The organism is Acinetobacter sp. 228, assembly GCF_048147885.1.
In genome coordinates, this window is the sequence record NZ_JAYWYV010000009.1 from 1 (window position 1) to 115,343 (window position 115,343).

100 protein-coding genes and 6 tRNA genes (1 of these 106 running past the window's edge) are annotated in these 115,343 nt (G+C 44.7%); 44 read left to right on the forward strand and 62 right to left on the reverse strand.

The genetic code is table 11. From position 1 onward, the window contains the following. Window positions 1-76: transfer RNA gene (locus tag VXQ92_RS08575), tRNA-Lys, on the forward strand. A 197-nt stretch (window positions 77-273) separates the two neighbouring features. Here VXQ92_RS08575 and VXQ92_RS08580 read toward each other — a convergent pair. Further along, window positions 274-969 (reverse strand): hypothetical protein, encoded by a 696-nt coding sequence (locus VXQ92_RS08580; protein WP_416681107.1) that lies wholly within the window; start codon window positions 967-969, stop codon window positions 274-276. A 247-nt stretch (window positions 970-1,216) separates the two neighbouring features. Here VXQ92_RS08580 and VXQ92_RS08585 point away from each other — a divergent pair, with 247 nt between their 5' ends. The 3 genes from VXQ92_RS08585 (at window position 1,217) to VXQ92_RS08595 (ending at window position 4,008) form a co-directional block, all read left to right on the forward strand. Then, window positions 1,217-1,495, forward strand: a complete 279-nt coding sequence (locus tag VXQ92_RS08585; protein ID WP_416681108.1) for a PspC domain-containing protein — start codon at window positions 1,217-1,219, stop codon at window positions 1,493-1,495. Between the two features lie 232 nt (window positions 1,496-1,727). After that, window positions 1,728-2,513: a sulfite exporter TauE/SafE family protein gene (locus VXQ92_RS08590; RefSeq protein ID WP_416681109.1), complete on the forward strand. Its 786-nt coding sequence runs from the start codon at window positions 1,728-1,730 to the stop codon at window positions 2,511-2,513. Between the two features lie 82 nt (window positions 2,514-2,595). Then, window positions 2,596-4,008 carry an SLC13 family permease gene (locus VXQ92_RS08595; protein WP_416681110.1) on the forward strand — a complete coding sequence of 471 codons (1,413 nt, stop codon included), beginning with the start codon at window positions 2,596-2,598 and terminating at the stop codon, window positions 4,006-4,008. A gap of 638 nt (window positions 4,009-4,646) precedes the next feature. Here the strand turns inward: VXQ92_RS08595 and VXQ92_RS08600 are convergent. Further along, a complete protein-coding gene (locus tag VXQ92_RS08600; protein ID WP_416681111.1) occupies window positions 4,647-5,756 on the reverse strand; it encodes an HPP family protein in 1,110 nt (369 codons plus the stop codon). Window positions 5,757-6,000: 244 nt separating this feature from the next. Continuing rightward, window positions 6,001-6,807, reverse strand: a complete 807-nt coding sequence (locus tag VXQ92_RS08605; protein ID WP_416681112.1) for a transglutaminase-like domain-containing protein — start codon at window positions 6,805-6,807, stop codon at window positions 6,001-6,003. Between the two features lie 313 nt (window positions 6,808-7,120). Here VXQ92_RS08605 and glyQ point away from each other — a divergent pair, with 313 nt between their 5' ends. The 3 genes from glyQ (at window position 7,121) to VXQ92_RS08620 (ending at window position 11,315) form a co-directional block, all read left to right on the forward strand. Continuing rightward, on the forward strand, window positions 7,121-8,104 hold the full coding sequence (gene glyQ / locus VXQ92_RS08610; protein ID WP_005095400.1) for a glycine--tRNA ligase subunit alpha: 984 nt from the start codon (window positions 7,121-7,123) through the stop codon (window positions 8,102-8,104). After that, a complete protein-coding gene (gene glyS, locus VXQ92_RS08615; RefSeq protein ID WP_416681113.1) occupies window positions 8,104-10,173 on the forward strand; it encodes a glycine--tRNA ligase subunit beta in 2,070 nt (689 codons plus the stop codon). The genes glyQ and glyS overlap by 1 nt, the downstream gene beginning before the upstream one ends. Window positions 10,174-10,241: 68 nt before the next feature. After that, on the forward strand, window positions 10,242-11,315 hold the full coding sequence (locus VXQ92_RS08620; RefSeq protein WP_416681114.1) for a hypothetical protein: 1,074 nt from the start codon (window positions 10,242-10,244) through the stop codon (window positions 11,313-11,315). 66 nt (window positions 11,316-11,381) lie between these two features. Here VXQ92_RS08620 and VXQ92_RS08625 read toward each other — a convergent pair whose 3' ends face one another. Beyond that, window positions 11,382-11,684: a hypothetical protein gene (locus tag VXQ92_RS08625; protein WP_416681115.1), complete on the reverse strand. Its 303-nt coding sequence runs from the start codon at window positions 11,682-11,684 to the stop codon at window positions 11,382-11,384. Window positions 11,685-12,036: 352 nt separating this feature from the next. Here VXQ92_RS08625 and VXQ92_RS08630 point away from each other — a divergent pair, with 352 nt between their 5' ends. From VXQ92_RS08630 to VXQ92_RS08645, 4 genes are all read left to right on the forward strand, one after another. Next, a complete protein-coding gene (locus VXQ92_RS08630) occupies window positions 12,037-12,579 on the forward strand; it encodes a DUF3060 domain-containing protein (protein ID WP_416681116.1) in 543 nt (180 codons plus the stop codon). 448 nt (window positions 12,580-13,027) lie between these two features. Then, window positions 13,028-13,417: a hypothetical protein gene (locus VXQ92_RS08635; protein WP_064094915.1), complete on the forward strand. Its 390-nt coding sequence runs from the start codon at window positions 13,028-13,030 to the stop codon at window positions 13,415-13,417. A 239-nt stretch (window positions 13,418-13,656) separates the two neighbouring features. Next, window positions 13,657-14,127, forward strand: coding sequence for a hypothetical protein (locus VXQ92_RS08640; protein ID WP_144724195.1), 471 nt, complete (start codon window positions 13,657-13,659; stop codon window positions 14,125-14,127). 99 nt (window positions 14,128-14,226) lie between these two features. After that, window positions 14,227-14,745, forward strand: coding sequence for a hypothetical protein (locus tag VXQ92_RS08645; protein WP_416681117.1), 519 nt, complete (start codon window positions 14,227-14,229; stop codon window positions 14,743-14,745). Window positions 14,746-14,769: 24 nt separating this feature from the next. Here VXQ92_RS08645 and VXQ92_RS08650 read toward each other — a convergent pair whose 3' ends face one another. From VXQ92_RS08650 to VXQ92_RS08660, 3 genes are all read right to left on the reverse strand, one after another. Beyond that, entirely contained in the window at window positions 14,770-15,723 is a 954-nt protein-coding gene (locus VXQ92_RS08650; protein WP_416681118.1) for a 2-hydroxyacid dehydrogenase, read from the reverse strand. Window positions 15,724-15,812: 89 nt separating this feature from the next. Beyond that, window positions 15,813-16,010, reverse strand: a complete 198-nt coding sequence (locus VXQ92_RS08655) for a hypothetical protein (protein ID WP_081406315.1) — start codon at window positions 16,008-16,010, stop codon at window positions 15,813-15,815. A gap of 125 nt (window positions 16,011-16,135) precedes the next feature. Further along, window positions 16,136-17,407, reverse strand: a complete 1,272-nt coding sequence (locus tag VXQ92_RS08660) for a hypothetical protein (protein ID WP_416681119.1) — start codon at window positions 17,405-17,407, stop codon at window positions 16,136-16,138. 113 nt (window positions 17,408-17,520) lie between these two features. Here VXQ92_RS08660 and VXQ92_RS08665 point away from each other — a divergent pair, with 113 nt between their 5' ends. Continuing rightward, window positions 17,521-18,297 carry a class I SAM-dependent methyltransferase gene (locus VXQ92_RS08665; protein WP_416681120.1) on the forward strand — a complete coding sequence of 259 codons (777 nt, stop codon included), beginning with the start codon at window positions 17,521-17,523 and terminating at the stop codon, window positions 18,295-18,297. A gap of 15 nt (window positions 18,298-18,312) precedes the next feature. Next, entirely contained in the window at window positions 18,313-18,900 is a 588-nt protein-coding gene (locus VXQ92_RS08670) for a hypothetical protein (RefSeq protein ID WP_416681121.1), read from the forward strand. 151 nt (window positions 18,901-19,051) lie between these two features. Here VXQ92_RS08670 and VXQ92_RS08675 read toward each other — a convergent pair whose 3' ends face one another. Together VXQ92_RS08675 and VXQ92_RS08680 are read right to left on the reverse strand one after the other, a co-directional pair. Further along, window positions 19,052-20,251 (reverse strand): TIGR03862 family flavoprotein, encoded by a 1,200-nt coding sequence (locus VXQ92_RS08675; protein ID WP_416681122.1) that lies wholly within the window; start codon window positions 20,249-20,251, stop codon window positions 19,052-19,054. Window positions 20,252-20,255: 4 nt separating this feature from the next. After that, the gene (locus VXQ92_RS08680) at window positions 20,256-20,900 is read right to left on the reverse strand and encodes an SAM-dependent methyltransferase (RefSeq protein WP_416681170.1); all 645 of its coding nucleotides are present in this window, start codon (window positions 20,898-20,900) and stop codon (window positions 20,256-20,258) included. 85 nt (window positions 20,901-20,985) lie between these two features. Here VXQ92_RS08680 and VXQ92_RS08685 point away from each other — a divergent pair, with 85 nt between their 5' ends. After that, window positions 20,986-21,159 (forward strand): DNA gyrase inhibitor YacG, encoded by a 174-nt coding sequence (locus VXQ92_RS08685; RefSeq protein WP_416681124.1) that lies wholly within the window; start codon window positions 20,986-20,988, stop codon window positions 21,157-21,159. A 633-nt stretch (window positions 21,160-21,792) separates the two neighbouring features. On the opposite strand, the gene VXQ92_RS08690 is transcribed toward VXQ92_RS08685, so the two are convergent. The 5 genes from VXQ92_RS08690 to VXQ92_RS08710 form a co-directional block, all read right to left on the reverse strand. Then, window positions 21,793-22,437, reverse strand: coding sequence for an MBL fold metallo-hydrolase (locus VXQ92_RS08690; protein ID WP_144724201.1), 645 nt, complete (start codon window positions 22,435-22,437; stop codon window positions 21,793-21,795). Window positions 22,438-22,459: 22 nt separating this feature from the next. After that, window positions 22,460-23,473, reverse strand: a complete 1,014-nt coding sequence (gene hemH, locus VXQ92_RS08695) for a ferrochelatase (RefSeq protein ID WP_416681125.1) — start codon at window positions 23,471-23,473, stop codon at window positions 22,460-22,462. 65 nt (window positions 23,474-23,538) lie between these two features. Then, a complete protein-coding gene (locus VXQ92_RS08700) occupies window positions 23,539-24,567 on the reverse strand; it encodes a DUF4062 domain-containing protein (protein WP_416681126.1) in 1,029 nt (342 codons plus the stop codon). A 115-nt stretch (window positions 24,568-24,682) separates the two neighbouring features. Beyond that, the gene (murI, locus tag VXQ92_RS08705; protein WP_064094926.1) at window positions 24,683-25,555 is read right to left on the reverse strand and encodes a glutamate racemase; all 873 of its coding nucleotides are present in this window, start codon (window positions 25,553-25,555) and stop codon (window positions 24,683-24,685) included. Between the two features lie 49 nt (window positions 25,556-25,604). Beyond that, complete coding sequence (locus VXQ92_RS08710; RefSeq protein WP_416681127.1) at window positions 25,605-26,216, reverse strand: DUF1285 domain-containing protein; 612 nt, start codon at window positions 26,214-26,216, stop codon at window positions 25,605-25,607. Window positions 26,217-26,402: 186 nt separating this feature from the next. Between VXQ92_RS08710 and VXQ92_RS08715 the strand changes: the two genes are divergently transcribed. Continuing rightward, entirely contained in the window at window positions 26,403-28,115 is a 1,713-nt protein-coding gene (locus tag VXQ92_RS08715; protein ID WP_064094928.1) for an electron transfer flavoprotein-ubiquinone oxidoreductase, read from the forward strand. Window positions 28,116-28,214: 99 nt separating this feature from the next. Here VXQ92_RS08715 and tusA read toward each other — a convergent pair whose 3' ends face one another. Further along, window positions 28,215-28,475: a sulfurtransferase TusA gene (tusA, locus tag VXQ92_RS08720; protein WP_416681128.1), complete on the reverse strand. Its 261-nt coding sequence runs from the start codon at window positions 28,473-28,475 to the stop codon at window positions 28,215-28,217. 200 nt (window positions 28,476-28,675) lie between these two features. Here tusA and VXQ92_RS08725 point away from each other — a divergent pair, with 200 nt between their 5' ends. Further along, on the forward strand, window positions 28,676-29,515 hold the full coding sequence (locus VXQ92_RS08725; RefSeq protein ID WP_416681129.1) for an HlyC/CorC family transporter: 840 nt from the start codon (window positions 28,676-28,678) through the stop codon (window positions 29,513-29,515). Beyond that, window positions 29,512-31,071: an apolipoprotein N-acyltransferase gene (gene lnt, locus VXQ92_RS08730; RefSeq protein ID WP_416681131.1), complete on the forward strand. Its 1,560-nt coding sequence runs from the start codon at window positions 29,512-29,514 to the stop codon at window positions 31,069-31,071. Before VXQ92_RS08725 ends, lnt begins: the two co-directional genes overlap by 4 nt. A gap of 160 nt (window positions 31,072-31,231) precedes the next feature. Here the strand turns inward: lnt and VXQ92_RS08735 are convergent, their stop codons facing one another. The 3 genes from VXQ92_RS08735 to gspF form a co-directional block, all read right to left on the reverse strand. Beyond that, on the reverse strand, window positions 31,232-31,567 hold the full coding sequence (locus tag VXQ92_RS08735) for a hypothetical protein (RefSeq protein ID WP_064094931.1): 336 nt from the start codon (window positions 31,565-31,567) through the stop codon (window positions 31,232-31,234). A gap of 284 nt (window positions 31,568-31,851) precedes the next feature. Beyond that, entirely contained in the window at window positions 31,852-32,286 is a 435-nt protein-coding gene (gene gspG / locus VXQ92_RS08740) for a type II secretion system major pseudopilin GspG (RefSeq protein ID WP_064094932.1), read from the reverse strand. Between the two features lie 75 nt (window positions 32,287-32,361). Beyond that, window positions 32,362-33,567: a type II secretion system inner membrane protein GspF gene (gene gspF / locus VXQ92_RS08745; protein WP_416681132.1), complete on the reverse strand. Its 1,206-nt coding sequence runs from the start codon at window positions 33,565-33,567 to the stop codon at window positions 32,362-32,364. A gap of 150 nt (window positions 33,568-33,717) precedes the next feature. Here gspF and VXQ92_RS08750 point away from each other — a divergent pair, with 150 nt between their 5' ends. The 7 genes from VXQ92_RS08750 to VXQ92_RS08780 all read left to right on the forward strand — a co-directional run bounded on the left by VXQ92_RS08750 (window position 33,718) and on the right by VXQ92_RS08780 (window position 40,761). After that, window positions 33,718-35,940: a primosomal protein N' gene (locus VXQ92_RS08750; protein WP_416681133.1), complete on the forward strand. Its 2,223-nt coding sequence runs from the start codon at window positions 33,718-33,720 to the stop codon at window positions 35,938-35,940. A gap of 75 nt (window positions 35,941-36,015) precedes the next feature. Continuing rightward, complete coding sequence (locus VXQ92_RS08755) at window positions 36,016-37,869, forward strand: cation:proton antiporter (RefSeq protein WP_416681134.1); 1,854 nt, start codon at window positions 36,016-36,018, stop codon at window positions 37,867-37,869. A gap of 50 nt (window positions 37,870-37,919) precedes the next feature. Further along, window positions 37,920-38,795 (forward strand): Hsp33 family molecular chaperone HslO, encoded by an 876-nt coding sequence (locus VXQ92_RS08760; RefSeq protein ID WP_064094936.1) that lies wholly within the window; start codon window positions 37,920-37,922, stop codon window positions 38,793-38,795. Between the two features lie 325 nt (window positions 38,796-39,120). After that, a complete protein-coding gene (locus VXQ92_RS08765; RefSeq protein ID WP_416681135.1) occupies window positions 39,121-39,582 on the forward strand; it encodes a DUF2147 domain-containing protein in 462 nt (153 codons plus the stop codon). 146 nt (window positions 39,583-39,728) lie between these two features. Further along, window positions 39,729-40,058, forward strand: coding sequence for a hypothetical protein (locus VXQ92_RS08770; RefSeq protein WP_416681136.1), 330 nt, complete (start codon window positions 39,729-39,731; stop codon window positions 40,056-40,058). 20 nt (window positions 40,059-40,078) lie between these two features. After that, window positions 40,079-40,408 carry a chaperone modulator CbpM gene (locus tag VXQ92_RS08775; RefSeq protein ID WP_064094939.1) on the forward strand — a complete coding sequence of 110 codons (330 nt, stop codon included), beginning with the start codon at window positions 40,079-40,081 and terminating at the stop codon, window positions 40,406-40,408. 86 nt (window positions 40,409-40,494) lie between these two features. Continuing rightward, complete coding sequence (locus tag VXQ92_RS08780) at window positions 40,495-40,761, forward strand: YdcH family protein (protein WP_064094940.1); 267 nt, start codon at window positions 40,495-40,497, stop codon at window positions 40,759-40,761. Window positions 40,762-40,875: 114 nt separating this feature from the next. On the opposite strand, the gene VXQ92_RS08785 is transcribed toward VXQ92_RS08780, so the two are convergent. The 6 genes from VXQ92_RS08785 to VXQ92_RS08810 all read right to left on the reverse strand — a co-directional run bounded on the left by VXQ92_RS08785 (window position 40,876) and on the right by VXQ92_RS08810 (window position 55,564). Next, complete coding sequence (locus tag VXQ92_RS08785) at window positions 40,876-42,108, reverse strand: magnesium transporter CorA family protein (protein WP_064102189.1); 1,233 nt, start codon at window positions 42,106-42,108, stop codon at window positions 40,876-40,878. Window positions 42,109-42,372: 264 nt separating this feature from the next. Next, complete coding sequence (gene pnp, locus VXQ92_RS08790) at window positions 42,373-44,460, reverse strand: polyribonucleotide nucleotidyltransferase (RefSeq protein WP_416681171.1); 2,088 nt, start codon at window positions 44,458-44,460, stop codon at window positions 42,373-42,375. Between the two features lie 249 nt (window positions 44,461-44,709). Continuing rightward, window positions 44,710-44,979 carry a 30S ribosomal protein S15 gene (gene rpsO, locus VXQ92_RS08795; RefSeq protein WP_004637724.1) on the reverse strand — a complete coding sequence of 90 codons (270 nt, stop codon included), beginning with the start codon at window positions 44,977-44,979 and terminating at the stop codon, window positions 44,710-44,712. Window positions 44,980-45,889: 910 nt separating this feature from the next. Next, window positions 45,890-47,614: an exodeoxyribonuclease V subunit alpha gene (recD, locus tag VXQ92_RS08800; RefSeq protein ID WP_416681172.1), complete on the reverse strand. Its 1,725-nt coding sequence runs from the start codon at window positions 47,612-47,614 to the stop codon at window positions 45,890-45,892. A 116-nt stretch (window positions 47,615-47,730) separates the two neighbouring features. Then, entirely contained in the window at window positions 47,731-51,855 is a 4,125-nt protein-coding gene (locus VXQ92_RS08805; RefSeq protein WP_416681137.1) for a UvrD-helicase domain-containing protein, read from the reverse strand. A 4-nt stretch (window positions 51,856-51,859) separates the two neighbouring features. Further along, window positions 51,860-55,564 (reverse strand): exodeoxyribonuclease V subunit gamma, encoded by a 3,705-nt coding sequence (locus VXQ92_RS08810; RefSeq protein WP_416681138.1) that lies wholly within the window; start codon window positions 55,562-55,564, stop codon window positions 51,860-51,862. 177 nt (window positions 55,565-55,741) lie between these two features. On the opposite strand from VXQ92_RS08810, the gene VXQ92_RS08815 reads away from it, so the two are divergent. Then, the gene (locus tag VXQ92_RS08815) at window positions 55,742-56,242 is read left to right on the forward strand and encodes a hypothetical protein (RefSeq protein WP_064094946.1); all 501 of its coding nucleotides are present in this window, start codon (window positions 55,742-55,744) and stop codon (window positions 56,240-56,242) included. A gap of 53 nt (window positions 56,243-56,295) precedes the next feature. Here VXQ92_RS08815 and VXQ92_RS08820 read toward each other — a convergent pair whose 3' ends face one another. After that, window positions 56,296-57,714 (reverse strand): phosphate--AMP phosphotransferase, encoded by a 1,419-nt coding sequence (locus VXQ92_RS08820; RefSeq protein WP_416681173.1) that lies wholly within the window; start codon window positions 57,712-57,714, stop codon window positions 56,296-56,298. A gap of 207 nt (window positions 57,715-57,921) precedes the next feature. Between VXQ92_RS08820 and VXQ92_RS08825 the strand changes: the two genes are divergently transcribed. The 6 genes from VXQ92_RS08825 to VXQ92_RS08850 all read left to right on the forward strand — a co-directional run bounded on the left by VXQ92_RS08825 (window position 57,922) and on the right by VXQ92_RS08850 (window position 63,764). Next, complete coding sequence (locus VXQ92_RS08825; RefSeq protein WP_416681139.1) at window positions 57,922-58,626, forward strand: FFLEELY motif protein; 705 nt, start codon at window positions 57,922-57,924, stop codon at window positions 58,624-58,626. Between the two features lie 260 nt (window positions 58,627-58,886). Continuing rightward, window positions 58,887-59,831 (forward strand): bifunctional demethylmenaquinone methyltransferase/2-methoxy-6-polyprenyl-1,4-benzoquinol methylase UbiE, encoded by a 945-nt coding sequence (ubiE, locus tag VXQ92_RS08830; RefSeq protein WP_416681140.1) that lies wholly within the window; start codon window positions 58,887-58,889, stop codon window positions 59,829-59,831. 12 nt (window positions 59,832-59,843) lie between these two features. Then, on the forward strand, window positions 59,844-60,521 hold the full coding sequence (locus tag VXQ92_RS08835; protein ID WP_416681141.1) for a ubiquinone biosynthesis accessory factor UbiJ: 678 nt from the start codon (window positions 59,844-59,846) through the stop codon (window positions 60,519-60,521). Window positions 60,522-60,533: 12 nt separating this feature from the next. Continuing rightward, a complete protein-coding gene (locus tag VXQ92_RS08840) occupies window positions 60,534-62,153 on the forward strand; it encodes an ABC1 kinase family protein (protein ID WP_416681142.1) in 1,620 nt (539 codons plus the stop codon). 156 nt (window positions 62,154-62,309) lie between these two features. Beyond that, the gene (locus tag VXQ92_RS08845) at window positions 62,310-63,386 is read left to right on the forward strand and encodes a patatin-like phospholipase family protein (protein WP_416681143.1); all 1,077 of its coding nucleotides are present in this window, start codon (window positions 62,310-62,312) and stop codon (window positions 63,384-63,386) included. 60 nt (window positions 63,387-63,446) lie between these two features. Next, window positions 63,447-63,764 carry a hypothetical protein gene (locus VXQ92_RS08850; RefSeq protein ID WP_064094953.1) on the forward strand — a complete coding sequence of 106 codons (318 nt, stop codon included), beginning with the start codon at window positions 63,447-63,449 and terminating at the stop codon, window positions 63,762-63,764. A gap of 55 nt (window positions 63,765-63,819) precedes the next feature. Here the strand turns inward: VXQ92_RS08850 and VXQ92_RS08855 are convergent, their stop codons facing one another. Continuing rightward, window positions 63,820-66,174 carry a Tex-like N-terminal domain-containing protein gene (locus tag VXQ92_RS08855; protein ID WP_416681144.1) on the reverse strand — a complete coding sequence of 785 codons (2,355 nt, stop codon included), beginning with the start codon at window positions 66,172-66,174 and terminating at the stop codon, window positions 63,820-63,822. A 335-nt stretch (window positions 66,175-66,509) separates the two neighbouring features. On the opposite strand from VXQ92_RS08855, the gene ompR reads away from it, so the two are divergent. From ompR to VXQ92_RS08900, 9 genes are all read left to right on the forward strand, one after another. Then, window positions 66,510-67,274: a two-component system response regulator OmpR gene (ompR, locus tag VXQ92_RS08860; RefSeq protein WP_064094955.1), complete on the forward strand. Its 765-nt coding sequence runs from the start codon at window positions 66,510-66,512 to the stop codon at window positions 67,272-67,274. A 245-nt stretch (window positions 67,275-67,519) separates the two neighbouring features. After that, complete coding sequence (locus VXQ92_RS08865) at window positions 67,520-68,980, forward strand: ATP-binding protein (RefSeq protein WP_064094956.1); 1,461 nt, start codon at window positions 67,520-67,522, stop codon at window positions 68,978-68,980. A 205-nt stretch (window positions 68,981-69,185) separates the two neighbouring features. Further along, a complete protein-coding gene (locus VXQ92_RS08870) occupies window positions 69,186-70,703 on the forward strand; it encodes an acetyl-CoA hydrolase/transferase family protein (protein ID WP_416681145.1) in 1,518 nt (505 codons plus the stop codon). A gap of 125 nt (window positions 70,704-70,828) precedes the next feature. Continuing rightward, window positions 70,829-71,248: a GNAT family acetyltransferase gene (locus VXQ92_RS08875; RefSeq protein WP_191730316.1), complete on the forward strand. Its 420-nt coding sequence runs from the start codon at window positions 70,829-70,831 to the stop codon at window positions 71,246-71,248. 199 nt (window positions 71,249-71,447) lie between these two features. Beyond that, a complete protein-coding gene (locus VXQ92_RS08880; RefSeq protein ID WP_064094958.1) occupies window positions 71,448-72,143 on the forward strand; it encodes a DsbA family oxidoreductase in 696 nt (231 codons plus the stop codon). 599 nt (window positions 72,144-72,742) lie between these two features. After that, window positions 72,743-73,006: a hypothetical protein gene (locus VXQ92_RS08885; protein WP_064094959.1), complete on the forward strand. Its 264-nt coding sequence runs from the start codon at window positions 72,743-72,745 to the stop codon at window positions 73,004-73,006. A gap of 248 nt (window positions 73,007-73,254) precedes the next feature. Then, window positions 73,255-73,434 (forward strand): hypothetical protein, encoded by a 180-nt coding sequence (locus VXQ92_RS08890; protein ID WP_416681146.1) that lies wholly within the window; start codon window positions 73,255-73,257, stop codon window positions 73,432-73,434. A gap of 10 nt (window positions 73,435-73,444) precedes the next feature. Next, window positions 73,445-74,836 (forward strand): hypothetical protein, encoded by a 1,392-nt coding sequence (locus VXQ92_RS08895; protein WP_416681147.1) that lies wholly within the window; start codon window positions 73,445-73,447, stop codon window positions 74,834-74,836. A 92-nt stretch (window positions 74,837-74,928) separates the two neighbouring features. Then, on the forward strand, window positions 74,929-76,038 hold the full coding sequence (locus VXQ92_RS08900; RefSeq protein ID WP_416681148.1) for a hypothetical protein: 1,110 nt from the start codon (window positions 74,929-74,931) through the stop codon (window positions 76,036-76,038). Window positions 76,039-76,579: 541 nt separating this feature from the next. Here VXQ92_RS08900 and htpG read toward each other — a convergent pair. The 5 genes from htpG to VXQ92_RS08925 all read right to left on the reverse strand — a co-directional run bounded on the left by htpG (window position 76,580) and on the right by VXQ92_RS08925 (window position 82,471). Beyond that, window positions 76,580-78,499: a molecular chaperone HtpG gene (htpG, locus tag VXQ92_RS08905; RefSeq protein WP_416681149.1), complete on the reverse strand. Its 1,920-nt coding sequence runs from the start codon at window positions 78,497-78,499 to the stop codon at window positions 76,580-76,582. A 151-nt stretch (window positions 78,500-78,650) separates the two neighbouring features. Next, complete coding sequence (locus tag VXQ92_RS08910; protein WP_144724228.1) at window positions 78,651-78,995, reverse strand: lysozyme inhibitor LprI family protein; 345 nt, start codon at window positions 78,993-78,995, stop codon at window positions 78,651-78,653. Window positions 78,996-79,187: 192 nt separating this feature from the next. Further along, window positions 79,188-79,793 (reverse strand): OmpW/AlkL family protein, encoded by a 606-nt coding sequence (locus VXQ92_RS08915; RefSeq protein WP_064102179.1) that lies wholly within the window; start codon window positions 79,791-79,793, stop codon window positions 79,188-79,190. Window positions 79,794-80,123: 330 nt separating this feature from the next. Beyond that, window positions 80,124-81,488, reverse strand: coding sequence for a Na+/H+ antiporter family protein (locus tag VXQ92_RS08920; RefSeq protein WP_416681150.1), 1,365 nt, complete (start codon window positions 81,486-81,488; stop codon window positions 80,124-80,126). A 101-nt stretch (window positions 81,489-81,589) separates the two neighbouring features. Next, the gene (locus VXQ92_RS08925; protein WP_416681151.1) at window positions 81,590-82,471 is read right to left on the reverse strand and encodes an alpha/beta fold hydrolase; all 882 of its coding nucleotides are present in this window, start codon (window positions 82,469-82,471) and stop codon (window positions 81,590-81,592) included. A gap of 117 nt (window positions 82,472-82,588) precedes the next feature. Here VXQ92_RS08925 and VXQ92_RS08930 point away from each other — a divergent pair, with 117 nt between their 5' ends. Then, the gene (locus tag VXQ92_RS08930) at window positions 82,589-83,083 is read left to right on the forward strand and encodes a DUF4442 domain-containing protein (RefSeq protein WP_416681152.1); all 495 of its coding nucleotides are present in this window, start codon (window positions 82,589-82,591) and stop codon (window positions 83,081-83,083) included. A gap of 58 nt (window positions 83,084-83,141) precedes the next feature. On the opposite strand, the gene VXQ92_RS08935 is transcribed toward VXQ92_RS08930, so the two are convergent. From VXQ92_RS08935 to rpoB, 3 genes are all read right to left on the reverse strand, one after another. After that, window positions 83,142-83,507 carry a hypothetical protein gene (locus tag VXQ92_RS08935; protein WP_064094969.1) on the reverse strand — a complete coding sequence of 122 codons (366 nt, stop codon included), beginning with the start codon at window positions 83,505-83,507 and terminating at the stop codon, window positions 83,142-83,144. Between the two features lie 205 nt (window positions 83,508-83,712). Further along, a complete protein-coding gene (rpoC, locus tag VXQ92_RS08940; protein WP_064094970.1) occupies window positions 83,713-87,903 on the reverse strand; it encodes a DNA-directed RNA polymerase subunit beta' in 4,191 nt (1,396 codons plus the stop codon). Window positions 87,904-88,078: 175 nt separating this feature from the next. After that, window positions 88,079-92,167: a DNA-directed RNA polymerase subunit beta gene (gene rpoB / locus VXQ92_RS08945; protein ID WP_064094971.1), complete on the reverse strand. Its 4,089-nt coding sequence runs from the start codon at window positions 92,165-92,167 to the stop codon at window positions 88,079-88,081. On the opposite strand from rpoB, the gene VXQ92_RS08950 reads away from it, so the two are divergent. After that, entirely contained in the window at window positions 92,161-92,412 is a 252-nt protein-coding gene (locus VXQ92_RS08950) for a hypothetical protein (protein ID WP_034170979.1), read from the forward strand. The two genes, rpoB and VXQ92_RS08950, sit on opposite strands and share 7 nt — an antisense overlap. 62 nt (window positions 92,413-92,474) lie before the next feature. On the opposite strand, the gene rplL is transcribed toward VXQ92_RS08950, so the two are convergent. The 26 genes from rplL to VXQ92_RS09080 form a co-directional block, all read right to left on the reverse strand. Continuing rightward, the gene (gene rplL / locus VXQ92_RS08955) at window positions 92,475-92,840 is read right to left on the reverse strand and encodes a 50S ribosomal protein L7/L12 (protein ID WP_064094972.1); all 366 of its coding nucleotides are present in this window, start codon (window positions 92,838-92,840) and stop codon (window positions 92,475-92,477) included. Between the two features lie 48 nt (window positions 92,841-92,888). Continuing rightward, window positions 92,889-93,395: a 50S ribosomal protein L10 gene (gene rplJ / locus VXQ92_RS08960; protein ID WP_064094973.1), complete on the reverse strand. Its 507-nt coding sequence runs from the start codon at window positions 93,393-93,395 to the stop codon at window positions 92,889-92,891. Between the two features lie 324 nt (window positions 93,396-93,719). Continuing rightward, the gene (gene rplA / locus VXQ92_RS08965) at window positions 93,720-94,415 is read right to left on the reverse strand and encodes a 50S ribosomal protein L1 (protein WP_064094974.1); all 696 of its coding nucleotides are present in this window, start codon (window positions 94,413-94,415) and stop codon (window positions 93,720-93,722) included. Window positions 94,416-94,418: 3 nt separating this feature from the next. Next, a complete protein-coding gene (rplK, locus tag VXQ92_RS08970) occupies window positions 94,419-94,847 on the reverse strand; it encodes a 50S ribosomal protein L11 (RefSeq protein ID WP_004813566.1) in 429 nt (142 codons plus the stop codon). 119 nt (window positions 94,848-94,966) lie between these two features. Then, window positions 94,967-95,500: a transcription termination/antitermination protein NusG gene (nusG, locus tag VXQ92_RS08975; RefSeq protein WP_064094975.1), complete on the reverse strand. Its 534-nt coding sequence runs from the start codon at window positions 95,498-95,500 to the stop codon at window positions 94,967-94,969. Between the two features lie 7 nt (window positions 95,501-95,507). Beyond that, window positions 95,508-95,948, reverse strand: a complete 441-nt coding sequence (secE, locus tag VXQ92_RS08980; RefSeq protein WP_064094976.1) for a preprotein translocase subunit SecE — start codon at window positions 95,946-95,948, stop codon at window positions 95,508-95,510. A 74-nt stretch (window positions 95,949-96,022) separates the two neighbouring features. Then, window positions 96,023-96,098, reverse strand: a tRNA-Trp gene (locus tag VXQ92_RS08985). A gap of 52 nt (window positions 96,099-96,150) precedes the next feature. Continuing rightward, the gene (tuf, locus tag VXQ92_RS08990) at window positions 96,151-97,341 is read right to left on the reverse strand and encodes an elongation factor Tu (protein WP_064094977.1); all 1,191 of its coding nucleotides are present in this window, start codon (window positions 97,339-97,341) and stop codon (window positions 96,151-96,153) included. A gap of 152 nt (window positions 97,342-97,493) precedes the next feature. Continuing rightward, a tRNA-Thr gene (locus tag VXQ92_RS08995) sits at window positions 97,494-97,568 on the reverse strand. A gap of 17 nt (window positions 97,569-97,585) precedes the next feature. Beyond that, a tRNA-Gly gene (locus VXQ92_RS09000) sits at window positions 97,586-97,661 on the reverse strand. Between the two features lie 38 nt (window positions 97,662-97,699). Further along, a tRNA-Tyr gene (locus tag VXQ92_RS09005) sits at window positions 97,700-97,783 on the reverse strand. Window positions 97,784-97,839: 56 nt separating this feature from the next. Next, window positions 97,840-97,915 (reverse strand) — tRNA-Thr (locus VXQ92_RS09010). Window positions 97,916-98,013: 98 nt separating this feature from the next. Continuing rightward, window positions 98,014-99,507 (reverse strand): anthranilate synthase component I, encoded by a 1,494-nt coding sequence (gene trpE, locus VXQ92_RS09015; protein WP_416681153.1) that lies wholly within the window; start codon window positions 99,505-99,507, stop codon window positions 98,014-98,016. Window positions 99,508-99,615: 108 nt separating this feature from the next. Continuing rightward, window positions 99,616-100,284, reverse strand: a complete 669-nt coding sequence (locus tag VXQ92_RS09020) for a phosphoglycolate phosphatase (RefSeq protein ID WP_144724835.1) — start codon at window positions 100,282-100,284, stop codon at window positions 99,616-99,618. A gap of 78 nt (window positions 100,285-100,362) precedes the next feature. Further along, window positions 100,363-101,022, reverse strand: coding sequence for an FHA domain-containing protein (locus VXQ92_RS09025; protein WP_416681154.1), 660 nt, complete (start codon window positions 101,020-101,022; stop codon window positions 100,363-100,365). Window positions 101,023-101,084: 62 nt separating this feature from the next. Beyond that, window positions 101,085-103,349 (reverse strand): type II secretion system secretin GspD, encoded by a 2,265-nt coding sequence (gspD, locus tag VXQ92_RS09030; protein ID WP_416681155.1) that lies wholly within the window; start codon window positions 103,347-103,349, stop codon window positions 101,085-101,087. Between the two features lie 38 nt (window positions 103,350-103,387). Beyond that, the gene (locus VXQ92_RS09035; protein ID WP_416681156.1) at window positions 103,388-104,245 is read right to left on the reverse strand and encodes a type II secretion system protein N; all 858 of its coding nucleotides are present in this window, start codon (window positions 104,243-104,245) and stop codon (window positions 103,388-103,390) included. Beyond that, the gene (gene gspN / locus VXQ92_RS09040; protein WP_064102646.1) at window positions 104,245-104,988 is read right to left on the reverse strand and encodes a type II secretion system protein N; all 744 of its coding nucleotides are present in this window, start codon (window positions 104,986-104,988) and stop codon (window positions 104,245-104,247) included. The genes VXQ92_RS09035 and gspN overlap by 1 nt, the downstream gene beginning before the upstream one ends. Before the next feature lie 182 nt (window positions 104,989-105,170). Continuing rightward, window positions 105,171-105,494: an H-NS family nucleoid-associated regulatory protein gene (locus VXQ92_RS09045; protein ID WP_416681158.1), complete on the reverse strand. Its 324-nt coding sequence runs from the start codon at window positions 105,492-105,494 to the stop codon at window positions 105,171-105,173. Between the two features lie 144 nt (window positions 105,495-105,638). Continuing rightward, entirely contained in the window at window positions 105,639-106,067 is a 429-nt protein-coding gene (locus tag VXQ92_RS09050) for an acyl-CoA thioesterase (RefSeq protein WP_416681159.1), read from the reverse strand. 8 nt (window positions 106,068-106,075) lie between these two features. Then, window positions 106,076-107,269, reverse strand: coding sequence for a heme biosynthesis protein HemY (locus VXQ92_RS09055; RefSeq protein ID WP_416681160.1), 1,194 nt, complete (start codon window positions 107,267-107,269; stop codon window positions 106,076-106,078). 6 nt (window positions 107,270-107,275) lie between these two features. Further along, window positions 107,276-108,115 carry a hypothetical protein gene (locus tag VXQ92_RS09060; protein ID WP_416681161.1) on the reverse strand — a complete coding sequence of 280 codons (840 nt, stop codon included), beginning with the start codon at window positions 108,113-108,115 and terminating at the stop codon, window positions 107,276-107,278. Next, window positions 108,112-108,891, reverse strand: coding sequence for a uroporphyrinogen-III synthase (locus VXQ92_RS09065; protein WP_416681163.1), 780 nt, complete (start codon window positions 108,889-108,891; stop codon window positions 108,112-108,114). The genes VXQ92_RS09060 and VXQ92_RS09065 overlap by 4 nt, the downstream gene beginning before the upstream one ends. Further along, window positions 108,891-109,814 (reverse strand): hydroxymethylbilane synthase, encoded by a 924-nt coding sequence (hemC, locus tag VXQ92_RS09070; RefSeq protein WP_416681164.1) that lies wholly within the window; start codon window positions 109,812-109,814, stop codon window positions 108,891-108,893. Before hemC ends, VXQ92_RS09065 begins: the two co-directional genes overlap by 1 nt. 108 nt (window positions 109,815-109,922) lie before the next feature. Then, the gene (locus VXQ92_RS09075) at window positions 109,923-110,663 is read right to left on the reverse strand and encodes a LytR/AlgR family response regulator transcription factor (protein ID WP_064094990.1); all 741 of its coding nucleotides are present in this window, start codon (window positions 110,661-110,663) and stop codon (window positions 109,923-109,925) included. Window positions 110,664-110,732: 69 nt separating this feature from the next. Further along, window positions 110,733-111,887, reverse strand: coding sequence for a sensor histidine kinase (locus VXQ92_RS09080; RefSeq protein ID WP_416681166.1), 1,155 nt, complete (start codon window positions 111,885-111,887; stop codon window positions 110,733-110,735). Between VXQ92_RS09080 and argH the strand changes: the two genes are divergently transcribed. Together argH and VXQ92_RS09090 are read left to right on the forward strand one after the other, a co-directional pair. Beyond that, the gene (argH, locus tag VXQ92_RS09085; RefSeq protein ID WP_171486390.1) at window positions 111,878-113,308 is read left to right on the forward strand and encodes an argininosuccinate lyase; all 1,431 of its coding nucleotides are present in this window, start codon (window positions 111,878-111,880) and stop codon (window positions 113,306-113,308) included. The genes VXQ92_RS09080 and argH overlap by 10 nt on opposite strands. 11 nt (window positions 113,309-113,319) lie before the next feature. Next, window positions 113,320-113,592 carry an oxidative damage protection protein gene (locus VXQ92_RS09090; RefSeq protein ID WP_064094993.1) on the forward strand — a complete coding sequence of 91 codons (273 nt, stop codon included), beginning with the start codon at window positions 113,320-113,322 and terminating at the stop codon, window positions 113,590-113,592. Window positions 113,593-114,456: 864 nt separating this feature from the next. Here VXQ92_RS09090 and pgsA read toward each other — a convergent pair. Next, complete coding sequence (pgsA, locus tag VXQ92_RS09095; protein ID WP_064094994.1) at window positions 114,457-115,044, reverse strand: CDP-diacylglycerol--glycerol-3-phosphate 3-phosphatidyltransferase; 588 nt, start codon at window positions 115,042-115,044, stop codon at window positions 114,457-114,459. 107 nt (window positions 115,045-115,151) lie between these two features. Further along, window positions 115,152-115,343 carry the end of a thioesterase family protein gene (locus VXQ92_RS09100; protein WP_064094995.1) on the reverse strand. The gene runs 603 nt beyond the window's last position, so only the last 192 of its 795 coding nucleotides appear in the window; its start codon lies off the right edge, out of view; its stop codon occupies window positions 115,152-115,154.

The window sequence follows — 115,343 nt, forward strand, 5'->3', positions numbered from 1 at the left end:
GGGCCGTTAGCTCAGTTGGTAGAGCAGTGGACTTTTAATCCATTGGTCCCGCGTTCGAGTCGCGGACGGCCCACCATTCTTTTCCAAGAATGCCCTCTCAGATTTACTTCTTTATATTTCAATTATTAAATACGATTTCTACTCGTGTATTTCTGCTCGTGTATTTCTGCATCCAGATTTTAAACTCACGTGTCCAACAGCTCATATTTATTGTATTAATTTAAATCTTCTTTGAACCACGTCTTAGACTGGATCGACCAACTTTATCTGACATTATGGTTCGACATGAAAGGAAGTATCTTTGACCAGTTCATAGGCTTTCGAAGGTGCCGGATAACCTCGCTCAAATAATTCGCGGTTGGTTTTTTCCTTCTCACTGTAAATTTTTTCCAGATTCATAACCAGATGGTTCGAATCCTTAATCGTATAATAAAAACTCGCCCCTTCTTTACGGTTTATGACCAATTCAGTACGTTCCGGGTTGATCGACCAGCGATCCTTACGATAGGTGGTATTATGAGCTGTGCTGCTTCTCGTATTATCAATAAAAACTTTACCATACTGAAAAATACTACGGTGTACCGTACCATCCGGCAGTAAAGCCAAAATATATTCTGCCTTACCTTCTGTACAAGGTGCGAAACGCCCATCACAGTCAATTTCGGTATGATAGCGACCAATAAATGTTTTGGCATAATCGGGAACAGTGGTCGGATTTAGATCCGCCTCAACTGGAACAGCAGCCAGCCCTACAGCCTGAGTTAAGGATTTGGCACTGACTGCGACTACACCTGCGGTCGTATTGGCAGCAGAAACCTTGACCCCTTCTTCTTCTACAGCCTCTTGCTGATCTTCCTGTTCAGGCTTGACTTGATGCTGGTCACAGGCCTGAAAAATCACCACGCTCCCCAGTATCAGGCTACATTTAAGAAAATTGCTTGATGTAAAACGTGATATATCTACTTTCATTTTTTTAACCGACCCAGACCTAAAACATGGCGAGTAAAAAACACACAGCAAAGCTGATGAACTTTACATAAGAGTTCAATAGAATTTTCTATATGTTAGTGACTCTTAGACCGGGTTTTAATCTTTCTTAACATTACTTAACGATTTTATTTGTAATCAGCACTTTAAAAAGTTCGATCTAACGCCATTTCTTTTAATAATATGGATCTATTTTCTGGATTCAAACCTATTTTATCAGGAGATTTTAATGGCCAATGTTGGTTTATATCGCTCTAACCGCTCAAACATGATTGCAGGTGTGATGGGCGGTATTGCTGAACGTTTTGGTTGGAACGCAAATTTATTACGTCTTATCTTTGTGCTAGTTTCAGTGATGAGTGCCGCTTTTCCGGGTATTCTGGTTTATCTGATACTTTGGTTAATCATGCCAAAACAACCGTACAGTATTGAACATGATGGCGCTTATCAGCCCCAAGGCTATCAAAATCCTGTACGCACCGTTAATCAGGATAAACGCGATTATTAAGGTGTATAGCAAGGTTTAACTAGCGTTCTTGACAGGTTTCATCGAAGAGCTTCCTCCTTTCACCCCAGTTAAATGGGATGAAATTTTGATGCCACGGTAATTTCCCCAAGTTATTGTGGCTTTTTTTTGCCTATATTTTTTGTTATTTCTTAGCTGTATTACAGCTTTTCACTTTCTTTCTCAGTTAAATTCACGATAAGTTCAATATTCTAATTTTTGAAATGGATTTCACATGACTCAGGCAGAATGGATGATGCTCTGGCTCTGTGCCGTAGCAGCCCTGCTCCATGGTTTAAGCGGCTTTGGCTTTCCCATGATGAGTACGGCTGTTCTGTCCAGTGCATATCCGCTTAGCATCGCGGTTACTCTTGTCATTCTGCCCTGCCTGCTGCTGAATCTGATCATGCTGAATGCCGATCCTGTGCATAGCATGTTGAATAGCATTGGCTATTATATAAAACGCTATTGGCCATTGATACTCAGTAGCCTGATCGGCAGTGTACTCGGGGTCAAGCTGTTACTTTGGCTAAATGAGGCTTATTTAAAACTGTTATTGGGTCTGGTGATTGTATTTTATGTCTTGGACCAGTTACGGACACGGCCATTGCAAGTTAGTCCACATATTTCCAGCATGCTCTGTTTTGGTTTACTGGCCGGCATCATTGGAGGTGCGACCAATGCCATGGCACCTTTTCTGATGATGTATCTGATGAGTTGCCAGCTGTCTAAAACAGATATTGTCATTATCAGCAATCTCAATTTCATTGCCGGTAAACTGATCCAGCTGGTTTTACTGTTTCCAATTCTGATCACACTGGAAACCCATCAACAGCATATTCTGATCGGGATCAGCCTATTCGCCCTTGCTGGTGTCTGGATCGGAGGCAAAATACGCCATCGTTTGTCTCAGCAGCACTTCAAATGGGTTGTCCTGGCTTTACTTTTTGGCTTGGGCCTGTATGCCCTATGGCAAAGTACTGGATTATTGCAACAATCTGGTTATAGTATCTTTAAATAGGATGCTTTTTAAGCAAAACAAAATTACAAATTCAAAGTTAATATAAAAAATGATGTAAATAAAAACCTTGCAAGGAGAGCATATGACTCAGACCAACCTAGCTACCCCGACCAATGCCATGCCTAAAGGGCTGCTTAAAGGCTGGATTCTTATTCTTGTCGCAGCCATTGTGGCCTATGGCTTATATCTTTACCTGCCCTATGACCAGAATGCCAATAAAGGACTGGCACTTTTAGCCTTTATCGGTATCTTATGGTTGACTGAAGCCATTCATATCACGATTACAGCTTTACTCATCCCCGTGATGGCAGTATTGCTGGCCATGCCAATGGCCTCTGGTGAAGAACTGGTTCCGATTACCACGCAAGCCGCTTTGGCTACTTTTGCCGATCCTGTCATTTTCCTGTTTTTTGGTGGTTTTGCTTTGGCCACAGCGTTGCATATCCAGAAACTGGACCGGAAAATTGCCATGTGGATCATCTCCCTGTCCAGAGGGCATCTGGGCATTTCTGTACTGGCGATTTTTGTGGTGACGGCGCTGCTGTCCATGTGGATTTCCAATACGGCGACTGCTGCTATGATGCTGCCTTTGGCCCTAGGCTTGCTTTCACATCTGGATGTCAGCAAGGATCGTAAAACTTTTGTCTTTATCCTGCTCGGCATTGCCTATTCGGCCAGTATTGGCGGACTGGGCACCATGGTCGGTTCACCTCCGAATGCCATTGCTGCCAAGGCCCTCGGCTATGATTTTGCCGACTGGATGAAAATCGGCTTGCCGATGATGTTCATTATTCTTCCCGCCATGCTGGTCAGTTTATATCTGGTACTACGTCCAAAACTGAATTACAAAGTACAATTTGTAACTGAAAATATTCCCTGGACCGGTACCCGTATAGTCACCATGATCCTCTTTCTTTGTACTGCAATTGCCTGGATTTTCAGTAAAAAATTCACTGAAATTTTTGGTATTTCCCAGCCGGATACCTGGATTGCAATTTTGGCTGCCTGTATGGTGGTGATTCTGGGTACCGCAAGCTGGAAACAGATTGCAGAAAATACCGACTGGGGGGTCTTGTACCTGTTCGGTGGTGGTCTGACCTTGAGTGCCATTCTGAAGGATTCAGGCAGTTCGCTGGTACTGGGTCAAACGCTGGCCAATGCCTTTGGTGATGCCTCCCCACTGATAATTATTTTTGTAGTTGCTACATTTATTATCTTCCTGACTGAATTTACCAGTAATACCGCTTCAGCTGCCCTGCTGGTACCAGTATTTGCCGCAATTGCGGATCAGATGGGAATGCCCAAAGAAATTCTGGTGATTGTCATTGGCATTGGTGCCTCATGTGCCTTTATGCTGCCGGTAGCGACCCCGCCAAATGCGATTGTTTTTGGAACCGGTTATATCCAGCAAAGCGAAATGATGAAAGTTGGTTTTGTGCTGAATATTATGTGTATCTTTATTATTTCACTGTTTATTTACTGGTTCTTTATTTAATCATTACAGCTCTTAAGCATCACACCCTCTACAAAGCACACTCTGGTGTGCTTTGTCGTATTATTCGCCTATATGTTGAATCTTTCTCTCATCGAAAAATAATATGCTTTTAACAATGATAAAGATAAAGTCATTACATTAAAAATATCAAAAAGTGGCAAACAGATATTGGACAGGATATTTCACTTAATCTCTCAACCGATCCGAAACTCTCTCTGGAAAATGACACTCAATCTCGTGCTTGCACCTTTGATCATGACCCTAATTTTATTTTCTTATGCGCTATTTCATGAAGTCAGTTATGGGATTTTCTCCATTTTCAGAAGCCTGTTTTCAGCGCTTTTGATTAGCTTTTTGTCTGCCTGACATATTGGACGATGATCTTTCCTTTTCTATGAGTGGCTCACCTGCTGCTACGTCGTTATCAGCTGTTTAATATCCTCTCGATTTTAATGAGCAGCATTGAAAACCCTGATTCTAGCTTATCTCTCGCATCATCCACTCAAAGCTTTTAATGCCCATTTTTTTGTTTTTACTGAATTTCTTTCTACCAATGATACTGTTTTACAGTTTTCTCAGCGGGCAAGCCGACCAGATCTGATCAGGCATGGTCGCTTATATTCCATTTTAATCCGGTTTTAAGCTTTCATTTTAAAATGATTCAGCTCCTGGTTGAGTGCAGCAATCATGTCTGCCCGGCTGATAATTCCCACCAATTGCTGCTTGCTTACCACCGGAATATAGTTGAAGGAACGCTCGACAAAATATGGCACCAGATCCTGAATGGGCTGTAAGGGCTGTACCGTGATCACCTTACGGGTCATGATATGTTTGACCTGATGCTCCCAGCTGCTGCGCACATCGGTAGCACGCTTGAACCATTCCACCACCTGATACATTGCCAGCGTACCGACCAGTTGTTCATCTGCATTAACGACGGGCAGGCTCATCAGGTTCATCTGCTTGAACTTGTCCAGTGCATGCTGGATATCATCATTTTCATGCAGGGTTGCCACATCCTTCGTCATAATATCCTGGCAGCTAAATTCATGCACCGCACGCGCATTGGCACGGTTTTGTGCCTCCAGAATGATTTTTTGCAGGTCATATTCACTGATGTCCAGCAGCTCGGTATGCTGGTCCAGCACGTCCTGAATATCCTGCGGCTGAATGGTAACTTTCTGGGTCGGCGTCGGGTCCTTGGAACGGGTATTCAGTTGCGCCTGCTGCGGATAGCTCTTGCCAATCATGCGGTTAAATACAATGGCGATGATCATCAGCAGCAGTGAATTTAAGAGCACCGGATAAAACACAAAGGCATAGCCCAGATCATGTACCGCATTTCCGCCCAAGACCGCAGTAATCGCGACCGCACCACTCGGGGGATGCAAGGAATCTGTGGTCATCATCAGGACAATTGCGGCAGCGACAGCCAGACTAAAGGCTTCGGTCGGATTGGCAATGAGCAAGGCACAGCTCACCCCAATGACGGCAGCAATGGTATTGCCGACCAGAATGTTCCAGGGCTGTGCCAGAGGACTGGCCGGTACCGCAAACAGCAATACCGAAGAGGCACCCATCGGGGCAATGTACCAGGCTTCAAAATCCCCCAGAATCCATAAACTCAGCAGGGAGGAAACCACCAGACCTAGCAATGCCCCTATTCCGCAGAGCAGGCGGTCTTTGAGCGGAAGGACTTTGAAATTTGGTTTTAGGGTATTGAGCCAGTCGAGATGGGAATGAAACACAGTGCGCCTGATCTTATGGTTTGCAGATTTTGCGCATTATAGAACCAAGCCAGATGAAAGGCATCGCTGTTTTACATCTTTTCACCATTCGCGAATACATGTTTTTTAAAAAAATATTTCACTCAGGTTAAAACATTCATTCGGCTTTTTATAGAATGATCACTTCATCACCGGTAGTCATTTGCATGGAAAAATCCTTGCTAACCTTCTGCTTAAATAGCTGTTCAAATCTTTTTAAAGCAGCTTAATGGCTGATTTCAGGTTGAATCAGTGGCTGGATTTTTAGCAGCTCGACCTGACCATAATAGGTTGAAAATGCGACATCACCGGCATCGACGCCAGTGCCAATCCGAATGAGATTTTCAACCGGAGCCAGACGGGTCGGATCAAACAGTACCCACCCACCCTCTAAATAAGCTTCAAAAATGGCGTGAAAATCGGGTAAAAACTTTTCGATTTCGACATAACCGACCACCATGCGTGCTGGAATGCCTAAAGCACGACACAGCGCAATACCTAAATGAGCAAAGTCACGACAGACGCCCGCCCGATGGATGAGCACATCTGTTGCAGTACTAAACTGATCCGTGCTGCCAGAAACATAAAATATATTGTTATAAATCCATTGTTCAATCGCTTTGACCCGCGCATAACCCGGCGTCATCCAGCCAAAGGACCGATTGGCCATTTCTGCAAATAAATCCGAATTACAGTAACGGCTGGCCAGCAAATAAGGCAGCACCGCATCAGGCAAATCCGGAATCAGCACTTCATTCAGATTATGCTGCGCATCTGCATTGATCACCGGATGACGTTCAACTGTCGCGTTATAATGCACTTCAAAGACATCACAAGGTTGGACATGCAGACGTATATAACGATTTTGATGATTTAAATCCTGGAATTCACGCCATACGACAGGCATATTAAATGTCAGTTGTTGTTCAAGAATAGTTTGATCGGAATGATGTGCCGCCTGAATCAGAAAAACAAATTCTGTGGTCTGGACAACCTTATATTTTAAATGACATTGAATTTGATAAGTGGTCATGAATTTCCTTATTTTTAAGCATTATTATATTGTGTGAATATTAAACTAATTTTAGGATGCTAATCGTATAAGATCAGTTGAGCTTTATAATGCTCCGGTTAATCGGATGCCATATATCTGATTTATTCTTGATTTTTAAGTTAGCCTCAATCGGCCAGTAAAGCTGAAATCACGACAGATGCATAGATGACTCTTCTTGTTTAAAGGTATTCTGGATTTTTTCAAAAAAGGTTCCACACATTAACCCTTTGCCACTCCCCTGCAAAGTCCTTATAATTGAGCACAATTTTTCTCTAATTTTAAGTGGATGACCATGAGTCGCGCCATATCGCATATTGATACCTTCCAAGGCTTAATTCTTGCCTTACAAACTTACTGGGCGGAGCAAGGCTGTGTAATTTTACAGCCTTACGACATGGAAATGGGCGCAGGAACATTCCATACAGCGACTTTCCTTCGTGCTTTAGGGCCTGAAACCTGGAACGCAGCCTACGTTCAGCCGTCACGTCGTCCGAAAGATGGCCGTTATGGCGAAAACCCAAACCGTCTGCAACATTATTACCAATTCCAGGTGGTACTGAAGCCAAACCCGGACAACATCCAACAGCTCTACCTTGACTCGCTTAAAGCGATTGGAATCGATCCACTGGTACACGACATTCGTTTTGTCGAAGACAACTGGGAATCGCCAACCCTCGGCGCTTGGGGTCTAGGCTGGGAAGTTTGGCTCAACGGCATGGAAGTGACGCAGTTCACGTATTTCCAGCAAGTGGGTGGTGTTGAATGCTACCCGGTAACAGGCGAAATTACCTACGGTCTTGAGCGTCTTGCCATGTACTTGCAAGGTGTAGACTCGGTTTACGATTTAGTTTGGACCAAAGGTCAGTTCGGTACTGTGACCTATGGCGATGTGTTCCATCAAAATGAAGTTGAGCAGTCAACTTATAACTTTGAATATGCAAACGTTGAAAAAATGTTTGAGTTGTTCGATTTCTACGAAGCTGAAGCAACACGTTTAATCGAAGCTGAACTGCCATTGCCTGCTTATGAGCAAGTGATTAAAGCATCACACTGCTTTAACTTATTAGATGCGCGTGGCGCGATTTCGGTGACTGAACGTCAGCGTTATATTTTACGTGTGCGTACTTTGGCACGTGCCATTGCAAATAGCTATGTAGCAGCGCGTGCGAAATTGGGCTTCCCGATGGCTGAACCTGAGCTTCGTGATGAAGTTTTAGCGCAGTTAAAAGCACAAGTTGAAGCGGAAGCAAAAGTTGAATCTAAGGAGAGCAAATAATGTCTAAACATACCGTTTTGTTCGAATTAGGCTGTGAAGAACTTCCACCGAAAAGCCTTAAAAAATTACGTGATGCATTGCAAGCAGAAACCGTAAAAGGCTTAAAAGATGCTGGTCTTGCTTTTGATTCTATCGAAGCCTATGCAGCACCACGTCGTTTAGCATTAAAAATTACCAATGTTGATGGCGCGCAAGCTGACACGCAAAAACGTTTCGACGGCCCTGCAAAGCAAGCAGCCTTTGATGCGGAAGGCAACCCAACCAAAGCGCTTGAAGGCTTTATGCGTGGTCAAGGCATCACGGTTGATCAAGTATCGACTTTCCAAGCCGGTAAAGTTGAAAAAGTGTGCTACCTAAAAGATGTCAAAGGCCAAAGCCTTGATGCACTTTTACCACAAATTTTACAAAATGCCTTGGACAACCTGCCAATTGCAAAACGCATGCGTTCTGCGGCGAGCCGTACTGAATTTGTACGTCCTGTGAAATGGGTGGTATTGCTTAAAGACAACGACATTGTTGATGCAACCATTCAAGATCACAAAGCAGCTAACGTGACTTTCGGTCATCGTTTCCATGCACCTGAAGCGATCACTTTAACGCATGCTGACGAATACTTAAGCAAGCTTAAAGCAGCGCACGTTGTAGCTTCATTTGAAGAGCGTCAAGCGATCATCGACCAGCAAGTGAAAGCTTTGGCTGATGAAGTCAATGCCACTGCGATTGTACCTGCGGATCTGCGTGACGAAGTAACGGCACTGGTTGAATGGCCTGTTGCACTTCGTGCAAGTTTCGAAGAACGCTTCCTTGCAGTTCCTCAAGAAGCATTGATCACCACCATGCAGGACAACCAAAAGTACTTCTGTTTGGTAAATGCTGAAAACAAATTACAGCCTTACTTCATTACCGTTTCAAACATTGAGTCTAAAGATCCGACTCAAATCATTGAAGGTAACGAGAAAGTGGTTCGTCCACGTTTGTCTGATGCTGAATTCTTCTTCTTGCAAGATCAAAAGCAACCGCTTGCATCGCGTAAAGAGAAACTGGCGAACATGGTGTTCCAGGCAGAACTCGGTACGCTTTGGGACAAATCGACACGTATTGCGAAATTGGCTGTTGCACTTGCGCCAATTACAGGTGCAAACCCTGCTGATGCAGAGAAAGCTGCCCTTCTTGCAAAATGCGATTTAACTTCTGAGCTTGTGGGTGAATTCCCAGAACTTCAAGGGATCGCGGGCACTTACTATGCGCGTCTTGAAGGCGAAAATGATGAAGTCGCTGAATCTCTAGGTGAGCAATACCTGCCTAAATTCGCGGGTGACGTTTTACCGAAAACCAAAACAGGTACAACCATTGCCCTTGCCGACCGCTTAGACACATTGACGGGTATTTTCGGGATTGGTCAAGCGCCGACAGGTTCTAAAGACCCGTTTGCACTACGTCGTTCTGCAATTGGTATTTTACGTCTTGTGACTGAAAACGAGCTTGATGTTTCAATTGAAGATCTGATCAAGCTGGCTTTGGCTGCTTATGGCGATGTATTGAAAGATCACGACAAGACTTTGGCAGATGCTGTTGCATTCCTTGAAGGTCGTTACCGTGCGAAATACGAAGACCAAGGCGTTGCGGTTGATGTGATTCAAGCGGTTCAAGCCTTGTCTCCAAAATCACCGCTTGATTTTGACAAGCGTGTAAATGCAGTCAATCACTTCCGTGCATTACCTGAAGCGGCTGCGCTTGCTGCTGCCAACAAGCGTGTTGCGAATATCTTAGCGAAAGAAGCTGAGCCTGAAGGAAGCGTCGTTGAAGCAAATCTGGTTGAAGATGCTGAAAAAGCATTATTCGCTGAACTTGCGAAAATCACGCCTGTGGTCGAGCCTTTATTTGCTGCCAAAGACTACACTGCTGCGTTGTCTGCACTTGCTGCTCTTCGTGCGCCAGTGGATGCGTTCTTTGACGGTGTCATGGTCATGGCTGATGATGCTGAGCTGAAAGCAAACCGTTTACGTATGCTTGCTCAGCTTCGTGACTTGTTTACGAAAGTGGCTGATATTTCGGTGTTACAGCACTAATCGTTACAGATTGTAATTGACTAAAAAACCCGCTATCTTGATAGCGGGTTTTTTATTACGCACTTTCAATGACAGATAAAATACAAGCACAAATCACTCTATACAAAATTAATAAAAGTGGCTTATATCCTAGAGGTGATAAAAGTAATATTGCCACATTTGGTGGTTTAGAAGATTTTCTTGATGATCTAATTACTTGGACAACTTTAGATGATAAACCTTTAAAAGAAACATGCACCTTCTCTCCTATAAATGAAAAAGAAGTAAAAAGAACTTTTTGTTATGACATAAGAAAATCTGATTTAGATAATTTTTTACTTATAACTTGGAATGAAACTGCTTCCATTAATAATACCTTCCCTACAATTTCAGGCTCTTCTAAAGTAGGCGAAGCAGATATCAATTTTACTAGTATTAATGCAGATGATATTCCTGGATACCCTTCTTATTTTTATATCATGCCTAAAGAAAAGAGAATGGCATCAATTTCTTTTGAGCACTCACTCAATGGAAAAAGTAATTTAGAAAAATATCTTAAAGAGTTTTTTTCAAAATTAAGTCATTATGTTATTAGTGAACAACAAATAAGCTTGGAGGGAGATGATACACACTTTATAACAGGCTGGTCAGATGGCGAAACAACTCACTACAATCTGATTGGACACTTTGAAACAAGGTTAATTCGAAATAAAGGAAAGATTGAGCATTTAAAGCAAAATTGGAACAAAATTGCAAAGATGCATCAGCATAATAAAATTAACATCAAAGAATTTGTAAAATCTAATTTTATATCTAGGCTAACAAAAAAATTTATAGATACTCAAACACCAAATTTTCATGAACATAACGTAAAATTTTCTTTCGAAACCAATTATACGCCGAAAAGTTTAAATGAATTAAATCATATAATTGATGAGTGGAATAGTTCAACAGAGATAGACAGTAAGTGGGATGATCTAGGATTTTCTCTCGAAAAAGAAGCTAGTACTATATATTGGTTGAATAAAAGTATTGCTACAAATGAATTTGAAATACCACTTTTAAAAAATCAGAAAAATATTATAGAAAGTGAAAGTCTTATTTATTGGTTAGATAGAAATAAAAATGCAATATTAAAACTCGAGAATAGCAGTGATATTTAAATATTTGATGATCTTCTTTTTGTTAGTAATATTCTTTCAAATCGGAAGATTTATTCCTTTTACAGATCAAAAAGAAATTCTAACATCTTTATTCACCTCATCATCTATTATTTTTGCAATACTTGGAATATGGCTTGCCATTCTATACCCAGAAAATCTATCTAGCTTAGTTAAAAAAGAAAAAATGGTTTTTGAAACTGATGCTATTTTCCAAAAGTTAAATTTTAGTTTAGTTTTAACAACTTTAATTTTAATCTCAATCATTTTTTCTAGCATTCTGATGTATATATTAAAGAATATAAATTTCTTAATACCATATAAAAATTTATTAAGAAGTTTTCTTTTCACATACCTCTGCTTAATCAGCATACTCCAAGCCTATGCAATTTTAACTACTCTAATTCCTAGTAATTATTTTTACTACTTTTCAAGAAAAAACAAAAAACAAGCTGATTTCGTCAGAAGAAGTGGACCTGTAAAAAGGTAATCACTTTCCACTCAAAAAAGAAATTAAGTTTTATTTTTTAAAATGATTCCCTATACTCAAACTAACAACACTCAACAAGAAAGAATCATATGAAATTTAAATCATTCATAAACCAATGAAAAATAAATAATATTTGCAATTCACTCTGGGATCATGCTAGAAATTGGAGAAATAATAAACAATTAAATCCTTGAGAAAAAATTGAAAAAGAATATCTTAATAACAGGCTATATAGTGTTGTGTGTAGGAGGTTTACAAGCCTGTGATATCACGATATCTAGTAATGACACCTCTACGACGCCAGCCAACGAAAATACCGTGGCTACATTTGACTGTGATAAGCAAAGCAAAATGAAATTTCGTGAGGAAAATAGCAATATTACCTTGGACGGACAGTGCGAAAGCGTGCAAATTGTGGGTAAAAACAATACCTTTATTATTGCCAATACCCAATCCTTACAAGTTTCAGGCACTAAAAATACAGTATATGTGAAACAGGCCAAAACCGTACAGTTGGCGGGTACCGGCAATAAACTGCATACAGATCACACCAACTCTATGGCAGTTGCGGGCATGAGAAATAGTGTGAAAGCCAATACCGTTAATAAAATCCAGGTTGCAGGAATGTTAAGCAAAATTGATATCAATACACTTGGTTCAATTAACCTTGCCGGGCTGGGGTTAAGAGCTGAATATCAACAAAGCGTAGACTCCACACAACCAATCCAATTTCACAATTCAGGTGTTTTCAATAAAGCGGAACAGATCATTCAGTAATAACTGGGTCTATGGGTCTAAAAGCTATATAAAAGTATATGATAAGGCCCGAAAGACTAATCTTCCGTGACTGAAAGAGAATACGAGATAAACCAGTTTCATTTGAATAATATTATCATTAAAAAAACCCTCCCAAATATTCATCACAAAATATTTATATAAATATTAATATCTTATGCAAATACTTACCCTATATTTTAATAGTTCATCAATTTAGTATTTATATAGAATAATGTTTATGCACTACACCCACCTCTTCAGACTTGAAAGAGTAATTACCTGACTCTTCAAGTATTTCCCATTTAAGCAAGCTAGAAATATTTATTATAAGTAATAAAAAATTTATATATTTATCGTTGGTCTCTATCATTCTTCAAAGGACGGCTATAGGCATTTCACCTTATATTTCATATACTCAACCTAACACCACTCAACAAGAAAGAATCATATGAAATTTAAAACACTCATTCTGACTGGTCTTGCGAGTATCGCAGTTACAGCTTGTACATCTGCGCCAAAAATCCCACAGCTTCAGGTCGGTGTCTTACAGGAAGTCCAAAATATTGAAGTGGTTCCAGACACGACCAACAACAAGGCAAAACTGACCAAATTCCTCGATAAATGCGTGATTGAATTCACCGGCGATATTGGCAATAACCGTGTTATTGAACAATGGTCATTTAAAGGCATGACTCTAATCGATGCCGGCTCAGCGACTTTCCAGCGCGATGGCACCAGCACCGCACAAAAATTTAACCTGCACGATGCAGGCGTACAAAAGAACTTTGTCAGCTTACGCGAGCATTTTGCCAAAGATGCCCTGACACAATGTGACTAAAAAGACCGCCCTATTTTTAATATAACTTTCATATAAAAATAGGGCGATTTATTCTGTTAAAAACGACCCCAGCCTTCTCCAGATCCTTTCCGAATTTTCTTTAAAATTACAATATTCTGGCACAGCCCCAACTGAAAGCCCTGCACTCTCCACAGGATATTCATTGTTTTTGACCAATTATCCGTTACACTGAAAAACAAACTCAGACCGCACTTAGACGAATTCGAGGTCGATCCATAATGAATATCAAAACCCCAATTATTTTAACGACAGCTTTAATGCTTTCTGTTCCAGCATTCGCACAAACCACGACTCAGTCTGCTAAACCGGTTAAACCCTATGGTGAAAATCCGAACCTGCTGCATGTCTTTGCCTATAAAGCACAGGAAGGCGTGATTAATACTGCCGAGAAAGTCGGTGAAGCAACGGAAAAAGGCATTGCCAAAATCAAGCCGGGGGTAGACCGTGCCTGGAGCAATACCAAGTCTGCAACCTCAGATACACTGCAAAAAGTAGATCAGGGTGCAACTCAGGCAGCCCAGCAAACCGGCCAGAAAATTCAGCAGACCAAAGAAGTCTGGCGTGGCAATTCACAGCAGGCACCTATTGTGCAGCAGCCTCTGAGTCAGTCGAGTGCGACACAAACTCCAGGCACGACGCAATCTCAACCCCAGTCCAGCTCAGCTACCAGTTATGCGATAACTGATTGATAAAAAAAGCCCGTAATGGGCTTTTTCTTTTATGTCATTGAATATATTTGAAGCTTTCCTTAGACTTAACTTAAATAAAATAATTAGAAAATAATAAAAATGAAAAAACTTCTATTCAGCTTTCTAGCTGGAATTGTTTGTGGCGTAACTATTCTGTATATCACCTTATTGGTTTCCGCTGATACCGTCACGACTCTTGCTGCCATTCCTCATAAATTGTCATCTTTTCACAGTCCGTCTACTGCACCGCAATATACGCATAAAGCGCAAGGCAAAAAGATTCAGCATATTGAATATCTCGAGGAAGATGAATTTAAATCTGCTGAAGGCAATAAAGCGGATCTCTATCAGTTAACGGGCATGTGCAAGTTAACGATTGGTATCTATGGAGAAACTATTTATAGCTATCGAACGGCTTATTTTCAAAAAAATCGCCTGATTCACATGTTGGAAACTGACTATCGAACTTCTTATGGTCAATTCCCTGATCAGGAAGTACCTGAGTCCAAACGTATTTATCAGGAAGTAGTGTTCAATCCCAACTCCCAACTCGTACAAGACGAATTTTCTACACTGTTGTCCAAGTACATTACGCTAGAAAACCAAAAAAAATGCTGATCTAACATGATCAGCATTTTGAAATCAATTGACCTGTCGGATCGGCTGACCTTGTTTAAATGCTGCTACATTTTCCACCATCTGATCCACAATCCGTTGTCTTGCATCGACACTGCCCCAGGCATTATGTGGCGTCACAATCAGGTTGGGAATTGTTGAATCAAGTAGCACATTGCCCTGTTTTGGTGGTTCTACCGTTAGAACATCTGTCGCTGCACCGGCAATCTTGCCTGCACGTAGAGCCTCAGCCAAAGCAGCTTCATCGACGATACCCCCACGCGCACAGTTAATTAAAAATGCACTGCTTTTCATTGCATCCAGTTCAGCATAACTGATTAAATGGCGGGTATCTTCGGTGAGTGGACAATGCAAAGTTAAAAAATCGACTTGAGCAAGCAGCTCGGCAAATGGTACACGCGATGCATCCGCCGGACGATTTGGCAGCGCGGCAATGAGCACTTTCATGCCAAAGGCTTCGGCCAGTTTCGCCACCGCATGGCCCAGTTCGCCATAACCGACAATGCCCAATGTTTTTCCGGCTAGCTCGACAATGGGCGCATCCAGCAAGCAGAACTGGCTGGCTTTTTGCCACTCGCCTTGTTGTAACGCACGTTGGTAAGACAGGAATGAAGTTGCCAGATTCAGCATCAGCATGATGGTATGCTGCGCGACTGCCGAAGTGCCATAGGCCTGACAGTTACATACCACGATCCCGCGTGCTTTGGTCGCCGTAAGGTCGACATTGTTGGTACCGGTTGCAGAGATTAAAATGAGTTTAAGCTCAGGGCATTGTTGAATGGTAGCTGCATCGATCACGACTTTATTGGTTATGATGACCTCCACATCGGCTACACGAGACTGCACCTCTTTGGCCGAGGTGGCAGGATACAAGACAAGCTGGTCAAATGCTGCATGCAGTTCCTGAAAGTCCAAATCCTGCTGGTCTAAAGAAGCATAATCTAAATAAACGGCTTTCACGGCTGTTTCCTCAATCCTGTTTGACAATCTATTCTTGTGATTTAAAACAAGTCATTGAGTCTTTTCAACCTGTTTCCAGCCTGGAACAATTAATCCAGCGGTTTATCCATATGGTTACGTAATGACTTGCGGATTCGATACACCACATACACGGATAGAATAATCATAAAAATGACGGATGCACTGACCATAATCACCGCAGGATGCACACTTTCTGCATATGCCAGATTGGGCAGAACCAAACCGAAGATAAAACATACTTGCATCATCCAAGTTGCTCGCATCATAGAGATCCCCTTCTTCGTTTTAACCATCGGGAACGGTATTATTGATTTATTATTTATACCGCTTATCTCTATATTATGCCAAGCCCATCACATGTCAAGTAATTGTTTTTTATATAAATTTTTAGTTAATTTATCTCACTGTGTGTCACAAAATGCGTATTTTTGTCACTATCGTCTATAAAAACAGCAGCACCATATTCATTGGTACTCAGATTCAGCTGCTTATAGCTAAACATATAAAAATCGCTATAGCGCTTCATTAAAATCGGGTGCATGCCCAGACTGAGCTCATCCTGTTCCTTGATCAGTTTCATGATATGCCGGTCGTTCATCACCACAAGATAACGTTCATCATTCAGGTTAATACTCAGTAAACCGTTACCTTTGGCATAAATCGGAAGCAGGAATTTATGGTTTAGTGCAATTGCACCTTCTGCATAACTTTCAATTTTATGACTGATGACATTAAATACCAGACCATGTCCATACTGGTCCAACAGCAACTGGCGATTTTCCTGCGGCAAATTCACATGAATGCCGAGCTTGAGCAGGTCATGCTGATCGACCTGTTTATTACGCAAAAGTTCCCGCAAAATCACCTGTTTCTGTGTGGCATCAAAAAACTGGTTATCCAGTTGCAGATCATTATTTTTCAGGATCTGCCCCAAGGCCATGCGGTGTCGTGGCAAGACATTTTCGATTACCTTGCGGTAGTAGAACTTGCTGTTTTTCTTGACCCGGCGCATTTTCTGGTAGAAATAAGTGGGCTCATATTCATGTAGCAAAAAGTCATACAGCAGTTCGGAACTGGCCAGAACCGCGATGGCATCATGCCCGGTAAAAGGCAAATGCAACACATGATGATGCGGGATCAACGCTGCTAATTTCAGATAATGCGCCCGATCTTCGGCACAGTAAGGATCATAGACAATAATATATTCACAGGCCGGATCAATGTCTTCAGCATCAATCCGCATTCCGGCATTCAGCTCTGGTTGATAGAACATGTTGTAGCGGGCATCGTGTACATCTTCCGGATCAATCGAATATTGTGGCACCATCGCCACCATCCGTTGCACGCCCAAGGCACGGGAATATTTGATCGCGGCATAGCCACCCATCGAGCCGCCATATGCAATACGCTGCTGAAACGGCGCGATCAGTTCAGCAATTGCCTGTAGCATGTTCCACATGGAACCTTGTGGAAACCAGGATTTATGCTTGGGCATAATGCCAATGACATTAAATTCAAATTTTGACAGTGACTTTTCTGCATTGATGTTGAGGCCCTTGGCACGGGTAATCAAATCGCCAAATGAAAAAATCAGTTCTGAAGAAGATCCCGGCATAAAAATCGCGCGTATATGTTCATCTTCAAAAACAATCTGCTTGTCCATAACTTTCCCGTACTGGTAAAACGAACCCTTCCACAACAATTCAGTCAATGAACGCTGTCAAAAAAGTGAATATGCTATTTTATAGGGATCGAAAAGATTAAAAAGCGCAAAATATGACACAATCATTACATCCGGCAGCAAAACGGGGTTTTAGTGCGTCGGCTGAGCTATATCAGCAAGTGCGTCCCGATTATCCGGCAGAAATCAGCCAGTGGCTCAGTGAAACGCTGGCTTTGCCTGCAGATGCACATCTTCTGGATTTGGGCTGTGGCACCGGCAAGTTTATCCCCTATTTACGCTCGCTGAGTACCCATATTAACGCGATTGATCCTGTCCCGGAAATGCTGGCTCAATTAAAACTGGCCCATCCGGACATTCATGCGATTGAAGGTGCTAGCCAGCAGCTTCCCCTGCCCGATCATAGCCTGAATGCGGTATTTTGTGCACAGTCATTTCACTGGTTTGCCGACACTGCGACCTTGCAAGAACTCGCCCGGGTACTCAAACCACAGGGTTATCTGGTGTTAATCTGGAATCAGCGCGATACTCGGGTCGACTGGGTTCAGGCCTTGGCCGATTGTATTGCCCCCTTGGAAGGCGATACGCCACGCTATCATAGCGGCGCCTGGCGCCAGGTCTTTACACAGCAAACGCTATTTCAGCCCTATGCAGAAACCACAATGGCTCAGCAACAGCATGGCTGTGTGGAACAGGTAGTATCCAAACGGCTGCTTTCGACCAGCTTTATTGCAGCCCTGCCCGTACAGCAGCAGGCCCTGTTAAAACAACGATTCGAACAGATCATTCAGCAATATACCGCCAAACGCGCAGAAGAAATGATAGATTTTCCGTATATCACCCATATCTACGTGTTCAAGAAAAGTACTTAAAAACAGGAGGCGATCATGCAAAAAATACCAGGAATAACACGAACGCTACTGTTCGCCGCAGCCATGCTGCTGATGGCATGTGACCAGAAAACGACCGAAACTCCAGCTGAAACTCCAACAGATAACATGGCTTCAGATCAGGTCATGCAGGAACTGAAAACTGAACCGCTCAAAGAATTTCCCAAAACTGCCGATGATCCGCACGATATTGCCGCATTGATGGATTATGAACAGCGTTTTCAGGAAATGAGCAGTGATCTGGAAAAAGAGTTAAACAGCATGCGCGACGATGAAAATATGACAGCAGAATTTGTCCAGCAACGTCAGCGGGATCATGTCCAGTCTGCCCTGAACATGCTAAAAGCCTTAGAGCTGAAAACCGAACAGGGCCGTTATATTCAAGGGCTGATGTATCAATACTGGGAGCATCAGGAACAGTTGCTCAATAGTCCGCCGACTCAGGCAGCGACTGTAAATGAAGCCAGTGAGAACGTCAAAGGACTGGGGAAATACCTGCATGCCCAAGAGCAGCTGGAACACTGGCGTTTGCAATACCCCGACCTCGCCAAGAAAGAACCAGCTTCCCGGCAAGTGAAGGAATAGTCCAGGATGCGAGAATGTCACACAGCTTAGATAAAATACAAAAATAATCTAAGCTGAAATCTTAGCTTTAAAACAGCATGGGTCAACAAGGCCAGATCTATTGATGCTGTATTTCAGTATAAATGCCTGTCCGTCCTGACCATAAAATGAGTTAATGTGCTGTGAGAAACTGATGTACACCTTCACCTGCCGCGCGACCTGTGGCAAAACAGGCGGTCAGCAAATAGCCACCGGTTGGTGCATCCCAGTCCAGCATTTCCCCGCACAGAAAAACATACGGGTTGGATTTGAGTTGCAGCTGTTCCGACAACACTTCACGCCTTACACCACCGGCACAGCTGATCGCCTCTTCAATCGGACGAAAGCCGGTGAGTGGAATGGTCAAATGCTTCATCTGCTCGGCTAATGCAGCAGTATCTTGCCATAATGGCTTGGCTACCAATTCCCGTACTAAAGCCGCCTTGGCACCATCCAGTCCGGCTTTACGCCAGACATTACTTAAAGACTGCTTCTTGCTTGGCTGTAGTTTTTTCGTCAATTGTTCAACACTTTGGTCAGGAAAAAGATCCAGACTAAGCTGCATGTTTCGGCCCTGTTTCAGCTGCTCACGTAAACTCCGACCCTGCTTATAGATCAGGCCACTTTCCAGACCGTAATGGCTAATTACGATATCGCCAACGGTCTTTTCACCTTGCCCGACCCATGCTGCAACACGTTTCAGCGGCTGACCAAAGACTGGCTGCATAAACCGGGACCAGGGATATTCCACTCCGGCATTACTGGCCTGGAAAGGCTCAATTTCATCCGGCTTTAACCAGGTTTGCCATGCACCATCACTACCCAACGCTGACCAGGACACTGCACCACAAGCCAGAATAATGGCATCAAAATCTTCAGTGCGGCGTTCATTATTTTTCAGATCATGCAGCTCAAGCTGTTGCTGCTGCAACTGGCTGACTTTATGCCGGTAATGAAACTGAACGCCATCACGGGCCAAACGCTTGAGCCAGGCACGCAGCAAGGGTGCGGCTTTCATTTCAGTCGGGAATACCCGGCCGGATGAACCAATATAAGGTTCAATACCGAGCTGTTTCATCCAGTCTTGAATCCAGAGCGCATCCCAGCGTTTGATCCAGGGAGACAACCACTCCACCTGATCATAACGCTGTACAAACTGTGGCACAGGCTCGGCATGGGAAATATTCAGGCCGGTCTTGCCTGCCATCAGGAATTTTCGTGCAGCAGACGGTTTTTGCTCATAGACATGCAGCTCATACCCAAACTGACTGAGCACTTCTGCTGCCATTAAGCCTGCGGGGCCTGCGCCCACAATAGCAATGCGTTTGCTCATCTGCTTATTCCGCTACGGTGGCATTCTGCCCTTGTAAAGGCTGGAAATCATCAAAGCGCGTTACATAGCTTTCAGGCTTGCTGATGATCAGTTGCTGGCATAATTCGCCACGTTCCAGATATTTAATTTCAAAATGGGTACGCGTCGAATCTGCAGCAATCACTTCTTTGACAAAAGGCAGCTTCCAGAGCTCTCGCACCTGTGTTTCTGCTTCTTCGATATAGGCAGGAATATTACTGGCCAAAGTAATCGTTCCCCCGGTTTTCAGGCGCGAAAGCAGAAACTCAAAAAATGGCATATTGACCCAACGCTGTGCCGGATTATGCGGTTCAGGATTTGGATATAAAATAAAGAATTGTTCTACCTGCTGCGGATAGAGTGCATGCACGATCCACGGTAAAGCATCGGCATGAACGGTTTGTAAATTAGTTTGACCCTCAACAGCATGCTGTTTTTGCATCGCCAGAAATTTTTCACGGGTACGTTCAATTGCAATCAGTTGAGTGTCGGGATTGTTCTTGCTGAATAACAAGGCATGTTTACCTTTACCCGCTCCCACTTCAACGCAGACCGGTTCAGGACTGATGCTTTGAAACTCACGGGGCGCATGCATACGCTGTGCTTGAAATTGACGAATCGGCATAATCAGATCAAACTAATAAAAACTGCATAAGTCTAACAAGTGCGGCTATATTTGCCTAATCGAACCTTTATTTTTCTTTGGAGTTATTGTCATGCCCACCACTTTAAACTGTCCGCGCTGTGGCAAGCTGACCACATGGGAAAATAATAAATTCCGTCCTTTTTGCTCAGAACGTTGCAAGATGATTGATCTAGGTGCTTGGGCCAATGAAGAATATAGTTTGCCTACCCAGGATGCACCACAAGCCGATAACAGCGAAGAATAAAATGCTAGATGCTCTTTATATTTAAATCATTCATCCCAAGGTTAATCAAGTCCATTGATTAACCTTAAATAAATAGAATATGAGTAGTTTCTGGCCCTTTTAAATCACACTGCATGCTGTTCGCTAGCCTTCAATCAGATTCATTTTTGGAGAAATCTCATCCTTTCCTGTTAATAGACTAGGTCGCCTAGTTTTCACCTTGCCCGATAAAAGTACAAGTGTACCCATTTTACCGCAAATAAAAAATTTAATTGTTTATCAATAAAAAACAACAACTAATATTTTCAAGCTATACTCTCAAGATAATAATATCCCCTAGATTATTCTTAATAACTGCTATTTAAATAATGGCCTATCTGGGCAAACAGAGGTAATAACTATAAATATTAAAAAATTATGTAACGGAGAAAGCGATAGGGCTTTGGTGCTTAAAAATCTTATTTTTTTCTATTTATCGGCTGCAGTCTGGCCAGTTTGAGTTTTGGGATTTATCTTTTCGATCTTCTGATCATTACAATTGGTTTTTTGCTGATTCTGGCAGCCAGTCTGATTGTGCTGGAATTAAGACAGTTACATAGCGAGTCCTTTCAACGGGACTGATAAAGCTGGCTCATCAATCCCGAGCTCAAAGTTTTAACCCGCTTTACCTGCAACAAAAGGATTATGCTGCTTTTCAAAACCAATGGTGCTGATCGGACCATGTCCTGAAATAAATCGAGTTTCATCTGGCAGGCTGAAACATTCACGCTGAATTGAATCTAAGAGCTGCTGATGGTTGCCACGCGGGAAATCGGTGCGGCCAATTGAGCCTTTAAACAAGACATCACCTGTCCATAACAGGTCATAATTTTTGTTATAGAACATCACGTGACCCGGCGTATGTCCGGGGGCAAAACGCACTTCAAATTCTTCATTGCCAAGGGTCAGCACTTCACCACCTTCCAGCCACTGGGTCACTTCGACTTTTTCCGGAATCGGAAAACCATAACGTGCCGAAACTTCCTGAATCATGTCAAGCCAGAATGCATCTTCCTTATGCGGTCCGATTACCGGTACATTCCAGACCTTTTTTAATGCACCCACCGCCCCGGCATGATCCAGATGGCCATGAGTGAGCCATAAGGCCTTAACCTTTAAACCCAATGCTTCCACTTCAGCTTTCAGTTTTTCAGGTTCGCCTCCTGCATCAATCAAAATGGCTTCTTTGGTGTCCGCATCCCAAATGATCGAACAGTTTTGCTGAAAGGCAGTAACTGGAACAATTTTGACTTGTAACATGGGGTGAAAAACCTCGGGCAAGTTAATGAGCAAGTGTCTGTGTCAATGCATCCAGATTAGCCTGAAGCAGACTATTGAGCAATCGCAAATGATCTTCACGGCTATTTAATGCCGGAATATAGCGATAGCTTTCGCCCCCCATTGCTTTAAAGGTCTCGGCATTTTCGATTGCCAGCTCTTCAAGTGTTTCCAGACAGTCCGCGGAAAATGCCGGACTCATTACCTGAATGGATTTCACCCCTTGCTTCGCCCAATCTTCAAGTAAAACATCGGTATAGGGCTTGATCCATTCCTGCTTGCCAAACCGCGACTGGAAGCTGATCGCATATTGATCTTCATTTAAACCTAGTGCTTCCGCCACCAATTTACCCGTGATGCGACAACGGTCGGCATAAGGATCGCCTTTATCAGCATAGGGCTGTGGAATGCCGTGGAAAGACATCAACAATTTTTCTGGCTGACCATGAATTGCCTGATAGTCACGTACACTTTGAGCCAGCGACTGGATAAATAAAGGATGTTGATAATAATCCCGGATCACTGTCAAACCGGGTAAATTGCGCTGTTGAACCACCCATTTCGCCACTGCATCGTATAAAGGTGCAGTCGACGTGGCTGAATATTGGGGAAACAGGGGAAATAGAATCACGTGTTCCTGTGGCTGCGCGGAGACTTGTGCCAAGACATCCTGAATGCTGGGATTGCCATAGGTCATGGCGGGTACCACATTCAGTTCAAACTGTGGATACAGCTGGGTGAGATGTGTCTTGACTGCGCTGACCTGCTCAAACAGAATTTCACGCATCGGTGAATCCTGTCCCCATACTTGTGAATAGGCCTGTGAAACCCGCTTTGGACGGAAGGGCAAAATGAATAAGCGCAGGATGATTTGCCAGATCGGTTTGGGAATCTCAATCACACGCTGGTCGGATAAAAACTGCTTGAGAAAACGGCGTACCGCAGGAATCGTAGGCTCATCTGGTGTGCCCAAGTTTGCCAATATAATCGTCACTTTCGCTTTAGCAGTAGAATACATTCAGTTCGTCCGTCAGGATATCAACCCCTGTACTTTAACAGCTTTTTATTTATTCTTTATATGGATTAATACGCTGACTTATATTGAAAAGTACGATCTAAATCCAGCAAGCTGCTGTCCAGCAACTTTTGCGCTTTTGGGGTAATCTGCCACAGCATGCGCTGGCGGTCATCACGACCAGATGGCACAATCCAGTCATTCTGGCGCATTTGAATTTTTAAACTATGCAAGGCACGAATATTCATCTGGGCACGCGCGACAGCATGCGCTCGTGGCATCTGCACCCGCGCATCCGGCAGGCCGGTTTCATTCAGATATTCATTCATGCGCTTTGAGAAAAACTCTTCAGGCGTGGGATTGACAAAGGTTGAGCCTAGCAATGCCAATAATTGTGCCCAGGTGAGTTTTTTCTGGATTTTGATTTCCTTGAAGTTACCATCCTGATAGGCATGCATCCGGTATTCAAAAGAAAAAACTTCATGCATCGCCACTTTGGGCAGGCTTAAGAATGGATCGAGCTGAGCTGTTCCGCCATCACGTTCCAGTTGCGCGACTTTCGCTTTAAGCTGGTCAATCTCGTCATGCAGGGCTTGGGTATTTTGCGGACGTACCCAGCCCGTTACCGGATAGCGCTCCAGCATCTGTGGCATATTAAAACGCACTGCCATTTCCAGATCGCGCAGGCTACGGTAAGTAAATACCTGATCCACTTCCTGCTGTAGCAGTTGACGGAATTCCCTGAATTTTTCTTTTAATTCCGGTTTGGCATCATGCAATGCACTTTCACGTGAAGCCGGATCATCATGCATAAATACAATAATCGGCTTTTGCTTGGTCACTGCATAAATATATTCGAGATGCATATAGCCGACACCCGAAACTGACTGCTCCCCATACTGGCTACCCAGCAAAATCACGACATAATCACAGTCATCAATCTGGCGGCGTGCAAATGCAGTATTCAGCGGTGTACGCTGTTCCAGCCCCCACGAGAAAAATCCCATTCCCACCAGTGTTTGAGACAAAATGATACGCTCCGGTTGCATTTCTGCCCCAGAGGTTGAGATGAACACTTGGTATCGTTTATCCAGCATGGGCTATCCTCTTCTCCTGTACATTTGCGTAAACATGCATAAGTACATGTTTCCTTACGCAATATGGCCACCCCAATTAAAAAATATAGTTCTTTTTAAATTATAAAAATGAGCTTTAGACTGCACTCATGTTACTGACCTGCCATTTTATATCGGCCGGAATCAGGTGCTGCAAAATCGGTCGGAGCTGTTCAGCATTCTGCCCACTCACCACCAGTTCAATCGTTACACTTTTGCCAGACTTATGCTCAAATAATAACCCATTTTTAATTAAAATTCGGGCCGTTTGTCTTGCAACTGCGAATCCTGAGTCAATTAATGTCAGCTTTTGACCAAAAATATACTGAATTGACGATTTTAGGAAGGGGTAATGTGTACATCCAAGCACTAAATAGTCAGCGCCTTGATCTATAACAGGTTGTAAAATCTCTTTTAATGTCTGCAAGCAGGCTTCACTCATCTGCTCTCCGGCCTCCACAAAAGGCACCAGCTCCAGACTGGTGACCGGCAGGACTTTGACTTGAGCGGGTTCGGCAAAACGGGTAATCACATCTTTAATCAGCTGGCCGCGGAAGGTTGCAGGTGTGGCCAGTACTGCAACCGTTTTTGACTGGGTATTCAGCACAGCCGGCTTAAGTGCGGGCACCAAACCGATAATCGGAAAGTTTTCACCATAATGCTCACGTAAATAATCCAGACTAAAAGCGGAAGCGGTATTGCAAGCCACCACTGCAACTTTACAACCCTGACGATACAGCCATTCAATCGCCTGAGCCGTCAGGGTGCGGATCTCCTGATCCTCTCTCGGCCCATAAGGAACATGGGCAGTATCTGCATAATAGACAAAGCGCTCATTGGGTAAATACCGGGCAATTTCTAGGGCGACCGACAAGCCGCCTACGCCTGAGTCAAAAATACCAATCGGGGCATCTGCCGTGGCATTGGGCATCGGGTCCAATAGCTTGGAAATTGGTTGAATAGCGCTCATAACGTTGCAGGGGGCTTGTTGCTAAAATTCTAGCGAACAAGCTTAAACCTCAGGTGCTCAAATGCAAGTCTAAATCGCCACTTTTCAAACTTAAAACGGTTTCACTTGCCGGATTTTCCCCAAGCTCTCCCATCTCGACCAGATGTAAAAATGCCGCACGCTGAATCAGGGCATTAATCCCGAAACGCACATGCACATAAGGCCGCAACTCACCTTTGTATTCACGCATAAAGATCGGATGTTCGGCATCGACAATAATCAGGTCTTGGGTAGTCGTGCCCAGTTGCAGATAGTTCACTCCATTGATCTCAACCCGATCGACCTGATTGACAAATAAAGGTTCATCTTCAACTTCAATTTCAATCATTTCTACCGGTGTTTTTAGATAGAATTTATCGTTTTCTTTCCAGAGCACCGTTGCAAACAGGTCAATCATGGGCTGACGCTTGATCAATTGACCTTCGTGCCACCATTCTCCATTGGCTAAAACCTTGAGATCCATTGTGCCACAATGCTTTGGCTGCCATTGCTCCAAAGGGGGTATTGACCTTTTGTGACTGCCCTGTGCATCTTTTAAGTATTGTGCGATATCCATTAAATTTTTATCATCGGAAGAAGTTACTTTTTTCGTCGGATTTGTGCTGGGTACTGGCTTATCCATAAAAGAAGACCTTAATGACGGAAAAATAATATGTTTCAGCCAATTGGCTAAAACTGGGTTTAAAACTATACTAGCCCAGATTATCAAAGACACCAGTACTTTTGTGTCTAGGAACCAAGAACACTTATGGCAGCACCCAATCATATGATTATGGTTGCCACCGAATAGTAATATGAGGAGTCCTACATGGAACACATCGAACGTGAATCGATGGAGTTTGACGTCGTCATCGTAGGCGCAGGCCCTGCGGGTCTTTCTGCTGCGATCAAAATCCGTCAACTTGCAATTGAAAACAACTTAAACGATCTGTCCGTTTGTGTCGTAGAAAAAGGCTCCGAAGTCGGTGCACATATTCTGTCTGGTGCGGTGCTTGAACCGCGTGCCATGAACGAGCTGTTCCCGGACTGGAAAGAACAGGGTGCCCCGCTGAATGTCCCGGTGACTGAAGATAAAACCTTCTTCCTGCTGTCAGATGAAAAATCACAGGAAGCACCACACTGGATGGTGCCAAAAACCATGCATAATGATGGCAACTATGTCATCTCGCTCGGCAACGTGGTGCGCTGGTTAGGCCAGAAAGCGGAAGAACTGGAAGTGTCGATCTTCCCGGGCTTTGCTGCCTCGGAGATTCTTTATCATGAAGATGGCACGGTAAAAGGCATCCAGACCGGTGATATGGGTATTGGTAAAGATGGTGAACCGACACATAACTTTACTCCGGGTTATGAACTGCATGCCAAATACACGTTATTTGCTGAAGGTTGCCGTGGTCATTTAGGCAAGCGCCTGATCCAGAAGTTTAACCTGGACAAGGACGCCGATCCGCAGCATTACGGCATCGGGATTAAAGAGCTGTGGGAAATCGATCCGGCCAAGCACAAGCCGGGTCTGGTGATGCACGGTGCCGGCTGGCCATTGAATGAAACCGGTTCTTCAGGTGGCTGGTGGCTCTACCATGCTGAAAATAACCAGGTGACCCTGGGCATGATCGTGGATCTTTCTTATGAAAACCCGCATATGTATCCGTTCATGGAAATGCAACGCTGGAAAACCCATCCGCTGATCAAGCAGTATCTCGAAGGTGGCAAGCGCATTTCTTATGGTGCCCGTGCCGTGACCAAAGGTGGTTTTAACTCGCTGCCGAAATTTACTTTCCCGGGCGGTTCTTTAATTGGGGATGATGCCGGCTTCCTGAACTTCGCCAAGATCAAGGGTTCTCATACAGCAATGAAATCCGGCATGCTCTGCGGTGAAGCGGTATTTGAAGCCATTGCTGCGGGTGTAGAAAAAGGCGGTGATCTGGCGGTGGCGCGTGTTGTAGAGGGCGAAGATTTCTTTGTCAAGGAACTGACCGCGTATACCGACAAGTTCAACCATAGCTGGCTGAAAGAAGAGCTGTACAGCTCGCGTAACTTCGGTCCTGCGATGCACAAGTTCGGTCAATGGATGGGTGGTGCATTCAACTTCATCGACCAGAACGTGTTTAAAGTACCGTTCACCCTGCATGATCTGCTGCCTGACTTCAAGGCATTAAAAACTGTCGATGCAGTGAACTTCAAGCCGACCTATCCAAAACCGGATGGCAAGCTGACCTTTGACCGCCTGTCTTCAGTGTTTGTGTCGAACACGGTCCATGAAGAAAACCAGCCTTCGCATTTGAAACTAACTGATCCATCCATCCCGGTTGAAGTGAACCTGCCGAAATGGGATGAGCCTGCACAGCGTTACTGCCCGGCGGGGGTGTATGAAATCATGGAAAATAATGACGGTTCCAAGCGCTTCCAGATCAATGCAGCCAACTGTGTGCACTGCAAGACCTGTGACATCAAGGATCCGTCCCAGAACATCACCTGGGTGACACCGGAAGGTGGCGGTGGTCCAAACTATCCAAATATGTAAGTTATAAATCAAGATAAAATAAACCCGCCTCAGAGCGGGTTTATTTTCAAGATCAATTCAAAATTATCAGTACACGAAATGCATAAAATTTTGGCAGAATTAGCCGCCTTTTTTCACTAAATAATGAAATTCTTTATTGCCATTTTCATCCAGTCGCTCTTCCTGCAATAGCAATTCATGCCCCAGATGCATACAGAATTTTGGAATATCCCAAGACGTTGAATTATCCGTGGCAAACACCTCAACCACGTCGCCAGCTTTGGATTTACGGATCGCCTGATGCAACATCATTACCGGCTCGGGACAACGTAAACCTCGGGTATTCAATTGCAGGCTTGGAATAATTTCAGTGGAGGACATCGAAATACTCAGGATGAAAAGACATCATATTTTAACATAAACCTGCGATTACAGGACTGCTTTGGAGGTGGGTCCAGGTTTAAAATCGGCACTGACTTACGCGATCAAGACTGCACATCATATTTACAATAGACAAGCGTATTTTCTGCGGTATGATAAAACCACGTTTTTTTAGATATTAAGAGTCTTCAGGAAAAATCATGCACGAGGAATCAGGCCCGTCGTGGGGTATGCGCGGTTTACGCAAATGGCTGGGAACTGCACCCGAAACTCGCGACGAACTGCTAAAATTAGTACAAGATTCACGTCGATTTTTAGAACCCGATACTGTTGCCATGCTTGAGGGTGTACTTGACCTCCCGGCAACCAAAATTCGTGAAGTCATGACGCCCCGTACGTCCATGATCAGCTTGCAGGAAGATGACCAACTACTGGATATCCTGCATGTGCTGGTCGAGTCTGCACATTCACGCTTTCCGGTATTCTCATCCGATCAGACCGACAATGTAGTCGGAATTCTGCTGGCCAAGGATTTATTACCTTTTCTGACCGAGCCGACCACCAAAGTCGATATTCGCGCGCTCATGCGCCAGCCTTTGTTTGTTCCAGAAAGTGCCCGTTCCGATCAGGTACTGCGCATGCTGAAAAACACCCAGACACATATTGCCGTAGTGATTGATGAATACGGTACGACTTCGGGTCTGGTGACACTGGAAGATATTCTGGAAGAGATTGTCGGTGAAATTGAAGATGAACATGACAATATCGATGAAGAAGCACAGTACATTGTTCCGGATAACGACCCGACTACCGCCAATACCTGGATAGTCCAGGCCCTGACTCCGATCGAGTATTTCAATAATATGCTGGATACGAATTTCCCTGATGATGAAGTGGAAACCATGGGCGGCTTGTTATTACAGGAAATTGGTCTGGTGAATGATCTTGAAGGTCAGACCATTGAACTGGAAGACTGGCAGTTTACCATTCTTGAGGCAGATTCACGTTCTATTCACCTGATTCGAGCCGTGCGCCAATGAGAGCGTATTTCGATAAGCTGTTGAGTTCTTCTCAGCGGCAGAAAACCTTGCCGCTGATCTATCCTGTCTTAATTGCCTTATTTGCAGGTGCCATCTTCAGCTTGGCACTGGCTCCTTATCATTACTGGTGGCTAGCCATTCTGTCTCCGGCCCTGCTCTATGCCTGCTTGCGTGGACGTAGCGCAAAACAGGCCTTTGGTATTGGCTGGGCTTACGGGATCGGCTTGTGGTTTGTGGGTGCTTTCTGGCTCTATACCTCCATCCATGTCTATGGCGATACCAGTGCCTTTCTGAGCATTGTAATGATCCTGATCATGGCGCTGGTGATGGGTCTGTTTAGTGCTGTTCAATGTTTTGTTTACCGGCGCTTTTTCCCGGAAACCCCTTTAACCTTTGCCCCGCTCTGGGTCCTGTTTGAATGGGCCAAGACCTGGGTATTTACCGGGTTCCCATGGCTGTTTGCTGGTTATGCCTTTACCGAACGCTACCTGGATGCCTATGCGCCCTTATTCGGCGTATTCGGGGTTTCTTTTGTGGTGATCATTCTGGCCTGTGCGCTGGTTGAAATCCTGAATAGACGCCTGTTCTGGGCGCTTCCTTCAGCCATCTTGTTACTCGGCGCCTGGGGTGCAGCCCAGCTGACGTTTGTTGAGCAGAAAAATCAAAAGCCTTTAACTGTTTCCCTGATTCAGGGCAATATTCCGCAGGACCTGAAATGGCTGACAGAATATCAGGTAAAGACCTTACTGATTTATGCCAATCTGAGCAAAACCGAATGGGGCCGAGATCTGATCGTCTGGCCAGAATCTTCGATTCCCATGTTCCAGACTGATATTGAAGCCTTTCTGGAAGCCATGAAAGTCCAGGCTGAAAAATCCGGAACGGCCTGGGTGACCGGCATTCCGTATTGGGATTTGGCCGAATCTCAGACTGCGGGCTATCCAAAATATTACAACAGCATTATGGCGAGCGGAGATGAATCGGATGGGCTGTACAAGAAACAGCGTCTGGTTCCGTTTGGTGAATATATTCCCTTGTCAGGCTGGTTAAGCTGGGTATTGCCGGGTTTACAGAATGATCCGTCCATGAGTGGTTTTACTCGGGGTACAGATCATCAAGAACCGTTGAATGTAAAAAATCATCCTTTGGGTTCTGCGATTTGCTATGAGGTGGCTTATCCTAATTTGACCCGCCGTAATGCCAGCCAGAGTGATTTTCTGGTAACCGTATCTAATGATGCCTGGTTTACCGGTACAGCAGGGCCGCTACAGCATCTGCAGATGGTGCAAATGCGTGCCAAAGAAAATGGCCGCTGGTTTATCCGTGCCACCAATACTGGTGTGACTGCGTTTATTGATCACAATGGTCATATTGTGAAAAAAGCCCCGATGGATCAGGAAGCGGTATTACGTGGTGAACTTCCAGCCATGCAGGGCGAAACCCCGTATATGAAACTCAGCGACTGGCCGGTCCTGATCTTCTCTGTTCTACTCTTGCTAGTAGGCTGGCGCTTCCGTCCACGTAAAGTGGATGTCAGCTTTAAATCTAGACGGTAATTTCTTCAAGTCCCCCTTTTACAAAGAAAGGGGGATTTAGGAGATTCCTGAATATCAAATCTTATCAACCTCTCCTAAACTCCCGTTAATAAAGGGAGAAACGCTCAAGGCAATAAAAAACCGAGGTCAATGCCTCGGTTTTTTTATTTCTTTCAAAAACTTAAAACTGCACTGCCAGATAACAGAGCATGCTGGCTAAAGACAGCATCGGTACATGACGATAAATATGAACTACAGCCTGTTCAAATGCTGAGCTTTGCTCGGCCTGAATGCGAATAACACTCGCATTTAATGCTGACCAGAAACATAGAGCCATTAAACTGCTCATCAAACTGATGGCAAAGAAAGCCACCATAATCTGGCTGCTACCTTCGGTGCTCTGCCATAAATGAACGATTCCCTGACTGACCGGCAACATGCTTAAAACCAGAAGAACAGATTTCAGCATCAACCAGTGAAATTGGTTGATTTCATCTTTCAAGATAAATGCTTTCATATATTTCTCCGTTGGCGAGTCAGGTGCCTTTCAGAGCATTATGAGCTTTTTCAAATAAATAGAAAGTGTAGCTTTATTCATATCTTACGAGAATTGTAATAGATAAACATGGGAATAATTCTTATTATAACTCGCATATCGTTTCTATTATTTAATTTATATAATTTTCAAAAACTTATATTGTATTTTATAATTAATACCTATTATCACTTCACTTAACACAAAAATAAGCTATGAAGTGAAGTGATATATTCCATTCAGTGAGAATTTATAATGATTCTCGATTATGGCTGATAATAAATATCGGCATCTGTTCCTTCACCGCCCGCTTGACCATCTGCCCCAAATGAATACAGATCGAAGCTTCGGCCGTCGGTACCCGGAATCACATATTGCAGTTCATTATCCCAGCTATCTTTTGGAAAACCGCCTTTGACATAACCACCCGGCATCCAGTTTTTTGCAGTCGCTGGCTGGTTCACCAGTGCATCCAGACCACCTTCCTGCATGCTTGGATATTTACCATTATCGAGCTTATATTGATCCAGTGAACCTGCAATGCTCTGTAACTTGATCACGGTGGTATCTACTTTGGCTTTTTCACCGCGCCCCATCACGTTCGGAACGATCAGCGCAGCAAGCACACCAAGAATAACAATCACCACCATGACTTCGATTAAGGTAAAGCCTGTCTGTTTATTTAATTGTTTCCTTTTCATTCACTCTCTCTCATTCATTTGCATTATTCAGACCACTTGAATCTTGATCACAGCAAAATTCTAACTGGTTACTGTTTAAATCATATTATTCATATTCACAATTGGCAGCATTACTGCTATCACAATGACCAGAACAATACTGGCCATCAGAACCAGCATTAAAGGTTCCAGCAAAGCCAGTAAAGTTGAAATCAGGGTGGTCACTTCACGATCCTGCATCTGTGAAGCACGCTCCAGCATTCGGTCGAGTTCACCGGATGCCTCGCCACTTCTGATCATTTGTACCATCATCGGCGGGAAATAACCACTGCGTTCCAGTTGGGTTGCCAGGTTACCGCCTTCGGTCACTTTTTCAGCAGCCAGATTCACCGCATCACGGATTACCCAGTTATTGCTGACCGCAGCTCCAATGCGCAATGCATCGACTAGCGGCACGCCAGACTGGGTCAAAATGGATAAGGTACTGGCAAAACGCGCGGCATTAATCCCGCGTGATAGTTTCCCAAATAGCGGCAGCTTTAAAGTCAGACGGTCAAAGGCATAATGCCCGGCGGTGGTTCTTAAAAACCGGACCAACAGGAAAATCCCCAAGGCTCCACCGATCAATAAAAATGGCCAGGCAAGGCGGATAAAATCACTGGCTTTCATCAAGGCCACGGTAATCCAGGGCAGGGCATCTTTACTCTGGTCAAAGGTCTTGACGATATCCGGCACCACATAGGTCATCAGTCCCATCACGATTGCAAAGGACATCAGCATCAGGATAATCGGATAGATCATTGCACCTTGAATTTTTTTCTGCATGGCGAAACGATTTTCGGTATAGTCTGCCAGTTGGTCCAGAATAAGATCCAGGTGCCCGGAACGCTCACCGGCCGCAATCGTGGCAATATACAGCTCGGGAAACCGTCCTGATTGCTGCAAGCCTTGCGCCAGACTATGCCCTTCCAGTACTTTTGAGCGCACTGACATCAGCAGGTTTTGCACATGTACTTTTTCACTTTGCTTGCCGACGGCGCGAATGGCTTCTTCCAATGGAATCGCGGCAGCGACCAGTACGGATAACTGCCGGGTCATCAGAGCCAGATCATAGGCGGTGAGGCTTTTTTCAAACCATTTTCGTCGATAATGCCGGTCTTTTTTCTCGATAGGATCGACAGAGACTGGAATAAGCGCTTTATCCCGTAATTGTTGCCGGATCTGACGCGCAGAATCCCCTTCCAGCACGCCTTTTTGCTGCTTCCCTGAAGCATCAAGCGCAATAAACTGATATGCAGGCATTGTAATGCTCTAATTTTCCAAAATTTTGCTTAACGCTGTTGCGTCAGACCACCCAAATCATTCATATTCTTTGATATAAATTATCTGCTCACTCTAACATAATCGAACTTTAAGCACGACGAAATTTCTTCAGGATCTCCACCCCAAGATATGCAAAATTCTCACCCAGATTCAAGTCCACTTTATCGCGTACGCATTGCTGTACCTGTGCATGTATTTGATTGTTTTGATTACACAATGAGTGTAGAACAATTTGAACAGGCGCAGATTGGCGCACGTGTACTGGTGTCGTTTGGCCGGCAGAATCTGGTCGGGGTGATTATCGAAAAACTGTCCGCAGACACTCCTCTCGACCCGCGCTTTAAACTTAAGGCTGTGACCGAGCTGCTCGATGAACGTGCCATTATAGATAGCAAAGTTTTAAGTTTGTTGACATGGTCAGCACAGTATTATCAGTTTCCGATCGGTGAAGTCGTCCACAGTGCCCTGCCGACCCTGCTGCGCCAGGGTAAGCCTTATAACCTGCTGGCCCGTACTTGGAAGCTCCTGGACACTAATGCCGAGGCCAAAGTACGCCGTTCGGACAAGCAGCAGGAAGCTTACCGGATTTTAAAACTGCATCCGGTCGGGACCACTGAAACTGTGCTCAACATGGCCGGGATTGAAACCGCGACCTTAAAAGCACTGGAGAAAAAAGAGATTTGCGCCTGTGTGCTGGAGCCACAAGATTTCAGTCCGCAGCCGATGCAACTGGCACAGATGCCGCTAACGGCCAATCCTGAACAAAAACATGCAGTCGAACAGGTATTAAAATATCGCAATCAATATCAGGCTTTTTTACTGGATGGTCTGACCGGCAGCGGTAAAACTGAAGTGTATTTGCAGATCATGGAGCAGGTACTGAAACAGGGCAAACAGGTGCTGGTGCTGGTACCGGAAATCGGCCTGACGCCGCAAACCATCAGCCGTTTTCAGTCCCGTTTTCATTGCCATATTGCGCTGCTGCATTCCGGGCTGAATGATTCCAAACGGCTACAAGCCTGGCAGTCGGCGGAAACCGGCAAAGCCTCGATTGTGCTGGGTACACGTTCCGCCATTTATACGCCAATGCCGAATCTGGGCCTGATCATTCTGGATGAAGAACATGACCTGTCCTTTAAACAGCAGGAAGGCTTCCGCTATCATGCCCGAGATGTCGCCCTGTACCGCGGCCATTTACAGCAATGTCCGGTAATCTTAGGGTCAGCCACTCCAAGCATTGACAGTTATGCGCTGGTGCAACATGGCAAGATGCAGGTGCTGGAGCTGAACCAGCGTGCCGGCACGGCCTTGATGCCCAAAATCCATATTCTGGATTTAAAAGTCGCACAGAAGCAGCATGGGATTAGCCTGCAATTGATTCAGGACATCAAAAAGCGTCTGGAGAAAAAGGAACAGGTGCTGATTTTTTTAAACCGCCGTGGCTATGCCCCCGTTCTGCTTTGTGGCAGTTGCGGCTGGCAGGCACAATGTCCGCACTGTGATGCCAACTTCACTGTACACCGTCAGCCTTATCAGCATCTGCATTGTCATCATTGCGGTACCATTCACCGTATGCCGGAACACTGCCCGCAATGTCAGCATCAGGAACTGGTTACACTGGGCATGGGCACCGGCAAAGTCGAAGAACATCTGAATGAACTCTTTCCGGATTTTGAGGTGATTCGGGTCGATCGCGATTCCACCAGTCGGGTCGGCAGCTGGCAGAAAATCTATGACAAGATTCAGAAAAGCGAACCGGCAATTCTGCTCGGCACCCAGATGCTGGCCAAAGGCCATCATTTTCCTTATGTGACGCTGGTGGCGATTCTGGATATTGATTCCGGTCTGCTGAGTGTGGACTTCCGTGCTACTGAACGGACTGCGCAACTGATCGTGCAGGTGGCTGGCCGTGCCGGACGTGGTGAACACAAAGGCGATGTCTATTTGCAAACGCTCAGGCCTGATCATGCCCTACTAAATACCCTGGTCAATGAAAATTATCGCGTGTTTGCCCAGCAGACCTTAAAAGAACGGCAGATGGCCCAGATGCCGCCCTACCGTTATGCCATCCTAATTCGCTGTGAATCCAAGGATCAGGCACAAAATACCGAATTCTTACAGAAACATGCAGCTCTTCTCAGGCAATATCCCGATCTGGTGCTGGACATCTGGGGACCGATTCCTGCGCCAATGGAACGTAAGGCTGGACGCTATCAGTCACATATGGTGCTATTGTCAGCGGATCGTCCACGTCTGCATTACTATGTGCGCAGCTGGTGGCAAAACATGCTGCAGGACAAGCCTTCCAGCATGAAGCTCACGCTGGACATCGACCCTCAGGAACTGAGCTAAGAGATATTGCGCCTGAGGGTCGCTCTAGAATACGAAACTGCGAGTCTGGATCAAGCATAAATTTAGGGCAGGAAAATGTCGATACTGTTACAAATAACACTGGTTCTGGTCATTGCACTGTTGATGGTGCCACTGAGTAAAAGGCTCAGGTTGCCAAGTGTGCTGGGCTATCTGTTAACAGGAATTATCTTGAGCCTAGGCCTTTTGCATCTGATTCAGGCACCCGAAGTCATGCGTAGCTTCATGCAAGTCAGCCTGATGGCCCTGATGTTCTGGATCGGCCTGCAACTAAGACCACAACGCATCCTCCAGATCCATCCCACCCTATGGATGATGGCAACTTTACAGGTACTGACCAGCGCGCTGATTTTCAGTTTGATGGCATGGATCTTTTTGCAGCAAGGTCTGCTTGCTAGTATCGTGATTGGGCTCGCCGGCAGTTTATCTGCCATGACACTAGTCATTCAACATTTGAACAACCAGCAACAGTTTGCCACCAATTATGGTCAACAGACCTATTCGATTCTACTGGTTCATGCTTTGTTGGCCATTCTGGTAATTGCAGCCATTCCCTTATTTGCCGGGATTCGCTCGACTGAACATGGCGTGGCCTACTTTGCTGCCCTCATCGCGACATTGAGCGGTCTGTTCCTGTGTAATCGTTACCTGATGCAACCGCTATATCGCTGGATTGCCAAAAGCGGCGGTCATGAACTACATGTCATTGTGACAGTCACAGTGATCTTGGCATTATTGGTATTAATGAATACTCTCGGAATAAATCTATTCCTGGGAGCCTTGTTTGCCGGAATTTTACTGGCAGATTCAGATTTCAGGCCAGCGGTAGAAAGCACGATTCGGCCTTTTCAGGGCCTGTTGATGGGCCTGGCCTTTATCAGTCTGGGCATGTCACTGCACTTACCTGATCTGCTTAATTTCCCCTGGGTCATTCTCGGTGGCACTTTAGCTTTGATCTTGGTCAAGTTTGCAATCAACCTGGCATTGGCGCGTTATCATCAAAATAGCTGGCGCAATACTACCCTGCTGGCAGCCAGTTTGGCACAAGGTGGCGAATTTGCCTTACTGGCACTGATGATTGCAGTATCCGACCAGATTATTACGGGTGATCTGCTCTCTCCCTTGCTGTGGATGGTGAGTTTTTCCTTGCTGCTGACCCCCGCATTTTATTGGTTATTGCACAGTCAGATCTTACCGCGTCTGGATCGCCACAATCATCTGGCAGCGACTTTTGAAACTGATATTAATCCTCAAGCCCATACGCCAATCCTGCTGATTGGCTTTGGCCGCTTCGGACAGATCATTGCCCGGATTTTACTGCAACAACAGCATGCATTTAGTGTCATGGACAGTACTGTGCCAGCCACTGAGCTTCTGGGGCAGTACGATATCCCTTTCTATCAGGCAGATGCGACAGAACCGGCAGCCTTGATGCAGGCAGGGGTTGCCACGGCGCAACAGGTCATTGTCGCCATTGATGATATTGAAGACTCAATGTTGATCGTGCGGCATCTTCGGCTGAATTATCCTGAAATCAGTTTATGGGTTCGCGCCCGTGACCGGCATCATGTGCAGTTATTACAGGATTTGGGCGTGCAACACATCTGGCGTGAAACCTATCTTTCTGCATTAGAATTGAGTCGCGCCTTATTAGACCAGCTCAATACTAACCCCAAAGAAAGTCAGTTACAGATCCAGAACTTCCGTGAACAGGATGAACAGCTTTTAAGCAGCCAGTATGATCTGGATCCAGAACAACATTCAACAGATAAAAAGTACCGGAACAGTTTGGCTGAACTGGAGTATCTATTTGCTCAAGATCAACGCTATAAAGTGCCAAAACCAGAGATGTCGCAGCAACCAGATACAAACAGCGTAACAATTGATATGTTAAGGGATGATCTGTCATAACTTGTGTTTTACAATAATGACACCATTAAAACAGGGTTATGGAGAATTTTATGTCTGATTTACGCCAACGCTTTTTTATTGAAGATAGCCCTGTTCGTGGTGAAGTGGTGCATCTTGAAGAAGCTTTACAAACTATTTTAGCGCAACGTGACTATGCACCTGCAGTTAAAATCCTGTTAGGTGAAATGCTCAGTGCCACTGCCCTGCTGGCCAGTACATTGAAAATTAAGGGCCGTATCAGCCTGCAAATTCAGGCATCAGGTACATTTAAATGGGCCATGGCAGAATGCAACCATTTGGGTGAAGTTCGTGCTTTGGCGGATTATGAAGAAGACCCGCACTTTCTGGTGGGCGAAGACAGCAGTACGGTTTTGAAGGCACTAAACTCTCCGGTTCTGTTCATCAATATCGAACCAGAAATGGGTGAACGCTATCAGGGTATCGTACCCCTTGATAAAGAAAACCTGGCGGGCTGTCTGATGCAGTATTACGATCTGTCGGCACAGATTCCGACGCGCATCGTACTGGCAAGTGACCAGCAGCGTGCGGGCGGTTTACTGATTCAGCTGTTACCACGTAATAGTGAAGAAGAACAACGCCGTGTAGATGAAGATCTGTGGCCACGTCTGACCATGCTTACAGAAACCTTGAAGGCTGAAGAACTGGTTGGGTTGCAAGCTACTGATATTCTATATCGTTTATATAATGAAGAAGAAGTGCGTCTGCCAGATACGGAAGTGTTGAAGTTTGGCTGTACCTGCTCTAAAGAGCGTTGTGCCGTTGCCTTGCAGCAAATCGGTATAGAGTCGATCCGTGAAACACTGGAATTCCAGAATCCGATCGAGATGGACTGTCAGTTCTGTAATAGCCAGTATACGTTTACGGCTGAAGAAGCCTTGGGGCTTTTCGGTGAGCATCTGAGCTAATCAGCCCTACTTCTCTGTTTTAAAAAGCATTCTTCAGGAATGCTTTTTTTGCATTTGAATCTCTACAACGCTGAAGAATAGAAAAAAGTATGTCCTTACAGTAGAAAATTCGCCCGTTCCTTAAGTTTCACTCTCTGGTAAATCTCACCCCAGACCTCTACTTAAATTGCGATATTATTTACATCAATAAAAGCCTAACATTTCTCATTTTCAGAAAATTTAAGAGAAAATAATCACATTTTATTTTCTTGATTTAATTACACTTTTAAAATAAATTAGAGCAATAATTCTAAAACGAATAGATTATCTTACCAACAGGCATGTTATGAAGAAATTATTGAATACTCTAGTAATGGGGATGAGTTTGGCCGTAGTTTCAAGTTTGGCCTTTGCCTATGAAGATCCGCTAGTGGGTAAATGGAAAACCATTGATGATCAATCTGGCTATTCCCGTGCAGATGTAGAAATTCGCAAGAAAGCGGATGGTAGCTATGAAGGGATTATTGTTGAAACACGCAGCCTGCCAGGTGCAGAAAAAATGGGGATCTGCCATAAGTGTCCAGATCAGCTCAAGAACAAGCCTTTCCTAGGGTTGCCATTTATCTGGGATTTTAAAGCAGATCCAAAAAAACCGCGTGAATACCATGATGGCAAAGTGCTCGATCCGATCAGCGGCAAAGTATACAAAGGTAAAGCACGCTTAAGCACGAATGGTAAACGTCTGACCTTACGTGGTTACGTCGGCGTATCAGTGATCGGACGCAGTGTAACCTGGGTAAAATATTAATTTAAAATATAGATTTTAAAGCCCCTGTTTTCAGGGGCTTTTTACTTTGTCATGATTTGAAACAAGAAGGTACAAATAAAAACTGTTTCCTAGGGCGGAAAATTATAATAATGGTTTGAATACGGTTATTTTTTATTCATGTATATATGATGATCAATCTTCAGCCTCGTTCAACCTCAATTCTGCCTTTCGGGCTGTTATGTCATCCTCATTTGGTGCCACCTGTTCATCGCAGCTTTGTCAATATACGTGCCCTGCTGATCGAATATAAAACTATAAAAACAGGTTCAGTCTCCATCCTTTTGTATTTAGATGCTACTGAAGCAGATTTGGTCAGAGAGGCCGCATCATTGCATGCTCCCGTATATTCTCTCTGCATTTATGATCAGCTGAATCATCATGCCAAATATGCAGATCCGGAAAAAGACGGTGCTTTATACCAGCACCGTAATTTTCCTTTCATTTTGCATAGTTAGGCGGTTTAAGGAGTAGATCCATGACTACGATTCAATACCAAGAAAGTTTTTCACACGGTTATATTCCATCGGAAATTGTGGATGATCGTTCATTTGACCTGGCTCACTTTGCCGAAGCATGCGGACAAAGCCCGGAATGGGTCATGCAACTGATTGAATATGGAATATTGCCGGACCGTTCCAAAACCCAGCACAGTATCTTCCTGGGTGAAGATATATCACGCGCACAACGCGCCTACCGTCTGCAACGCGATTTCGATGCTTCGTTTACTGCAGTTGCCATGATGCTGGATTTGATCGATGAAGTGCAAGAGTTACGCCGTGAGGTTAAACATTTGCAACTCAAGTAAATCCTCTAATGCTCTGTCTATCTGCATGCTTTTGCGGTAGCTCAGAGCTATCTATTTAATTTTAAAATGAGAGTATTAGAGTTACTATGAAAACCAAAGATTGTAATAAGAAAATCAAATACATGTTCCCCGAATATCGCGATTTAATTGTCCAGCTTCGGGAGGAAGATCCACACTTTGCCAAGTTATTTGAGGAGCATAGTGAACTGGACAAGCAAATCACTCAGCTGGAACTGGATCCAGTCAATCAGATCAATAGCGATATTGAACTGATTAAGCGTAAGAAGTTAAAAATAAAAGACGAAATATATAAAATACTGACGCAAACGGCTGAGGCAGGAAACTTGTCTTAAGTAGGAGCCAGGCAAGCCAAGCCAGGATCATCCTGCACATTGTGCCTGATGTTTGAATCCGCTTGGCTATGCTTAAAAATGTTATCTTTGTATACAAAAAAGATGTCACTGTTTTTATTTTAATTTGGTCAGTTTTTCGACTTTTTCTACGGTTTTTTTGACAGACTGCCTGATGGGCTTATAGTCCAGCAACCAGAGCAGGTTGATGTGTTGATCTTTATTTTGCTGTGCTAACAGATCAATCACGCTTTTCTCGCCCAAACCCACCAAGTGTCTGCGATAAAAATAATAGATTAATAATATGGTCGTAATACCCATGACGATTAGCATTATCCAAAATCCGGTGGGAGATTTCAAACCTGGAATAAACTCAAAATTCATCCCATAAATACCAGTTAACAGGCTCAAAGGTGCGAAGATGGCCGTGATAATGGCCAATATACGCATGTTTTCATTGGTTTGGTTGGCGATTGCAGAAAAATGTAAATCTATAGTAGCTTGGATCGAAGCACGCAGACGAACAATATGTTTCTGAATTCGCTCCACATGACTGATCAAATCATTGATACGGACTAGCAATATATCCAGTCGTTCAGACTTTTTCTTACCTTTCGCATGTGGGTAATTATCTATAATTTCATCCCTGAATTCTTGTAGAGTATCAATCTGCTCTTCACATAAATCTTCAACCTGCTGAAACGAGATGCTTTCTTGTAATAACTGATCCCATTTCTTAAATCGGCGACGCCCTTGCAATAATTCTTGCTGCCAGAATCCAACCCGTCGGGTCAGCGGTACACGCAAATCCAGATAACCATCCACCATGCTGTTTAGTAGGCGCAAGGACAAATCAAAAGGTGAAGCTGGAAGTTTACGTGACTTATTCTGTTCCCTGTTAGAATGAATAAAATTTAGCTCAATCCGGGAAATATAGTTTTGTAGGACTTTATTTCCTTGTTCACGTACCGTAACCAGAACTTGCGGCGTGATAATAAAACTGACAGGTGTGGTAGCCAGACCAAACATTTGTTCATGCTGTTCATCTGTCGTCCCTATCTCATCATCCGGAGTAATGAGCTTACGGAAAATCAGTAAGTTATAATCATCCATCGTATCAAATGAACAGGGATGCTCTAAATTTAAAATATCTTTTACATGAAATTCATTTAAAGACATATGAGCATGTTGATATATTTCTTTTTGCCAAGTTTCTACACGATTTACAACATCTATGCGGGTGCAATCAATCCAGATAAATTCAAGTTGAGTTTCAGCATCTGTAATGCGTTCTTTTTGTACAGAAAGATAATGATCTGAAAGATGCTGATAAAAATAATAAATTTTCATTAAAACTATTCTCTATTCACTATTTTAATTGCTCTATGACTGAATAGAAACTTAAGCCACTTTATCTATCAGCCTTAAAATTATGAGTCGGGCTGAAACCTTAAGCAATCACATAATGCTTTTATTTATAAGTCTTCATGACTACGCAGCTTAAAATAAGGTACAAAAAAGCCCTGTACCTGCCAAAGCAATCACCTTGGCAAAGTACAGGGCTTTTACTGATCTTTTATTCACATGGACTCAGCCATGTGAATGTGCAATCAATTATGCTTGTTCGATGTCTTTCATAGTCAGTTTAATACGACCACGGTTATCAACATCCGCAACCTGTACTTTCACATCCTGACCTTCTTTTAAAACATCTGCCACATTCGCAATACGCTCGTTCGAGATTTGAGAAATGTGAAGTAAACCGTCCGTACCTGGAAGGATGTTTACAAACGCACCAAATTCTACGATACGAATGACTTTACCTGCATAGATGGTACCTGGCTCAACTTCAGCAGTAAGTGCCTGGATTTTTGCAATTGCCGCTTGCGCAGCCGCTTTAGTTTCACCAAATACACGAACTGTACCGTTATCTTCGATATCGATTGCCGCTTTGGTTTCTTCAGTAATCGCACGAATGGTCGCGCCGCCTTTACCGATCACATCACGGATTTTATCCGGATTGATGTTGATTACCTGGAATGTCGGTGCGTGCATCGAAATTTCAGGACGCGCACGTGAAATCACCTGGTTCATCTCATTCAGGATGTGCATACGACCCGCATAAGCCTGGTTCAATGCAGATTCCATGATCTCTTCAGTGATGCCTTCGATCTTGATGTCCATTTGTAGCGCAGTAATACCGTTTGCAGAACCAGCTACTTTAAAGTCCATATCGCCCAAGTGATCTTCATCACCCAAGATGTCAGAAAGCACTGCGAAACGCTCGCCTTCTTTCACAAGACCCATCGCGATACCCGCAACTGGTGCTTTCAGTGGAACACCTGCATCCATTAACGATAATGAAGCACCACATACAGACGCCATTGAAGACGAACCGTTTGACTCTGTGATGTCAGAAACGATACGGATCACGTACGGGAAGCGGTCAGCCGCAGGAAGTACAGCTTGAACACCACGACGTGCCAGACGACCGTGACCGATTTCACGACGCTTAGGACCAGATTCACGACCAGTTTCACCTACAGAGTATGCAGGGAAGTTGTAGTGCAACATGAAGTTGTCAGTTTTGGTACCTGCAAGGGTATCAACCATCAGTGCATCACGAGTATTACCCAAAGTTGTTGTTACCAACGCCTGAGTTTCACCACGTGTGAACAATGCAGAACCGTGTGCACGATCTAGAACACCCACTTGTACGTCAATTGCACGAACAGTTTTGGTATCACGACCATCAATACGTGGCTTACCAGACAGGATATTGTCACGTACGGTACGGTATTTAAGATCTTCGAATAATTCGTTAACTTCATCAGCAATGCCAGTTTCGTCATTTTCAGGAACGAATTGAGCCAATGCTTCTTCTTGAAGTGCATCAAGTGCTGCATAACGTTCATGCTTAACTGCAATGGTGTATGCTTCAGAAATTTTCGCTTCGAATGCTTCTTTCAATTTGCCAAGAAGTTCTTCATTTTTAACCGGAGCAACCCAAGTTGACTCAGTTGCACCCGCAGCGGCAGCAAATTCTTTGATCGCCTGGATCGCGATTTGCATTTCGTCATGACCAAACAATACAGCGCCCAGCATCTGGTCTTCTGAAAGCTCTTTCGCTTCAGATTCAACCATCAACACTGCAGATTCTGTACCGGCAACCACAAGATCAAGATCAGACTCTTTGAGTTGTTCAAGGTTCGGGTTCAGAATGTATTCGCCGTTGATCAAACCAACGCGTGCGCCACCGATTGGACCACGGAATGGTGTACCAGCGATAGACAATGCAGCAGATGTACCTAACATTGCAGCAATGTCAGCATCCATCGTTTTGTCAGAAGAAATAACGGTTGCGGTTACTTGAATTTCGTTGAAGTAACCTTCCGGGAATAACGGACGGATTGGACGGTCAATCAGACGTGAAATTAAAGTCTCAGCTTCAGACTGACGGCCTTCACGCTTGCCATAACCACCCGGGATACGACCAGCAGCATATTGCTTTTCTTGATAGTTTACAGTCAATGGGAAAAAGTCTTGACCTGCTTTTGCTTTAGGCTGTGCAACAACTGCTACAAGCACCTGTACACCACCCATGGTGATTACAACACTGTTTGCCTGACGGGCAATACGACCTGTTTCTAAAGTTACAGTGTGCTGACCGAATTGAAATTCTTTACGAACAATATTAAACATCGACATGTTTTATTTTTTCCTAATTTTATTCTAGTGGAGACCCCTAAGGTTTGGCATTCACGACCAGCTGGACGAATAAATGACAAAGCTTAGAAGCCGACCTCACCAGATTAAATACTATTTTTAAACACAAAGAAGGAGCGAAATATTCGCCCCTTCCACAGACCTAGCCATAAGCTAAGCCAACTTTAGTTTTCAGCAATACAGCACAAAGCATGCAATAAACCCGAAAATAAAGTTTAAATCGAATTAACGACGTAAACCTAAAGCACCGATCAAAGCTACATAACGACCGTGGTCTTTACCATTTAGGTAATCAAGAAGCTTACGACGTTGGTTAACCATACGGATCAAACCGCGACGGCTATGGTGGTCGTGTTTGTGCTCTTTGAAGTGACCTTGTAAGTCATTGATTTGAGCAGTTAAAAGAGCTACTTGAACTTCTGGTGAACCAGTGTCGTTTTCAGCGCGAGCAAATTTAGCAATGATCTCTGCGCGATCTGCGTTAGTTAAAGCCATTCGATTTCTCCGAGATGCTTATATATTTTGATAAAAATCAAAGTAATGAGAATTCAAAACCTTGACTGCCGTGCATCACTACAGCAAGTTGCATATTTTAAGGGAAAATGCGTCAAATTGCAAAAAGAGATCCATACTTTCGCATAGTTTTGGTCGCTCATTTTCTGGGTGCTGATCCGCTAAGCTCCGGTTCATGAAGTATTTATATACTGCAGTATGATTAAGGGAAAAATGATGAAATGAATGTGACTGAAATTTTTCTGTAAAGCTCAAGCGTGATGTAATTTACCCACATCGTCAGCCTGCTCCGAAAAAATGAATAAAAAAAAGCCCGAGTAAACTCGGGCTTTTTGGCGCTGTAGTTCTTTCTCTTATCATTATTATTTATTGTATTGTTATATAGCGTTTTACGCTTATTATTATTTTCAAACATCCTGTTGAAAATTCATCTTCCGTGTATGGTAGATTTTGCCACACTCTCTCCAGACACATAGAGGTATTTAGCGCATCTCGGTGTAAGCCATTGCGTACAATTTCCCGCCTGAAAGTTGCACAATGTTACATTAATCTCGTTTTATTTAACTTTAGTTACCTAAATCTACTCAATAAATTATATAAATTAGGTTAAGGAATTAAGATAATAATCTAACAACTTAGAAGTTAAAAAATAACAGGATATAAAAAAGCCTTGTAGTCTCTCCCAAAACTACAAGGCTTAGCGGCTGTAAGTTTCCTCTTTTACTTACTTCACTGTAAGTTCGCTGTCTACCGACATTATTATTATCATTATGCGATTATGCTCAACTTTCCATGTTGAGTTATTTTGTAGGACCAATCTTCTCAAATACTGAGTAAAAGCTCTATGCGTCAATTTCCTGAATCCTTGTAAGCTTTTACCTACACGATTTGATTATTTTTTGCCAACCAAATTACTAGATTGTTCAATAATTTTCTGACTCAAACCACTTTTTCTTATGCTTCTAACACATAGTGCTTGTGTAAAAGCATCATAATCCACCAATAAACTGACCACCTTTTTAGCTCGAGTAATTGCGGTATAAATCAACTCTTTGCTCAATAAGTTTTTTGCATATTGATCCAGTACCACTGCGGTATGGGCAAACTCTGAACCTTGAGATTTGTGAATGGTCAGCGCAAAAGCAGTTTCAATGCTTTTAGGTAAACGGGTGGCTAATACCCATTTTTCCAGACTCGGGAAATACACTTCAAACTGACGCTGACCAGAGTGATCACGTAAAAAACAGATGCCAATATCACCATTGGATAGTCCCAACTGATAGTCGTTATACCCCATCATCACAGGTCGTCCGACATACCAGTCACCCTGTTTCAACTGACCTTGGGCTGCCAGAAAACGTTGCTCAATCTGCAGATTGATCTTGAGCAGCCCCAGATCACCAGAACGGATTGCAGTTAAAATCCGGTAATCATCAAAAGTTTTGACCACCTGTTGCACATACTGCTCAAAATCAGCTGAGTTTTCTTCTGATTGTATGGCCTGTACATAAGCCTGATAACCATACATAAGCTGGTCATAATACTGATTCAAGTTATGCGCGGTCTGTTCGGCGCCAGCGAGCAGGTATTGCAACTGCAACTGGTCGATCTCAACCTGATCCAAATCGATCGCCTGTAACTCACTGGCTGCCACAATCTGCTGCTCAAATTTCCGTAGTACTGCCGAAGGCTCATGACTCTGCTGGATAAACTCTGCCATTGCCCCAATCCTGGCTCCAGCCGCAAAACGTCGCGTGGTGATTAAATTGACCCGGTTATCCTTCAGAGTGGCCACTTGCTGTAAATCTGCCAGTACCGTTCCGACATCCACAGAGGCCAGCTGGTCTGCATCACCGAGTAAAATCAGCCGTGCATGAGGCGGTACGGCGGCCAGCAACATCTGGGACAGATTCAAATCCAGCATTGAGGCTTCATCGACCACGATCACATCATAGGGCAAAGGCTGCTTGGCATGAAAGCGTGGCTGTCCGCGAGTACCCAGACCTAGTAAGCGATGCAGGGTCACCGGTTGTAACTGTTTTAATGCTTCTAGCTCAAACTGTTGTAACGCTTCACTGTGCAAGGCTTTTTGCAGTGCTTCTTTCATTCGCTGCGCGGCCTTTCCGGTAGGTGCTGCCATAGCGATCCGTATATGCGGCAAGGCTTCATACAGCACAGCAATAATATGCGCCAAGGTATAGGTTTTACCTGTTCCAGGCCCGCCGGTAATAATATTCAGCGCCTGCTGCGCAACCATTTCCAGTGCCAGTTTCTGCTGTGGATCTGAGAGAAGATTGCGATTATGCTCGCTTAAATTCACCGGAGTCACCGTTTGTGACTTGATCCGTACCAACTGTGTAGCGACTGCCTGTTCCAGTTGCCAGTAGCGGTACAGATATAAATGCTGATCTGCACAAATAAATGGTGCAATTCCTGCACTCTGCTGACGGTGGTCTAGAACCAGATTATGCAATAATGCAACCTGCTGAGGATTAACCTCGATACAGCTATCTCCCGCCTGCATCGCTTCCAGCAGTTGCTCGATCAATAATTTTGCTGCCGGATCAAATGCAGCTGTACTGAATGGAGGCTGACACAGATAGTCAATCCAGGCCATTAAATCGGAATGTTGCTGTGACACGTGATTCTGCTCATTTTCCACACAGTTATCCTCAAAGTTATCCACAGGATAATTTCATGTTTAATCTATACATATTTTATAAAACTGCAAAATCATGCTGATTTTTTCTGCTCAAAATAGCCCAATATTTGATCCAGTTTTTCTATGAATTCAGAGTCTGGTTGCCAATGATAGGCTCCTTGCTGCGCCTGTCCATTCATCCCGCGCAAATACAGATAGGTTGCGCCGCCCAAGTGCTGCTGAATCGAATAAGTCTGCCTATTGGCACTCAGGTACCGATGCAGCGCCACCAAATACAAAGCGGCCTGCAACCAGTAACTGGACTGGCTCATATTCTGCTGAATGGCTTCAGTGCTATAGTGCTGCTGATCCGGCCCGAGGAAGTTACTTTTATAATCGGCAATATGGTAGTGCTGACCATCGAAATATACCAGATCGATGGAACCGGTCAGATATCGCGCCGATTTGGCCTCATTAAAATCGCTCATGACCATGTCATGTTCGAGAAAAAGCTGATGGATTTGCCGAATCTGCAAAGGGGCATCGGTCAAGGACAGATAAAAAGGAAATTCTGACAGATAGTGTTTAGCCTCCAGCTGTGCCAAGGCAAAATCTGTCTGTATCGGAGTGGCCAGAATGTCATGTACCCAGTGATGCATCAGATTCAGCAAAATATCTTCTGTGATCTCGTCCAGCAATCCCTCAAAAGCAGTCTGGAAAATACTGTCCACATTCAGCGATTCAGTGCTTGCAGAGCGTATGAGCTGAGCTATTTCCTGTTCAAAAAACTGGATAAAGGAGTCATCCTCCAGCCCATCGAAATACACTTGAAACTGACCTAAAAATTCCAGTAGAGCTGAACGCTCGAGCTGTTGTGCCGAGTGAAACAGCTGCTGCCATTGCTGGCGATAAACTTCACTTTGGTCATGCAGGCGAATTCCGGTCAATAACTTATAGTTCAGGCTGGACAATACGCGCTGCATACTATGACGCAATTCCTCGGCTTTGAAATCTGCCTGAGCTGTGGCCTGAAACAGGGTTCGCAGATTCACCACAGCGGCCTGATAATGCAGGGAAAAAGCCTGTTCCAGTACACTACGTATATGAAAAGCCTGTTCAAATTTTTCTTTCAGTTCCTGCCAGATTTGCGGTGCGGTATTTTTAAAACGGCGCCGGATTTCCAGATTCCAGTAACTGCTGTCCTGAAAATCAATATGTTCAAAAATGCTGTGCAAGAATGTTCCGGCTACGGTGCCTTTGGGAAAATTCAGCCTAATCCAGTCTAAGGGCACGGCTGCTGGCTGTTCTTCCAGACCGGTAAAATGAATTTCATCAGCGGCACTATCGGGCTGTTCAGAAGCCGTGACCAGATCGTCCTGCAAGATATGTCCATGTAGCTGATGCTGTGACAAAGCCGTAAAACTGGTTTTGGTTCGCGGATAAAACTGCCGCTCTGGCAAAGGTTGCGCCCGCATGTCAACCTGATGATGGTTCGATGGCTCGACCAGACGCGGTGGTTCCTGAGACAGGGACGGCTCGACCAGACTTAAAGCATGTTGAAACAATTGATCTCCCTGACCACGCCAGAAGGCCAGCCCGGAATCGGACTGTGCGTTCTGGTCCTGCAGCATGGCATATACCCGGTGACTGGCACGGGTCAGCGCCACATACCAAAGCCGGTGGTTTTCGGCAGCATTACGCGCTGCATTCTGCAGAATAGCCTGCTCATGCAAATTCTTGTGATTGACTGCAATCACCCGGGATTGTTCCAGAATATTGTCCTGTTCAGGCGCAGACAGGGAAAAATTCAGGTTGCCTTTATTCACATCAAAAGCAGCATCTGCTCCCAATAAAAATACCACTTTAAATTCCAGCCCTTTGGAGGCATGAATGGTCATCAGCTGCACCCCATGATCCCCAGACAGCTTGCGTTCTTTTTCGCTGTCCTTGTCTGAAGGTGACTGAAGCTGGCGCAAATACCAATGATAGAGTTTTTGCGCCCCCTGATAATATTCACTCCGCTGGCTCAGCATCTCGGTCAGATGGCGCAAATTGACCACCACCCGCTCATTGTCCAGACTTTGACTGGCCACCAGATTGGTCCAGACCTGAAACAGGTTCAGTGCATAATTCCAGGCGGTCAAAAAGCCTTTCTCAAACCACATTTCCCGAATTATATCCAGATCGGCAATATAGCGACTGAGGCCTTCACTCTGGCCTTGCAAATCAATCAGTTTTTTCAGATTGAAGCCTAGCAGACGGGTTAGTAAAGCCCGCTTGACCTTGGCCTCATTGAAAGGATCCATGATCGCCGTCAATACTGCCGCGACATCCTGAGCAATTGGACTGGCAAACACGCTCTGTTTGGATTCCTTATAGCAGGGAATGCCCATACGCTGCAGACGCTGCTTCACCTGTTCCAGAGCAAAATGTCCAAATCCCAGTACGGCGATATCATCTGCGCTCAGGCTTTGCTGGTGCTCTTGCTGCTGAAAGTACAGTTGCTGCTGGGCAGACTGATTCAGCAATGCACGGATTTTCCAAGCCACCTGATCTGCTTCCAGATCCGATTCACCTAGCTGAATCCATCGTAAGGGCTGCGGGTTGATCCTGCCCATATCGACCAGATCTGGATGTGGGCGACTACCCGCCTGAATCCGGGTGTACTGCACCTGTTCGCCAAAATCCATTTGCCGCTGGAACAGCGCATCAACCACTTCTACGAGCGGTTTGACTGAACGATGGTTCTGCATCAGGGTATATTCACGACCCTGCTTGTGGCGTACATCAGCGTGTGCCTTGTTATAAGTCAGCATGTCGCCGCCACGGAAACCGTAAATTGCCTGTTTCGGATCACCGACCATAATCATGCAGCCGGACTGCACCCGGTTGGCATCGCGCCAGATCTTGGCCAGCAGATCATCCTGATCCTGATTGGTGTCCTGAAATTCATCGACCAGAATCAGTGGATAACGTGCCTGCACAAACTGGGCAAAACGCTGTCCCTGCTGGCCTTGCAATGCTTCCGCCAATGTACGGATTTGCTGGGAAAAAGTGGTTTCACCCTGCTGCTGCAAGGTTTGCGGCAAACGGGTCTGCACACTTTGAATAATATGAAATTCCAGATGGGTCGTAAGCTGTTGCAGCTGCTCATCCAGATACTGTTTGACCTCGCACAGCGCATCAATTGCCACGATCAGACCATGTTGCAAAATCAGCTGCTGCTCTGCATCCGGACAGCTTTTGTTAAAGACCTGAGTGGTCGGTTGGAAATCGGTTTTCTTGCGGCGCAAATGGCACAGATTCAGTAAAATCGGCTGCAATTCAGCATCAAAGAAACTCATGCCCCCCTGATTTTGCAGGGCTGCGCTCCAGGTCATAAAGTTTTCACAAATTTCGGTTAACTTGGTCAAAAAACTCTTGTGAAAATACTTCGGACTTTCCTGACAATAACGCCGCATGACGGCAAGATCATGCTCCTGAATATTCACTAATTGACGGATGCAGGCTTCCAATTTGTTCAGGTCACATTCAGCCGGTTCGATCTTGCGGAAATGCTGCTTGCTGAAATTCAGTGCATCACGTACCAGCCCGGTATAATGCTCCACCGGTTTCAGCAGATTCTGAACATACAGATGATTGACCATATATTGCGGCTGTTGCTGAATCCAGTCACGCAGTACATCATGAATCAGCTGCTGGATATACAGATCCTGATCTTCGGTCAGTTCTGCACGTTCAATCTTGCCACTTTCAAATGCAAATTCACGTAACAGTTTCTGGCTAAAGCTGTCCAGGGTGCCGACAAACAGTTCATCCAGCTGGTTCAGCACCAGACGTAAACGGCGACGGGCATAATCCAGCCGTGAACCATAATCTTTCAGCACCTGCTGAAATAAAGGATCGGTTTCATTCTGGATTTTTGCTGTGATTTCAACTGAATTGAGCTGCTGATGACGCTGGATATAGGCCAGCGTTTCCTCGATACGAAGCCGTACCCGGTTTTTCAGTTCAGCCGTGGCTTTACGGGTAAATGTCGTCGCAATCACCTGATGTGGATAATACTGGTCCAGAAAGATTCTTACCATTAAGCTGGAGAGCGTATAGGTCTTACCAGTTCCTGCCGATGCTTCAATCCAGTGCAGGCCACGGAATTTCATGTCCTGAATCGGATTGGTGGAAATGGCTTTTTGCATCTGCTGCTTTAATAAAGTCATACGGCTATTTCACCCACTCCAGATGTTGATGAATCGGCGCATACAGGCCATGGGCAAAATCATGGCAGCAATTTTGCAAGGCCAGATCCGGATCCTGATCCTGCAAAATAAATTGCCAGTCCTGATGCAGCAGACTGGATTCATCCGAAGCCAAAGGTTTGGCACTCTCATAGCTGTTGTTCCAGGCCTTTAGCAATTCCGGCATTTCCACAATGGTCATCTTGCCCTGTTCATTCTCGGCCCACTGCCACTCTTTTTTCATTAGTAATTCTGCCGGCAAGACCAGCGGCTGCTGTTGACCAATTTCCCAGGCCTTTAACCAGAGCTGCAAATACTCATGTGCCTTGCTCGAACTCAAGCCAGAAAACTTCAGGGTTTTATTACTAAAAATGACAATGCGCTCCAGTTCTGGTGAGCGTGCATCATCATTTAAGTAAGCCAGCCACAACAGATACTCCAGCCAGACCTGGGCACGGCGTTTTTCCGAGGCCGAAGAGGATTGCATACTCAGCCAGTAGCTGCTGTGTGGAACCTGAGGTACGTTTATATGAATGATCAGTTCAGGACTGAACTGCAGGGACTGTTGGGTGACTGGCGTCAGTTCTTTGCCCAACTGTAGCAAACGTTCTTGCAATAACTGCTGTTCCTGCTGGCTGCCCAGCCAGGTGGCTTGCTGGGTTTTGCCCACCGGCAAACGGTCTAGCATCAGGTTTGGCTCAATCTCCTGCTCTTGTTGTAACAGGAAATCCCGCACCTGATACTGTTCCAGCTTGTTCAATAATAAGGGTTCCCGGGAACTCGGCAAATCGGCATAGCGAATCGTGGAAACCCCGACACTTTTCAGGAATAGACGTGCCGGGAAAATCATATCGCGGATCCATTCATCGCCTTTGAGTACCCGGATTTCTTTTTGTTCTAGTGCCGGATAATGTGCATTAATCCAGCTGCTGCGTTTGCCTTCGGCGCTGCGGATATATTCTGCTACCGCAAACCACTGATCCTGATAACGTGGTGTCTGCATATCTGTAAATCCGGCCGGATCAAAAGGCTGCAAGGGATGTATATGATAAAGCTGCTGGATATGTTGAGCCACGGAAAGACCATGAATATCCACCATCGGATCGACTTCGGCATCCGGCTGTTCAGACTGGCAGATCAGCGCGATATGCTGAACCAGTTCCTGCAAGGCAGTGGATGGATCGCGAGCCTCACCATCCTCCAGATCAAAGCCATTATAGAACAGCCATAGATTTTCCTGTGCCAGCAGCAAGGCATCCAGAAAAGCGCCCTGCTCGTCATCCAGACGGGAACGGTCACCGAGTTGCGGCTTCAGGCTACGCATCAGGTCAAACGGAACCTGTTGATTGCGGCTCGGAAATTTACCGCTATCCAGATTCAGCATCACCACCAGTTTATAAGGCAATGGTCGGATCTGGCCAATCTGGCTAAAAGTAATCTGTCCGGTCGGTTCGGCCTGATCCAGCTGCATCTCCAGGGTATTCTGAATTTCTTCCAGCACATAAGGCAGAGGCAGACTGAGTGCCACTAGCTCTTGACTGGCATGCGGATCATCTTGGTCATGATAATCGGCCAGGGTCAGCATCCGCATTTGCTTGTCGATAATTTCGGCAACGGTTTTGAGTGATTCTACCCCGGCATCACGAAACTCGTTCAGATCGGCACGCAGATATTCCAGCCAGGTTTTGACTGGCGTACGTTGTCCAGTTTCATGCAAAGTCAGCCAGTCACGGCGCTGTACCAGATCCTGATAAATCCGGATCAGGGTCGAAATCAGCGGAAAATCACTAGTCAGAACCTTGGCATAACTCAAGGTATCCTGAAACAGGGTATGTTCAGGAATCGCCAGCCCCAACGCCAGACGGTCCAGCGCGAATTTAAAGCTAAACCGGTAATCGTCATCGCCTGCGCTGAGGCTTTGCTGTAAATGCTGCTGGTCCAGTCCACGCTTGAAGCCAGCATCTGTCAGCAACAGTAACATCCGTTCTACCTGACTATAGTCCAGACCATAATACTGCTGGGTCGCATTCAGGCTGAGCCAGTCAGCAAAGTCCTCAATACTGAATCGGCGCCGTACCCACTGAATCCGGCCCAGTACCGCGCGCCAGGCATTACTGACATCCAGACGCGACACCCCGGCAATCTGGATCGGTAAATACAGGTTATCTTTCTGAAGGCGTTTGCTGCCAGTCTCGCGCTCACGCGGTGGCGGGGCAAAGACACTGCGAATTGCCGGTTCCAGTTCTTTCAGACTTGGCGTCAGCACCAGAATATCACTGGGCTGACGCGGCGCGTCATTCGTATCTTGAGCCAGCCAGTGAATTAGCTGTTCTTTGAGGACTTCTAGCTGACGTAATGAAGAATGACAGACATGAATCTGTACTGAATCATCGTCAGGGCTTAAAGCATATTGATGCTGTTGGGGTTCCAATAAATACAGGATATCCGACTGGATTTTGGCCAGCAGCCTGTCCTGATATTCATCGACAAAGACATCGGCCCAGAGACCCTCTTCCCCCGAAGACAGTTTAGAGAGTAGAGAAAAATGATCCCGTGCCTGCTTGCCGAATCGGGTCAGAAGCGGATGCCGCGATTCCCGGTCTTCGGCATTAAAATTCAGTTGCTTGATCCTGAAGTCTTTTATTTCCGCATCATTTGGTTTACGTTGACGGGTTTTTTCAAAACGCTGAATAAAGCGCTCTTCGCGCTGCAAATCAAATCTGGCTTTCCAGTCAGGATCGACACTGTCCGCCCAGTATTCCTGCGAGGGGTTGAAGTGAAAAATATAGATATCAATGTATTGCCCCAGACGACGTAAAAAATCCAGCTGGCTCGGTGGTAGTTCCAGCAGGCTAAATACCACAATCTGGGCCGGCAGGCGTTTTAGAGCCTGGGCGCGGGTTTCTGCATTCTCCAGCCGCTCCCAATACAGGCGTTCAATCTCCAGGATTTTGGCATAATCATCTTGAAATACATGCTGCCACAACCAGCGTTGCCAAGCTTCCAGTTCACGTGCCTGAATCTTGACAAAATCCGCCACCTGCATCTCATGACCATTTTCATCTTTGGGGCTATAGAGCATCTGTTCGATATCAAGCGCAATATCCTGCCCCCAGGCCTCGAGCCAGTTGGTCGGGCAGCTACAGTGTTTTGGAGGACAGTTACGCGCGCAATAACCGCGATAATCCATATAATGGCTGAACAAACGCGATACCTGCTCGGCTACCCAGTACAGCATGCTCTGTTTTTTCAGCTGCTTCTCTGTACCCTGCTCCAGCCGATCAGCACTGTCATAAATCCGTTTGATAATAGAATACAGCGGATGATCCATGTCTAAGGAAATCTGTTCGGGCAGAATATATTTACGTAGCGCCTGAAATACCCGCCATTTGATGATAATGCGCGGAATATTGGCTTCGCGCACCTGTTCCACCTCTTTGGGTGCATTCAATACCCACTGATAGGAAGCCCATTGAAAGGCGCGAATCCGGTGATGAAACTGGGTATTGGCACTAATGCCTTTTTTCTCGGCAATTTTCTGGGTCAGCCAGCTTTCTACTGCCGGAGACGGCACAATAAAGTGCCGGGTCTGTAACACTTCAAACGGATTTCGGGCAGTCTGGTTGACAATATGCAGCATACTATCCAAAAGTACATCAATACGTTGACTCTGAATAACATGGATGGCCATTGGTTCCCCTGAACTGCTGAATGTGGTTTTTACTACAAAACGATAAAGATTATTTACTATACATCCCGAGCGCGCTATGACACTTTAAAACCACACTTCAGTCGAAAAATTTCTTTGAAAAAAGCATCTTAAAGATGCTTGAATGGAAAAAAACAACATAGAGCTTAGGTAGTGCCCATGAAATTAGATAAAATTCCTGAACGTCTCGACGCGAACCTGGATCTGGAAAAAATCCGCGACGAATGCCTGGAACTCACCAAAAAACGCGCCTACTATTCTGCCGGTGCCGCTGTTATTCCGGTACCTTTTATGGACGTGGTCATTGATGTCGGTATCTTGTCGCAATTAATTCCCGAGATCAATGCCCGCTTTGGCCTGGCCCCTGACCAGATCAGTGTTTACGATCCAAAAACCCGTCAGATCCACTGGCAAGAACTGCGTAAACGTGGCGTAGAGTTTTCTGGTCTGGTGGTCGCACGGACGGCAGTTAAAAAATCTTTGAACAATGTTGCAGCGAAAGTGCTGATAAAGCAAGTCACAAAATTCATTCCGCTAGGGGGTCAACTGGTTGCTGCTAGTCTGGGTTATTTTGTCATGAAAAAAATTGCCGATGCCCATGTCCAAGACTGCTATCGCACGGCTAAAAGTATCCAGCAAAAACAGGTAGCACAGGCTTAATCCTGCGCAAGCTGAATCTTTTAAACTATTGCTTTCCTTTACTTCAGGCAGATTTATTCTGCCTGAAGTTGTTTTAAAATGGCCTTTAACACTTCGACCCGCGCGGTGTTTTTATCATCGGTGGCAATAATGTGCCAAGGCGCATAATCGGTTGAGGTACGTTCAAACACGTCCGCTGCTGCTTTTAGATAATCATCCCAACGTGCCCGGTTTCGCCAGTCTTCGTCGGTAATTTTAAAACGTTTATGCGGTGTTTCTTCACGTGCCTTGAAACGTACGGCCTGTTCATCTTTGGAGATCGCCAACCAGATTTTTACGATAACGGTTTGATGCTTGACCAGGCTCTGCTCAAAACGGTTAATTTCTCCATAAGCACGCTGCCATTCTGCCGCACTGATAAGCCTCTCGACCCGCTCGACCAGGACCCGCCCGTACCAGGAACGGTCAAAAATACAGATGTCATCATCGGTTTGCAATTTGGTCCAGAACCGCCATAAATAGGGATGGCTATGTTCATATGTTTCGGGTGCCGAAATGCTGTAAATTTCATATTCACGCGGATCAAGTTTTTTTACAATGCGCTTGATGGCTCCCCCCTTCCCCGCAGCATCCATGCCTTCAAACAGAATCACCACATTACGCGGATCGGAACGCATGGCTTGGGCAACCTTAGCGCTTAACTTTTTCAGTTCCGGTTTATATTCTTCTGGTGTAGCCCGCGTATTGGCAGGATGTTTCAACTGCTCGGGAATCTTGGCCTGTTTCCATTTACCGCTGGCTCTGACTCGATGTTCGGGACAGTTTTCCATCGCATTCAGAACGTACTGGGCAAATTGCTGGTCGCGCCATTTTTCATTTTTGCTGTCAATAACAAACCAGTCCTCGGTAAAGCGCTGCCGCAACCGCTGCAAGTTCTCGTACTGTTTTCTGTTCCGCCAGTCTACCCCCTGCATTTGATGCCAGTGGGTTTCACTTGGGTCCATGGCCTTCAAACGTTTTTGCAGGTCCTTCCATGACAGATTGAACCAGACCTTGACCACATCCACATGGTTATTTTTCAGATCCTGCTCAAAGTCCTGCATTTCTTTCAGGTATTCATTAAACTGTGCTTCATTAATTGGGTCAGATACCCGCATTGCACTGTTAAGTAAATCGGTATACCAGTTGCCAAACAGCACGACGATCTGCCCTTCGGCTGGAATAAATTGCGCATAAGGCTGCCAGAACACCTGTTTGGGACTGACCGCTTGCGGTTCATCGGCCTTCACCCTCAGATAACGTGGATCGACCCATTCACGCAACTGTTTGACCGCTTCGCCCTTGCCGGCCAACTCGATACCATTGACCAGAATAAGCAGACTTTTAGCATTTTTCTGGCCGCGCGTTTTTCTTAAATCGTATTGGGCATCAATCAGCTCGGCCGATAACTGATCTTCATCCATTAACTGGAATTGTGGTTGTTCCATCTGTATCTTCAACCTTTATCTTTTATTCTTGTTGCAGTATAGCGAGGAGCTTTGGGCCAAAAATAGCGTTGGCAACGTTTTTCACACGATTACATTGCCTGTTTAAACAGCAAATTGACATTCAAATAAGTAATCATTGACCAATTTGTCATAGCGAGATTGAGCCACACCCTCTAAGATTCTGACATCGCAAAAATCATATTTGAAAAATTCATGTCCAAACTTGCCCGATTAGATGAACTTTTAGAACAATATTATCAGCTCAAGTATCACACTCAGCCTGAAATTTTAAGCCGTTTACAGGATGTACAGGCATGGCAGAAAGCACGAATGCAGCGTACCCATCAGCAGCATTTTTCTGAAAAAAACAATCAGCTTATGGCAGAATATTTCCTGAACCGGCTTTATGGTGGCCCAGACTTTGATGCACTGGCTGAACAGATTGCACGGCTGATGAAATATGCACACAAGGCAGAAAAAATTATTCCAGAAAATGCAATTAAAACTGGAACTTCAGGCGTAGAACTGGCGATCCTGGCGGTGCAGCTGGACGAACAGGTCGCGATTCAGCTGCTAAAGGATTACCCCGCCCACACAGCATTAACTGATGAAATGATGCGCCTGACCTACCTGAAACTGGATCAGGGTGAAGCACGCTTAAAACAGCTGGCTCTACTGGATCAGCTAGGGGTCAGCCTGGATAAATATATGCGTTCCTTTGTAGTCTATACTGCCTTTAAAATGTGTAAAAGCGCAGCCAACAAGTATCATTTTCAGGTGATGTATGAGTTTATGCAGGACGGATTTCAGGCCATGAAACCGTTGAAGTCGGCAGAAAAATTTGTAACCGATTTTACTGCAATCGAACGCGGTATCATTGACAAGGTACATTCAGGCGATCCATTACCCTTCCAATAATAGCTTCTTTGCTGATCTACAACGGATGCTATTCACCGTCCTGCCTGATCCTGATATTTTCAGGTTTTTGTGGCAGGACATCGCAAGTGACAAATCATATGAATTATTCGATCACTGGCCATGAAGATTTCCGCCCACATTCCTATTTTTCTGTATATTATTCATAACAATTGCATCATGACTGCTGAATAACATCCAAGAATCTGTCATTATGCAGACAATGCAAGATTAACCCGATTGATATGTTAGGAGTGACTCCAATGTCAAATGAAAATACAACGCCTACCCCTACACCCGAGTCGGCACAACAGACAGACAAAGTGAGCCCATTCTTAACCACTCCACTTCCACAAGGTGCTCCACAAGGTCAGCAACAATCTCTAGAACAACGCCTGACCGATACGCCTGTGACGGGAACTATCCCTAAATATAACCTGCCACGCGGTGCTAATACCGGCAACGTCGGCTCAACTACGCATTTTGGCTACCAGACCGTAAACAGCGATGAAAAAGCCCAGAAAGTGGCTGAAGTGTTCCATTCGGTCGCCAGCAAATATGACATCATGAATGACCTGATGTCTTTTGGTATTCACCGTCTGTGGAAACGTTTTGCGATTAATATGTCAGGCGTGCGCCGTGGCCAGCATGTGCTGGATATCGCAGGGGGCACGGGTGATCTGGCCAAAGTATTTAGCCGTGAGGTGGGTCCTACGGGTCATGTGGTGCTGTCCGACATTAACGAATCCATGCTGAATGTGGGTCGTGACCGTCTGATTGATGCAGGTTGCACCAATGTCGACTTCGTTCTGGCCAATGCAGAAACTTTAGAACCGTTCGCCGACAACAGCTTTGACCTGGTGACGATTTCTTTTGGCCTGCGTAACGTGACCGATAAAGATGCGGCTCTGGCTGCAATGTACCGTGTGCTTAAGCCAGGCGGCCGTTTGCTCATTCTGGAATTCTCTAAACCGGTGTTTGAACCATTTTCGAAACTGTATGACCTGTATTCGTTCACCGCGCTACCAATCATGGGTAAAATCATTGCCAATGATTCAGAAAGCTATAAATACCTGGCTGAATCGATCCGTATGCATCCAGATCAGCGTACCCTGAAAGGCATGATGGAAAATGCCGGCTTCCAGAACTGTGACTACCACAACCTGACTGGTGGTATTGTTGCCGTTCACCGTGGCTTCAAGCTTTAAGGGCCTTAGCCAATGTGGTCAATTCTCGCCCTAGGTACTATTGAACGCGTGATTCATCATGTGATTGATCTGGATGCAATTACCCGTATTCAGCTCAATGCCTTGGCCGGTAAAATGTTGCGGGTGGTGATCGCCTCACCACAACTGTCAGTCGATGTCTTTTTCGATGACGGCAAGGTTCGTCTGGAACCGACCGCAACCGGTCATTCTGAAGTATCTTCCATCTTCGAACAGCGGCCTTATGAAGCGAACAGTGCGCAGATTTCTGAAGCAACAGCGACTTTACAGGTCAGCAATGTCGTAGAACTGCTCAAGCTGCTGCTTGCTGACGAAGTCGGTAATATTCCACTGCAAGGCGACTATAAGCTCTTACAAGAGATCCAGCGCATCATGCAGCAGGCTGAACCTGATCTGGCAACGCATTTAAGCCCCTGGATTGGCCCTGCGCTGGCACATGAAATCGGCAAATTGCAACTTGCGCCAAAATATTTGAAGCGTACGTTGCAAAGCCAGTTATTCTTTGCCGAAGATGCCCTGAAAGAAGACAGTGGCCTGTTTGCTCCACGCTGGCAAATGGATGACCTGAATCAGGATACCCGTATCCTGAACCAGAATTTAGACCGTGTCGAAGCCAAAATCCATCAGCTTCAGGCCCAGATTGAAAATCAGCAAGATTCAACTCAGAACTAGGTACACCACTTTATGATTCCGCATGTTTCACGTTTACTCGAACTCTGGCGCATTGCCGCGCATTATCGACTCGACACGTTGTTTCCTGCGGAAGAACTCCCTGAAAAAAGCCGTCATATCCTGTCCCTGATTCGTATGCACCCGGCAGCCTGGTCTAGCCGTGAGCGTAAAAATCCACTCAAGCTTAAAGAAGCTTTAGAGGAAATGGGGCCACTAGCGATCAAGCTGGGGCAATTGCTTTCGACCCGTCGTGACCTGATTCCACCTGAAGTTTTACAGCAGCTGGTGTTATTGCAAGACCAGGTCAAGCCCTTTGACAACGACGTCGCCAAAATGCGTATTCAGGAATCGTTAAAGGCCGATGTAAATACCCTGTTTGCCCGTTTTGATGCCCAGCCTCTGGCAGCTGCTTCAATTGCGCAGGTACATACCGCAGCACTGCATGATGGCCGGGAAGTCGTGGTCAAAGTCACCCGCCCGAATATCCGTCAGCAGATCTTGCAGGATTTTGAGATTTTGAACTGGCTGGGTGATTTTCTGGAAAAGCGTCTGGAAGCAGCACGTGCCCTACATTTGTCGGAGATCATTCAGGACTATCGACAGATTATTCTGAACGAGCTGGACCTGACGCTGGAAGCCGATAATACCCGCCGGATGCGTCATTACTTCACCGGCTCCAGCATGATGTATGTGCCTGAAGTCTATATGGACAGCAAGGATGTACTGGTCGCAGAACGGATTACCGGTGTGCCGATTTCAGATATTGCCACCTTTGATGAACTGGGCATGGACCGTGCTGATCTGGCGCGTAAAGGTCTAACTATTTTCTTTACCCAGGTGTTCCGTGACAACTTCTTCCATGCCGACATGCATCCGGGCAATGTCTTTGTGGAAACCATCAATCCGGCCAATCCGCGCTTTATTGCGCTGGACTGCGCGATTATGGGTGAACTGTCTAAACATGACCAGATGACTGTGGCGCGTATGCTGCTGGCGGTCATGAACAGTGACTTTATGCAGCTGATCCAGATTGTGCATCAGGCTGGCTGGATTCCACCGGGTACCGATCAGGATGCCCTGGCCCGCGAAATGCGTCGTACTGTGGGCCCAATGGTGTCCAAACCGATGCATGAACTGGATTTTGCCGGGATTCTGATTCAGGTCATGGACATCGCCCGTCGTTTCCATCTGGAAATCCCGCCACAACTGATGTTGTTACTGAAAACATTGGTACATGTGGAAGGCCTGGGAACAGATTTATATCCTGAGCTGGATATCTGGAGTCTGGCGAAACCAATCCTCACCGATTGGGTCAAAGCCCAGATGAATCCGCAAAAAAATATTAAAGAACTGGGGCAAAAAATCCCGGATCTGCTTTTGGGTGCGCAGGATTTACCGACCTTGATGATCGACAGCCTGAACGGTCTGAAAAACCAGTCCGCCTGGCATGCCAAGCAGCTCAATGAATTGCAAAGCATGCGCCTGCAAATGGAACATCAGCAAAAGCGTAGCTGGATTTTTGGCAGCATCATGGCTATCCTGCTTGCAATTGCGATTATTTCACCATGGTTCATTTCAGTCATTCTGATTATGCTGACAAGCGTTCTGGCAGTCTGGCGGATTGCGAAATAACTAAATGAGCTTTAAAAAAACCTGACACTGTTCAGGTTTTTTTGTTTTCTGGACATCGCATGACTGCAAAGTCACCTTAGGGTACATCTTGCCATTGGGCTTTGTGACCAGATGCTTAAAATATGTCCTCATTGGTCAAATATGGGTTGAACCTTTATGCAGATTTTACAAAAACATGCGCCTGCTCTGAAAATCCGCGCTGGGCATCAGGCTCGTGAGCTGATTCTGAAAGAAGGTTTACAACCCGAACAGGTCGATATTGTGCCGGGTGCTGCAGGTGGACCCAAAGGTATTGGTATTCAGGGACTGGATCAGGCCATTTTTGGCGAGTTTTTTTCACGTGCTCCTCAGCGTAGAACTTTGGTGGGCTCATCCATTGGTAGCTGGCGTTTTGCCAGTGTCGCGGCATGGGGAGCCAAAGCAGGCACTGAACGTCTTGCCGACTTGTATACCCATCTGTACTTTCACAAGAAAATGACCCGTAAGGAGGTCAGTGACGTTTGTCGTGGCATGCTGCTGGATCTGGTACAAGGCAAAGAAACTGATCTGGTTAATCATCCAGATTATCATCTGACAGTTTTGTCGATCAAGGCCCAGCATATTTTCCAGAGTGATAAAGCTTTACCATTACTGGCTTCTGTAGCGGGAATTGTCGGAACCACAGCAGTGGCGCGCAAACATAGCCGGCATTTCATGCAGCGGGTCATCAGCCAGCCGAATATCGGTGAACAGTTTAAAATTGCCGATGATGGCTTCACTACGCATTACCATCCCCTGACCGAGCAAAGTGTGTTGTCCTGGTTGATGGCTTCTGCCTCCATTCCGGGTGTAATGGCAGCGGTCAATAATATTCCGGATGCACCGCAAGGTTATTATCGTGATGGTGGCTTGATTGACTATCATATTGACCTGCCGTTTCAGAGCAAAGGGATTGTGCTGTATCCGCATTTTACCGACAGCATCACGCCCGGCTGGTTTGACAAATTATTTAAACGTACCTCAAATTCGGAGAATCAGGCACGAACTTTGCTCATCTCTCCTTCTCAGGAATATCTGCAAAGTTTACCTTTGGGGCGTTTACCGGACCGCAAGGACTTTACTTTAAAAGGTTTAGATCAAACCCAGCGGATTCAGCTATGGAAGCAATGTATTGCTGAAAGCCAGCGCTTGGGAGATGAGTTTCTGGAACTGGTCGAAAAGCAGAATTTTGCTGAAGTGATGCAGACCTTGTAATTGGCCGCAGCTGCCCGATTATTTGTATAATTGCCTTAATTTTTTGAGCTGTTGAGATTTATGCAGAAGTTTTTAGTTGTCCTGCAATATGCCTGTATCGCCTTTGGTCTTTATCTGATGTATAGCGTCGGCATGTCGCTGTATACCCAGCAATTTGAACTGATGGAACTGGTGGCTGATATTGGTACCATCCTGATCTGTCTGGATTTGGGGGTGTTTTTATATACCAGTAAAGGTAAGTCTGGCATCAGCATGGAAGAATATGCAAAAAGACTGGAACAGCCACCGTCTAAGCTGGTCTATGTGACACGAAAACTGGGGCATCTTGGTATTTTGCTGATTATTACCAGCTGGATTGTGCCGATGATCAATTCATAAAATCAGACATAAAAAAACCTCCTATTGGGAGGTTTTTTTATTGGTTAATTAAAGATTATTTCGAACCTTTAATCCCGGCTTGCAATAACAATGCACCCAAACCACCAATTTTTTGTTCTTGTGGTTTAGCCGCCTGCGGTTTCTTGCCATGCGGGCGATCACCTTGCGGACGTGCTTGCTGTGGACGTTTGCCTTGAGGCTTACGTTCACCACGTGCTTCATTGTTTGCACGGCGTGGCTGACGTGGTGCTTTCGCTGGGGCTGCAGAACCTTCAGGACGCATCGACAAATTCACGCGGTTACGTTCAGCATCCACATTCAAAACACGCACTTGTACGATCTGACCTGGTTTCACCACTTTATGTGGATCAGCGACAAATTCATTGGCCAGTTCAGAAATATGTACCAAACCGTCTTGATGTACACCGACATCGACAAAAGCACCAAAGTTAGTCACGTTGGTGACTACACCTTCCAGTTGCATACCTTCTGTCAATTGTGCAACTTCAGTAATATCATCACGGAACTTGGCGGTACGGAATTCTGGACGCGGATCACGGCCCGGTTTTTCCAGTTCGCTCAATACGTCTTGAATCGTTGGTAGACCAAATTTATCATCCACAAATTCTTCAGGATTTACCTGGCGAATGATTTCAGTATTGCCAATGATATCTTTTACCGTTGTTGCTTTTGCTTCAACAATTTTAGATACCAGTGGATAAGACTCTGGGTGAACTGCAGAAGCATCCAGTGGCTCAGAACCATTTTGAATACGTAAGAAACCTGCAGCCTGCTCGAAAGTACGCTCACCTAAACGTGGCACTTTTTTCAAGGACTGACGGTTATCAAAGCGGCCATTTTCCTTACGGAATTCTACAATTTGCTGGGCAATCGATTTATTCAGACCGGCGATATAACCCAGAATTGCAGAAGAGGCAGTGTTGACATCGACACCCACCGAGTTCACACAGTCTTCAACGACCGCTTCCAGCGTTTTCGCCAGACCAGTCTGATTCACGTCATGCTGGTACTGACCTACACCGATTGATTTAGGATCGATTTTGACCAGCTCAGCAAGAGGGTCTTGCAGACGGCGTGCAATTGAAACTGCACCACGAATTGAGACGTCTAAATCTGGCAATTCTTGTGATGCGAGTTCAGATGCTGAATACACCGATGCACCAGCTTCCGATACAGACACACGGGTCAGTTTCAGGTCGCTATTGGCAGCCATCATTTCAGCCACAAGCGCTTCAGTTTCACGGCTTGCAGTACCATTACCGATCGCAATCAGGTCGACATTGAACTCGCGGCATAAACGTGCCAGCTCGGCCAGTGAACCTTCTTTATCATCTTTTGGTGCAAACGGATAAATCGTGCTATGCGCCAGCACGTCACCCGATTGATTCACGACTGCCAGTTTCACACCGGTACGGATGCCAGGGTCTATACCCAGTGTCGTACGCGCGCCTGCAGGTGCAGAAAGCAGTAAATGACGCAGGTTTTCAGCAAAGACCTGCATCGCTTCTGTTTCAGCAGCCAGACGTTTTTCTGTCAATAAAGAATGTTCGATGCTTGGACGGACTTTACCGAGCCAGAACAGTTTTGCAGTCTGTTTCAGGAAATCCTGACGTGCCTGTGGCTGAATAGTTTCTAAATTATATTCAGTCTCAATACGTGCCAATGGAGCATCATCTTCACCATCTACTTTCAAGCCAAGGACATTTTCTTGACGGCCACGTAACATTGCCAGTAAACGATGTGACGGCACTTTGTTTAAGCTTTCAGAGAAATCGAAATAATCACGGAATTTCTTGCCAACTTCTTTTTTCTCTTCACTCGCCACCAGACTTTTCAGCACGGCAGTTTTGGCAAACATTGCTTTGAGCTCGGTAGTTAAAGCAATATTTTGTGCCCAGTCATCAATCAGAATGTGCTGGATCGCATCGAGCTGGCTTTCTTGATCTGGATAATCTTCATGGCTAAAGCCCGCCAAAGCTTCAGCTGGATCAACGGCTTCGTTAAAGATTTTTTCGGCAATTGGCCCTAAACCAGCTTCTTTGGCCTTGAATGATTTACTGGTCCGTTTTGGACGGTACGGCGCGTAAATTTCTTCTAATGCATTTTTGGTTTCAGCGGCATTCACACGCGCCAATAAATCATCAGACAATTTATCTTGTTCTTTGAGTGATTCAATCACCTTTTCACGGCGCTCATACAAATCACGCAAGTATGATAAACGCGTATCGAGTTGACGTAGTTGCGTATCGTCTAAGCCTTGCGTTACTTCTTTACGGTAACGTGCAATAAAAGGAACACTGGCACCTTCATCAATAAGCTTGATGGCAGCCTCAACTTGATTTGGACGTACGGCAAGTTCTTTTGCCAACTGCTGAACTAAGTCAGTCATCGTGTTTGATCCCACAAGGATAAGTACTAAATGGCATGATTATAAAGACCGGGTCTATAAAATCCACCATTGTTTTTATTAATTTATATAAGCTTCAGATAAAGGCATACGATCGATTTTCAGTTTTTTGGCTAAAATTTGCATGAACTTTGCATTTTATTCTTTTCCCAAGACGGTTTTTTTCGCATATAGATGTATATATTTGGTATCTATGTCTTGATTTTAACTGCAATATTTGGTGCTTTAGAGCATAGTCAATTAATATCTATGAATCGTATACTCAAAGCCTATCTGATTTTTGTTTATGACGACAATAAAGAATAAAGGAGCATCTCATGAGTTTAGTTGTGCCTGCTGAAAAATCCGATGCCGTACATACCGAAACGGACCGAGTCGAACGGATATTAGTAGTTGATGATGATGTTCGTCTGCGTACTCTATTGCAGCGCTTCCTCGAAGACAAAGGTTTTGTGGTTAAAACCGCACATGATGCCACACAGATGGATCGACTTTTACAGCGGGAACTGTTTTCTCTGATCGTACTCGACTTTATGCTGCCTGTCGAAGATGGCTTGAGTATCTGCCGTCGCCTACGCCAATCCAACATTGATACCCCGATTATCATGCTAACTGCTCGTGGTAGCGATTCTGACCGTATTGCCGGTCTGGAAGCGGGTGCCGACGATTACCTGCCTAAACCGTTTAACCCGAATGAATTACTGGCACGTATTCGTGCAGTATTGCGCCGCCAAGTGCGCGAAGTACCCGGTGCACCAAGCCAGCAAATGGAAGTGGTCACCTTTGGTCCCTGGTCGCTCGACTTGTCTACCCGCACCCTGACCCGTGAAGGTCAAGTGGTGACTTTGACTACCGGTGAATTTGCGGTACTAAAAGCCCTGGTTCAGCATCCACGTGAACCCCTGACCCGCGACAAGTTGATGAATCTGGCCCGTGGCCGTGAATGGGGTGCAATGGAACGCTCGATTGATGTGCAAGTGTCACGTTTACGTCGTCTGGTTGAAGAAAACCCGGCGCGTGCACGTTATATCCAGACCGTATGGGGAGTGGGTTATGTCTTTGTTCCAGATGGTGCGGAATAAAGGAAAAATTATAGGATAAAGATTACTTCGATTTATTGTCCATCAAGCCATTCGCCGCTGTTTGAGCATCGACTACTTCACAGGCTCGCATGGAAATATGTGAGTTTAGCGAATGGCAAGATTTTTTGGTTACTTTTTTAAGAAAGTACCATAAGAAAATCCTTCGATTAAATGTCATTGCAGTCATACTCCACCCAGAATATCACTGCTGATTTTCAGAACAAAATTGCCCACAGGAAGCTGGCGTGAAACTCGATCCTATCGACCCGCAAAAATTTACCGATTTTGTCAGCTACTCGGAAACAAAACGTACCCGCTGGGAACGCTTTATGGACAAGATCAAACCGCGTTCTGCAGCCATGCGGACCACGGTACTGGTGGTTTTTGTGGTCTGTTTCAGCCTGTTTATGTCTTTGTGGTTCTTTTGGCGTACCTTGTTTCTACCTGAAATTCAGCAACATGCGCGTTATCTGGCCATGGAACTGGAAATTCTCAATAATCCGGATCTACGCCTGTATCACAAACAGCAGGAAGTCGATATCGATGACTGGTTAAAAAATCGAGTCGGCATTGAATATGTCACCAATCCGGCAGAATATCCTACAGTCCGTGAAAAACTGATCGCAGAATTCTTTACCCGCCAGATCGAAACCAAACTGGCCAAAGAATTACGCATTAAGGAAGCTACGGTCTATTTCCAGTTCAAGCCAAGTCCTCGTATCTGGATCCAGACTCCTGAAATGAATGGTCACTGGGTACAGGAACCTTTAAAGACCTATGCCAATTATAGCAATGAACTGATTTTGGGCTGGCTGCTCGGTACGCCAATTATTGTCGGCATCATTATTTTGACTTTGGTACGTCAGCTGAACCGGCCTTTACGCCGTTTGCAGGATGCTGCCAACAGTTATAGTCGTATCGGTTCGGCGCCCTATCTGGATACCAATCATGGTCCACTGGAAATCCGTCAGGTCAATCATGCTTTTAACCAGATGATTTACACGCTGGACCAGACTGAACGCGAACGCCGCATCATGCTGGCCGGTATTTCACATGACTTGCGCACGCCGCTAACACGGATTCGCCTGAGTGCCGAAATGATGCCGGATGAAGACTTTCTCAAAGAAGGCCTGATTTATGATGTCGAAGATATGGATGCCATCCTGAATCAGTTCATCTCCTATATGCGTGATGGTTCTGATGAAGAGCCCCAGGATACCAATGTCAATGTGCTGCTCCAGGAACTGGTCAAGCAGTTTAAACCGCTGGATATCCGCTTTACGCCACAAGACATCCCGACCATTCAGGCGCGCAGCATGTCGCTAAAAAGACTGATTGGTAATCTGATCAATAATTCGAAACGTTATGGTTCAGAACCGATTGAACTGTCTGCTCATGTAGAAGACGGGCACCTGTTGATTTGTGTTGCAGACCATGGAGAAGGCATCCCGGAAGATCAGATTGAAGCCCTGATGCAGCCCTTTGTACGGGGTAATTCTGCACGGACTGTACAAGGCAGCGGCTTGGGACTGGCAATTGCCAAACGGATTGTCGATATACACCATGGTCAGTTGCGTATTCATAATCGTCCTGAAGGCGGACTCGAAGCCATCATTTCATTGCCCTTAAATCAGGCTGGTACAGAGACGCCTCCCCCTGCCACCACACTCGATAAAATCCGACAAACCTTGACTGATCACTTTTAAGAAGTGATCAATAATCCAACAAACAACTTTTTAGTTTTTCTATACAATTCATTTTATATTTCATTAAATCAACAATTTAAAAATCATCATTTTTTATTATACCTACATTTAGCTAAAAAATTAGACCTTAGCCTAACACCTATGCACAATACTTTTTTTGAGCGGTACAATCCGTATCATAGTTTAAGAATTAATGAGAGTTAAAATGTCTTTAGATCGTATCCGTTTAGCCTCCCTACACAACAAAGTCATCAGCCCAGAACACGCGGCTGAATTCATCAAAGATGGCATGACTGTGGGTATGAGTGGCTTTACTCGCGCTGGTGAAGCGAAGGCGGTTCCTCTAGCTTTAGTTCAACAGGCAAAAGCAAATCCATTAAAGATCACGTTGATTACTGGTGCATCACTAGGAAACGATCTAGACAAACAACTGACTGAAGCCGGCGTATTGGCACGTCGCTTACCTTTCCAGGTCGACAACACTTTACGTAAAGCCATCAACAATGGCGAAGTGATGTTCATTGACCAGCATTTGTCTGAAACCGTTGAGCAAATGCGTAACCTGCAGTTGAAAAAACCAGACGTTGCGATCATTGAAGCTGTAGCGATTACTGAAGATGGCGGCATCATTCCAACAACATCTGTTGGTAACTCTGCAAGCTTTGCCATTTTTGCTGAAAAAGTGATTGTAGAAATCAATACCAACCTAAGCCCGGCATTTGAAGGCTTGCACGATATCTACATCCCGACGTATCGTCCAACGCGTCAAGCGATTCCATTGACTCAAGTTGATGAGCGTATCGGTACGCATGCGATCAATATCGATCCATCTAAAATTGTTGGTATCGTATTTAACAGCGAATTACATGACTCTCCATCTACTGTAACTGCGCCAGATGATGAGACACAAAGCATTGCCAACCATTTGATCGCTTTCTTTGAAAAAGAAGTGGCTGAAGAGCGTTTACCGAAAAACCTCGGGCCTCTTCAGGCAGGGATTGGTTCAATCGCAAATGCGGTATTGACCGGTCTGAAAGATTCAAACTTCGAAGACCTGATCATGTACTCAGAAGTTCTGCAAGACTGTACGTTTGAATTGATCGATGCAGGTAAAATGAAGTTTGCTTCAGGTTCTTCTATTACGCTTTCTGCAAAATACGGCGAGAAAGTATTTAACAACCTTGAACAATACAAAGACAAACTGGTATTACGTCCACAGGAAATTTCAAACCATCCTGAACTGGTACGTCGTTTAGGTATTATCGGTATCAATACTGCGCTTGAGTTTGATATTTACGGTAACGTGAACTCGACCCACGTATGTGGTACCAAAATGATGAACGGTATCGGTGGTTCTGGCGACTTTGCGCGTAATGCACATCTGGCGATCTTCGTGACCAAATCAATCGCAAAAGGTGGCGACATCTCTTCTGTGGTACCGTTCTCTTCACATATCGACCATGCGGAACACGATGTAGATATCCTGGTAACTGAACAGGGTCTGGCAGATCTTCGTGGTCTGGCACCACGTGAGCGTGCACGTGCAGTGATTGATAACTGTGCACATCCAATGTACCGTGATGCATTGAATGATTACTTTGACCGTGCATGTGCAAAAGGCGGACATACGCCTCACCTTCTTCGTGAAGCGCTGTCTTGGCACTCAAATTTCGAAGAAAATGGTCATATGCTTGCTGTTGAAGCTGCGGTAAAAACTGCATAATTAACTGCATTCAAAAAAACGCCCTACGGGGCGTTTTTTTATGGTTTTTATTTTTCAACATAGCTTATCAAGGGCTCAAAAATCGATTAATCTAAATTGCTCAAAATAAATGCAAAACTATAATTATGTTTATTATTCGCCCCTATTTAGAATCCGATTTAGATGATGTCATTGCACTTTGGGAACTGTGCGGATTGACCCGTCCGTGGAATAACCCTGAAATAGATATCTTTCGTAAATTGGCACAGCGCGATCAACTGTTTTTATTGGCGGTCAAAGATAACCAACTGATTGCAACCGTCATGGGGGGCTACGATGGTCATCGCGGATGGGTCAACTACTTGGCTGTTCATCCCAATTTTCAACGTAATGGTGTTGCAACAGCATTAGTGCAACAACTAGAAAAACGTTTGATTGCTTTAGGTTGTCCAAAGCTTCAACTGCTTATACGTAAAGATAATATTGATGTACAAAGCTTTTATGAACAATTGGGCTATAACGAAATTGAAGTCATTTGTTTAGGTAAGCGCCTAATTCAAGATTAAAGCCTGTCTAATTTTATTTAATCACCCTTACTTTGCATCACAAAATTGATGTGCAATAGTAATCACTGTGTACTTGAAAATGGATTAATTCTACATTCTCTAGAGATGAGCCGAAGATCAAAAAGGGTTTGCATTCCTGGGCTTTAAAATTTAGGATTTGCCCCCATAACTCCTAAAGAATATGGAATAGAGATTTATCATGCGTGTAGATATTTGGTCTGACGTGGTTTGCCCCTTCTGCTATATTGGTAAAAAACGTTTAGAAGCTGCTGCACAACAAGCCGGTATTGAACTGGAAGTACATTGGCACAGTTTCCAGCTCGATCCTGAAGCACCGGTTCGTCAGGAAGTGTCCAATTCTGAACGTCTAGCACAAAAATATGGCCGCACCGTGGCTGAAGTCGAAGAGATGCAGCGCAATATTGCTGCGATGGCTAAAGAAGAAGGTATCGAATTTAACTGGGAAGGTGCTAATTCAGGCAATACCTTTAATGCGCATCGCCTGATTCACCTTGCGCAAAGCAAAGGTCTGGGCAATGAAGCTGAGGAAGCGTTATTCTACAGTTATATGACTCAAGGTCTGCCAATTGGTGAACGTGAAACGCTGGAAGATGTTGGAGCGCGAATTGGCCTGAATCCGGTTGAAGTTGATGATCTTCTTGATTCGGATGAATTTGCTGACTTTGTTAAATTTGATCAGGAAGTGGCCCATGACCAGCTTAAGGTCACAGGCGTCCCTTTCTTTGTCTTTGATCAGCGCATTGCTTTGGCGGGTGCCCAACCTAAGGAAGTTTTCCTGCAAGTTCTTGAAAAAGCATTAGAGCAGCCGCAGCAACAATCATCTGCCAATCAATGCACTACAGAAACCTGTGATGTTCCGGTGAAGCCTGAATAAAGATCAATTCAACTAGAGAAATCCTCATCCAAGATGGGGATTTTTTATGCTTTTTATAAATTTATTCCATCAAAGAATTCATCTTTAGATTGACAGAGTAATCCGTAATTTTATTGTCATTAAACACCATTTTCTCTACCTCAACTCAGGTTAACTGAATATTTTCAATTGCCGCCTAAAAGTCTTGATTACTCAATGAATTGATTGCCATAGCTTTTAGGATTGCTCTATAAACCCCATAAAACGCTCAGGCTGAAAATAAATAAAAGTCCCGCTTAGTCCATTCCTAAAAAATTGTAGAATCTCGAAAATCAGCTTTAAGTTGTGATATTAAAAAAAACAGCTAGCTGCTTTTTTAGTACTCAACCAGATTTTGACTATAAAAATAAAGCATAATACCCTGTAAAATCATAAAAAATTGAATAACTTAAATCCACTAATTCATTGTTTTATAGAGTAATTAATCTAAAATTTACTGCTTAAATTTGCCGAAACTATCATTTTCTATTCAGGCTAATTTGCTATTATTTTACTCGCAGTAAGTTTAAATACTCTCCCATGTTCAAGTTATTGAACGCTCTGATATTAGAGGTCATCTTATGAATGCTCTTAAATTTGCTTTCGCAGCAATCATTATGGCTTTTTCTGTTCAAGCATCAGCGCAAATGACTCAAGTGGTTTATCTACCAGATTTTCCGGTGACTAAAGCGCCTGCTGAACCAGTGAATTCAGATTCCACTCCTGTTCAGGCATCCCTACAAACAGCACAAGTCGTTTATCTGCCAGATTTTCCGGCGACCAAAGCGCCTGCTGAAACAGTAAATTCAGATTCTGCGAATATAGGCGCCAAATATACAGCTTAAAAGCAGAAGCTATTTGTATTAAAACAGGCTGATTGATTCAGCCTGTTTTAATATCAGGTGAATCATATCCAGATTAAAAACCGATCAAGCTAAAAATTTCGACTATTTCTCATTCTGATTTTTTTCTATTGATTTTTATCACTTTTTATTAAAAATTTTGTTTATAAAATATTCAAAATAAATCACTATTTTATGTGATCCCTGCTTATAATTGCAGCATAAATATACTGATATCAAGAAATTCTGCTATGCATGAACTTCAAGCATTGCTACAGGGCAAAATTCCACCTCAGGCGATTTCTGTTGATTTTTTAATTGAAATGGTGGAACGCCATACAAATCTAAATTCTGCTGAATATAAGCTGGTCGAACTGGCAGTCAACATGATACTCGCCCACACACTGGATCAGGCATTGCAACATCTCTAGAGATCTAAAAATGAATGCTTTAGAAAAAGCACAATTAATTAAAGAATTACAGCAACTAACACGACAACTTGAGTATAAAGCCCTGCCTTTGTATGAAATTGCACGCTCAAAAAAAAGAATACGCGATATTTTTGATCGATGTGATGAGCCTATTTTCAGAACCCAGATTCTAGCTTTTAAAGCCCGCACCCAACCTGAGCTTGTCGCCTACCAGTTTTCTGAAAATACCGCCTATCATCTCAGCTTCCGTGGTTATTTCATCGAAAGCCTAGTGCTGGAAAAAGCCCTGTATGCCTACCCGGATTCAGGTTGGGCACTTTTACATCGTCCTGAACATGGCTGGCAGCTCTGGCTGATTCCGGCTCCCCACTCTCCTGCCCTGCACAGTCCATGGGCGGGACTGCAACAATGTTATATCTGGCTGTTGCAACAACAGCAGCAGTCTGCTTGTCTGAAAGAAGATCCACCATTATTGACGGTACCGGCTCTATCCCTGAATGAGGCTGAAAGCAGCTTAAAAGTGGAAGAAAAAAGCAAATACCATCGTGGTCAGCCAAGAGCAATAATCCAGGTGCCGGAATCAAGTTACCCTAATGAACCAGCTAAAACTATACTTGAGGATCTTAACCCTCATCCAGAAACAGAAACAATAAGTCATCAAGAACCAGTCCTAACCACGGAACTCCTTCAGTTTCCTGCAGAAATCCAGCTAGGCAGCGTGATCGCCCAGGTCCGCTCTTTGGGCTTAGAAGAAGCCAATATACAACGGCTCTGTGCTTTAGAACTGGCACCCGATGACCAACATCCAGTCCACCTTGATATTGCCCTGTATTATGCCGCAGAAGACAACTGGCAGGCACGTCAGGTCTTTGTGGTTGAGCAATTGAATCTGCAAGGCCAGTTTGTCAAATATCTGATGCTTTTAGGCGTACCAAGTCAGTTGCAGGCACACTATTGCATCCAGCACTGGCTGGCCCAGCATCAGCGTCAGGCTGCTGCAATTAAATCACTGGCGTGGTCTGCTTTAGCTACCCGTTTCCTGCAAGTGGAGCTCTTTTCAAGAGCTTACTTGCAACAGGCCGAAACCGTCTGGACATCGCCAGATTATTACCCGTTTATATTTACGCATTTAATCCAGAAGCAGAAATTTATCTCATTTAAAGAAGCTGCTGCAGATTTTTCTACCCCCGTACTTTTACTACAAGAACATCAGAAAATTCGAGTGATTCATGGTGAAGCACGTATGTCGCTTGCAGAAGATGAGCTGGCCTATCCGCACTTGTTGCTACAACGTGACAAACAGCTAAATTGGCAGAATATTCACAATATTATTTTATCAATGCCACAGCCCATTCAGGTGATGGATCTATATCGGGAGATTCAGGCTCAAATGATTGAATAATTGCTGTTATTTTGTAGCTTTAACTTGCTTTTCAAGGCCATTTTTTAGAAAACTACACCTAGATATAAGAATACAAGAGCAACAAATAACTCATGCAAATAAACAGGATTACTCCAATCTTACTGCTCTCTCTCGGTATAGGAATGAGCAGTAGCATGTCTTGGGCAAATTCAGTAACAGATGCTCCTGACAATCCGGCAAATATGGAGTCAAATCATTCAGGATTACTGGATCAGATTCCGCGCTTGATCGATGCGATGCCTACGATCTTACCGGAACAGTCTGATGAAGCAATTGTACCCTCCATGATAGAAACTGAAAATAACTCATGGGCCGATAAAAGGCAGAAAGGAATCCGTGAATGGGCAGACCGGACCGCACATAAAATTGACAACTGGTTTGGCAAGACCGATCCAGACCAGCCAGCTAATGCGACTTTACGAATCATTCTGGATAATAGCTGGGACAAATATGAAACTTATGAGATCAAGCCCAGAATTCGAGGAAAAATTAAACTTCCGACTCTGGAGCAGAAATTAAGTCTGGTTTTTGGTGATGACAGTCTGGATAACGAACTGGACACCAATGCGGCCATTACCAATGAAAATCTTGACAATGCCAGGGATAAAAATCTGGATATTCGCCGTACCCGTGAAAACAACAGCTCATTTGCCTTGCGCTGGTCAGAATTCGCCGATGGCCTGCCTTTCGATACCGATCTGGACCTCGGGGTACGTTCTGGCGATGATATCTATGCACGTGCCAAAATCAGTAGAGACTGGACCATGGAGAATGACTTCTCCTTTCATGCGGAACAGATTTACCGTTATGGATTGCAGAGTGAAAACTACCTGAGAACCAATCTTGAGCTGATCCATGCCCGGCCCAATCAGGCCTTTTTTTCCAATCAGCTGAGTCTGACTTATGCGGATGAACAGGAAGATGATCTGACCTGGGACAATTACACCTTCAGACAGCATCAATTTTTTCAGGAAAACCGCTTCAATTATGGCATCTATACAGGCGGTTATCTGGAGGATAAAGATCTGCGTCTGAATCGCTGGGGCCCTTATGTATCCTGGAGACAGCCGTTTCTACGCGAATGGTTTTTTGTACAGGCTGACCTGAACTACCTGAATGATGACCGACTGAACCGTAGCCATTATCTGGGTGCGTTAGTGCGTATGGAAGCCATTTTCTAAACCTAAACTGTCCCTAAAAACCTCAAAGCCCATACAATATGGGCTTTTTCATGTTTGGATAAAATCAATGCTTATTCAGGAGAGTAATGTGTCATGAAAGCAAAAAAATTGCTGCCACCTATACGCTTTTCTTGTAAGGATGAGTCCCATCTGCGACATATTAAATCTCCCACGATCGGTACACTGGATACGCTGTAATTTTGGTACGTCTTTTTTGACTGATGCCTGAAAGCCAATATGATCATTATGCAACACTTTTTTAGGTACTGTCTCGGCCAAAGCTACTGTATTCATTGATATCAGCCTAACTGTACTTAGACTTATTACTGGCGATTTTTTCATGGAGATCTCTCCAATCCCAATCATCGCTATTATGAATTAATATTCAATAATCTATCTCATTTAAAAATTATAGAATTAAAGGTATTTCTTTATGCGAGCTATCGCTTTTTAAAATTATGCAAAGAAAATTAAAATTTTCAGGAATGAATTCAAGCTATGAAAAAATCCCTCCGAAGAGGGATTTTTGAAGCCTAGAAAATTAACCTAACAGCAGGTTGTTAATACGTTTCACATACTCAGCCGGATTTTCTGGCACCCCCCCTTCTGCAATCATGGCCTGATCAAAAATCACATTGGCCAGATCCTCAAACTGGGCAGAACCTTCCAGTTTTTTCACCAGTGGATGTTCAGGGTTAATTTCAAGAATCGGCTTAATGTCAGGGACAGGTTGTCCTGCATCTTTCAGCATACGGATTAACTGCGGAGATAGCTCGCCTTCACCTGTGACCAGACAGGCCGGAGAATCAACCAGACGAGTAGTCACACGCACTTCTTTGGTTTTGTCTTTAAGAGAATCAGTCAGTTTCTCAACTACTGGCTTGAACTGTTCAGCCGCAGCTTCTAGCGCTTTTTTCTCTTCGGCGTCTTGCAAATCACCGAGGTCAACTGCACCCTTGGACACGTTCTGTAATGGCGTACCATCGAATTCATGTACGAAGTTCATGGCCCATTCATCGACACGCTCAGACATTAACAGTACTTCAATGCCTTTTTTCTTGAACAGTTCCAGTTGTGGCGAATTCTTCGCAGCATTCAGGCTTTCTGCAGTGATGTAGTAAATGGCCTTCTGACCTTCTTTCATGCGTGCCTTATAGTCCGCCAATGAAGTGCTGACTTCGTCGTTGGTCGAGGTAGCATAGCGCAACAGCTTTAAGATACGTTCACGGTTCGTAAAGTCCTCACCCAGACCTTCTTTCAGTACCGCACCAAATTCATGGTAGAAAGTCTTGAATTTTTCCTGATCTTTTTCATCTTCAGATTTTGCCAGGCTATCTAAAGTGGTCAGAATACGGCGGGTATTGCCTTCACGGATGGTTTTCACATCGCGGCTTTCCTGCAACAGCTCACGGCTGACATTAAGCGGAAGATCAGCACTGTCCACTACACCCTGTACAAAGCGCAGATAGTTTGGAATCAGGTTATCCGCATCATCCATAATGAAGACGCGCTTGACATACAGCTTGATGCCGGCTTTGGCTTCACGGGTAAAAATATCCTGTGGTGCCTTGCTTGGAATATAAAGTAGCTGGGTGTATTCCGTGCTGCCTTCGACACGATTGTGCGCCCAGGCCAAAGGTGCAGCAAAATCATGCGTCAGGTTTTTATAGAACTCGATATACTGCTCTTCGCTAATTTCAGACTTGTTACGGGTCCAAAGCGCGCTGGCCGAGTTAATGGCTTCCCATTCATCAGTCTTCACATAGTGACCGCCTTTCGGTGTTTCACCTTCAGCAGCTTCATCTTCCTGCCAGACTTCTTTTTGCATCTGGATTGGCAGGCTGATGTGATCCGAGTACTTGTTGATGATCTGCTTTACTTTATAACTTTGCAGATAATCCAGGGCATCTTCACGCAGGTGCAGGATAATATCGGTACCCCGGCTTTCTTTTGTAATCTGTTCAACTTCGAACTCACCCGTGCCCTCGCTGATCCAGCGCACACCTTCTGAGGCATCTGTACCGGCACGACGCGATTCTACCGTAATCTTGTCTGCCACGATAAAACCTGAATAGAATCCTACCCCAAACTGGCCAATCAGCTGGGCATCGGCTTTCTGATCTCCAGTCAGTTTAGACATAAAATCTTTGGTACCAGACTTTGCAATAGTCCCCAAATTATCAATCGCTTCTTGCTGGCTCAGGCCGATCCCGTTATCTGAAATGGTAATAGTTTTATTTTCTGGATCAAGATTGATACGAACATGTAGGTCTGGATCATTTTCATAATATTCAGGATGATTAATGCCTTCAAAACGCAATTTGTCACATGCATCTGAAGCATTGGAAATCAGTTCGCGCAGGAAAATTTCAGGATTTGAGTAAAGCGAATGGGTCACGAGGTGCAGTAACTGTGCTACCTCGGCCTGGAAACTGTGTTTTTGTACGTTTAAATCGCTCATGAATCACTCCTATTATTGTAAATACAGATATTAACTGCTGCCTATATGAATGGAGTGAGTTCAATAATTTTCAATAGTCTGAAGTGGATTTTTTCTCAAAAAAATTTAGATTTTTTATCTTTATCAGATTAATAGATTGAATCAATGAATCTTAATAAGGTCCCATTTTATAGATACGCTCAAACTGCAGGTCCAGCTGCTGCTGACGCATGTTATAGACCTGACTCAGACAAGACACCGATTCCTGGCAACGGTCGCGAAACTGCAGCCATTTGACCTGATCGCGCTGAATCACCGAGCGCGTTCCCATCGGTACCATACGGCGTAAAATATGGTAGCTGGTGCTCATCTTGACATCGGCATCATTGAGCAGTCGATGCTCACAAATCGTTTTTTCTGTACCAGTTACAGCTTTCTGACAGTCAAAGCTTGCTGCATAGGCAGACGCTGCCAGCAGACTGGAGAAGATCACAATACCTTGGATTAAAAACTTCATGCTGATCTTCCTTATTATTCAATTATTAAGTCGTATTCAATTAATGTTTACTTTATTCGTTTTAATATAGTTGAACATTGCCGATCTGCTCAATTTCAACACGTTATAAATCGTTGTTATTTTGAAAAAAAAAGCCTCATACAAGATGAGGCTATTGGAAAATCAATCCAGGAATGTGGAAGCTTAAACTTTTTAGAATTTGTAGCTATAACCCAATGTATAAACAACCGGATCAATATCTAAATTAAATTTAGATTTTCCAACTGCTGCAGCTGTTGCATCATCTAAAGTCACTTCAGGGCTCAAATCCGCATAACGCACATCTACAAACACACCCCAGTTTTTAGCATCTGCCGGTTGATAGTTAAAACCGACTTGTCCAGCAATACCAAATTCTTCTTTGACGTCTTTTGCTGCACCTTCTTCATCCCAAGCAATAAAGGCTGTTCCACCTAAACCTACGTATGGCGTAAAACGTGTAGAGTTTTTAAAGTGATATTTTGCGGTAATGGTTGGCGGAAGATGCTTAATCTTGGCAATTTTTCCTAAACCCTGAGCAGAAATATCATGGTTAAACGGGGCAGCCAATAATAATTCTGCCGAAATATTGTCATTGAAGAAATATTCAACAGAAGGAGTAAAACCATATTCCTGATCGGCTTCTACGACTAAACCTGGTGCAATTTCAGTATCGCTTGTTGGTGCCAAAGAACTCGCACCCACTTTAACTTGCCACGGACCTGCCATCGCAGATGCAGAAAGACCCATTAATGCAATTAAAGTAATTTGCTTTAACATTTTAAACACCCCACTGGAAGAATAATTATTAAAAAATAAACCCTGATTAATAATAAACACGATAGAAAATAATATGCAATACAGATTATAAAACTAATTTTCAATTATTATTTAAGATATTGTTTTAACTTTAAATTTATTTTAAATTGACTGGAAAGGTTGGTTTTAAATACCAAGTGAATTAATCAGATTAATAGGCTTTATTCAGAGTAAAACAATCAGGTTTATATTAATTTAATCTTTAATAAAAATATTTTAAATACATCTTATAATTTATTTTAAATCCAGATGAATCTGCCCTGATCTATATCAGGGCAGATTAAAATTTCCTTAGAGGACCATAGCTGCAATCCAGCCAAAAATGATCAGCGGAATATTAAAATGAATAAAGGTAGGGACTACGCTGTCTTTCATATGGTCATGTTGACCATCCATGTTTAAACCCGAAGTCGGACCTAAAGTTGAATCCGATGCTGGGGAACCGGCATCACCCAAAGCTGCTGCAGTCCCGATAATCGCAATAGTCGCTGCAGGACTAAAACCGAACTGGATACAAAGCGGCACATAGATAATCGCTAGAATCGGAATGGTTGAGAAAGACGAACCAATACCTAAGGTAATCAGCAGACCGATCAGCAGCATCAAAAATGCGGCCAGTGCCTGACTATTACCAATCCAGTGGACCGATGCCTCGACCAGCGCAGGCACCTGATTGGTGGCTTCAATCACGGCTGCAAAACCTTGTGCTGCAATCATGATAAAACCGACCAGCGCCATCATGCGCATACCGGTAATGATCACATCATCCGCTTCTTTCCACTTGAAAATACCGGCACAGCTGAGAATCGCCACACCGACCAGACCTGCTAGAATCATTGAATCTGAGTACAGTTGCACTACCAGGGTTAAAATAACAGCCAGACCGGCCATCCAGATAGTGAATTTCGAAATTTCAGGTTTAAGCTGTGGCTTTACCCCGAGTTCAGATGAAATACTTTGCGGCTTTTCAATCTGAATGTCTTTGTACTGACGCGGTTTACGATAGCTGATAAATATAGCCACCAATAAGCCAACGAACATTCCAAATACCGGGATCGCCATGGCAGATGGAATCTGGTCATAGCTGATTTCAAGCCCATAAGGCTTACCAAAAGTATTGATGTTATAACCCAGAATATCATTCAGGAAGATCGCCCCAAAACCTACTGGAATCAGCATATAGGTCGCAACCAAGCCAAAGGTCAGCAGACAGGCCACCAGACGGCGATCCAGCTGTAAATGGTTAAATACAATCAATAGCGGTGGAATCAGTACCGGAATGAAAGCAATATGCACAGGAATGACATTCTGTGAGAACACTGCAGCAATAGCGACGGTGAAAAAGATCAGATATTTCATCCGGTTCTGTGCTTTAAAATCCGCCTCACCCTTTAAGGTGCTAATCATTTTATAGGCCAGTAAATCCGGTAAACCCGAACGTGCCAAGGCCAAAGCAAATGCACCTAGAATACCGTAAGCCAAGGCAATTTTGGCCCCACCACCCAAACCATTGTTAAATGCGTCTAAGGTACCCTGCAGACCAAGACCTGCCAATAAACCACCTGTAACAGCACCAATGACCAGGGCAAAAACCACGGGTACACGTGCCAATGAGAGTCCAAACATGACTCCAATAGCAGCAAGAATTGCGAACATAATGAATCGGAGATAGAGAGAAAGCCGCTATTTTATCAGAAAATACGGATAAAAATTCCGCCACTTTCTCCTCGCCGGGTCATGCTTCACAAAGCGGCTTCTCAATCGATGACCGCAGACTTCTTCTGAATAAAATGATCAATTAATTGAGCAACTTGCTCTGGCTGACTCAGAATCGCCCAGTGATTGGCAGCCAATTCTACTCTCGAAAAATCATCCACCCATTTAGACACTTCATCGATCAGATCAGGGCCGACAAACTTATCATTTTGCAACACAATCGCTTGTACAGGACAGATTGCAAAGCGCTGCCGTGGTTGAGCTAAACATGGCAAAAAGTTGGCCCGATACAGATTCACCCCATATTTTCCATCTTTGACAATATAGGGATTAAGGGGCAGATCATCGCGTTTTTCCAGTTGCTCAACGATCTTGGCCCAACGCTGCGGGTTAAAAAAATTCCAGGCCAAAGGTGCCACCCAGGGCAGCTGAAACACCCCGATATACCAGGACTTTCTCATCTGCTTTAAGAATTTTGTTCTGTTTTGCTGGAACTGTTCGCGCATCCAGAAAGCTGCATGATCCAGACAGGGGCCGGACAGCGTGCTATAAGACAAAATTCGGCCTTTGAATCTAAAATCTGTGACAGATTCCCAAGACTGAATAGAGCCCCAGTCATGTGCAGCCAGATGAAAAGCTCGATTCGGCAATACCTTATTCACTACTTCTTCCAGATCCTGACTTAAACGTGCCAGACGGTAATCCGAGATTTTTTTAGGAATACTGGACTCACCTGCACCACGTACATCATAGGTCACAATAAAGTAGTTCTGAGTTAAATAATGAATGACTGGCTCCCAAACCATCTGATGATCGGGATAGCCATGAACCAGCACCAATGCCGGCTGTGTGGGCTGTCCATAAGTTCTGACACAGAGCCGCTGCTGATCCGTGGTATCGACCCATTGTGTTTGCATTTCCATCTTTTAATCCTGTTCTTGTTATTGACCGCTTAGTTTATAAATCGGCATGATTGATCAATGCTAGCGCATTTTTGTTGCTCTAGTATGCATAATCAAAGCCACAAAAAGAATGTCAGTATGAACCTATTCCAGAAAATTCAACAAGTGCCACTGGTATCAAAATTTATTTTGAACCGCTATGCTCCTTACCGGGGTGCAGGTATCGAAATTGATAAGATTGATTTTAATAATTATCACGTGCGGGTCAAAATGCCGCTAACCCGTAAAAACCAGAATATTGTCGGCGTACATTTTGGTGGCAGCCTGTATTCGATGGTCGATCCTTTTTATATGTTACTGCTGATGCATCATTTGGGGCCGAAATATCTGGTCTGGGATAAAGGTGCCTGTATTCAGTTTTTGGCCCCTGGCCGCGGCACCGTGATCGCGGACATCCGGATCTCTGCTGAAGAAATCAGCACCATTATCAATTTGGCGGCCAACAATGCACCTGTATACCGCAATTATCAGCTAAATATCTATGATGAAGCCGGGGTCAGGATTGCGGAAGTAGAGAAAACGGTTTATATCCGGCGTAAACAGAGCAAAGGGAAAAGCCTATCTGTCAAATAAGATAAAAGCGCCCATATGGCGCTTTTAAATTTAGATTATTTTACAAGTGAAACAGGACTTAACGACGACGGTTATCCTGTTCAATGGCAGCTCCGGCACCACCACCGATGGCACCACCGATTGCAGCACCTGCATTACCACCAAAGATGCTTTTACCGACTGCTGAGCCTACCGCACCACCTACACCACTATAGGTTGCATTACGGTTGGAACCACCTTGGGATTTACTGCCTACTGCAGCACCGGCACCACCACCAATCGCAGAACCGACACCACCACCGACACTATTACCTACGCCACCACCGACGGCACCACCTAAGGCAGCAGCACCAATACGTTGATTTTTGCTCGACATGTTTTCACAACCTGCCAACATAAAGGTGGAAAGCGTGGCAACTGCCATAACACCGATTAACTTTTTCATGACCTTGGCCTTCCTGTCTTGTCTTGTTTTAATTAAGCTTATCTTCATTTTATGAAACTAAAATCTGTAGCGTGTTATTTCTCTCGGTATTCCTGCTGATTTTTGTAAATATCAGTGGATAATTCCCATGTTTAGGAGGCTATCTGGATGAGTTTTGTATAAAAAAGACGCCCGAAGGCGTCTCTTTTTTAAGCTTTAACTTGAATTAGAATTCTTCGTTAAATGCCTGGCTTAAAGCTTGGTCCACATCAGAGAAGTTATTATGCAGTTCAAATTCTGCAGCTTCTGCTTCTTGACGACGACGCTCTAAGTGGTAAGCCAAACCTGTACCCGCTGGGATCAGACGACCTACAACCACGTTCTCTTTCAAGCCACGTAAATCATCTTCTTTACCTGTTACAGCCGCTTCAGTTAACACACGTGTGGTTTCCTGGAACGATGCAGCAGAGATGAACGAGTCAGTAGAAAGTGATGCTTTGGTAATACCCATCAATTGACGTTCAAACTTCGCAGGGAACTTGTTTTGCGCAAGAACTGCTTGGTTTTCCTGAACAACACGGATGTAATCCACTTGTTCGCCTTTGATGAAGCTGGTATCGCCACCGTCAGTGATATCAACTTTACGTAGCATTTGACGTACGATGACTTCAATATGCTTATCGTTGATTTTTACACCTTGCAGACGGTATACGTCCTGAACTTCGTTCACGATGTAATTCGTCAATGCCACTTCACCTTTCAGACGTAAAATGTCATGCGGGTTTTGTGGACCATCAGAAATCGTCTCACCACGGTTTACATGCTCGCCTTCGAACACGTTAATGGTACGCCATTTCGGAATCAGCTCTTCATAGATTTCAGAGCCATCATCCGGCGTAATCACCAGACGGTTCTTACCTTTGGTCTCTTTACCAAAGCTCACAACACCTGACACTTCTGCAAGGATTGCATGCTCTTTCGGCTTCCGTGCTTCGAACAAGTCAGCTACACGTGGCAGACCACCGGTAATATCACGAGTACGTGAAGATTCTTGTGGGACACGACCGATTACGTCACCGACACCAATTGTTTCGCCATCGCGAACAGAAAGAATCGTGTTTTGTGGCAGGAAGTAGAACTGCTCACCACCATCGACTGTGTCTAACACAACAGCAGGACGCAAATCTTTACCTGACGCAGGACGTGAAGTCACTGGCAAGATTTCGATGGTTGACATACCTGTTGCATCATCAGTTTTAGAAGTAACCGTCACGCCATCAGCAATCTGGCTGAAACGCACTTTACCAGCAACTTCTGTTACCAATGGATGTGTATGCGGATCCCAAGTCGCCACGATACCGCCTGCTTCTACAGCTTCGCCATCTTTGAGCAAGATAGATGCACCGTATGGAATTTTATAGCGCTCACGCTCACGACCTAAGTCATCCGCAATACCGATTTCACCTGAACGTGAAGTCGATACCAAGTGACCTTTGGCATGTTGTACGGTTTTCACGTTATGGAAACGTACTGTACCCTGGTTACGAACCTGTACGCTGTTTGCAGCAGAAGTTCGGCTCGCAGCACCACCCACGTGGAAGGTACGCATCGTTAACTGTGTACCTGGTTCACCAATCGATTGAGCTGCCATAACACCAACAGACTCACCTGGGTTCACCTGATGACCACGTGCCAGGTCACGACCGTAACATTTCGCACATACACCGAAGGTAGATGCACAGTTCACGACTGAACGCACTTTAATTTCGTCGACACCCTGGCTTTCAATAAACGCAGCCAGTTTCTCGTCAATTAAAGTATTACGTGGAAGCAGAACTTCATCTGTACCCACTTTCTTGACATCTTCAGCAACTACACGACCCAATACTCGTGCACCCAGGTTCTCGATGACATCACCACCCTGAATGAACGGAGTCATCACTAGGCCGTCGAAGGTACCACAATCCGGCTCGGTAATGACCAAGTCCTGCGCAACGTCTACCAGACGACGAGTCAGGTAACCAGAGTTTGCAGTCTTAAGTGCTGTATCGGCCAAACCTTTACGCGCACCGTGTGTCGAGATGAAGTACTGAAGTACGGTCAAACCTTCACGGAAGTTCGCTTTAATTGGGGTTTCAATGATCGAGCCATCCGGCTTCGCCATCAAACCACGCATACCCGCCAACTGACGAATCTGAGCTGCCGAACCACGGGCACCCGAGTCAGACATCATGTAGATCGAGTTGAATGATTTTTGCTTCTCGTCTTCACCCTGTTTGTTCTTCACAGTGGTGAAAGACAAGTTGTCCATCATCGCTTTAGCAACCTGGTCATTGGTACGCGCCCAAATATCGACCACTTTGTTATAACGTTCGCCGGCAGTTACGAAACCTTGTTCGAACTGTTGTTCGATTTCACGAACTTCAGCTTCCGCTTTACCAATAATTGCTTGTTTTTGCGGTGGAATAACCATGTCTTCCATACCGACAGATACACCTGAACGCGTCGCTTGACGGAAGCCCAAGTACATCAATTGGTCAGCGAAGATAACAGTATCTTTCAGACCCAATTTACGGTAGCAAGAGTTAATTAACTTCGAGATGTTTTTCTTGGTCATCTCAACGTTAATTTGCTGGAAATCCATACCTTCAGGCACAACTTCCCAAAGTAGGCAGCGACCAGGCGTCGTATCTACAATAATGGTTTGCTGTTCACGGTTACCATCTTCGTCGATCACAGTCTGGTGTACACGTGCTTTAACGCGAGCGTGTAGATCAACCTGACCAGTCGCCAGTGCACGGTTTACTTCGTGAGTATCCGCGAACACCATGCCTTCACCTTTGGCATTGATTGCATCACGCGTGATGTAATACAAGCCCAAGACAACGTCCTGAGACGGTACGATGATTGGCTCACCGTTCGCTGGAGACAAGATGTTGTTTGTCGACATCATTAACGCACGAGCTTCAAGCTGAGCTTCAAGTGTTAATGGTACGTGTACCGCCATCTGGTCACCATCGAAGTCGGCGTTAAACGCAGCACATACGAGTGGATGTAGACGGATCGCTTTACCTTCGATCAGGATCGGTTCAAATGCTTGAAGACCCAGACGGTGAAGAGTGGGTGCACGGTTCAACATCACTGGATGTTGACGAATCACGTGAGCAAGTACGTCCCAAACTTCTGGGGTTTCGCGCTCAACCATTTTCTTCGCAGCTTTAATGGTGGTTGCTTGACCAGATGCCTGTAGTTTCGCAAAAATAAATGGCTTGAACAGTTCAAGTGCCATTTTTTTCGGAAGACCACATTGGTGCAAACGCAGGTTTGGACCAACAGTAATTACCGAACGGCCAGAGTAGTCAACACGCTTACCAAGTAAGTTTTGACGGAAACGACCCTGTTTACCTTTGATCATGTCTGCCAAAGATTTAAGCGGACGCTTGTTCGAACCGGTAATTGCACGACCGCGACGACCGTTATCCAGCAATGCATCTACAGACTCTTGCAACATACGTTTTTCGTTACGTACGATGATGTCTGGCGCAGCAAGGTCAAGAAGACGCTTCAAACGGTTATTACGGTTGATCACACGACGGTAAAGATCGTTCAAATCAGAAGTCGCGAAACGACCACCTTCAAGTGGTACAAGCGGACGAAGGTCTGGTGGAAGAACTGGAAGTACAGTCAACACCATCCATTCTGGCTTGTTGTTTGAATCGTTGAATGCTTCCATCAACTTCAAACGCTTAGATGCTTTTTTCAGCTTGGTTTCTGACGTCGTAACAGGAATTTCTTCACGCAGACGCGCAATTTCAGCTTCAAGATCGATGTCTTTCAACAGGTCTTGAACCGCTTCAGCACCCATTTTCGCTGTGAATTCATCACCGTGTTCTTCTAATGCATTGAAGTATTCTTCATCGTTTAGAAGCTGGTATTTCTCAAATGGAGTCATACCCGGATCGGTCACTACATAAGATTCGAAATACAATACACGTTCAATATCACGCAGCGTCATGTCTAAAAGAAGACCGATACGGCTTGGTAATGATTTCAAGAACCAGATGTGCGCAACCGGTGAAGCAAGGTCAATATGACCCATACGTTCACGACGAACTTTCGCAGTAGTCACTTCAACGCCACATTTTTCACAAATGACGCCTTTGTATTTCATACGCTTGTATTTACCACACAAGCATTCATAATCTTTTACTGGACCAAAGATTTTGGCACAGAACAAACCATCACGTTCAGGCTTGAACGTACGATAGTTAATGGTTTCTGGCTTTTTAACTTCACCGTGAGACCATGACTTAATCATTTCTGGTGACGCAAGACCAATACGGATGCGATCAAACTCTACAGGAGCATGACCGTCTGAATCCGTCTTTTTGCGCATGATATCGAGCAAGTCTTTCAATTTTTTTCTCCGTGTGTTGTGGAGATTTTCACTCAACAACTGGGTCACAAATATTGTTTTTTAACTGAGTAATCCCCCCACCATCCTGCCTATCTCTAAGCGGGAAACTCCCCTTAAATTTAAGAGGAGTAAATCCCCCCCTTTATCAAGGGGGTTGGGGGGATTGGATGGTTACTTAGTCACCATTTTTCAGTTCAATGTTGATACCTAAAGAACGGATCTCTTTGGTCAATACGTTGAACGATTCAGGCATGCCCGGATCCATATAATGGTTGCCATCTACAATGTTCTTGTAGATACGGGTACGGCCTTCAACGTCATCCGATTTCACAGTCAGCATTTCTTGTAGCGTATATGCTGCACCGTAAGCTTCTAGTGCCCAGACTTCCATCTCACCGAAACGCTGACCACCGAATTGTGCTTTACCACCAAGCGGCTGTTGCGTTACTAGTGAGTAAGAACCAGTTGAACGCGCATGCATCTTATCATCAACCAAGTGGTTCAGTTTCAGCATGTACATATAACCGACAGTTACCGGACGGTCGAAACGTTCACCTGTACGACCATCATATAATACAGTCTGACCAGTACTAGATAAGCCTGCAAGTTGTAACAACTCTTTGATCTGACCCTCTTCAGCACCATCGAATACAGGCGTTGCCAAAGGCACACCAGCACGCAAGTTGCCAGAAAGTTTCAAGATTTCTTCGTCGGTCAAGCTATCAAGATCCTCTTGCTCGCCACCCACTTTGTTGTAAATCTTGTCTAGGAAATCACGAAGCTCAAGTACAGTACGTTGCTCTTTCATCATCTTGTCGATTTGATCGCCAAGACCTTTTGCAGCCATGCCCAAGTGAGTTTCAAGAATCTGACCCACGTTCATACGCGATGGTACGCCCAGCGGGTTAAGCACGATATCAACAGGTACACCGTTGGCATCATGTGGCATGTCTTCTACCGGCAAGATGTTAGATACAACACCCTTGTTACCGTGACGACCCGCCATCTTATCACCCGGTTGGATGCGACGTTTTACAGCAAGATAAACTTTAACAACTTTCAATACGCCAGTAGTCAGTTCATCGCCTGTAGAAAGTTTGCGTTTTTTCTCAGCAAATTTCTCGTCAATTTCAAAGCCCTTCTCTTTCAAGAATACTTGAATTTGCGTTAAACGTTCAGCAATTGCTTCATCAACTGGTTGAATTTCAAGAAGGTCAACGAGTTCTAAACCAGACAACACATCTTCAGACAATTTGTCGCCACGTTTAGTTGTACCGCCACCATTCGACTCTTGGCCGTTGAGTAGACGGATCACGCGTTCACGTGCAGCTTCTTCGAAGATTTTGAACTCTTCTTTCAAGTCCTTACGGTATGCATCAAGCTGTGCTTTTTCAATTGCTTGAGCACGTTCGTCTTTTTCAAGACCGTCACGTGTAAACACTTGAACGTCAATCACAGTACCTTTCGTACCCGATGGAACGCGTAAAGATGAGTCTTTTACGTCAGCCGCTTTTTCACCGAAGATTGCACGAAGCAATTTTTCTTCCGGAGTAAGCTGCGTTTCACCTTTAGGTGTCACTTTACCAACCAGGATGTCACCAGCAGTGACTTCAGCACCGATGTAAACGATACCTGACTCGTCCAGTTTAGACAGAGCAGCTTCACCTACGTTCGGAATATCCGCAGTGATTTCTTCCGCACCCAGTTTGGTATCACGTGCAACACATGACAATTCCTGGATATGAATAGACGTTAAACGGTCTTCTTGAAGTACACGCTCAGATAACAAGATCGAGTCTTCGTAGTTGTAACCATTCCAGGTCATGAACGCAACGCGCATGTTCTGACCCAGTGCCAGCTCACCGCCATCTGTTGATGGACCATCAGCAAGCACATCGCCACGACCTACTTTATCGCCCATGTTCACAAGAACTTTCTGGTTGATACAAGTGTTCTGGTTCGAACGGGTGTACTTGATCAGGTTGTAGATATCTACACCTGCTTCACCTGCGATCATTTCGTCTTCATTCACACGAATAACCACACGTGACGCATCTACATATTCAATACGACCACCACGTTTCGCGATCACACATACACCAGAGTCATGTGCTACGTTCGCTTCCATACCTGTACCAACAAGCGGCTTGTCAGCGATCAACGTCGGAACTGCCTGACGTTGCATGTTTGAACCCATCAATGCACGGTTGGCATCATCGTGTTCTAGGAATGGAATCAGTGACGCTGCTACAGAGACTACCTGCTGAGCAGATACATCCATATGCGTTACTTTTTCAGGAGGCATACGTACGAAGTCACCTTGATGACGTACAGATACGAATTCTTCAGTTAAATGACCATCTTTATCAATTGCAGAATCGGCCTGTGCAATCACAGTACCCACTTCTTCAATAGCAGATAAGTATTCAACTTCGTCTGTTACACGACCATCAACCACTTTACGATACGGTGTTTCCAGGAAACCGAACTCGTTCGCTTTAGCATATACAGAAAGCGAGTTGATCAAACCAATGTTTGGACCTTCCGGTGTTTCAATTGGACAAACACGGCCATAGTGAGTTTGATGTACGTCACGTACTTCAAAGCCCGCACGCTCACGTGTCAAACCACCTGGACCAAGCGCTGATACACGACGTTTGTGTGTAATTTCAGACAACGGGTTGTTTTGGTCCATGAACTGGGACAACTGGCTTGAACCAAAGAATTCTTTGATTGCAGCAGCCACTGGCTTCGCATTGATCAAGTCTTGCGGAGACAGGTTATCAGTTTCAGCTTGTGACAGACGCTCTTTAACAGCACGTTCTACACGAACCAGACCCACACGGAATTGGTTTTCTGTCATTTCACCAACAGAACGAACACGACGGTTACCCAAGTGGTCGATATCGTCGACTTCACCTTTACCGTTACGGATTTCAACTAATGTTTTCAGTACATCAGTGATATCCTCATTCGAGAGAATACCTTCAACTTCACGTGACTTCTGGTCTGTACCCACTTCGTAAGGACGACCCAAACGACGGTTGAACTTCATACGACCCACTGGAGACAGGTCATAACGCTCAGAAGAGAAGAACAAGTTGTTAAACAGGTTTTCAGCAGCTTCTTTGGTTGGTGGCTCGCCCGGACGCATAACCTTGTAGATTTCTACCAATGCTTCTTCACGGCTTGTAGTCGTATCTGCACGTAGAGAATCTGCAATGAATGAACCGCGGTCGATATCATTGGTGAACAGAATATTGAACTGCTTCACGCCGCCTTCTGCAATTTTCACCATAATTTCATGGCTTAATACAGTATTGGCTGCAATCACATCACCATCTTTTAATGGGATGTCTTCAGCAGTAATACGCTCATATAGGTACTCATCAGGTACTGCAAGTTTTTCAAGACCCGAAGCTTCCATTTGACGTACATGACGCGCATTGATACGTTTACCTTGCTCAACAATTGCCTTGCCATCCTTGTCCAGGATGTCAAACTGTGCCATTTCGCCACGCAGACGTTCAGGCACCAGGTCAATCTGGTAGCTACCCATGTCAAGATACACAGGTACTTTCTCGTAGAACATGTCGAGAATGTTTTCGTTACTATAACCCAAGGCGCGAAGTACTACAGTCGCAAGTAATTTACGACGACGGTCAATACGTACATAAACCAGGTCTTTCGCATCGAATTCAAAGTCTAACCATGAACCACGGTAAGGAATGATACGTGCTGAATAAAGAACTTTACCACTTGAGTGAGTCTTGCCCTTATCGTGGTCAAAGAATACGCCCGGTGAACGGTGCAATTGCGATACGATTACACGCTCGGTACCGTTAATGACGAAAGTACCGTTGTCTGTCATAAGCGGCATTTCGCCCATATAGACTTCTTGTTCACGTACGTCTTTGATTGATTTAGTTTCGCGATCTTTCAGGATCAAACGAATTTTTACGCGCATTGGTGCTGCATAAGTTGAGCCACGAAGGATACATTCGCGTACATCAAACTCAGGCTTACCAAGACTATACTCAACGAATTCTAAAGCAGCATTGCCAGAATAACTTTCAATAGGAAAAACTGAACGAAATGCGGCTTGGAGACCGATATCTTCGCGGTTTTTTGGTGATTTGCCATCTTGTAAGAATGTTCTGTACGAGTCGACTTGAATCGCGAGCAGGTACGGAGCATCCATGACGCTAGGCAATTTACCAAAATTCTTACGGATCCGTTTCTTTTCGGTATATGAGTATGCCATCTGGAGTCCTCGGAAAGTGTAAACCAAGCCCGCCTGCAGAACGGGCTCAGAAGGAATTACGCTGGCCGATATGGCCACCACTCTTTACAAATGCTGCAATTTTTAGTGGTATTAAAACGCTTAACAATATTTTTTTAATGAAAAATATTGGTAAGCGTTTGTTCATTATGTTTATTTTTAATTTGTATGAATTTTATATCATGCAAACAAAAATCGAGCCGATTATTGTAACGCAAAAAGGCTGATGACCCAAGAGCCATCAGCCAATTTTTGGAGCCGATTATAAAAAAACCGGCTCCCGGCAAAATTACTTAACAGTAATTGTTGCACCAGAAGTTTCAAGCTTAGCTTTAAGTTCTTCAGCTTCTTCTTTAGAAACGCCTTCTTTAAGGATCGCTGGAGCGCCTTCAACCATATCTTTAGCTTCTTTTAAGCCAAGACCAGTTACTTCACGAACTGCTTTAATTACAGCAACTTTGTTCGCGCCGAATGAAGTCAACTCAACGTTGAATTCAGATTGCTCTTCAGCGGCAGCAGCAGCAGGACCAGCAGCTACAGCTACAGCAGCAGCAGAAACGTTGAATTTCTCTTCAAAAGCAGAAATAAGTTCAACAAGTTCAAGAACAGTTTTTTCAGCAACTGCGTTTAGGATTTCTTCGTTTGTTAAAGCCATGAGAGTAACTCCAAATGGGTATTGAATGATGTGTGTGTAAGTTTGAGCTTATGCAGCTTCTGAACCGTTTTTCTCTTGAAGCGCTGTAAGCAAGCGACCCAATTTCGAAATAGGTGCTTGAAGTACATTTGCAAGCATAGTAAGTGCTTTCTCTTGGTTCGGAAGGTTCGCGATAACGCTAACTTCAGCACCTTGATACACTTTGCCATCAAATGCAGCAGCTTTAAGTTCAAATGCTTTATTAGTTTTCGCAAATTCTTCGAACACACGAGCAGCAGCGCCCATGTCGTCTTCAGAAGTCGAGAAAGCTAAGATTGTTGGGCCAACAAGGTTGTCGTTCAAGATATTGAATGGAGTATCTTGAAGAGCGCGTTTAGCCAAAGTATTACGCACGATACGTGTGTGAACACCTAGTTTACGAGCTTCAACACGAAGAGCAGTCAATTGCTCAACAGTTAAACCTTGGTAGTCAGCAACAACAGCAGCAAATGCAGTAGAAGCAACTTCAGTTACTTCAGCTACGATCTGTTTTTTGCCTTCGATAAGAAGAGCCATTGTAAAACCTCCTAATGGTGATTTATGTACTTACGCGAAGTACACTCCCAATTCGCGAGACCATCACTGGACTCACACGCGGAGGATGAACAAATCACACCACCGCGTCTACGCAGGCTGAGCTATTAAGAGCGAAGCATAAAACTCCCCTCGCCTGCGGTCTTTGACGCTGATAAATTTTCATTTATCAATTCAAAGTTTGCCTAAATTATCCCCTCTCCTTATAGGAGAGGGCTAGGGAGAGGTTTAACCCTCTTCCCGACCTTCTCCCAGAGGGAGAAGGAGACATCTTCAGGGCTTTAAAATTCTGTAATAAGTCGAGACTTACTTAGATACGTTTGCTACATCAACGATCAAACCAGGACCCATAGTTGAGCTCAAAGTGATCTTTTGAATGTATACGCCTTTAGAAGTAGCAGGCTTTAACTTTTTCAAGTCAGCCACAAGTGCTTCAACGTTTTGACGAACAGCTTCAGCAGTAAAACCTACTTGACCGATCGCAGCGTGGATGATACCCGCTTTGTCTACACGGTAACGTGCTTGACCAGCTTTTGCATTTTTAACTGCAGTTGCTACGTCAGGAGTTACAGTACCCACTTTAGGGTTTGGCATTAAGCCACGTGGACCAAGGATTGTACCAAGTTTACCTACAACGCGCATTGCATCTGGAGCAGCAATTACAACATCAAAGTCAAGGTTACCCGCTTGGATGCTTTCAGCAAGATCGTCGAAACCAACAACATCTGCGCCTTCAGCTTTAGCAGCTTCAGCAGCAGCGCCTTGAGCGAATACAGCTACACGTACAGTTTTACCAGTACCTGCAGGAAGTGTAGTCGCGCCACGAACAACTTGGTCAGATTTACGAGGATCAACACCCAGATTTACCGCGATGTCTAGAGACTCTTTGAATTTAGGAGCTGGAAGGCTCTCTAAAACTGCAACAGCTTCTTCTAGTGTGTAAACTTTGTGCGCTTCTACAGCAGACGCAATCGCTTTTTGACGTTTAGTTAATTTAGCCATGTCTTAAAGCTCCACTTCCAAGCCCATAGAACGTGCAGAACCAGCAATGGTACGCACACGCGCGTCTAAGTCAGCACCAGTTAAATCTGGTTCTTTAGTAGTCGCGATCTCTTCTAACTGAGCACGAGTCAACTTACCAACTTTAGTTTTGTTAGGTACAGCTGAACCCTTTTGAATACCAGCAGCTTTCTTAAGAAGAATAGCAGCAGGTGGAGTTTTCATGATGAATGTGAACGACTTGTCGTTGTACACAGTGATCACGACTGGAATTGGCAGACCAGCTTCAAGTTTTTGTGTAGCAGCATTGAATTCTTTACAGAATGCCATGATGTTCACACCACGTTGACCTAGTGCAGGACCAATCGGTGGAGATGGATTCGCTTTACCAGCTGGAACTTGCAGCTTGATATAGCCGTCAATCTTCTTAGCCATTTCAAATTACCTCTGGGTGCAAACGCCGGTGAAGGCTCCCCAATGATTTCAAGTAACGATACCGTTACAACAACAATGCCTGACTTATAAATAAGTCAGGCGTTTTCAACCCATACAAATTAGACTGATTTTTCGACTTGGCGAAATTCCAATTCAACTTGAGTTGGTCGGTTAAATACATTAATTGTCAGCGTTAAGCGTGACTTTTCGTACTGAACTTCTTCCACCACACCTTTAAAGTCTGTGAATGGACCGTCAATAACGAGTAATTCTTCGCCTGGTTCAAACATCGTCTTAGGACGAGGTGCTTCACCAGTATTGCGTACACGCGCAAGAATCGCATCTGCTTCTTTTTGCGTAATCGGTGCCGGTTTTTCAGCCGTCCCACCAATAAAGCCTAAAACTTTTGGACATTCTTTAACAATGTGCCAAGTATCATCGTTCATTTCCATTTCGACTAGAACATAGCCAGGAAAGAACTTACGCTCTGATTTACGCTTTTTGCCATCCTTCATTTCTACCACTTCTTCGGTAGGAACCAGGACTTCACCAAAGCTATCGGCTACAGCGCTACGCTGGATTCGATCATTAAGCGAACGCATCACTTGTTTTTCATAGCCCGAATAGGCATGAATAATGTACCAACGTTTCATAGCTCTCTTACCCGATAATAAACTTGATTAACCAGCCTAAAATATAATCAAAACACCACAGTAATATAGATGCAATGACAACAACGACAAGGACATGCCAAGATGTGGTCATGGTCTCTTGTTTAGTAGGCCAGGTCACTCGACGTAACTCGATTCGTGCGTCTTTCAGCAAGCGAATAAAGCCTTTGCCTTGATGGGTGGCGTATAATAAACCGAATGCCGCAACGATACAAGCCAAAATCACCCCAACGCGCACCCAAATATCATTTGCAGGTGCCCAGTACGCTGGTAAATATTGGTTTACCATCATTGCACCCACCAATAAAATCAAGGCGATAACCCATAGAATTATGTCTAATGGAGAACCAGAATTTACATCTACTGCAGGATTATTTCTTTGAGGAATTGCCGCTTCGCCTAATGCGTCGCGTGATTTTTCATTCGACATTTTTGTACTCGTCGTAGGTTTCGCGACTTATTATATGACCAATTTTGCCGACATCAAGCGTCTTTTTAAAAACTTGGCAGGTCAGGAGGGACTCGAACCCCCAACATTCGGTTTTGGAGACCGACGCTCTACCAATTGAACTACTGACCTGCAAAACAACAAGTTGGAGCCTAAACCCCAACTCGCCTGTCTTATTCTATGATTATGCAGTTACTTTAGCAACTACACCAGCACCAACTGTACGACCACCTTCACGGATCGCAAAACGTAGACCTGGGTCCATTGCGATCGGGTGAATTAGCTCTACTGACATCTCAACGTTGTCACCAGGCATAACCATTTCCACGCCTTCTTTAAGCGAGATCGCACCAGTTACGTCCGTAGTACGGAAGTAGAACTGTGGACGGTAACCGTTAAGGAATGGAGTGTGACGACCACCTTCTTCTTTAGAAAGTACGTATACTTCCGCATCGAATTTAGTATGTGGCTTGATCGCACCTGGTTTAGTCAATACTTGACCACGCTGTACGTCTTCACGCTTAGTACCACGAAGAAGAACACCACAGTTCTCGCCCGCACGACCTTCGTCTAGAAGTTTACGGAACATTTCAACGCCAGTAACAGTCGTTGTTTGTGTATCACGGATACCAACGATTTCAACTGATTCGCCTACTTTAACGATACCAGTCTCTACACGGCCAGTTACTACTGTACCACGACCAGAGATTGAGAATACGTCTTCAATCGGCATAAGGAACGGAAGGTCAATTGCACGCTCTGGCTCTGGGATGTAAGAGTCAAGAGCTTCAACAAGCGCAACTACTGCTGGCTCGCCGTATTGGCTGTCATCACCATTAAGTGCAAGAAGAGCAGAACCACGGATCACTGGAGTGTCATCACCTGGGAAGTCATAAGTAGAAAGAAGTTCACGAACTTCCATTTCAACCAGCTCAAGAAGCTCTTCGTCGTCTACAAGGTCGCATTTGTTCAAGAATACAACGATGTAAGGTACACCTACCTGACGAGAAAGCAGGATGTGTTCACGAGTTTGCGGCATTGGGCCATCAGTCGCAGCACATACAAGGATCGCGCCGTCCATCTGAGCAGCACCAGTAATCATGTTTTTAACATAATCGGCGTGGCCCGGGCAGTCTACGTGAGCGTAGTGACGAGTTGGAGAATCGTATTCTACGTGAGAAGTATTGATGGTAATACCACGTGCTTTTTCTTCTGGTGCAGAGTCAATCGCAGCGTAGTCTTTCGCTTCGCCACCGAATTTCTTCGCACATACAGTTGCAATCGCAGCTGTTAAAGTTGTTTTACCATGGTCAACGTGACCAATTGTGCCCACGTTAACGTGTGGCTTATTACGTTCAAACTTAGCCTTAGCCATGTTAATCTTCCTCGTTTACGTCGAACACAATTCTGAGTAAAACCCAGCTCCGACATATCGTTTAAAAAAACCGAACATCAAATACTTGAAAAGCAGACTAAATAGCCTGCTTTTTGGAATTTCTTTGCAACTAGAGTTGCTAAACTGTAATCTGGAGCTCTTATCGAGATTTGAACTCGAGACCTCTCCCTTACCAAGGGAGTGCTCTACCACTGAGCTATAAGAGCAAATATTAGTACTTCAATGGAGCGGGAGACGAGGGTCGAACTCGCGACATGTAGCTTGGAAGGCTACCGCTCTACCAACTGAGCTACTCCCGCACGATGTTGGTACAAACCACTTATTGAAGTCTTAAAATTGGTGGTGAGGGAAGGATTCGAACCTTCGAAACTTTCGTAGCGGAGTTACAGTCCGCCCCCTTTGACCGCTCGGGAACCTCACCATTTTTTACACTTACATCAGTGCTATTCTTTACTTTACACTACCAAACTTCTAAGATGGTGCCGGCACACGGATTCGAACTGTGGACCTACTGATTACAAGTCAGTTGCTCTACCAACTGAGCTATGCCGGCGTTTCTTAGTGTTTCGTACGTTTCGTATCGGAACGGTGTGCAGTTTAGCAAAACTCAGAAACCATGCAAGTGTTTTTTTCAAAAAAAACCTCAAAAACTCATAAAATCAAACCATTTGATGATAATTCAACCGCTTTGATCACTGCGCGAGCTTTTATTTGGGTTTCATTCCACTCAGATTCAGGATTTGAGTCGGCAACCAGCCCTGCTCCCGCCTGTACATAGACCTTATTTTCGCGAATAACACAGGTACGAATCGCAATCGACATGTCCATTTCGCCATGCCAACCTAAATAACCAACAGCACCACCAAAAATTCCACGTTTTACCGGCTCAACTTCGTCAATAATTTCCATGGCACGGATTTTTGGTGCGCCAGAAAGCGTACCTGCGGGGAATGTTGCCTTAAAAACATCCAAAGCATCAACATCATCACGTACTTCGCCCTGGACATTGGAGACAATATGCATGACATGTGAATAACGCTCGATCACCATTTGATCAGTGACTTGCACTTTGCCGATTTTAGCAATGCGCCCCACATCATTACGTCCCAGATCAATCAGCATGACATGTTCAGCAATTTCTTTTTCGTCAGAGAGTAAGTCCTGCTCAAGTGCCAGATCTTCTTCTTTGGTTTTGCCGCGTGGACGGGTCCCCGCTAATGGACGAACTGTGGCAATTCCATTTTCCAGACGGGACAGAATTTCCGGTGAAGAACCGACAATATGGAACGGCGTATTATTTTCTAAAGTCCGACCTTGCACCAGAAACAAGTAGGGTGATGGATTAAGATGACGCAGTGCACGATAGACCTGCAGTGGATCACCATCAAAATCAGAGACCATCCGGTGACCAGGAACGACCTGCATCACATCTCCAGCACGAATGTACTCTTTAACTTTTTCTACTGAGGCAATAAAGTTGTCATGTCCAGTAAGGGACTCAAAATGCGGCGGGGTATGTTTTTCTGCTTTCAGGCTAACCGGCGTTGCCAGAATATGCTCCAAGTCATCGAGCTGCTGCTGTGCCTTCTGATATGCTCCAGAATCAGCGGCATCGGCATGCACAATCAGAAACAAGGTGTCTTTCAAGTTATCAAACACGATGACAGTTTTAGACAGCATCATCCAGATATCGGGTAATCCGACCGGATCAGCTTCCGGTACATTTTTTAACTTCGGCTCGATATAGCGCACGGCATCATAGCCAAAATAGCCTACCAGACCACCAGTAAAGCTTGGCAAGTCCGGCAATTCTGCCTGGGTAGGCACCTTAAATTGCGCCTGAAAGTCACGAATATATTGAAATGGATCAGCACAGTGCTGTTTTTCAATTGAAGCATCTGCATACTGTACCGTCAGTTCGCCGGCATTGCAGGAAAATACGGTAGATTCACCTAGTCCAATAATCGAATAGCGTGCCCAGTTCTCCCCGCCTTCTACGGATTCAAATAAATAAGCCTGCTGATGCTGCTTAAGGCGTGCAAAAATAGAAAGTGGTGTATCGGTATCTGCCAGACGCTGACGATAAACAGGAATGAGATTATAGCCTTGTGCAGCAAGTTGCTGGAATTGTGCTTGAGTGGTCATGCGGTTTTTCTCTTTAAATTAGGGTTACTCAGTATGTAAATAGAATTGAACTGAGCGACGCCATCGAAAAACCTTACAACTATTCATTTTCTTTCCTTAGTACGCGTATTAGGCAAGTAATTCTCTAAGATCATCCACAATCTGCTGCGGCTGACAATCTGCAATATTTTCACCATGATTATAGCCATAGCTGACCACAACACAATCAATCCCGGCGCGGCGTGCGGCTTCGACATCATTGGAAGAATCGCCAATCAGCAACACCTGTTCGTTGCTTACGCCATAATGTTCGACACAATGCAGCAACTGGCGTGGGTGCGGCTTACGTTCAGTAAAACGGTCGCCACCAATGGTATCGGCAAAATAATGGGCCATATCCAAGGTATCCAGAATACTACGAGCAGGAAGTTCAGGCTTGTTAGTGACACAAATCAGGATTTTACCTTGGGCTTTGGCCCAATCCAGAAATTTCAGGACTCCTGGAAAAGGAACGGTATCTACACAGGGATCAACATTGTAGATATCCAGAAAGGTACTTAAGAGTTCCTGATGCTGTGCCGGCGTAACTTCGCCCACCAGATGCTGAAGTACACTTTCACAGAATATCGAGGTGCCCTTGCCCACCCAGGTCCGTACCTGTTCTTCGGTCACCAGCGGCAATTGCAGCACGTTCAGGCTCATATTCATGGCGCGATACAGATCATGAGCTGAATCCACCAGCGTACCATCCAGATCGAACAAGATCAGTTCACGCTTTTCTAATTGTGCAATAGACATCCCGATCCTCTTTTATAATGTGCGCAGCCACAAAAAAGGCATGCGCTATGCATGCCTTGATTGTAACCAATCATCAGCTTATTTGAACAACAACCAAGCCATAATTGCCAAAATAATCAGCACAATCACTGAAATCAAACCAACAGATACATTTTTCTGGGTTTCTTTTTCCTGCTCTACACGTGATACAGGCTGCTCAACCGGAACTGGCGCTGGCTCAGGTTTTACTGCACTAATATCTACGTTTTCTGGAATAGGTGCCGGTTTTGGAATACCAACACTGGTTGGCATACCGTCACGGGTCAACTGTACCGAAGCATCACGCTGTTTCAGTTCCGGCATTCCCTGATCATTCATTTTCTGGGCAGGTGTAGGCTCCGCCACTTCAACCTGTTCCACAACTTTTTCTGCTGTTGCTTCAATTTCTGCTGGAACCTCTACCGCAGCCACAGGCGCCAGTACCGAAAATTTCAAGCTGGCGAACTGAACAATGTCATCCTGCTTTAATAAGGTTGCTTGTTCAATCTGTACATCATTAACAAAAGTACCGTTGGATGAACCCAAATCCTGTACCCAGAGCGCACCATCTTTCAGTAAAAATGCCGCATGTTTACGGGAGATTTCCGCAGCCTGCAACACGATATCTGCTGCCTGATGACGTCCTACCACCATGTCACGGTCAATGCTAATTTCCTGTCCTGTTAAGTCGCCTGTGATTGCGTGTATTTTCCAAGTCATGAAAGTTACTTCTCTGTTCTCTTTGACATTATCATAACATGCTGTCTACAAATGAGAATGTCTTAGCTTTTTGGTCTAAGTGTAGTTGTTGTAACGGTATTTTTACTTTTTTCCACCTGCTGGACGGGTTGTACTACTTGACGCTGAATCACAGGCTCAATCGCCACCGGCGTGACGATTACATCAGCGGGCTGGACCTGAACAGGAGCTGTCGGCACAGTTTGATAGGTCGAGTTTTGTAGTGGCGTTTTCGATACTGGAATTCGCTGCTGATATACATCTTCAACACTTTCTGGCAATTTGGCAAAGTTTCCATCTGAGTCTAATGCAAGTTGCAGACTATATAATTGGCTATAGCGTTGCTGGGTCAGTCTGTGCACTGCATTTTTATCGCCCACGATAGTTGGATGGATAAAGATCAGCAGGTTACGCTTCTGGTTAGATTGACCTTCCGAACGGAACAAACGTCCAATTCCGGGAATCGCACCCAGGCCAGGTACGGCCTGACGGCCATAGCGGGTATTGTCCGAAATCAGCCCGCCAAGAACAATCGTTTGTCCATGTTCAGCCAGAATCGAGGTTTTAATCGCACGCTTGCTCGTCACCAGATCCTGTGCCTGTCCTTTACTACTCTTGACATCAGACACTTCCTGTTCGACTTCCAGACGTACCGTGCCATCTTCACCAATATGCGGAACCACCTTTAAAGTGACACCGACATCTTTACGTTCAATAGTGGTATAAGGATTGACCACACCGCCAACCCCTGTGGACACTGAGCCGGTGACAAAAGGTACGTTTTCACCCACCACAATATAGGCTTCTTCATTGTCCATGGTCACAATGGAAGGTGTAGATAACAGATTAGACTTGGTACTTTCTTTTAAAGCCTGAATAATCGCTCCATACAGACGGCGCGAACCATCACTGCCTTCACGATAATCACCCAGTACCAGTGAACTGCCCGCTCCGATTGAACTTAATGCACCCGCACCGCCACCCGTCAGATAACCGGCCGCAATATTTTTCAGGCTAGTCCCAAAATTATCAAAATTAACCAGGCCAACACCACTGCTGATATCACCCAAAGCCCACTGTACCCCAAGCTGATCGGCATCGGTGCCTTCAATTTCAATAATGGCCGCTTCAATCAATACCTGTTGACGGCGGATATCGAGCTGATTAATCGCCGATTCAATTTCCCGCATCAGTTGTGGATCGGCTTTCACCACCAGAGAATTTTGGGTCGCATCAGCAATAATACTTACCCCATTGGCATTAAAGCTGCTAATCCCACCCTGTTCATTATTCATGCCTGAATTCAGCTGAATCCCTGAAGAAGAAGTGGGGTTTCCCGTATTATTCCCGCTATTGCTATTATTTAAATCACTGCTGGAGCTGAGTAAAGACGAGCTTGATGAGGTCGTACCCGAATTTGAATTACTGCTCACCGCCTGTCCGGTCACCAGTCCCTGCAAGATTTCTGCAAGATTCTTGGAACTGGCATATTTCAGACGAAAAACCTTTAAGCCGCCTAAACGGTCTGCAGCCGGGACATCCAGGGTTTCAATAATCTGCCGCACCCGCTTGCGCGTGGTGGGATCGCCCTTGATGATGATCCGGTTGGTGCGTATATCGGCAATCACCCGTACCCGTGAGCCCTGGACATCCTTGGCCGCACCAGTTGACGTCATGGACTCAATCAGACTAATCATCTCTTCTGCCTGACTGGACTGCAAAGTCACCGCTTCAATATCATTCTGGCCTGTACCATCCAGATTCCGGACTATAGTTTCCAGCTGGTAAATATTGCTGGCGCGGTCCGATACAATCAGGGCATTGGTACCCGGTACTGCAGCCAGATGGGCAAATTGCGGCATCAGGGGACGCAGTGCAGGAATCAGGTCATTCGGATTGGTATTTTCCAGCCAGAGCACCCGAGTCACAATCTGGTCACCCCGGGCACGGCTTCGGGGATCGTAGGGAATACCCGAGTTTTTAACATTACTGTCCGGAATCAGCTTGATGGTATTGCCGGAAGGAATCGCCACTATGCCATTGACATTCAACACGCCTAAAAACAGGTCATAGACTTCATTTTTATTCAGTGCTTTATTGGAAATGACCGTCACATTGCCACGCACCCGCGGATCGACTGCGAAGTTCTTGCCAGTAATATCTGCCACTTCATTAATGAATGCAGCCAGGTCAGCATCCCGAAGGTTGATTTTCCAGGTTTGCGCATAAGCTGCCGTACTGACTACAGCCATCAGTGGTGTCGCCACACAGAAGGCCCACGCTGATCGATTATTATTAAATAAAGCCATAAACTTATGTGTTTCCTAACCCTATATGTGATGACACATCACTTAAAATCTTGTTGTATGGTCATCACCTGATCACCACGTTTTATTTCGAGTTTAGCCTGACCTTCGCGTCGGGCCTGTTCCAGCAATTGTGCTTCTGTCTGTCCCTGGCTTAAAGTTTGGCCATTCAGAGACAATATCCGGTCTCCAGGTCTCAAACCCAGCCGATTACGCAGTGCGGCCGGTGTGCGGGCCGTCACCTCATACCCGCCTTCCGATGATGCATTTACCCCCATATTCTGTAAATACTGTTCGCGGTTTTCCTGCATCTGCTGGATTGCCCGACCAATTTCATTCTGGGGGGAAACAGTATTTTCCTGTCCTGCACCGCCGCCACCCGGAGGACTCATAGCAGGAGCTGCTTGAGCTTCAGGTATGACGGGCTGATTCAGGCCATTTTCCAGCCCTTTAAAGAAAACCTCCTGCGTCGCTCCGCCAGAACGGCGCAGTACTACCCGATCCCAGTACACCTCAGCCAGTTCCAAGCCACTGTTGCCCAGCTGATCTCCTACCCGGTACAGCTCCGCCTGATCATTGATCTTGATGACCGCAGACGAGTTATAACGTGGATTAGCGACCACCACACCTTGTAAAATGATATTCGCGACTTCCACCACGACTACACTTTGCACACTTTCCTGAAACAGAGAAAATGTACCGATATTCGGTATTTGCGGCTGTTGTGAGCCCAGCTCGACCCGCTCCAGCTGCATCGCCTGTGGAGGAGCCACCAGCAGCCAGAACAGTGCAGCCAGTTTCCAGCACAAATACAGGATCAGCAGCAGTAAAACCACAGGTGCAGCACGATTTACCTGTTTAAGGTCAATATTTTTTAAAGCTTCAAGTGAAACTGCCATCAGTTAATGCCTCCCATAAGAGGCTGACGGGTACTAATCACAAAAGTATCCAGTCCTGCTTTACCCTGATAGGATGGGGCATTCAATAAAAAGCGCTGGGTGAGCTGGATATCCAGCATCATGCCGGGATCAAGCTTGATATTCAGCATACGTTGCTCACGGCTATCGCGGACATCGAGTAGCAACTGTCCATTTTCCTCGGTCAATGTGCCGGTCAACGCGGGGATGTTTATGCGCTCCTGGCGCTGGGCAAAGGTATAAATCAGCTCGCCACCCGCCCATTGCATTTGTCCGGCCACCTGACTAAAACCCTGCTGTGGCTTATATTTAAAATCCAGATCTTTAAATTGGATTGCAGTGCTTGGCCATTGCCAGTCCGCAATTTTTTTTAAGGTTTCAGCAGCAACCTGCCCTTCAAGATTTTTCACAATAAAAGATTTATTCAGACCATAGGCCATGATCCCGGAAAGCTGAGTATTGCCACTATGTATATCCACATGTGCCCCAACTCGCAGCAACAGTAAATCCAGAGGCCGCACTTTCCAGTTCAGACTGCCCCGAAGATTACCTTTTTTCCAGTCCGCACTTCCTTGCCAGATATTTCCGTTTACATTATGCAAAGTCTGGTTATTTTTATAAAATTTTGAAATTAACCAGGCTGCTGGCACTTGTAATACCACAAAAACAAAAAATGCAACAAGAGCAAGGATCAACCATCTTAAAGTTTTCGGTTTATTGCTCATCCCCACCACGACCAATCACTCAAGTCCAAATCCTCATTTATAATTTTTTCCTTATACCTACACATTATGCACACTTTTCTCCTAACGCCAATTCATAGATATAAAAAAACCAAGCAGGGATGCTTGGTTTAATTATCATAGTCTGTCTGTATGACAGACTAATGACGAAATCAGATAGGAGCTTAGATCAGGAAATCGTCCAGCTTTGCACCTTTTTCCAGTTCTGCCACCAACCAGCGTGGTTGTTTACCACGGCCAGTCCAGGTGTCATCCGGATTGGTTTTGCTACGATAACGTGGTTCAACCGACTTGCGTGACGATTTCTTACGTTTAGATGCACCAAATTCCAGCAACTGCTCAACAGTCATACCAACTTTCTCGGCAACTGCCAAGATTTGCTGATAAGCATCTTCAATTTCCTGATCTTTTTTTAAAGCAATAAGTGATTCTGCTTCTGCTTGTAAACGTTTTAACTCTTCTACTGATAAATGAGTAATATCTGGCATAAGGCTCTCCGAAAAATAATATTATTCGTTTTGTTAAATAATAACCCCATCATATTTATATTAAATAAAACATTCAATATAAAATCTTGAGGCAACAACAATAAAGTTTAAAAAAAATTACAAATCAAAATAATTCATTCATTTTTAGATTTTATGTTGAACAGTTAATTCAATTGCTTTGATCTTTTCACGAATATAATCTGGAATTGGAGTTTTCTGCATGGTTATTTTATCTACGCAAACAATCACTGCTTCAGAAGTAGCAACAATACCCTGCTGTTTTTCACTCCATAATAGATATTGCATTCTGACTGCACTATTTCGGATTTCTTCAATACGCGCTGCAATTTTCAAATGATCAGGAAAAACCACGGGGCTTAAATAACGGCACTGATTTGAAGCGACTACTGTAATTACTGATTCATTGTTTAAATCCAATAAATTCAAATATGCCAGGCGGGCACTTTCGACATAGCGGTAATACATGGCATTATTGACATGTCCCAAGGCATCCATATCACCCCATGCTATAGTTTGCTCATAAACAACTGGGTATTGGTCTAATTCCGACATTATTATTCTCAAGTCTTAATTTCTATAAAGTTTACATTGGATTCAAATACTGCATTCAGCTGCTGCAGTAAGTCCTCCCGATCCTGCAAGGCAGCTTTAATTCTTAAATAACTCATACGAATATCATCGGGATATAAGTCGAGTAGTTGCTGGGCTTGATCTGTATGGCCTGTCGCTTGCAGTACATGCCACTTTGCAAAGCTTAAAATCGGTAATGCCGGATATTTCGCCTCCCAGTACGAAATCTGCTGTGCAATCGCATTATAATCCGGATTTTGCCGTAATAACTGTTGCTGGAACCACAAATAAAAAACATCCTGATTAAACTGCTGCTCCATCAAATGAATTGCAAGCACCTCATGCTCAGCACTCATTTCCGGCATTCTAAATAATAATTTCAACCATAATAATTTTATTGAATAGTCACGATCAAATATTTGCGGTTTTAAATCTAAATAACGTTGCTGTAAATAAAATAAATCTTCCTGTGTGGCTTGATCATAGGCTAGCAATAATTGTTCAAGCCATATTTTTTTTACTTTCTGGTCTAAATGTCCGTATTGGGTCGAGCGTAAATATAACCAGGGAAACTGTATGGCAAATACCCCCCATAACGCAACAAGACGCTGTTCATAGGCTGATTTAACCTGAATTAACCAAGGTGATAATTCATGCTGATTTAAAAACTCTAAATGGGTGAGTGCTTGTCCACCTTGTTGTTGTGATAAATAAATTTCAATCCGCTGCAATTCTGCCAATTCAAATGCCATTGGGCTTGACTGATTCAATGCAGTTAATGCCTCATTATACTGCTGCTGCCCCCAAGATAAACGTGCATCTATAATATGCTTGAGTAAGCCCGATTTACTAAAAGACTGCTGAATAAAATCCCGCTGATCCTGTGCAGCATTTAATAACCAGATAACTGCCAGTTGTTCATAAGGATGTAAGCGGGAAAAACTAAATACTGTTTCCGTCTTACGCTGTTCACGATTGCGATATTGCTTGATGGCATACCAGATGCACTGTATCAGAAAACTTACGCTCACCAGGGATGCGGCCAAAAACCAGACTGTGGTCTGCAGCTGCCATTCACGCCAATATAGATAGACATAACCCGCCCCATGTCCATAACTGAGGATACTTAGCCCAGCAATGCCAAGTAAGCATATAAATAAATAGGCCTGCAGAATCTGTTTCATAAGCAATTAGCCCACTAGGGTACGTGTGTTCAATAATGGAATCGGAGTGATCGGTGTCGCCTTGATCTGTTTCAGCTGCTGAATCCATTGCTGGCTCTGCGCATCTGGTAATTGCTCCAAGACCTCAATCACCGCATTCAGAGCCTGCTGAAAAGCGACAGATTGATCTTGCTGCAAGGCACTCTGTGCAATAAGCAAACGTAGCTGGGCTTCTTTAAGTACCAGATGCCGTTGCATCAAGACTGTACTTGGCTGATCTGCAGATTCGATCTGAATCCAGCGCTGCCAGAAAGAACGTTGAGACACTGGCGGTTGACGATATGGCTTCTGAATTTCCTTTTCAATTTCAGCATCCATCTTCACCAAAACTTCTTTTAATTTGCCTTGCTGCACCAATCGGTTATTCACGAATTTTTTCAGCATGTCTTTATCTTTTGCAATCACTTGCTGCAAACTGCTCACCAAAGCGGGCGCCAGAACATAATCATCCAACTCATTGGATAACTGATTTAATTTTTCAATGGCGGTGGCATATTGTTGCTGTTGCAATGCAAATTCGATCAAGTCCAGATGTTGCTGTACCAAGGCAATATCATTCTGCATTTCAGCCGCTATCGGCTCCCCTGCGGGTGCTTTTGCTGCAGTGACTCCAGTCTTTTCCTGCTGAGCAGAAATCTGGCGCTTTAAAGCCACGAACTGATCATTAAGCATGGCATTTTGCTGCTGTAACTGACCAATACTCTGCTGCAATTCAGTCTGTGCTGTATTCAGAACATGCAGGTCATAGCTAAGCTTGACGAGCCACGACAAACTTAAGATGAACAATACAATGAATAGTTTCTTCATGCGTTCCCTAATATCAGCCCCATTTTCTGCAAGATTGTGTTTGCGTCTAAATCATCGATTTGTACGAATTGAAAACTTGCCTGATGCTGCTGTTGATATTCCCCAAGAATAGCGGCCAAACGTGGCCCCAAAACCAAATAACAGGCTCGCTGTATAAACTCCGCATCCTTTTGCAGGAGTGTCAGCCAGTTTAACCAGCTCGCTTCACTGGTGATCAGCACCGCAAAATGCTGCTGTGCCTCAAGCAATCCCAGGTTCTCTGCCAGAGTTTTTGCCGCCGTTTCAGGACATTGCCGCCGGTACAAAATAAAGTTTAAAACTTTAATATTGCTGGCACGTAAATGATCCATCATAAATTGACGGCCACCCTCTCCGCGCCAGAAAGCCACACTCGAGCCAACAGCCAGCTGTTTCAGCACCGGCAATTGCAACATACCTTCCGAGGTTTCAACTTCTGGTACATCACTGTGAATACCGTATCTCGCTAGTGCGTCTTCAGTGGCCTTACCCACCGCAACCCAATGTACCTGCCCCAGAGCCGATAACTCAACGCCCGCCTGTTGCAAATATTGCATGCCAATTTTGGCCGCCGTCGGGCTGACTACCACAATAATCTGTACCTGTTCCAGCTGCTGATACAAGTGCAACAGCTCATCGGAATAAGGCATGGCATGCAGCTCGAGCAGAGGCAACTCTAAAACAGCAACCTGTGCTGCCTGTAACTGCTGGGTCAAGCCTATAGCACGGTCACTGGGACGGGTATTAATCAATAACATCAGTTTGAATAAAGTGTTTTGAGCAACTCGCCAGCACCTTGATCAAGCAAGTCTTTTGCCAGCTGTATCCCCAATTGTTCGGCATCCGCAATTTTCCCAGTCTGCTGTGCTCGAAGCAAAACTGCTCCATCGATACTGCCTACACGACCTTCGATTGAAATCACACCCTCTTTGAGCGTGGCATAACCTGCAATCGGCACCTGACATCCGCCTTCCAGATAGGCATTAAAGGCACGTTCGGCACGTACGCAAGCATCTGTATCTGCATGCAGGAGTGGCTGAATCAAGTCCAGCACTGCCTGATCATGAGTACGACATTCCAGGCCCAGCGCACCTTGACCCACGGCCGGTAGACTGATTTCAGGAGTCAGGGTATGACGAATACGTTCTGCCAGACCTAAACGTTTTAAACCGGCACTGGCCAGAATAATCGCATCATAATGGCCTGCATCCAGTTTGGACAAACGCGTGCCGACATTGCCGCGCAGATCGATAATGTCCAGATCTGGACGCTGTTTTAAAATCTGGGTTTTACGGCGCAAACTTGAGGTTCCCACTTTAGCTCCGTGTGGTAATTCATCAAAGCTGGCATAAGTATTTGACACAAAAGCATCCAGTGGATCTTCACGTTCACAGATCACTGCCAGACTTAAGCCTTGCGGCAAAGCCATAGGAACATCTTTCATGGAATGTACGGCGAGATCTGCACGACCATCCAGTAAGGCGGCTTCTAATTCTTTTACAAACAGTCCTTTTCCACCAATTTTGGCCAGTGGCGTATCGAGAATTTTATCGCCCTGTGTAACAAAAGTGACTAACTCGACCTGCAAACCAGCGTGCAAATCTTGTAGGCGCGCACGGATATGTTCCGCTTGCCAAAGCGCAAGTGGACTTTGTCGAGTTGCAATTTTTAGGGTCTTCATAAATTTCAATAGCAGTTAATGAGAACAATAGTCTAAACTTAACCTGCTCACTTGAAAATGCAAGTGAATTTATACAAGTTTCAACTGAATGCTCTCACTTGCCCCCTGCTAAAGCTTTTGAATCCGGTCTCTTAAGAACGGTAAATGTCGCCGGCTCACTGCTAAACGGTCGTCCAGTTCACGACAACGTACCTGATACTGACCTGAACTCACCACTTCCAGACCATCCAGATAATGCACCGAGATCAAGGCATTACGATGAATCCGGATAAACTGGTCCCCAAACTCCTGCTCTAGCTCCTTTAAGGTTTCATCAATCAGTACACTGCCATTTTTATGACGTACAGTGACATATTTCTGATCTGCCAGAAAATAATAGATATTTTCAACTGGCACCAATTCCACACCACGATAGGTCTTTGCCGCAATCTGCTGGCGGCTGATATTGATTTCTTCCATATTTTCTTTTTGTTTTAGTTGGCTCATTTGAGCTTGGGTAAGTTTAGTTAAGTGCTCTAAAACCTGTGCCAATTCCTGTTGCATCACCGGTTTAAGCAAATAGCCTTCGGCATTTGATTTAAATGCATCCAGCGCATGTTGGTCATAAGCCGTACAAAAGACAATGGCCGGCATTGGATCCAGTTGACGCAAATGTTGCGCACAAGCCAGTCCATTCATTTCAGGCATTTGAATATCTAATAAAATGACATCGGGTTCGTACTGGTGAGCCAGATCAATCGCCTCACGACCATGGCTTGCTGTCGCCACCACATCATGCCCCAGCTGAGAGACCAACCGTGATAAACGCTCGACGGCCAGAGGCTCATCATCACAAATCAGGATGTCCATTTCTCCTCCTTCCCCAGTTAACATTATCAAATCAATGATAAAGCCAACTGCGATTTCTTTGATTTATTTTTATTTATATTGATATCGCACTACCGTCGTAAACATCCCTTCGCCGGCAAAGGTCTGAAAAGTCACACTGGATCCGTAATAAGCTTGCAGACGCTGTCTGACATTTTCTATTGCAATACCATGTCCCTTTTTTAAAGTTTTATTATCCTGTGCATAAGGGTTGGTTATGATGATATTAATTTGATTTTGCAATATTTCAACCAATATGCTTATGGTACTCTTTGTGAGAATTTTTTCAACTCCATGGAAAATACTATTTTCTAGCAAAGGTTGTAAAGTTAATAATGGAATTTGAACTTGTGAGTATAAGTCTTTGTTTTCTAACTTCCATTCTACCTGTAAGCGTTCACCTAGACGGATCTGCTCAATCTCCAGATAACGCTGGCACAGATCAATTTCCTCCTGCAGGCTGACCAGTTTTAACTCCTGAAAACTGGCGCGAAACAGCCGTGACAAATTCAACAGCATGTGCTCGGCTTTATCCGGATCAATACTGATCAGGCTGAGCACACTGTTCATGCTGTTAAACAGAAAATGCGGCTGAATCCGCGCCTGCATGGCCTGAATCCGGGCATTCAGCTCACTATGTTGTTGCTGCTCCCATTGCTCACGCAAATAAAGATAGCGAAAACAGAAAGTTCCCAGCAAAATTCCCAGACTTAAATGGAGTCCGGCCTGATCCAGAACAATTGCCAGGTTTAAATCCTGAAAATTAAAATTCTGCCCAAAATGTATCAAAATATTCAGATTCACTGTGGTCAGCAGCACAATTGCCTGTAACAGTAAAAATCCGGAAATTAACGCCAGCTTAATGCCCATACGCTGAAAGGCTTGATGGAACAATTCTACCAATGCTGCAAAACATAACAGCACCCAGTTGATATACAGGATATATTGCAGCAGGTGCATTCCATTCAAAGCCTGCCAAGATTGTGCTTCTGCGAGCGCTAAAATCATGGCCAGAATATTGCCGCCAACAAAGAGTTCCAGCAAATAGTGCAAATTGCCGATCTGGCTAAAAAAATAGGAATTTTGCGTCTGTTCGTTTATCGATGCGAAAGATTGAGCAGATGTGACTTCGGCAATGGGCTTTGAATTTGTTATACTCTTTTTCGTTCTACTGCTTTTAATCTGATTGAGCCGACATGACCACATCTTCTAATTCCTCTAATCCATCACACGCCCAGACTTCGGGTATGTGGGGCGGTCGTTTCTCTGAAGCGACTGATGCTTTTGTTGCTGAATTTACAGCATCTGTTCAATTTGACCAACGTTTTTATAAACAAGATATTGCAGGCTCGATTGCGCATGCAACCATGCTGGCAAAAGTAGGCGTACTGACCGATCAAGAACGCGATGACATTATTGAAGGTCTGACTGCAATTCAAGCCGATATTGAAGCAGGCAAATTCGAATGGCGCATTGATTTAGAAGATGTACACATGAACATTGAGTCACGCCTGACTCAGCGTATCGGTATTACTGGTAAAAAATTGCATACTGGTCGTAGCCGTAATGACCAGGTAGCAACAGATATCCGTCTTTATGTGCGTGATGAAATTGATGCGATCTTAGAATTACTGAAAAAATTACAAAAAGGTATTTTAAGCCTGGCAGCTAAAAACACCGACACCATCATGCCAGGGTTTACTCATTTGCAAACTGCACAGCCAGTAACTTTTGGCCATCATCTCATGGCCTGGTTTGAAATGCTGGTACGTGATTCAGAGCGTCTGATTGATTGCCGTAAGCGTGTCAACCGTATGCCGCTTGGTTCTGCTGCACTTGCGGGAACGACTTATCCAATCGACCGTGCTTATACTGCTGAACTGCTAGGTTTTGAAGCGGTTGCTGAAAATTCTTTAGATGCAGTATCGGATCGTGACTTTGCAATTGAATTTAATGCTGCTGCATCTTTAATCATGATGCACTTGTCACGTATGTCTGAAGAACTGATTCTATGGACTTCGGCGCAGTTCAAATTCGTCAACATTCCAGATCGCTTCTGTACTGGCTCTTCCATCATGCCGCAGAAGAAAAACCCGGATGTACCTGAACTGGTACGTGGTAAAACCGGTCGTGTCTATGGCGATTTGATGAGCCTGCTAACTTTAATGAAAGGCCAGCCGCTAGCCTATAACAAAGACAACCAGGAAGATAAAGAACCATTGTTTGATGCCATTGATACCGTTCGCGGTTCACTCATGGCATTTGCCGACATGATTCCTGCGCTGGTTCCAAACATTACCGAAATGCGCGAAGCAGCATTACGTGGTTTCTCAACTGCGACTGATCTGGCTGATTATCTGGTGAAAAACGGCGTGGCTTTCCGTGATGCACACGAGATTGTAGGTAAAGCGGTTGCACTCGGCGTTCAGGAAGGTAAAGATCTCTCTGAACTTAGCCTTGAACAACTGCAACAGTTCTCTGACCTGATTCAGGCAGACGTATTTGAAAAAGCCCTAACCCTTGAAGCTTCGGTGAATGCCCGTAATCACATTGGTGGTACTGCACCTGCTCAGGTGGAAGCTGCGATTGCACGTGCTTACACTCGCCTAGAAAACCTTTACGCTTAAGGAAGACCGATATGTCTCGACAAGTATTTTGCCGTAAGTATCAACAAGAAATGGAAGGCTTAGACTTTGCACCCTTTCCGGGGCCAAAGGGTCAGGAACTGTTTGATAACGTGTCGAAACAGGCTTGGCAAGAATGGCTAAAACACCAGACCACGCTGATTAATGAAAAGCGTTTAAATGTGTTTGAACCTGATGCGAAAAAGTTTCTTGAAGAACAGCGTGAAAAGTTCTTTAACAATGATGAATCATTGGAAAAAGCCGAAGGTCTGAAGCCTGAGGCGTGATTTAGCGGAGCACTGCTCCGCCACGCCGCAAGACAAGTAGCTATGCTGTGCGTAGGCTTTAATTTAAAAGAATCCCTCATCTTTGGGGGATTCTTTTTTATATGTTGCTTTAAAAATTACGCAAGACAAGCGCTGAAAGCGCGCGTAGGCGTTAATCAAAAAAGAGTCTCTTTTGAGACTCTTTTTTATTTTTAACATGGCCTTTTTTTCTATAAACCAGGCGAAGTGCGCAGTATTAACAGTTAAAAAATCCTGTTACAGGCTTTTTTCTATTGATCTCCAGACTACTCCACCCCCACAATATCAACCTTTAAAATGTGTGTAGGCTCTACGCTGGAAAGATTATCTTCTCAGACTTTTCCTTATTCTAGAAGCTTTGCACTGGCATGAACTGGAATATTAAGAACAGATTAATAAAAGCACACTAAAGAAGTTATTCCTTTAGTACTGAATTTTGCTTATCCCTCTTATCTGCTTTGTAATGATGGGCCAAGAACTGAATTAGCCAAAAGCATTTTTACCTACTCTATCTGCTTAAGATAGTCAGCCACTATCCTGCTGAAAAACATTCAGATTTGTATCAAAATTAGAAATTGTAAATTCAATATACAGAGCAATCACAAAACACAACAATCTGCTACAAGAAGTCATATGATTTTGAAAAACTGGCTCTCTATAATGAGTCCTAAGAAGATGAGACATCTTTGAATAACTATAATAATAAGTAATAAATACCCCGATTTAATCCCAGTCCTTCCCCCAAAGGCTGGGTATTTTTTTACCTGTGATTTGTCCATTTTTTACTGATTCATACCCATAAAAAAAGCCCCTTTTCCAGGAGCTTTTTTATTTGGATTATTTCAATTAAGGCTGTTTCAGATATGGCCAAGCCGCTTTCAGATAAATAAACATTGACCATAAAGTGAGGACAACTGCTGTATATAGCAAGGCATATGCCAGTATTTCCAGCGGTGGCCAGTTCAGCAGGAATACGGTAATGGCGATCATCTGGAACGCTGTTTTGTATTTTCCAACAGTTGAAACCGCAACATTGGTCCGTGCACCCAATTCTGCCATCCATTCACGCAAGGCTGAAACAGTAATTTCACGGGAAATAATTACAATCGCAGCAAAAGCCATCGACATGGAAGGCTGCCATTGCACCAGTACAATCAGTGCAGCCGCCACCATTAATTTATCTGCAACCGGATCGAGAAACCGCCCAAAAGCGGAAGTCTGATTTAATGTACGTGCCAGATAGCCATCAAACCAGTCCGTTACCGCAGCCACCACAAAGATCGTGGTTAAAATGATATGCCGCGTCATATCGGGGTTATGAGCATCAAAGCCCATTGCAGGTGGCCAGTAAGCCACCAATAAAAATACCGGAATAAGAGCGATACGCGCCAAGGTCAAGATATTTGGAATATTCAGGATACGACCTGTAGTCATAGACACCGCCAATTGTTCCCCTCATGTACGATGAAAATGCACACTTTTTTAGAGGTTTGATCCATCATTAATAGGCTTCACTTTATACGAATTGACCGAAAGTGTCACTAGGCAAACACCGTCACTGTTTGTCTTGCCATCGCAATCAGGCGATTTTCGGTATCCCACAGACAAGCATGTTCTGTCGCATAACCATCTGCAGCATGATCAGTAAATACTTTATATTTAAACCAATCATGCAATTGGTGTTGCACCGGATGCACATACGTCACGGTCCAGGTCAAGCTACTTGCAGGTGC

What these genes read in the sequence shown, in the direction of transcription:
- VXQ92_RS08580 (WP_416681107.1), bottom strand. Translation starts at nt 969, where the DNA reads ATGAAAGTAGATATATCACGTTTTACATCAAGCAATTTTCTTAAATGT.
- VXQ92_RS08585 (WP_416681108.1), top strand. Translation starts at nt 1,217, where the DNA reads ATGGCCAATGTTGGTTTATATCGCTCTAACCGCTCAAACATGATTGCA.
- VXQ92_RS08590 (WP_416681109.1), top strand. Translation starts at nt 1,728, where the DNA reads ATGACTCAGGCAGAATGGATGATGCTCTGGCTCTGTGCCGTAGCAGCC.
- VXQ92_RS08595 (WP_416681110.1), top strand. Translation starts at nt 2,596, where the DNA reads ATGACTCAGACCAACCTAGCTACCCCGACCAATGCCATGCCTAAAGGG.
- VXQ92_RS08605 (WP_416681112.1), bottom strand. Translation starts at nt 6,807, where the DNA reads ATGACCACTTATCAAATTCAATGTCATTTAAAATATAAGGTTGTCCAG.
- glyQ (WP_005095400.1), top strand. Translation starts at nt 7,121, where the DNA reads ATGAGTCGCGCCATATCGCATATTGATACCTTCCAAGGCTTAATTCTT.
- glyS (WP_416681113.1), top strand. Translation starts at nt 8,104, where the DNA reads ATGTCTAAACATACCGTTTTGTTCGAATTAGGCTGTGAAGAACTTCCA.
- VXQ92_RS08620 (WP_416681114.1), top strand. Translation starts at nt 10,242, where the DNA reads ATGACAGATAAAATACAAGCACAAATCACTCTATACAAAATTAATAAA.
- VXQ92_RS08625 (WP_416681115.1), bottom strand. Translation starts at nt 11,684, where the DNA reads ATGCTGATTAAGCAGAGGTATGTGAAAAGAAAACTTCTTAATAAATTT.
- VXQ92_RS08635 (WP_064094915.1), top strand. Translation starts at nt 13,028, where the DNA reads ATGAAATTTAAAACACTCATTCTGACTGGTCTTGCGAGTATCGCAGTT.
- VXQ92_RS08640 (WP_144724195.1), top strand. Translation starts at nt 13,657, where the DNA reads ATGAATATCAAAACCCCAATTATTTTAACGACAGCTTTAATGCTTTCT.
- VXQ92_RS08645 (WP_416681117.1), top strand. Translation starts at nt 14,227, where the DNA reads ATGAAAAAACTTCTATTCAGCTTTCTAGCTGGAATTGTTTGTGGCGTA.
- VXQ92_RS08655 (WP_081406315.1), bottom strand. Translation starts at nt 16,010, where the DNA reads ATGATGCGAGCAACTTGGATGATGCAAGTATGTTTTATCTTCGGTTTG.
- VXQ92_RS08660 (WP_416681119.1), bottom strand. Translation starts at nt 17,407, where the DNA reads ATGGACAAGCAGATTGTTTTTGAAGATGAACATATACGCGCGATTTTT.
- VXQ92_RS08665 (WP_416681120.1), top strand. Translation starts at nt 17,521, where the DNA reads ATGACACAATCATTACATCCGGCAGCAAAACGGGGTTTTAGTGCGTCG.
- VXQ92_RS08670 (WP_416681121.1), top strand. Translation starts at nt 18,313, where the DNA reads ATGCAAAAAATACCAGGAATAACACGAACGCTACTGTTCGCCGCAGCC.
- VXQ92_RS08675 (WP_416681122.1), bottom strand. Translation starts at nt 20,251, where the DNA reads ATGAGCAAACGCATTGCTATTGTGGGCGCAGGCCCCGCAGGCTTAATG.
- VXQ92_RS08685 (WP_416681124.1), top strand. Translation starts at nt 20,986, where the DNA reads ATGCCCACCACTTTAAACTGTCCGCGCTGTGGCAAGCTGACCACATGG.
- VXQ92_RS08690 (WP_144724201.1), bottom strand. Translation starts at nt 22,437, where the DNA reads ATGTTACAAGTCAAAATTGTTCCAGTTACTGCCTTTCAGCAAAACTGT.
- hemH (WP_416681125.1), bottom strand. Translation starts at nt 23,473, where the DNA reads ATGTATTCTACTGCTAAAGCGAAAGTGACGATTATATTGGCAAACTTG.
- VXQ92_RS08700 (WP_416681126.1), bottom strand. Translation starts at nt 24,567, where the DNA reads ATGCTGGATAAACGATACCAAGTGTTCATCTCAACCTCTGGGGCAGAA.
- murI (WP_064094926.1), bottom strand. Translation starts at nt 25,555, where the DNA reads ATGAGCGCTATTCAACCAATTTCCAAGCTATTGGACCCGATGCCCAAT.
- VXQ92_RS08710 (WP_416681127.1), bottom strand. Translation starts at nt 26,216, where the DNA reads ATGGATAAGCCAGTACCCAGCACAAATCCGACGAAAAAAGTAACTTCT.
- VXQ92_RS08715 (WP_064094928.1), top strand. Translation starts at nt 26,403, where the DNA reads ATGGAACACATCGAACGTGAATCGATGGAGTTTGACGTCGTCATCGTA.
- tusA (WP_416681128.1), bottom strand. Translation starts at nt 28,475, where the DNA reads ATGTCCTCCACTGAAATTATTCCAAGCCTGCAATTGAATACCCGAGGT.
- VXQ92_RS08725 (WP_416681129.1), top strand. Translation starts at nt 28,676, where the DNA reads ATGCACGAGGAATCAGGCCCGTCGTGGGGTATGCGCGGTTTACGCAAA.
- lnt (WP_416681131.1), top strand. Translation starts at nt 29,512, where the DNA reads ATGAGAGCGTATTTCGATAAGCTGTTGAGTTCTTCTCAGCGGCAGAAA.
- VXQ92_RS08735 (WP_064094931.1), bottom strand. Translation starts at nt 31,567, where the DNA reads ATGAAAGCATTTATCTTGAAAGATGAAATCAACCAATTTCACTGGTTG.
- gspG (WP_064094932.1), bottom strand. Translation starts at nt 32,286, where the DNA reads ATGAAAAGGAAACAATTAAATAAACAGACAGGCTTTACCTTAATCGAA.
- gspF (WP_416681132.1), bottom strand. Translation starts at nt 33,567, where the DNA reads ATGCCTGCATATCAGTTTATTGCGCTTGATGCTTCAGGGAAGCAGCAA.
- VXQ92_RS08750 (WP_416681133.1), top strand. Translation starts at nt 33,718, where the DNA reads ATGCAAAATTCTCACCCAGATTCAAGTCCACTTTATCGCGTACGCATT.
- VXQ92_RS08755 (WP_416681134.1), top strand. Translation starts at nt 36,016, where the DNA reads ATGTCGATACTGTTACAAATAACACTGGTTCTGGTCATTGCACTGTTG.
- VXQ92_RS08760 (WP_064094936.1), top strand. Translation starts at nt 37,920, where the DNA reads ATGTCTGATTTACGCCAACGCTTTTTTATTGAAGATAGCCCTGTTCGT.
- VXQ92_RS08765 (WP_416681135.1), top strand. Translation starts at nt 39,121, where the DNA reads ATGAAGAAATTATTGAATACTCTAGTAATGGGGATGAGTTTGGCCGTA.
- VXQ92_RS08770 (WP_416681136.1), top strand. Translation starts at nt 39,729, where the DNA reads ATGATGATCAATCTTCAGCCTCGTTCAACCTCAATTCTGCCTTTCGGG.
- VXQ92_RS08775 (WP_064094939.1), top strand. Translation starts at nt 40,079, where the DNA reads ATGACTACGATTCAATACCAAGAAAGTTTTTCACACGGTTATATTCCA.
- VXQ92_RS08780 (WP_064094940.1), top strand. Translation starts at nt 40,495, where the DNA reads ATGAAAACCAAAGATTGTAATAAGAAAATCAAATACATGTTCCCCGAA.
- VXQ92_RS08785 (WP_064102189.1), bottom strand. Translation starts at nt 42,108, where the DNA reads ATGAAAATTTATTATTTTTATCAGCATCTTTCAGATCATTATCTTTCT.
- pnp (WP_416681171.1), bottom strand. Translation starts at nt 44,460, where the DNA reads ATGTTTAATATTGTTCGTAAAGAATTTCAATTCGGTCAGCACACTGTA.
- rpsO (WP_004637724.1), bottom strand. Translation starts at nt 44,979, where the DNA reads ATGGCTTTAACTAACGCAGATCGCGCAGAGATCATTGCTAAATTTGCT.
- recD (WP_416681172.1), bottom strand. Translation starts at nt 47,614, where the DNA reads ATGGCCTGGATTGACTATCTGTGTCAGCCTCCATTCAGTACAGCTGCA.
- VXQ92_RS08805 (WP_416681137.1), bottom strand. Translation starts at nt 51,855, where the DNA reads ATGACTTTATTAAAGCAGCAGATGCAAAAAGCCATTTCCACCAATCCG.
- VXQ92_RS08810 (WP_416681138.1), bottom strand. Translation starts at nt 55,564, where the DNA reads ATGGCCATCCATGTTATTCAGAGTCAACGTATTGATGTACTTTTGGAT.
- VXQ92_RS08815 (WP_064094946.1), top strand. Translation starts at nt 55,742, where the DNA reads ATGAAATTAGATAAAATTCCTGAACGTCTCGACGCGAACCTGGATCTG.
- VXQ92_RS08825 (WP_416681139.1), top strand. Translation starts at nt 57,922, where the DNA reads ATGTCCAAACTTGCCCGATTAGATGAACTTTTAGAACAATATTATCAG.
- ubiE (WP_416681140.1), top strand. Translation starts at nt 58,887, where the DNA reads ATGTCAAATGAAAATACAACGCCTACCCCTACACCCGAGTCGGCACAA.
- VXQ92_RS08835 (WP_416681141.1), top strand. Translation starts at nt 59,844, where the DNA reads ATGTGGTCAATTCTCGCCCTAGGTACTATTGAACGCGTGATTCATCAT.
- VXQ92_RS08840 (WP_416681142.1), top strand. Translation starts at nt 60,534, where the DNA reads ATGATTCCGCATGTTTCACGTTTACTCGAACTCTGGCGCATTGCCGCG.
- VXQ92_RS08845 (WP_416681143.1), top strand. Translation starts at nt 62,310, where the DNA reads ATGCAGATTTTACAAAAACATGCGCCTGCTCTGAAAATCCGCGCTGGG.
- VXQ92_RS08850 (WP_064094953.1), top strand. Translation starts at nt 63,447, where the DNA reads ATGCAGAAGTTTTTAGTTGTCCTGCAATATGCCTGTATCGCCTTTGGT.
- VXQ92_RS08855 (WP_416681144.1), bottom strand. Translation starts at nt 66,174, where the DNA reads ATGACTGACTTAGTTCAGCAGTTGGCAAAAGAACTTGCCGTACGTCCA.
- ompR (WP_064094955.1), top strand. Translation starts at nt 66,510, where the DNA reads ATGAGTTTAGTTGTGCCTGCTGAAAAATCCGATGCCGTACATACCGAA.
- VXQ92_RS08870 (WP_416681145.1), top strand. Translation starts at nt 69,186, where the DNA reads ATGTCTTTAGATCGTATCCGTTTAGCCTCCCTACACAACAAAGTCATC.
- VXQ92_RS08875 (WP_191730316.1), top strand. Translation starts at nt 70,829, where the DNA reads ATGTTTATTATTCGCCCCTATTTAGAATCCGATTTAGATGATGTCATT.
- VXQ92_RS08880 (WP_064094958.1), top strand. Translation starts at nt 71,448, where the DNA reads ATGCGTGTAGATATTTGGTCTGACGTGGTTTGCCCCTTCTGCTATATT.
- VXQ92_RS08885 (WP_064094959.1), top strand. Translation starts at nt 72,743, where the DNA reads ATGAATGCTCTTAAATTTGCTTTCGCAGCAATCATTATGGCTTTTTCT.
- VXQ92_RS08890 (WP_416681146.1), top strand. Translation starts at nt 73,255, where the DNA reads ATGCATGAACTTCAAGCATTGCTACAGGGCAAAATTCCACCTCAGGCG.
- VXQ92_RS08895 (WP_416681147.1), top strand. Translation starts at nt 73,445, where the DNA reads ATGAATGCTTTAGAAAAAGCACAATTAATTAAAGAATTACAGCAACTA.
- VXQ92_RS08900 (WP_416681148.1), top strand. Translation starts at nt 74,929, where the DNA reads ATGCAAATAAACAGGATTACTCCAATCTTACTGCTCTCTCTCGGTATA.
- htpG (WP_416681149.1), bottom strand. Translation starts at nt 78,499, where the DNA reads ATGAGCGATTTAAACGTACAAAAACACAGTTTCCAGGCCGAGGTAGCA.
- VXQ92_RS08910 (WP_144724228.1), bottom strand. Translation starts at nt 78,995, where the DNA reads ATGAAGTTTTTAATCCAAGGTATTGTGATCTTCTCCAGTCTGCTGGCA.
- VXQ92_RS08915 (WP_064102179.1), bottom strand. Translation starts at nt 79,793, where the DNA reads ATGTTAAAGCAAATTACTTTAATTGCATTAATGGGTCTTTCTGCATCT.
- VXQ92_RS08920 (WP_416681150.1), bottom strand. Translation starts at nt 81,488, where the DNA reads ATGTTCGCAATTCTTGCTGCTATTGGAGTCATGTTTGGACTCTCATTG.
- VXQ92_RS08925 (WP_416681151.1), bottom strand. Translation starts at nt 82,471, where the DNA reads ATGGAAATGCAAACACAATGGGTCGATACCACGGATCAGCAGCGGCTC.
- VXQ92_RS08930 (WP_416681152.1), top strand. Translation starts at nt 82,589, where the DNA reads ATGAACCTATTCCAGAAAATTCAACAAGTGCCACTGGTATCAAAATTT.
- VXQ92_RS08935 (WP_064094969.1), bottom strand. Translation starts at nt 83,507, where the DNA reads ATGAAAAAGTTAATCGGTGTTATGGCAGTTGCCACGCTTTCCACCTTT.
- VXQ92_RS08950 (WP_034170979.1), top strand. Translation starts at nt 92,161, where the DNA reads ATGCCATCTGGAGTCCTCGGAAAGTGTAAACCAAGCCCGCCTGCAGAA.
- rpoB (WP_064094971.1), bottom strand. Translation starts at nt 92,167, where the DNA reads ATGGCATACTCATATACCGAAAAGAAACGGATCCGTAAGAATTTTGGT.
- rplL (WP_064094972.1), bottom strand. Translation starts at nt 92,840, where the DNA reads ATGGCTTTAACAAACGAAGAAATCCTAAACGCAGTTGCTGAAAAAACT.
- rplJ (WP_064094973.1), bottom strand. Translation starts at nt 93,395, where the DNA reads ATGGCTCTTCTTATCGAAGGCAAAAAACAGATCGTAGCTGAAGTAACT.
- rplA (WP_064094974.1), bottom strand. Translation starts at nt 94,415, where the DNA reads ATGGCTAAATTAACTAAACGTCAAAAAGCGATTGCGTCTGCTGTAGAA.
- rplK (WP_004813566.1), bottom strand. Translation starts at nt 94,847, where the DNA reads ATGGCTAAGAAGATTGACGGCTATATCAAGCTGCAAGTTCCAGCTGGT.
- nusG (WP_064094975.1), bottom strand. Translation starts at nt 95,500, where the DNA reads ATGAAACGTTGGTACATTATTCATGCCTATTCGGGCTATGAAAAACAA.
- secE (WP_064094976.1), bottom strand. Translation starts at nt 95,948, where the DNA reads ATGTCGAATGAAAAATCACGCGACGCATTAGGCGAAGCGGCAATTCCT.
- tuf (WP_064094977.1), bottom strand. Translation starts at nt 97,341, where the DNA reads ATGGCTAAGGCTAAGTTTGAACGTAATAAGCCACACGTTAACGTGGGC.
- trpE (WP_416681153.1), bottom strand. Translation starts at nt 99,507, where the DNA reads ATGACCACTCAAGCACAATTCCAGCAACTTGCTGCACAAGGCTATAAT.
- VXQ92_RS09020 (WP_144724835.1), bottom strand. Translation starts at nt 100,284, where the DNA reads ATGTCTATTGCACAATTAGAAAAGCGTGAACTGATCTTGTTCGATCTG.
- VXQ92_RS09025 (WP_416681154.1), bottom strand. Translation starts at nt 101,022, where the DNA reads ATGACTTGGAAAATACACGCAATCACAGGCGACTTAACAGGACAGGAA.
- gspD (WP_416681155.1), bottom strand. Translation starts at nt 103,349, where the DNA reads ATGGCTTTATTTAATAATAATCGATCAGCGTGGGCCTTCTGTGTGGCG.
- VXQ92_RS09035 (WP_416681156.1), bottom strand. Translation starts at nt 104,245, where the DNA reads ATGGCAGTTTCACTTGAAGCTTTAAAAAATATTGACCTTAAACAGGTA.
- gspN (WP_064102646.1), bottom strand. Translation starts at nt 104,988, where the DNA reads ATGAGCAATAAACCGAAAACTTTAAGATGGTTGATCCTTGCTCTTGTT.
- VXQ92_RS09045 (WP_416681158.1), bottom strand. Translation starts at nt 105,494, where the DNA reads ATGCCAGATATTACTCATTTATCAGTAGAAGAGTTAAAACGTTTACAA.
- VXQ92_RS09050 (WP_416681159.1), bottom strand. Translation starts at nt 106,067, where the DNA reads ATGTCGGAATTAGACCAATACCCAGTTGTTTATGAGCAAACTATAGCA.
- VXQ92_RS09055 (WP_416681160.1), bottom strand. Translation starts at nt 107,269, where the DNA reads ATGAAACAGATTCTGCAGGCCTATTTATTTATATGCTTACTTGGCATT.
- VXQ92_RS09060 (WP_416681161.1), bottom strand. Translation starts at nt 108,115, where the DNA reads ATGAAGAAACTATTCATTGTATTGTTCATCTTAAGTTTGTCGTGGCTC.
- VXQ92_RS09065 (WP_416681163.1), bottom strand. Translation starts at nt 108,891, where the DNA reads ATGTTATTGATTAATACCCGTCCCAGTGACCGTGCTATAGGCTTGACC.
- hemC (WP_416681164.1), bottom strand. Translation starts at nt 109,814, where the DNA reads ATGAAGACCCTAAAAATTGCAACTCGACAAAGTCCACTTGCGCTTTGG.
- VXQ92_RS09075 (WP_064094990.1), bottom strand. Translation starts at nt 110,663, where the DNA reads ATGGACATCCTGATTTGTGATGATGAGCCTCTGGCCGTCGAGCGTTTA.
- argH (WP_171486390.1), top strand. Translation starts at nt 111,878, where the DNA reads ATGACCACATCTTCTAATTCCTCTAATCCATCACACGCCCAGACTTCG.
- VXQ92_RS09080 (WP_416681166.1), bottom strand. Translation starts at nt 111,887, where the DNA reads ATGTGGTCATGTCGGCTCAATCAGATTAAAAGCAGTAGAACGAAAAAG.
- VXQ92_RS09090 (WP_064094993.1), top strand. Translation starts at nt 113,320, where the DNA reads ATGTCTCGACAAGTATTTTGCCGTAAGTATCAACAAGAAATGGAAGGC.
- pgsA (WP_064094994.1), bottom strand. Translation starts at nt 115,044, where the DNA reads ATGACTACAGGTCGTATCCTGAATATTCCAAATATCTTGACCTTGGCG.